This is a genomic window from Clostridium gasigenes, from assembly GCF_017348895.1.
Lineage (GTDB): Bacteria > Bacillota > Clostridia > Clostridiales > Clostridiaceae > Clostridium > Clostridium gasigenes.
On the sequence record NZ_CP071376.1, the window covers coordinates 1,597,844 to 1,713,186 of the forward strand.

Genomic DNA, 115,343 nt, shown 5'->3' on the forward strand with positions numbered 1-115,343 from the left:
ATGAATATAATTCTTTAGAGGATTTTTATATGCAGTCTATACAAGAGGAGGCTAAAGACCGTGAATAATTTCAAGGGCAATGTTATTAATGAAATAGAAAAACTATTTCTAAAGAGAAAGATTGTAGTTTTTTTAATTATTATGGCAATAGTAAGTTTTTTACCTGCTTTTTTCTTTTCAGCAATAAAAGCAAAGCTAATGTTTATAGCTTTTGATTCCATAAGTTATCCTCAAATGATACTTAGCATTATGACAAATGTTTTTTTACCTTTATTTATTTTTATGGTTACAGCAGAAATATTTTCTGGTGAAGTAGCAGATAAAACTATGAAACTTGTTCTTTCAAGACCAATAAGTAGATTAAAGGTTTTTCTTTCTAAAAATATTGCTATAGGAATTTATGTTGTGATTAATTTGATTGTAATTCTTATAGTTTCCATAATTGCATCAGTCTTTTTAAAGTTTAATATGGATAACATGGGGATAATTATTTTAGGTTATATAATAGATATTATTCCAGCTTTAATTTTAGTTTTGTTTACATCTCTTATAGCCCAATTTTTTAAGAGTAGTAGTGGAGTATTAGTAAGTAGTATTTTGATTTTTATGGGAATAAAGGTCTTAGCTTTATTTATATCAGGTCTTAATAATATTAGCTTCACATCTCACTTAAATTGGTATTCTGAATTATTATCAAGCGGGAAAATATTATCATCTGCAAATTTAGTAGTAATGATTTTAGCCTATGGGTTAATTTTCTTCACAGCAGGATTTTACTTGTTTGATAAAAAAGAATTTTAGGCATAGTTATGATCCGATAAAAAAATATAAACATTTTCACACAAAGATAGTAAAAGATCGGGACTAAAGGCTTCAGTATTTTACAGTTTATAATTGGATAATTTCTAGAAACTTACTAAATCATAATTATAGTATTATGATATAAGGCTATGCATGAGAAACCCTTATGTATAGCTTTTTAATTAATTACAACATTTTTATGATGTTTAAAAACTTGTTGAAATATATTAAAGTATTATCAGCTAGAGTCACTGGTAATTAAAAAATGATTGACTATATTACTAATTAGTAATATATTATAAATATTAATAAAGAAAAAAATATTTATGGAGAATTGAATGATTCAAACTTAAAAACGTTAATTGCACTAAGTAGATGTACTCAGAATATTCATAAAAGAGAGTACAGAACCATCAAAGAATGAGGTTTAACAGTTTCTCAGTTTGCGGTACTTGAGATATTATATCATAAAGGAGATTTAAGAGTTTGTGATATAATACATAAAAACCTTTTTACGGGTGGGAATATGACGGTTGTTATAGATAATTTGGTTAAAGAAATTATCATGTGTATAAATAAGTGCACCTTATATTTTAAAGAATTATTACTAATTAGTGATAAATTTTTTGAAGGAGATAAGGATGAAAAACGGAAATAAAATAATGAAATTATTATATGAATTCAGATAATAATTAAGAAAATATTTAACGAAAGGAGGTTTTAAGATGTTAAAAAAAGTAGAAAGTAGTAAAATGGGTTCGAGCGACCTGGGTTGGTTAAAAAGCAAATTCCATTTTTCGTTTGCGGAGTATTATAATCCAAATAATATGAGATTTGGATCATTAAGGGTGATAAATGATGATTTAATTAATCCCCATACAGGATTTGACACCCACCCACATCATGATATGGAGATTGTATCTTATGTAGTTGATGGGGAATTAACGCATGCTGATAGTATGGGTAATAAAAGTACATTAAAGCGTGGAAATGTTCAATATATGAGTGCGGGTACAGGAATTCATCACAGCGAGCATAATTTAGGCGAAAACATAGTAAGGCTTCTTCAAATATGGATCTTTCCTGATAAAAGAGGACATAACCCTAATTATGGCGAATATAGATTTGACTGGGATGAAAGAAAGAATAAATGGTTGCATATGATATCAAGCAATCAAGGTGATGCAAATGTAAAAGTGAATCAGGACGTAAATATATTTGCATTAGAATTAGAAGTGAACAATGAAATAGATTATTCAGTAGAGATAGGTAGGCAAGCTTATTTAATTCAAATAGAAGGAAAATCAAATATTAATGGAATTACTCTAAATCAAAGAGATGCCATGGAAATTGTTGAAGAAAATATAAAAATAAAGCCAGAGATTCTTTCACATTTTATTATTGTAGAGATGAAGAAAAGTGAATATTAATTATATTTAGGATAAAATTTAATAGAAAAAACAAAAATATTTTAAAAGAGGAGATTATATAATGAATGAGTTTTTAAAAATTGTGAAGGAAAGAAGATCAGCTAATAAATTTATTGAAAATATTGCAATACCTAAGGAAGATTTTAATGATATATTTAGAGAATTATCATTGGCACCGTCTGCATTTAATCTACAACATGCTAGATACTATGTTGTAGAAGATAAAGAGTTAACAGATAAAGTTTATGAGGCTTCTTTCAAACAATATAAAATTAAAACTGCTTCAGCAACTATAATAGTTACAGGAGATAAGAATGCTTATTTATCAGCAGATAAAATTTATGAAGGTTCAATGATGTTGGGAATGCTTGATAAAATTGAATACCAAATTATGATTGATACTATTAACAATCTTTATCAAGGTTGGGGAGAAAGTTTTCAGCATGATGAAGCTATTAGAAATGCATCTTTATCAGCAATGCTATTCATGCTATTAGCTAAGAATAAAGACTGGGATACATGTCCAATGATATATTTTGACAAAGATAAAATTAGCGAATTGTTAAATATTCCAGAAAACGAAGTGCCAGTTATCATGATTACTATGGGTAAAACGGACAAAAGTAGTAGCAAAATAAGAGGTTATAGAAAGCCTACTAATGAATTTGTGAAATTTTATTAAATTATATGGGTAGACTATATATAATTGATTATTTAATTTTACAAATGAATGAAGATGAATAAGATAACTTATATTTGCAAATAATAAGAAGAAGTATTTTATATAAAATTGGAGGAAATGATAATATGAAAAAGGATTTTTATACTGCTGTAGCAGATAGACGAACATTTTATGGAATTAGTAAAGAACCAGTAACTTCTGATGAGGTAATTAGAGAAGTTATTGAACATGCTGTAAAGAACACACCATCAGCATTTAATTCTCAAAGCGCGAGAGTAATTTTATTATTAGAAAAACATCACGATAAATTATGGGATATTACAAAAGAAGCCTTAAGGAAGATAGTTCCTGATGGTCAATTTGGTTCTATTGAGGATAAAATAAATTCATTCCGTAATGGATATGGTACAGTTTTATTCTTTGAAGATAATAGTGTAATTGAATCTCTTCAGAAAGAATTTGCTCTTTATAAGGATAATTTCCCAATTTGGTCTCAGCAATCAAGTGGAATGCACCAATATGTTATTTGGACTGCATTACAAATTGAGGGCTTCGGAGTATCTTTACAACATTACAATGAACTTATTGAAGAAGAGATAAAAAAAGAATGGAATATATCAACTAACTGGAAACTTATTGCACAAATGCCATTTGGAAAACCAACAGCACAACCTGATGAAAAACAGTTTCAACCGTTAGAAGAGCGTATTAAAGTATTTAAATAATTTGAACTTTAACAGAGAAATTATTATACTCCGTTTTAAAAGATATATTTAAATTTAGATTCCACCTATTTGCCACCGAGTGTTATACTCTGGTGGCAAATTTTTTATTTATAGATAAATCTATGATTGTTGAAAAGATTATCATACTTTTTTTTTAGGATCCCTTAGTTAATTTAAAAGATAATTACAAATTTTTATGAATAGAAAAAGTTCATATTGTGTTATGATTATTCTAAGCGACAAGATATTCTAAAATAAATAAAAGAGAAAAAATACAGTGAAACATTAAAGAGGTGTTTATATGATAGATTTGTTAAAAAGTTGTAGGCTATGTCCAAGAAATTGTGGAGTAAATAGATTGAAAGGGGAAAAAGGATTTTGTGCAGCTGGATATACAGTTAGAGTTGCAAGGGCAGCACTTCACAATTGGGAAGAGCCATGCATTTCAGGGGAAGTGGGGTCGGGAACTATATTTTTCTCCCATTGCACTTTAAAATGTGTGTTTTGTCAAAATTATGATATAAGTCAATGCCAATTTGGTAAAGAAATATCTATAGAGAGATTAGGTGAAATATATTTAGAGTTACAAGAAAAGGGAGCATTAAATATAAACCTAGTTACGCCTACGCACTATGTGCCACAAATTATAGAAGCACTAAAAATTGCAAAGAAAAAAGGTTTGAATATACCAATAATATATAATAGTAGTGGCTACGAAAAGGTTGAAACAATAAAGCTTCTTAAAGGATGCATAGATGTATATCTTCCTGATATGAAATATTTTAATAGTAAATATTCAAGTAAATACTCTAAAGCTAAAGATTATTTTACCTATTCAAAGGATGCTATAGATGAAATGATAAATCAAGTTGGTAATGTTGTATTTGATGAAAATGGAATTATTAAAAAAGGTGTAATAATTAGACATCTAATGCTACCGGGTTTATTATTTGACTCGAAAAAGATAATAGATTATATTTATAAATATTACGGAGATAGGGTATATATAAGCATTATGAATCAATATACTCCCTTAGGAAATGCAAAAGAATATCCAGAAATAAATAAACCTTTAAATCAGAAGCATTATGAGTCTCTTATAAATTATGCTTTAGAACTAGGGGTGAAAAAAGGATTTATACAAGAAGAAGGAACAGCCACAGAAAGTTTTATTCCAATGTTTAATCATGAAGGCGTTTAAAATATATTCAATTAAGGATCAACAAATATTAATTTAGCACATCTATTAAATAATATTAAAAAAATTAAGCGGATTTAAGTTCAGATTAGAATTAGATAAGACGATAGTATAAGGCAGAGATAAAAATAATATTTTGTTAAAATGTAAATTATAAGAAATTAAAAAAAATTATAATTAAAAAGCTCATGCAAGGTTATTCAAAAATATATTATAACAAGAGAAGGGAAGCGCTAAGGATGAAGTTTTTTATAAACTTAAGTGTAAAGAAAAAAATTATATCAGTATTTTCAGTAATTTGTATTTTCATTGTTTCAATAGGAGTAGAGAGCGTAATAAGTTCTTCAAAGATAAATAATGGGGCGGAGGCTATCTACGGTAATTATCTAATGTCTATTAAAAAATTAGGAGATGTTAAAGGATATTTAAACGAAATTAGGTCTAATATGGATGCAATTGTTTATGGCAAAGAGGGGGCGCAATTAGATGATTATATGAAACTTAATAATGACTTAACGGATAAAATTAATAAAACACTAGATGAATATTATGATCTACCAGAAGAATTAAATATTGAAGTAGAAAATCAAATGGAAAAAACATATGGTAATTTTGAAAATCAATTAATAAAATATACAGAGTTAAAAACTAATATAATTGAACTTATGAAAGCAGGAAATAATAAGGAAGCAGTTAAAATTTATAGCACACAGGAAGAATCGATAAGAATTTCTACTTTATATATATTAGATGAATTAATTACTATTAACATAAAAACAGCAGAACAAGCTAATTTAAATAATATTTCTCAGTTTAATATAGTTAAAAATGCAATTATAATTTATACAGCTATAGCATTTCTATTTATAATTTTTATGGCTTACATATTAATTAAGAATATAATGGATCCATTAAATAATATAAAAGACTTAGCAGAGAGAATATCCTCTTATGATTTTTCTGAGCATATTATTATTACAGGAAAAGATGAATTTGGACAAACTGCATTAGCTTTAAATAGTGCACAGGAAAATATAAGCAGCTTAGTTAAAGTAATTATGGAAAACGCGCAGGATATGAGTGCATCTTCAGAAGAACTTTCAGCAACAGTTCAAGAATTATCTTCAAAAGTTATAATTATAGATGAAGCAGTAGATAATATAGCCTCAGGTATGCAAGAATCTAGTGCGAGCGCAGAGGAGATGAGTGCATCTGTTGAGGAAGTAGATGCAAGTATTAATGAACTTTCTTCTAAAGCTATGGATGGAAGCAATAATGCAAATAAATCTAAAGAAAGAGCTACAGAAGTTAAGAACAATAGTCAAAAGGCTATGGAGGAAACTCGAAAGGTGTACTCAGAAAAACAAAATAAAATGTTAAAGGCTATTGATGATGGGAAAGTAGTAGATAGCATAAAAGTTATGGCAGATACAATTGGAAGTATAGCAACACAAACCAATTTACTTGCATTGAATGCAGCAATAGAGGCTGCAAGAGCAGGGGATCAAGGTAAAGGATTTGCAGTGGTAGCAGGCGAGGTGAAAAAACTTGCAGAACAATCATCACATGCAGTAATAAATATTCAAGATACCATTGTTAAAGTTCAACAAGCATTTAAAAGTAGTATTGATACAGGTAGCGAGATGTTAGAATTTATAAATATAGATGTAGATAAACAATTTGATGACTATGGGGAAACAGGAAATCAGTATTATAATGATTCGGATTTTGTAAGCAAAATGTCGGATGAAATTGCAGCTATGACTGACGAGATTACAGCTACAGTTGGACAAGTAAGTGAAGCTGTTCAAAATATGGCTAAAGAGGCGCAACGATCAAGTGAAGAAGCAGTAACAATAAAAGAAAATATGGATGAAACTACAAAAGCCATAGAACAAGTGGCATTAACAGCACAAAACCAAGCAGAACTTGCTCAAAAACTTAATGAAACAGTTCTGAGCTTTAAGATATAATTTTATTGGAGGTATTAATAAATGTTTGAGATGAAGGAAGAGTATAAAACAGGTATTAAAAAGATTGATGTAGAGCATGAAAAACTTTTTGAAATAGGAGAAAGAGCTTACCAATTACTAAAAGACAAGTATATTAATGATAAATTTGATAAAATAGTAACTATAATTGGAGAATTGCGTGAATATACAGTTCATCACTTTGCAGAAGAAGAAGCTTATATGGAGAGTATAAATTATAAAAGATTATTTACTCAAAAAATGGATCATATAGGGTTTATTAAAAAAATAGATGAAGTGAATTTTAATGAAATTGATAAAAATCAAGATGAAGCTATAATGGGACTATTAACTTTTTTAAATGATTGGTTGGTTAATCATATATTAGAGAAAGACTTACTTATACCAGTAAAATAAAAAAAACTGTAACAGAAGATAAAGTATTAAGTTAATTGCTAAAATTAACTTAATACTTTTTTTATGGTGGATTAAACAACAAATAAATATGTAAAATTATTTGAGTAATTGTATACACCATATTAAATAATATTAATATACTATTTAATATGGAGGGATGAAAATGTTAAATGGAGAGTTTTCATTAGAATTTGATAAGGAAGAAGTTGTTCATAAAATAAAAAAGTATTTATATAATAAGGAAAATATTATGAGTGCTTATATTTTTGGATCCTTTGATACTGAAAAATTTACCGATAAGAGTGATATTGATATTGCAATACTTACCGATAAAGATATTTTATATGAAGAATGGAGTAGAATTAAATCAGAGCTAGAAGATATAATTGGAATTCCAATTGACTTAAACAATATAAACTCATTACCAGAGTTTATTCAAGTAAAAGTAATTGAGATAAATAAAAAAATATTTGTTAAAGATTATGTTTTAGAAGAAGAATATCTGAATAAATTAAATAATTGGAAACAAAGTGAATGGGAATTATGGAAAATATTATAATAAAAAGTTAAATTAGAATGTAATTAAGTATGGATTAACCTAGATTTAGAGCATAGATTTTCAAATATATTTAAGTTTATAATAAAGGCATCTAATTAGGCAGGTGTCTTTTTATTATAACCAAAAGGGTAGTTTTGAAAAAGATAATAGGTAATGATATGATCCAGATGCATCACTTAACTATTTTATTGACTACATGAACATGGTGAAGTATAATTTTGGTAAGTAATCTTCAAAAAAATATATACATAACCTTTATTTGTTAATTTTAAAAAATGTATAAATCATTTAATGTAAAGGTTTTTACAACTTATAAATAAAAAATTTGAAGAAATTATATATTATTAGGGAGAGTTAAATTATGGATTTAAAAAAAGAATTACCAGCAATTTTTGAGAATTTTTCAGAGGCAAGAAGAAATGGATTTATTACTGCAAAAACATTAAAGGATAATAATATACCTTTAGTTGGTACATTTTGTACATATATGCCACAGGAAATAGTTATGGCAGCAGGTGCAGTTGTTGTTTCTCTTTGTTCCACTTCAGATGAAACTATTGGTGAGGCTGAAATAGATTTACCAAGAAATCTTTGTCCATTAATTAAAAGTAGCTATGGTTTTGGTAAAACGGATAAGTGTCCATATTTCTATTTTGCAGATTTAATTGTAGGTGAGACAACCTGTGATGGAAAGAAAAAAATGTATGAATACTTAGGTGATTTTAAAGATGTTCATGTAATGCAATTGCCAAACACTCAAATAGGTGAAAAGAGTTATGAACTTTGGAAAGATGAAGTTATTAAATTAAAGAATATTATAGAGAAGAAATTTGCACTTCAAATTACTGAGGAGCAAATTAAAGAGGCAATAAAATTAAAAAATAGAGAAAGGGTTGCTTTGAAAAATTTCTATACATTAGGGCGGTTAAATCCGCCAGCGATAAGTGGTACTGATATTTTAAAGGTTGTGTATGGTGCTACTTTTAAATTTGATAAAGAGATATCTATAAAAGAATTAGAAAATATTACTGAAAAGGTAAAAATAGAATATGAAGAAGGAAAAAGGCTGGATTCAAAGCCGAGAATATTAATAACTGGTTGCCCAATAGGAGGGGCATCAGAGAAGGTAGTAAAGGCTATAGAGGATAATGGAGCTTATGTTGTAGCTTATGAAAATTGTACAGTGTCTAAGGCTAATGAGTTATTAGTAGATGAAAATAAGAATGTTTATGACGCCTTAGCAGAAAAATATTTAGCTATTGGATGTTCTTGTATGAGTCCTAATTTAAATAGAATAGATCTTTTAGAAAAAATGATAGAGGAATATAAAGTGGATGGAGTTGTAGATGTAGTGCTACAAGCTTGTCATACTTATGCAGTGGAAACTCTTTCTATAAAGAGATTTGTAAGCGGTAAACACAAGATTCCATACATGGCTGTAGAAACTGATTATTCACAATCTGATGTGGGTCAATTGAATACTAGAATGGCAGCTTTTGTGGAAATGTTGTAGGTAAAAAATATGTATTCAATAGGGATTGATTCAGGTTCCACAACTACTAAAGGAATTCTATTTAACGGGGAAATAGTTAGAAAAATAATTGTAAAAACTTCTGTAAAGCCTAGAGAAACTATTCTTGGAGTATATGAAAATTTATGTGAGGGAGTAGAAGAGAAACCTACTTTAGTTGTCACAGGTTATGGTAGAGAACTAGCAGACTTTGCAAATAAAAAAGTTACAGAAATAACTTGTCATGGTATAGGAGCTAAATATCTTTGTGAAAATGTAAGAACTGTAATAGATATTGGAGGCCAGGATAGCAAGGCTATAAAATTAGATAGAGATGGAAATATAATTGATTTTTTAATGAATGATAAATGTGCTGCAGGTACAGGTAGATTTTTAGAGGTTATTGTAAGGATTCTTGAAGCTGATATAAGTAATATTGATGAATTAGTAAAAGATGCAAAGGGACATCCTATTTCTAGTATGTGTACAGTATTTGCAGAATCGGAAGTTATTAGTTTAATTGCAAAGGAAGTGTCAAGAGAGGAAATCCTCTGTGGGGTGCTTCATTCTATTGCTAAACGAACTGCTAATTTTGTCTCTAAATTAAATGTTGAAGAAGACATTTTCTTTACAGGAGGAGTAAGTACATCTTGTGAGTTTAAAAAATATTTAGAGGATTATCTAGGTCATCCAATTAAATCATCAAATCTATCACAATATGCAGGGGCTTTGGGCGCAGCTATAATTGGACAAAAATAAAAGCTGTAAAATAAGTAATGCACATAAATATTTTTGATTACAAAAGGAGGCTGTTATGGATAATTGTGATGAAGATATAAAGTACTTAAAACTGCTATCTAAGGAATACTCAACTATAGCTAAAGCAGCTACGGAAATAATTAATTTAGAAGCAATTTTAAATTTACCGAAGGGAACAGAACATTTTTTAGCAGATATTCACGGTGAATATGAGCCCTTTGTTCACATTTTAAAAAATGGGTCTGGTGCAATTAAAGTAAAAATTGAAGAGGTTTTTGGTAATTCACTAATGGATTGTGAGAAGAAAAGCTTGGCTACATTAGTTTATTATCCAGAGCAAAAATTGGAGAAAGTTTTAAAAGAAGAGACTGATATGAAGTCTTGGTACAAAATTAATCTATATAGGTTAATTGAACTATGCAGAAAAGTATCATCTAAATATACAAGATCAAAGGTAAGAAAAGCACTTCCAAAAGATTTTAGTTATATTATAGAAGAATTATTACATGAGGATGCTGATGATAATGATAAGCATGGTTATTATGATAAGATAATAAATACTATTATAGAAATTGATAGATCAAAAGAATTTATAATAGCCTTATCAAATCTAATTCAAAGATTGGTTATAGATAGGTTGCATATAATTGGAGATATATATGATAGAGGACCAAGACCTGATATAATAGTTGATACACTTATAGACTATCATTCGGTGGATATACAATGGGGGAATCATGATATTCTATGGATGGGGGCTGCTTCAGGAAATACTGCTTGTATAGCAAATGTTTTAAGAATAGCAGCTAGGTACTCAAATTTAGATGTAATTGAAGATATATATGGTATAAGCTTATTGCCTCTAGCAAATTTTGCACTTAAATATTATAAACATGATAGTTGTAGTGAGTTTATGCCTAAAAGTATTGATAATAATAACTATGAAACTGAACTTATTTCTAAAATGCATAAAGCTATAACAATTATTCAATTTAAACTTGAATATGAAATAATAATACGAAGGCCAGAATTTAAGATGAACCATAGATTACTTTTAGACAAGATAAATTATACTAATGGAACAATAGATTTAAATGGTGTTACTTATGAACTTAGCGACAAAGAGTTTCCGACTATAAATTCTACAAAACCATTTAAGCTTACAAGTGAAGAGAAAAAGTTGATAGATAAACTTCAAATTTTATTTATAAATAGTGATAAATTGCAAAAACATATAGCATTTATATTTAATAAGGGAAGTATATATTTAGCTTATAATTCTAATCTTTTATTTCATGGATGTATTCCACTAAATAAAGATAAAACTTTTAAAAGTATAACTCTTGATGGAAAAGAATATAAAGGTAAAAAACTTTTAGATAAGTTTGAGTCATTAGCAAGAGAGGGATATTTTAATAATAGAGGTAGTTTGGAAAAATTGTATGGAATGGATATAATGTGGTATTTATGGACAGGGGAGTGCTCCTCTCTTTTTGGTAAAGAAGATATGGCAACCTTTGAGAGATATTTTATAAAAGATAAGGCTACACATGTAGAGAAGAAAAATTCATATTATGATTTTAGAGATTGTGAAGAAATGTGTAATTTGATTTTTAATGAATTTGGCTTAAATCAATCAGAATCTAGAATAATAAATGGACATGTTCCTGTAAAAAGTAAATTGGGTGAAAATCCAATAAAGTGTAACGGAAAACTAATAGTTATAGATGGCGGCTTTTCAAAGGCTTATAGAAATCAAACAGGTTTAGCTGGATACACATTGATTTACAATTCCTATGGATTACAACTTATATCCCATCAGCCATTTAAATCAATTGAAGATACATTTAAGAAGGAAATAGATAGAGTATCCTCAATGGAAATAGTAGAAAAATTAGATAGGAAAAAAGTTGGAGATACTGATGTAGGAAAAGAACTGAAAAATCAGATTAAAGATTTGAAGTTATTACTTAGAGCTTATAGAAAGGGCTTAATAAATGAGAAAAGATAAAATTATAAGCAATATTAAGACACATAGGTATTTTACCTATGTGTCTTAATTATTGCTAATTAATTAAAGTAATGTATAAAAATGACGAAGATTATACTGAAGTTACATAATGGGGGGAATTGGTATGAAAAGCATAAGAACAAGATTAATCGTATTATTTGGAATTATAATTATTATAATAAGCGTAAGTTTGGGGATAGTTTCAATAAAAGCAGCTAGTAATGCACTAAAAAGCAATATTGAAAAAACTATACCTGAAATTGCAAAAGAAGGATCGAAAGTTATTGAGAGTAGGATTAACAATGAACTTGGAGTGTTAAAAACAATAGCGGAAAATGAAAATATTAAAAATATAAATAGTTTTAATGATAAAGCCATTGCTATTTTAAACTCAGAGGCAAAAAGAAATAATTTTGAACGTATAGAGATTGTAAATAAAAATGGAGATGTTATATCATTTAAAGAACAAAAATTAAATATTAAAGACAGAGAATATTTTAATAAAGCATTAGAAGGAAAAGATAATGTATCAGATCCTATAAAAAGTAAGGTAGATAATAAGATAAGGGTTTCCTTTGCAGTACCCATAAAAAATGGAAATGAAACTATTGGAGTACTATACGCTGTAAAAGATGCTTTAATGTTAAGTGATATTATTAATGATATTACATTTGGTAAAACTGGAGAAGCATTTATGATGTCTAAAGATGGTACTGCCATTGCTAATAAGGATGAGTCATTGGTAATAGATCAGTCTAACGATATTGAAATGGTGAAGAAAGACCCCACCTTACAAAAGATAGTAGATGTAGAATTGAAAATGATAGCCGGAGAAATTGGAATTGGTGAGTATTCATATAATGGAGTGAAGAAAACTGTAGGTTATGCACCGGTAGAAAGTACAGGGTGGTCTATTGGAGTAGCTATGGAGACTAACGAAATAATGACAGAAGTTAAGACTCTTGGAAAAACGATACTAATTGTATCGGCATTTTTCCTAGGGGCAGGTATTATATTAACTATATTAATTTCTACTAATATAGTTAATAATTTGAAAGCGATAGCAAAATATTTAACCTTATTATCCAGTGGTGATTTTAGTATTCCAGCAGGTGAAAAGTACCTTGTAATGAAGGATGAAATAGGTGAAATATCAAGGGCGGCTAGTGAACTGCAACAAAGTATGAAAGAAATGATAGTGAAGGTTAAGGAGAGTGCAGAAAATATAGATTCACATTCAGAGAGCTTATCCTCAGTATCGGAAGAAATAGCTTCTTCTGCTGAAAATGTAACTACGGCTATCCAAGAGGTTGCAATAGGTACAAGTAGCCAGTCAGGAGATCTAGTTCAGGTTAATGGAATATTAGATGAATTCAGCGATAAATTAGGACTAGTAATAGTAAATATAAAAGACGTAGATGTAAAAGCAAGACATGTTGGAAATATGGCTGAAGATAGTAGTTCAAGTATGCAAATGTTAGTAGATTCGGTAAATAGAGTTAATAGTAATTTTGGAGAATTTGGTACTAAAATTAATGTGCTTGGTAAGAATGTAAATAAGATAAATGAAATTACAAATATGATTAATAGTATAGCAGATCAAACAAATCTGTTAGCTTTAAATGCAGCTATAGAAGCTGCGAGAGCTGGTGATGCCGGTAGAGGATTTGCTATTGTGGCTGATGAAATAAGAAGCCTTGCAGAACAATCTAAGGTATCTTCAGAAACAATAAGTAAAATTGTTGGAGATATATCAACTGATACAGGTAACATAGTAACAAGTACAGGAACTATGAATAAAGAAATAGAAAACCAAATAGATGTTATAAATTCAACTATAGGATCATTTAAAGAAATTATAAATGAAATAAATAAAGTAGTTCCTATGATTGATAACATTAATACTTCTACGGTTAGCCTTGACAAGGATAAGACTAAAATATTAGATACAGTAGAAAGTGTTTCGGCAGTATCTGAAGAAACCGCAGCTTCTTCTGAAGAGATAGCGGCATCCTCAGAAGAGATGAATGCGTCTACCGAAGAAATAGCAGCATCAGCACAGATATTAAATAATATGACTGTTGAATTAAATGATATAGTAAATAAATTTAAAATATAAAAAAAGAGCTGTATCAGATTGATTTCTAAAATCAATCTGATACAGCTCCATTTTAAGTGTACTCTTATTTTCTAATACCATAACCGCCATATATGGATTTTGTATCCATTAGGGAAATCACAGAATTTATATTGGAATTTTGTATTATTTGTAACATGTGAGATTTTCTTTTTCTTTTAACATGTAATATAAGCATTTTTTTACTTTCTTTTAAACCTTCCCCATCAACAATAGTAACGCCTACATTTTCTGCTCTCAATATTTCGGCTAATGTTTTACCATCTTTTTCAGATACTATTATATGTAGCGTGATTAATCCTAGTGCCAGCTTTTCTTCTAAAATACAACCTATATAATTTCCACAAGCAAATCCTAAGGCATAAGCAATTATTTTAAAAGGTTCTTCATTTATGTTAACAAGTACTGTAGTAATTAAATAGAGCCATATAATAACTTCAAAAAAACCAATAATAGCACCATAAAGTTTTTCACCTCTAGTTATTAGTACCATTCTAACTGTTGATAAAGAAACCTCAACTATCTTAGCAATAAAAATAAGAATAAAACTAAACATATGCATCGCTCCTAAATGAAAATATTTTTAAATTGTACCTATCATAATATATAGGATGCGCCACTTAATGTGTTTTTACAAGCCTTGTTTTTATTATGGAAAAAATAGATCAAAAAAATAGTTACATATATAACCAAAAAGTTCTTATTGTGGTAAAATTCATATAGATATTGTTTCAAATATTAAAATAATAATTTAAAAGTTCATTAGGAGGATAATATGGGGAGAATTTTATTAATAGAAGATGACGAATCATTAGCATTAGGAATAGAATATTCATTGATGGAGGAAGGGTATCAAGTTTTAAGGGGAGGAACAGTGGAAGAAGGCAAGTGTATTTTTGAAGATGGAATATTTGATTTGGTATTATTAGATATTAATTTACCAGATGGTACAGGATATGAGATTTGTAAATATATAAAAAGTAAAAGTGAAGTTCCTGTTATATTTCTAACTGCATTAGATGAAGAAGTTAATGTAGTTTTAGGCTTAGATATGGGTGGAGATGATTATATAACCAAGCCTTTTAGAGTTAGAGAATTATTATCTAGGATAAAAGCTGTTATTAGGAGAAGTAAGAAAGCTGTAGTGGAAAGTAAACTGTTTAAAAGTGGGGATATAGAGATTAACACCTCAACAGCGGAAATTATGAAAAAAGGTGAGAAAATTAATTTAACAGCTCAAGAGTATAGATTATTATTAATATTTATTAATAATGCTAAGGAAGTATTATCAAAGGAAAAATTATTAAATGAGATTTTTGAAGGGGAGGGTGCTTATGTGGATGAAAATACCCTGTCTGTTTATGTGAAAAGATTAAGAGAAAAGTTAGAGGATGAAAGAAGTAGTCCAAAATACATAATAACTAAAAGGGGATTAGGTTATAAATGGGATATGGTTGTAGAAAAATAATATTTGAAGCGAGGGCTTTTTTATGAAGAATTTTATTAACCCTGAACTTAAGAAAAGTGCTTTAGTATTAATAGGAATAGAAATATTACTTTTAGTTTTTATAAATATAGGGTTAAGCTTTAGCTTCAATAATGTGAAAAATAATTATATTGAAAGTAAGAGCGCTTTAATAGGTGTAATAGCTAATAGTCATCCAGAATTATCAGAAGAACTTTTAAAACTTACTTTTAAAAATCCAACGAAGGAAGAGCTTGATTTAGGGAAAAGTATATTAAAGGAGTATGGATACTCAGAAAATTTAGAAATAGATTTTGTAGAAGGATTAAATAAATCATTTTATAAAACTAGAAAACTTGTATCAATATTAGTTATAATATTTTCTTTAAGTTTATTAATTTTAAATTATATAGAGTGGAGAAAGATATTTGATAAAATTAGAAATTTGACTAAGGTGTCAAATTCTATTTTAGAAGAAAATTATCAGGTTGAAATCTATGAACATGTAGAGGGAGATTTTGCAAAACTCGCTCATAAATCTAAGGAAATGAGAAAAACAATTAAAACACAAATAGGTGATTTAAATAAAGAAAAAGAGTTTTTAGTAAATTTATTATCAGATATTTCCCATCAACTAAATACTCCATTAGCTTCATTAGTAGTATTTAATGATATTTTAAGTAAAAAAAATATAACTGAGGAAAATAGAGAAAAGTTCCTAGTAAATAGTAGAACACAACTTAATAGGATGGAATGGCTTATTAAAAGTCTTTTAAAGCTTGCAAAAGTAGATGCTAGAGCTATTACTTTCAATATTAAGGAGAATAATTTAAATTCAACAATAGAAGAAAGTCTTAATATTTTAGAGAATATGGCAATTAGGAATATGGTGAAATTAGAATTTATTCCTTTAAATATAGATATAAAAGCTAGATATGATAATGAATGGATAAGCGAAGCTCTGATAAATATTATAAAAAATGCAATAGAACATTCGAGTGGAGGGCAGGTTTTAATTGAGATTGAAGATAATCCAATAACAACAAAAATAATTATAAGAGATAATGGGGTAGGCATAAGTGAGAAAGACTTTCCTAATATTTTTAAAAGATTTTATAAAGGTGGAAAAAAGGATTCTGTGGGGATAGGATTAGCACTTAGTAAATCTATTATAGAAGCTCATGGCGGGTTCATAGACGTAAATAGCCAAATGAACGAGGGAACGGAATTTTGTATAGTTTTAGTAAAAGGATTAAATGGATAGTTAAAATTAGATATGGGCAAAAGACAGCTCAACATAGTGGGTTGTCTTTTAACTATGCCTAAAATCTTTATTATGACTAAACTGTAAGACTTTATATGTTTTTGTAAGGATAGAGTAATGGTTAACTATGGTTATAAATTATATAATATGAATTGTAGAAATGATATAAGCTTTAAGAAAATAAGAAATTGATATATAAGAACAAATTTTAAATAGGGGATGATAAATATGGAAATATTAAAGGTAGAAGGTTTGAAAAAAATATATGGTAAGGGAGATAATAAAGTTAGTGCTTTAGATGATGTAAGCTTTTCAGTTAATAAGGGAGAATTTGTGGCTATAGTAGGAGCTTCAGGATCAGGTAAATCTACATTGCTTCATTCAATTGGTGGGCTTGATAGACCAACAGAAGGTAGTGTAACTATCGGTGGAGATAGAATTTATAAGTTAAATGAAAATCAGATAAGTATATTTAGAAGAAGAAATATAGGTTTCATATTTCAGTTCTTTAATTTAATTCCTGTTTTGGATGTGGAAGAGAACATAGCACTGCCATCTCTTTTAGATAATGAAAAGGTTGATAAAACTTATTTAGCAGATATAATAGGTATGCTTGGATTAGAGCATAGAAAAAATCACCTTCCATCAGAATTATCAGGAGGAGAACAACAAAGGGTATCTATTGCAAGAGCACTTATAAATAAACCATCTATAATACTTGCAGATGAGCCTACAGGAAATCTTGATAGTAAAAATTCTAGGGCGGTTGTAGAACTTTTAAAGATAACGGCTAAAAAGTATAACCAAACTTTAATATTAATAACACATGATATAAAAGTAGCAGAGCAAGCGGAGAGAGTAATTACTATATCTGACGGTAAAATATTAAGCGATAAATATATGGGATAGGAGGGGAATGATTTGATAAATAATTATAAAAACTTAAGTGGAAGGTATTTAAAGAAAAATAAAAAGAGAACAATTTTAACTATGATAGGAATCATCCTTTCCGTAGCATTAGTATGTTGTATAGGAACTTTTGTGGTAACTATACAACATACTATGATAGAGGAAGCTAAAAATCAAAAAGGAGATTTCCATATAAGTATAAAGAATGCAAAGGAAAACCCTATTAGTAAAATTTCTAATAATCCTAAAGTAGAGGTAGCCGGTTTAATGGAGGAAGGCAGTGAGATTCCTTTTGTAAAAGATAAATATATAAGAATAATTAATATAGATAAAGATAGCGCTAAACTTATTCCAGCAAAGCTAATAGAAGGAACTATGCCAGAAAAAAACAATGAAATAGCTATAGAAAAATGGGCTTTAAAGTTTTTAGATAAACCTCTAAATATTGGAGAAGAAATAAAAATAACGCATGAAAATGAAGCTAGTAATAGTTATATTTTAAAAGGCATTTTAGAAAATAGTGGGTATTCACAAGCTGCAGGGATAGCATTAGCTTTTGGATTTAGTAATGAAGCCACTGAAAATAAAAGTATAATGGTTAAGTTTAAGGAAAAAGTAGACAAGAAAGAGGCCATAAAAGAATTTCAAGAAGCTTATGGTGTGGATAATGTTATTCCTAATGATAGTTTATTAAGGCTAACTGGAGAATCAAGCAATAATAATATAAACAAATCATTATATACTATGACATTTTTAATAATTGGAATAGTTGTATTTGCAACAGTATTTGTAATTTATAATTCATTTAATATAAGTATATCTGAAAGAATGAGACAATTTGGGTTATTAAGAGCTATTGGAACAACCAAGAAACAAGTTATGAGGCTTGTACTTAGAGAAGCTAGTGTAATGTCACTTATAGCTATTCCAATAGGGCTTTTCTTTGGAGTATTAGCTTTATATATAGTTATATTCGTATTTTCAAAAATGCCAGGAACTAGTGAATTTAGCAATATGAAAGTGATTATTTCACCAATAGTATTAGGGGCAAGTACAGTTATAGGACTTTTATCAATATATATATCAGCATTTCTGCCAGCAAGATCAGCAGGGAAGATATCACCATTAGTAGCTATAAGTACTGCTAATTTAATAACAAAGGAAAAAAATAAAAAAGGCGGAAAATGGTTAAGTAAGATATTTAAAATATACAAAGTAATGGCTATTAAAAATGTAAAAAGAAATAGAAAAAGATTTTATATAACTACAATTTCTATGGCTATAAGTGTTACTTTGTTTGTTACATTTACATCTTTAATAGGGTGTGCGGATAAGTTTACAAGTCCAGCAACAGAAGAAGATAATATTCAATTCAATATTAGTTCACAAGCTTCAAAAGGTGTTATGGATAGAGGTATAGATAAGAAAATAATAGAAGAAGTAAGCAAAATGCCAGAGGTAGAAAAAATTTATAAAAATTATAAACCGTTGAATTTGGTGGCAATTGTAAATGAAGATAAAATATCAGAGAAGGCTAAAGGATTTGAAGGAATTAGAGATACAAAGCTTGAAGGGCAATCTAAGAAGTTAATAAACACAAGTATAGACTTTTTTGATAAAGATAAATTGGAAGCTAGTAAAAAGTATGTAAAAGAAGGAAGTATCTCAAACTTAAAAGCTAATGAAGTAATAATTGCTAGAGATAATATGTTCTATACTAAAGCGGGAATTACAAACGAATCATTACTTGATGTAAAAGTAGGGGATGAAATATTAATAAATAGTAATTATACAATAAAATCTCAAGTAGAAGAAAATTCAACAGAAGGAAAAGTAACAGTGGAAGAAGTTGGGCTAAAAGAGGATTATAAAACTTCTGATTTAGTAAAGGTAAAGATTGCAGCTATAGTAGATGTACATCCATTTCCAGGCATGACAAATAAAAGTAATTTAAGAATTATAGCGCCAATGGAAGCAATGGATAAAATATTAGTTAATAATGAAAATTTAAAAGAAGAGGTATTTATTAATAACTTAGGGATAATAATAAATGATGAAAATGAAGAAAGTGTAGTGGAGGCTAAGTTAAAGGAAATTGAAGAGAAAAATACAGGTATAGTATATGCAAATCAACTAGCGGCGGCTAATACATTAAAGAGCTCAAACCTTCAAATGGTGATATTATTAATGGGATTCATAATAGTAATAGCATTAATAAGTTCTATTAATATAGTTAACACAGTAGCTACTAATATAATATTAAGAAGGAAAGAGCTCGCAGCCTTAAAAGCAATAGGAATGACAGATAGAGAACTTAGAAAAATGATAACTTTAGAAGGTGTATTGTTTGGTTTCTATGGAGGAGTAATAGGATCAATAATAGGAACGGGTCTTTATTATTTATTTTATAAAAAAATGTCAGGTATGATTGACTTTGCTTTTGTACCTCCATTTAAATATATAGCTATTGCAATGATATCAGTTATATTAATAGGATATATATCAGCGTTAATACCGCTTAGAAGACTTAAAAAAGATAATATAATTGAAGCAATAAAAGAGAATTAATAGTAGAAATATTTGATTATGCATTTATTTGGATATGCATAAATGAAAATAGTGATGAAACTATTGCGAATAAATTAATAAGACACATAGATTATTGTATCTATGTGTCTTATTTATTTGTTGTTTTTTAGGATAGTAGCAGAACTATATGAACTTTTTTACTAACTTTAAGATAAAATCATTTTTATTAGATACTTTCCATAATTCGCAGTTACTTTTGAATGTGAAAATATATTTAAATAAAAAATTAAATAAAATAATAAAAATCATAGCAAAAACAAGGGATAGCTTGAGAAAAATAGATTTTTATGGTAAAATATCGAATGTAAATAATAGGGGAACAATAATAGTGAAAGAAGGAGAACAAAATGAAAAAGTTTAAAATTTTTATGGCAAGTATGATGGCGTATTTAATGATAGTTATGATACTACCAGTAAGTTCGCTAGAGTTAATTGCTAACGCAGCGGAAAAGGAATCGCAATATTTAGAGCGTAGTGATTTATATCTACGATCTGTATCTCAATATAAGGACAAGTCTTTAGTTAGTTACGGTAAGGAGATTAATGGCAAAAATGTAACGATAATATCTTTATTCAACAATGGTCAGGAAAAAATTGTAAAAGAGATTGATGGCTATTGGAATGTAAATTTCAATTCCAATATTAATGGAAAAATTAAAATTAATATTGGATCATACGAGAACGAAACTAAGTTAGTAATGGAGTATGACTTTAACACTGGAAACATTAATGAAATAGATGGGACAAAGTATAGTGAAAGTTTGATGTTTTATACAGTTTTAAATCCAGATAAGAATATTACTGAGAGTATAATAAAAAAAATAGAGTCGAAATATAAAGTAGACTATAGTAAGGAATATGAAAATGGAAAAGCTTCGATGCAGATATCTAAAGCAAATGATGTAAGTGGAATTATTAATTTTTATTTTAATGTAAATACAGCGAACGGATCCCAAAAATATATGGGGACATATAATAATAATTTTGAATGTATAAGTTCTGAAAAGATATATACAGATATAGACCAATTAAATAATATAATTACAATACAAGAACCAATAGATAATAAAAATAAGTATAAAATTATTAGAATTAAAGATGGGCAAATAATAAGTGAAGGATTAATTGAGTTATCCGAAGACTCTGAAAAACGGGTAATAGATACAATAATAGGAAATAAATTATATACAGGCATATATAAAGACAATGTCATAGAATATCTATTTGAAGATGGTATTTATAAAAAAATAAATACATACAATAAAGAAGAATGCAAGGTACATTCTTCAGCTATAGATAGCCGAGGCGAGCTATGGCTATTAACTGAAGACGATGATAAGGTGTTTATATCTATGCTAGAAAATGGTAAAATAGTAAAAAAATATGAGGTTCCAGCTTATATTTATATGCCTTCAGATGGAGGAGAATACTATGAGCAAATGCAATTATATATATACGATGATTCTAATATTATAGTATCATCAATGCGCGGTACAGTATTCATTAACAATGCAGCTACAGAAAATCCAAAACCAGAGATACCAGCAGTTCCAGAGGTTCCAGTAGCACCTGTGCTACCAGTAGTTCCAGAGGTGCCGGCAGTGGTTCCACAGGTTCCAGTGATTACAGACAGTAACGGTGAAAATATAGTAATTAAGCCAACTGAAAATGGTATGACTAAGATAGAGACAAAAACTCTTTCTCCAAATACAACAAATGTTATTAATGCAAATGTAGATAAAGATGCAAAAGAAGTAGAAGTAACATTAAGTGATATAGAAGCTATTAAGAATGGTAATGGATCTGTTAATGTTAAGTTAAATGATAATGTAGACATAAATATTCCATTCTCATTAATTGATAAAAACTTATTAGACGGTGCAAAGGCTGTAAGAGTTAAATTCTCAGCTATAGAGAATTCGGATATAGTTAAAGGAATTAAGGCTGTAAATAAGGTGTTTAAGTTTGACTTATTAGTAGATAAGGAAGATGGAACAGTTTCAGTTCATAATTTTGCCAGTGGTGTTGCAGAAATAAAATTAACTTTAACTGATGAAGAATTAAAGGGATTAGATAGAGATAAAATTTCTGTATTCTATTATAATGAAGAAACTAAGACATTTGAAGTTATGGAAACTGTTGTAGATGGTAATAACATAACATTCAAAACATCTCATTTTTCAAGCTACATAGTAGGAGAAAAAGTTGAGGGTACTAATAGTTTATCAACAATAGAAGGGTTACCAAGTACTGGAGCTTTAATTGGTACAACAACAATAATATTATGCTCATTAGCATTAGTGTTTGTTGGAGCAGCAATGTTATTTAAAAATAAAAAGCAAAAGTGCTAAAATAAAAATGGAGTAGGGAAACCTACTCCATTTTTATAATTTATATTAAAATATTAAAACCGGTAATATAATAATAGTTTTTTTATAAAGGAGAAAAATATGGTTTTTAAAATAATAATAGCTATTTTACCATTAGTAATACCTTATACATATTTTGGAGAAAATTTAAGTGCATTGATTTTAGCAAGTGTAGCAATTGTTTTTTTATGGAAAAATAAAGAGGGTGTAGAGGTAAATAAGAGATATTTTCAGTTGTTATGTTCAATAGGGATAATAGCTATAGTAACCCAGATAATTATCTCTCCATACTTGGAAAGCTTTTCGGGAATATTTAATTATATAAATATGATCTTATACTATTTAGCCTTATCTATAATATTAAATCAAAAAGAAAAAAATTATATACTTAAGTATATGATAAGAACATTAGGGGTTTTAGCAATATATTTTATAATAGTTCAAGGATTATATTTTAATGTTAGAATTTATGGAAACATAGGCTATGCAAATAGTTATGGTCTACTTTTGTTAATAGGGATTTATTTAAATAGAATAAGAGAAGCGGAGAAATTAACTGAGATTTTGGAGATAATATTTATAATGGGAATATTATTTACAGGATCAAGAACCACAATAATATTATTATTATTTTATGTAGGAATAAGAATTAAACAATCATTAATAGTTAGTAAGGAAAAGGTTATAGATTGTATAGGACCAGTGATATGGGGATTTATTCAATATATTATATATACTAATATGGGGTTATTATCAATATTAGTAGCGCCAATAGTAATTTATATTTACTCAGTTGTTAGAAAATCAAAGAGAAGAGACTGGGTATACGGCTTTGGATTAATAGTATCTGTTATAATTTTATTTGTTAATAATAGTAATACTTTAGAAAGAATAAGAAATATATCAGTAAACAATGGATCAGTTCAAGAGAGGCTTGTATTTTTTGAAGATTCTTTAAGCGCTATTATTAAAAATCCATTAGGTAATGGTATTAATATGTTTCAATATAAACTGTATGATAATGCATCTGCTTTTTATGATGTTAAGTATATACATAACTCAATTCTCCAAACTAGTTACGATATTGGAGTAATAGGTGGAATATTATTTTTATTAATATTTATATATGGGTTTTTTATTTTATATAAATCTGATAATAGAAATAGAATGTTTTTATTATCGGCGTATATATCTATATTTCTACATTCATTAATGGATTTTGATTTTTCTTATAGTACATTCGGAATTCTATGGGTGATGATAATTTTATTAGGATCAAAAGGTGAAAAGATAAATTTACATAATTATATAAAAAAAATTTATAGTGTTTTATTAATAATAGTAATTTATTTAGGTATGTTTGAAGGGACATTAGTAATAGGGGGAAATTTTACAGTAAATAATAATATAGAGATGGCAAATAGATTTTATAATATAGGTGAGAGAATATCTTTAGAAAGAGATTATAGAGCTTCATTTAAGAAGGCAGAAGGTTATAAATTATTATACGATAAAAATGGTAATGAAAATTCACTTAAGGATTCTTTAGAAGAATTAAAAAATTCGCAGGATATAAATTTATATGATCCAAGAATATTATGGAATATGGCATATATACATGAAAAATTAGGAGATACAAATAAATCCATGGATATTAGAAATGAACTTCTAGAAATAGAAAGATTTTATCCAGAGGCATATATTGTTCAACATGATTATTTGATTAAGTTATATGCGGAAACTAAAAATGAAAAATATATTGAAATGATAGAGGCTTTAGAAGATTACTATTATAAGAATGTAAAAGAGTTAAATCCTAAAGCAAAGTATATGAAAAATCAATTAAAAGAAAGTTATGATGATATTAGAAGAAAAGGTGAAGATTATACTATAAATATTAGCGGTGAGTATGAAGGGGAGTACATTTATTACGATCAAGAAGATTCTAGATGGAGTAATATATCCTACAAAAGTGAAAATAGCTTCATAGGAAATTCAGGATGTGGGATAGTATCAATGGCTATAGTTCAATCAACTATGAGAAAAAAAGAAATTACGCCTATAGAACTTGCTGAATATTCAATGAAAAATGGATACTGCAATAATAATACTACAAGGGAGTTTTTTACAGATATAACCAAAGACCATAAATATTCATTAAAGGTTTCAAAATTTGATTCATCTGATTTATCTAAAGTAAAAAGAGTATTAAGTGATGGAAAGCATATGGCAGTAGCTATAATGAAACCAGGTCATTTTACTAGGGAAGGACATTATATTGTATTGTATGGGGTAGAAACTATTAATGGTGATAATTATTTTAATATATTAGATTGTAATAAAAACAATAAAAATTATATGGATGATGGAACAGTTATATATAATAATCCAAAGGATGGTACATTAAAAGCTAAAACTAGCATATTTACTCAAGAGTGTGATGAGTATTGGGTATATAGCTTAGAATAAAATAACAAACCAATATATAAAAGCTTATTATTTTCAAAATACAACTAAATACCTTAATATAATACAAAAAATACAATATATATTAAAATTGAGTGCGGTTTTAGTAAAAAATGAAGTGTATTTTTAACAATGATTAAAGTAATGGTTAAAAATGACGATAATTATACTGAATTAAGCACTGTAAAATGGTAGATTAAGGAGTAATATATAATTTGTGTAAGTAGAGGAGATCGAATCCGGTAGTAGTGGGCTATAGGTCGATTGTATCCACATAGTATGACTCAAAATAGACTAGCAAATTAGTCTATTATTTTTTCAAAAGTGACTTATATAATAGGGGGAAATACATATGAAAAGTATAAGAACAAAATTAATTGTATTATTTGGAGCCATGATTTTTGTGATAAGCATAAGCTTGGGTATTATTTCCGTAAAAACATCAAGGGTTGCACTACAAAATAATACTCAAAAAACTATACCTGAAATTGCAGTTGAAGGATCGAGGGTTGTTGAAGGCAGAATAAATAATGAACTTCAAATATTAAAAACAATAGCGGAAAATGAAAATATTAAAAACATAAATAGTTTTAATGATAAAGGAATTGAGATTTTAAACTCAGAGGCAAAAAGAAATGGGTTTGATAGTATAAATCTTGTAAATAAAAAGGGTGATGTTATATCATTTAAAGAACAAAGTTTAAATGTTAAAGATAGAGAACATTTTAAAAAAGCGATAGAAGGAAAAGATAATGTATCAGATCCTATAAAAAGTAAGTTAGATGATAAAGTAAAGATTTTTTTTGCAGTACCAATAAAAAATGGAAGTGAAACTATTGGAGTATTATATGCTTTAAAGGATGCTTCTATATTAAGTGATATTATTAATGATATTACATTTGGTAAAACAGGAAAGGCATTCATGATTGCTAAAGATGGTACTACTATTGCTGATTATGATAAAGAAATGGTGGAAAATCAGTCTAATGTTATCGAAATGGTAAAGAAAGATCCTGAACTACAAGAACTTCTAGATGTAGAACAAAAAATGATGGCTGGAGAAGTTGGAGCAGGAGAGTATTCATATAAGGGAATAAAAAAAACTGTGGGTTATGCACCCGTAGAAGGTACAGGCTGGTCTATTGGGGTGGATACAGATACTGAAGAGGTAATGGAAGAGATTAATAGTCTTAGAAAAACTATAATAATTGTGACTACAATTTTACTAAGTTTAGGGCTTATATTGACTATAGTAATTTCTACTAGTGTAGTTAATAACTTAAAAACTATAGCAAAATATTTAACATTATTAGCTAAGGGTGATTTTACTGTGCCAGCAAGGGATAAGTACACTCTAATGAAGGATGAAATAGGAGAAATATCAAGAGCAGCTAGTACATTGCAACAAAATATGAAAGAAATGATAGAGAAGGTTAAGAATAGTGCAGAAAATATAGATACACACTCTGAAAGTCTATCTGCTATATCAGAAGAAATAGCTTCTTCTGCTGAAAATGTAACTACAGCTATTCAAGATGTAGCAATTGGGGCAAGTGGCCAAGCTGGGGATTTAGTTGAGGTTACTGGAATATTAGGTGGATTTGGTGATAAATTAGGACAAGTAATAGTGAATATAAAAGAAGTAGATGTAAATGCAAGAAATGTTGGGACTATGGCTGAAGATAGTAGCTCAAGCATGGACATTCTAGTTGATTCGGTAAATAAAGTGAATAGCACTTTTGGAGAATTTGGTAATAAAATTGATGTCCTTGGTAACAATGTAAATAAGATAAATGAAATTACAAATATGATTAATAGTATAGCAGAACAAACAAATCTTTTAGCTTTAAATGCAGCTATAGAGGCAGCAAGAGCTGGTGATGCAGGTAGAGGATTTGCTATTGTAGCTGATGAAATAAGAAAGCTTGCAGAACAATCAAAGGTTTCTTCAGAAACAATAAGCGGAATTGTTTCTGAAATATCAAATGATACGGGTAACATAGTAACAAGTACAGGAACTATGAATAAAGAAATAGAAAATCAAATAGATGTTATAAATTCAACTATAGGAGTATTTAAAAAGATTATAGTTGAAATAAATAAAGTAGTTCCTATGATTGATGATATTAATAAATCTACAGCTATACTTGAAAAGGATAAGACTAAAATACTAGATACAGTAGAGGGTATTTCAGCGGTATCTGAAGAAACAGCAGCTTCTTCAGAAGAGATAGCGGCATCCTCAGAAGAGATGAACGCTTCTACCCAAGAAATAGCAGCATCAGCACAGTTATTAAATAATATGACTGTTGAATTAATGGATATAGTAAATAAATTTAAAATTTAATTTATTGTAGAACTGGTGGGTTTGCAGTAAATAATGTGAATTTTAAGGTAATATTGATATAAAAATACAACGTACTTACAATAATATTAATTATAAGTACGTTGTATTTGTTGTTTTACCATAATTATTTCTCCAAATTCTTCTAAAATACCTGTAGTAGTCTTGATATATACTATAGGATTTAAACACATAGCTTAGGTTCCATTTATAAACACTTTACTATACATAGTAAGCCTTATGAACAGTATAATCATATTTCGGATACTACTATGATATAATAAATGAAATGGCGGTATAAGCCAAGAGGAGTGAATTATTATGGAAAAAAATATTTTAAATGCATTTGAGAGAACAACAAAATCTAAAAGATTTAAAGAAAATGGTTTTATTGCAGGCGTAATTTATGGAGATAATGTTAAGGAAGCAACTTCTGTAAAGTTTGAAGAATCATCTTTAAGAAAGATTCTTGCAAAACATGGTTCTAATGCAAAAGTATGGGTTAAATATGGAGAAGGTAAGAAATTTGGATTTATAAAAGAAATTCAAAGACATCCTGTAACAGCAAAAATCACACATATAGATGTACAACTTGTTTCAAAAGATCACGAAATAAAGTTACAATTACCTATTGAGTTTAAGGGTGAAAAAAATCTAGTTGCAAACTTACTTAAATTAAATATTCAAAAAACTGAGATAGATGTTTTTGGGAAAATGGCTTTAATGCCTGATGTAGTAGTTATTGATGTATCAGAAAAAGAACTTGGAGATACAATTACAATAAAGAACTTTAATTTAGATAAGGAAATAAAAATTAGTGATAATGAAGATGAAATTTACGCAACTATAACAAGATTAGTTGAAGAAAATAATGCTGAGAGTGAAGAAGAAGTTACTGAATAATTCTAAAACCAAAGTATAATAGCTATTAACTATTATTAAAAATATATTATTTAATAGATAATTTTATGATAGGTTATATTAAAGGAAAATTTGTCCAAGCACCTGCTAATACAGGTGCTTTTTTTATATTAAAAAGATATATTATTTAATAGGATGCACTCAAAAGCCCGTTTTTAGGGTATAATAGATTAGTAAAAGAACAAATATTGCTTTGAAAATATTCATTGTGAATAATAATTTCAAGGATATTAGTTATTAAGTCTTTTAAATTTATAAAAAATAAAGCAAAGAAGGTAAAAAATATGAAAAATGATATAAAAAAGAACATGGAAATAATGAAAAAAGTTATTGAAGAAAAAAAAGTAAAAGGTGCAAATCAAAAAAACACTAAAAGACCACCAACTTACGGAACACAAAGTCCAGGAGCTGGTAACATAAAATAGCCTTAAATGATAAGGAGAAAAATTATGAATACAAATATGGAAATGATGAAAAAAATCATTGAAGAAAAAAAGAATAATAGTAGTAATTCTAAAAATAATAGCAAAGCTAAAAAAACAATTGGAAGTTCATCTAAGGGAGTTCAAGTCAAAAAAGGTGGAGGGTTACTTGCTAAATAATATCTAAATATAATATTCAAAGAGGGGATGTTGCTTAAAATGATTTTTAAAATCATTTTAAGCAACATCCCCTTTTGAGAATTAAACTATATCAAATTCAATAAATTGTTTAAATACTCCCCAATAGCTACTAACCTACGGTATAATGAAATAACAAGTCAAGGGAAGATACATATTGACTTATTATTATTTTAAAGATTTCTAAAGGAAAAAAATATGAGAATAATTAATATGAAAATAAATAGGAACAGCATAATATTTAAGCTATTTTGTATATTGTTCACACTGCTAATATCTATTGCTATATTAGTTGGAATGTGGACTATTAAGGATACTAATAAAATAATGAAGCAGGAAATGTATCGGATGAATAATCAGGTATTAGGGGAGATAGGAAATAATATATTAATTTTATTATCAAATGTAGAAACAATAATGGATGACATTGTTGTTAATAATAAATTAATAGAGACATTATCTATTCCTAAGGAGAATATACCTAAAGATAAAAAAAGTATTAACTCTATGAATGCATATGTGCAAGGGTTATTAATAGATAAGGTTTTTAGTTATTCTAAGTTTAATATGAAACCTGAACTTTATGTCATTGGAAAAAATGGATTAACATATAGTACATATTCTAAAACAAAGTATGATGTTGAGGGTATAGAAAATAATCAGTGGTATAAAGATATAATTAATTCAACAGATAATACAGTACTTATTAATACCTATAAAGATGAGGCTGGAATAGGACCATATAAATACATCTTTAAAATGGGTAGACCTATAAAAGATCTTATTACTGGAGAGGTTTTAGGAGTTCTAATTATAGATATAAGTGAAAAGATGCTATATGACAGGTACTCTGAAAGTTTAAGTGATGGTAGATATATTTATATAGTTGATGGTAATGGGAAAATAATATCCAGCAAGGATAAAAGATCTATAGGTATGCATTATGAAGATACTATAGATAAATATAGGGATAATAATATTATTTTAAAAGATAATATAGAATTTATGGAGATAAAATCAAATATAAATGATGATGGATGGAGCATAATAGAGGAGTTACCTCTAAAGGTTATACGGGAACCAGCTATGCAAATAACTAGAAGATTACTAATAGTATTATTAATATTAATTATAATATCTATTGGAGTCAGTTATAAACTTTCGCTTTGGATAACAAGGCCAATTCTTAATATAAAAAATAGAATGAAGGAAGTTAAATCTGGTAACCTAAAGATAGAGGCTGAGTCAGAATGCCGTGGTGATGAGATAGTTCAGCTTGAGGATGCATTTAATAGTATGGTAAAGAAGTTAGATTATTATATAGATGAAATTAAAAGAGAAGAGCAGGAAAAGAGAATGGCAGAGCTTAGTTTCTTGCAAGCTCAAATAAATCCACATTTTCTATATAATACTTTAAGCGGTATAAGATTTTTAATTTCTATGAACAAGAATGAGGAAGCTGAAGAAATGGTCTATAGATTCACAAGGCTACTTAGGGCTCTTTTACCTAAGGCAAGTGAGTGCATAACTTTAAAAGAGGAAATAGATAATATTAAAAATTATGTTGAATTACAAAAGATGAGGTATCCAGGGGCATTCAGCTTTAGTTGTGATATTGAGGAGAAAATAAATGATTATAATGTTCCCTCATTTATATTGCAACCTATTGTAGAAAATGCAATTTTATATAGTATGGAGAAGGAAAATAACAAGGGAATTATAAGTATTGTTGGTTATAGAAATAAAGATGGTATAAGAATTGTTGTAAAGGATAATGGTATAGGTATGTCTGAAAGTAAAATAGAAGGTGTACTTAAAAGGGAAGGATCAGTAAATAGGGTAGGGGTTATTAATGTTCATGAGAGAATAGGTCTAAATTATGGATCAGAGTATGGGTTAAATATAAATAGTATTGAAGGAAAAGGGACGAAGGTAATTTTTATATTGCCAAGCTAAGGAGGATTTATGATGTTGAACATATTAGTAATTGAGGATGAAGCCCCAATAAGAGAATGGATTGTATACACTATTTCAAACTTATCTAAAGATTTTAATGTAGTAGCAAGTGCATCAAATGGAAAAGAGGGTTATGAGCTTGCTGTGAAGTTAAAACCAGATGTAATCTTCACAGATATAGGAATGCCTATAATGGATGGATTGGAGTTTACTAGAGAAATAAAAAAGGTAATGAAGGATGTAATAGTTATATTGTTAACTAATTTTGAAAAATTTTCATATGCAAAAAGAGCTATTAGCTATGGCGTTTATGAGTATTTGATAAAATCTGATATAAGGCCTAAGGATATAAATGAATTATTAAGAAAAGTAGCAGATAGTATAGAGGGTATAACTAGAGACGTTTTAGATGAAAATAATTCTGAGGAAAGAATAGAAAATAAAGGAAAGGAATATTCAAAGGCAATTAAAAGATCTATGGATTATATAGATGATAATTATAAGGATCATATTTCATTAGGAGATATATCCAAACATGTATTTCTATCACATGAGTATTTTTCTAGATTATTTAAAGAAGAAGTAGGGGAAAATTTCAGTACATATCTTACAAATTATAGAATGAAAAAGGCTGAGTATCTTCTAAAGAATACTGATAAAAAAATAGGTGAAATTGCTAATGAAGTAGGTTATGCTAATACGGGGTATTTTTCAAAAAGTTATAAGAAATGCCATAATGTATCTCCGGAAGATGATAGATATTAATTATATTCATATCAATATAGTTTTTAAATATCAATATAATAATAAAATATCAATATTTTACAATAGAAAATCAAAATTGTTGTAAAGGTTATCAATGGGCTTCATTTAAAATAAGCTTAATATTTAATATACTATAGGTGTAGCAAAGAACAAGTTAAAAGTATTTGCTATTCCTATGGAGTATCCTAGGAGGAAATAATGAAAAAATCGATTTCAGTTCTTGTAGTATTAAATTTAGTACTATTAATGACAATAGGATGTACTGAATCTAGATATAAGAGTGAAAAAATAGCAATTATTTTTAGTTCTGTCGGTTTAGGAGACAAGTCATATAATGATTTGTGTTATGAAGGGGTGCTAAGAGCACAAGATGAACTAGGAATAGAATTTGACTATTCAGAACCTAAATCCCCTAAGGAATATGAAAATGTAATTAGAGAATACGCAGAAAGTGAAGAGTATGTTCTAATAATTGCAGTTGAATCAGAACAAGTGGATGGGGTAGCAAAGGTATCTAAGGATTTTCCAAAACAAAAATTTATGATAAGTGATTCAAGAGCTACGTTACCTAACGTGGTTTCTATATATGAAAAATGGACAGAGCAGGTTTTCTTAAATGGCACTATAGCTGGACTAGCAATGCTAAGTGACGTTAATAATAATTCCAAAGAAAATGTGGCAGGGGTCATACTTGGAATAGAAAGTAGTCAACTTAGAGAAGCCGCAGTAGCATTTGAGTCAGGCGTTAAATATGTAAACCCTGATGCAAAAGTTATATCAGCAGTTGTTAATGACTTTGCAGCACATTCAAAGGCGAAGGAGATAGCATTGCTTTTATATAGTAGGGGAGCAATTTTTATACAACACTTAGCAGGATCAGCGGGACTTGGAGTGTTTGCAGCTGCAAATGAAGCTGATAAATATGCCTTTGGTGTTGATGGAAATCAAAATTTTTACGACAGTGATCATATTGTAGCAACAGCCAGAAGAGATATTAATAACATATTGTATGAAGAAATTAAAGATATGAAATCTGGAAATTGGAATCCTGGAGTTCATGAATATGCTATGAAGGAAAATGTACTACAAGAGGCTAGAGAGGGTTCTAGTGTAGAGTTATCAGATCAAATAGTACAAAGAGTAGAAACTATAAGAAATAAAATAATTAATAAAGAGATAATTATTCCATTAACGGCAAGTGAGCTAGAGGAATGGAAAATTAATAGATAAAGCATTTGAAGAAATAAACTAGCATATTTGCTTGTTATTCTTATAAAGATGTTTAAATATCATTATAAAAGGAGAGAATTTTAAATGAGAATGTATGATATTATTAAAAACAAGAGAGATCATAAAGAGCTATCTAAAGATGAAATTGATTTCTTCATAGAAAATTATGTTACCGGAGAAGTAACCGATTACCAGGCTTCGGCATTATTAATGGCAATATATTTAAATGGTTTTACAGAGGTAGAAACATCCAATCTTACTATGGCAATGGTAAATTCAGGAGATGTAATAGACCTTACAATGATAGATGGAATTAAACTTGATAAACATAGTACTGGAGGTGTTGGCGATAAGACTTCTCTTATATTAATACCAATGGTAGCAGCAGCTGGTGGGAAGGTTGCAAAATTATCAGGTAGAGGCCTTGGGCACACTGGAGGAACTTTAGATAAATTAGAATCTATTCCAGGGTTTAACATAGAAGTAGATGAAGCTAAGTTTAAAGATTTAGTCCAAAATGCAGGACTTGTAATAGCAGGTCAAACTCAAAACCTTGTGCCAGCAGATAAAAAGATATACGCTTTAAGAGACGTAACAGCTACAGTTGATAGCATACCTCTTATAGCAGCAAGTATTATGAGTAAGAAGATAGCTTCAGGATCAGATGCAATTCTTTTAGACGTTAAATACGGTGAAGGTGCATTTATGAAAACAGCAAAAGATGCAGAAGAATTAGCAAGAGCTATGGTTAGTATAGGTAAAAATTTAGGACGTAACACTTCAGCAGCAATTACACTAATGGGAGAACCTTTAGGTTATGCAGTAGGTAATGCTCTTGAAATTCAAGAAGTTATTGAAGTATTAAGTAATAGAGGTCCAGATGATTTAAGAGAGTTATGCTTAGAACTTGGAGCTCAAATGCTTAAATTAGGAAATATAGAAGTAGATGTAGAAAAGGGAAGAAAGCTACTCGAAGAATTATTAGCTAATGGAAAAGCCCTTTCAAAATTAAGAGAATTAGTTGTAAATCAAGGTGGAGATCCAGCTGTTATAGATAATCCAAAGAAATTTACTATATCACCATTGATTCATGAAGTTAAATCACCTAAAGAAGGCTATGTATTTGATTTAGATGCAGAAAAAGTAGGTATATCATCATTAATCACTGGAGCTGGAAGAGAAACAAAGGCTGATAATATAGATCATGGTGCTGGAATCCTATTAAAAATAAAAATGGGCGACTATGTTAAAAAGGGTGATGTACTTGCTACATTATATTCTAGCCACGAAAATCTATTTGTAAAAGCTGAAGAAGTTCTATTAGAAGCATATGATATTCAAGATAAGAAACCAGCTAAAGTATCAATAATTAATAAAATTATATAAGGTATTTATTTTACAATGCCTTAAAAAAATACCTAAGAGTGAGGAGAAAATAAAATGGATAAGAAAGATATTGTTTCAAAGGTTGATCATACTTTATTAAATGTAACTGCTACATGGGCAGAAATAAAAACTATATGTGATGATGGAATGGAATATGGGGTTGCATCAGTATGTATCCCACCAGCATATGTTAAAAGAGCTAAGGAATATGTAGGGGATAAGCTAGCAGTTTGTACTGTAATAGGGTTCCCAAATGGATATATGACAACTAACACTAAGGTTTTTGAAACTACAGATGCACTAGCAAATGGTGCAGATGAGATAGATATGGTTATTAACTTAGGTGATCTTAAAGATAAAAACTTTAAGGCGATCGAAGAGGAAATAATAAGACTTAAAAAGGCTTGTGGACATAATATATTAAAAGTAATTATTGAAGCATGCTTCCTAACAGAAGAAGAAAAAATTGAAATGTGCAAAATAGTAACTAATGCTAAGGCAGATTTCATAAAAACTTCAACTGGATTCGGAACAGGAGGCGCTACTAAGGAAGATTTAGAGCTTTTTGCTAAAAACATTGGACCGAATGTTAAAATTAAGGCTGCTGGAGGGGTTAAGGATTTAGCAACAGCAGAGGAATTTATTAAAATTGGAGCTAGCAGACTTGGAACTAGTTCAATAATAAAAATATTAAATAATGAAAAAGTAAAAGGTTATTAAACTAAAGTTAGAATAAGTAACAAGGGAATTCAAAAGGGTTCTCTTGAAATTTTAAGAGGTGAGATTTTATGAATAAAGAGATACTTATTAAAAAATCAAAGGAAGTTAGAAAAGATATTATAAACATGATATATGAATCGAAATCTGGTCATCCAGGTGGATCTTTATCTTGCACAGATATCTTAACTTATTTATATTTTGAAAAGATGAATGTAGATGCGAATAATCCAAAAGATGAAAATAGAGATAGATTTGTATTAAGTAAAGGCCATGCAGCACCAGCACTTTATGGAGTGTTATGTGAAAAAGGATTTTTCCCAAGGGAAGAGTTAAATGGTTTAAGAAAACTAGGAGCAATTTTGCAAGGTCATCCAGATAAAAAGAAGGTTCCAGGAGTAGATGTATCAACAGGATCACTTGGCCAAGGAATATCTAATGCAGTTGGAATGGCTGTTGGCCTTAAATTAAAGAAATCTAAGGCAAAGGTTTATACAGTCCTTGGTGATGGAGAACTTCAAGAAGGATTAGTTTGGGAAGCAGCAATGGCAGCAGCTCATTACAAGTTATCAAATTTAGTGGCAGTAATTGATTATAATGGACTACAAATAGATGGTAAAAACGAAGATGTTATGTCTATATCTCCTTTAGATGATAAATTTACAAGCTTTGGTTGGAATGTAGTTAAGTGCAATGGTCATGATTTTGAAGAAATTCATGAAGCTTTTGATAAAGCAGAAAAGTGTTTAGACAAACCAACTGTAATTATAGCTACAACAGTAAAAGGAAAAGGCGTTAGCTTTATGGAAAATAAAGCAGAATGGCATGGTCAGGCTCCAAGCGAAGAGCAAAGATTACAAGCAATAATAGATATTGAAAGATAGGAGGAGAAAATAATATGGGAAAAGCAACAAGAGAATCATATGGAATGGCTTTAGTAGAGCTAGGATATGAAAATGAGAATATAGTAGTTTTAGATGCAGATCTTTCAAAATCTACAAAAACAAATGATTTTAAGAATAAGTTTAAAGATAGATTTTTCAACGTAGGAATAGCAGAGCAAAACTTAATGGGAATGGCTGCAGGTTTATCTAATGTAGGAAATATTCCATTTGCTAGTACATTTGCAGTATTTGCTACTGGTAGAGCATTTGAAATAATAAGAAATTCAATATGTTACCCAAAAATGAATGTTAAAATAGCAGCAACTCATGCAGGTATAACAGTAGGTGAAGATGGTGGATCACATCAATCAATTGAAGATATAGCATTAATGAATTCACTACCTAATATGACTGTAATAGTTCCTGCAGATCACACAGAGGCAATGCAAGCTGTTAAAGCAGCAGCAGCTTATGATGGTCCTGTATATTTAAGATTTGGAAGATGTAATACAGAAGATATATTTGATGCAAATTATAAATTTGAAATTGGTAAGGGCGTAGAAGTTGCTCCAGGAAATGACGTTGCTATTATAGCAACAGGAATGATGGTTCAAAAGGCTATTGAAGCTTCAAAAGCTTTGCTTGAGCAAGGTATAGCAGCTAGAGTAATAAATATATCTACTATAAAGCCTATAGATAGAGAAATAATCCTAAAGGCAGCAAGAGAAACAAAGGGTATAGTAACTGCAGAAGAGCATTCAATAATTGGAGGCCTTGGGTCAGTAGTATCTACAGTTGTTACAAGTGAATGTCCAACTATAGTTAAAATGGTAGGAATAAACGATATCTTTGGTCAATCAGGTACTCCAAATGAACTAATGGTTAAATATGGTTTAACATCTGAATCAATAATAAACAAAGTAAAAGAAATATTAGCATAGGAGGAATATTAATATGAAATTTTTCGTAGATACAGCAAATATAGAGGATATAAGAAAAGCAAATGAACTAGGAGTTATATGTGGGGTAACAACAAACCCATCATTAATTGCAAGAGAAGGTAGAGATCTTAGTGAAGTTATAAATGAAATTTGTTCAATAGTTGACGGACCAATAAGTGCAGAAGTAATGAGCTTAAATGGCCAAGAAATGTATGAAGAAGGTAAGAAATTAGCAAAAATACACAAAAATATAGTAGTTAAAATCCCTATGTGTGAAGAAGGATTAAAAGCAACTAAGTTATTATCTAAAGATGGAATTAAGACAAATGTAACTCTTATATTCTCATCAGTTCAAGCTTTATTAGCTGCAAAAGCTGGTGCAAGTTTTGTAAGTCCATTCCTTGGAAGATTAGATGATATCGGAAATCCAGGTATTGAAGTTGTAAAACAAATAGCTGAAATATTTGCTATACATGGAATAGAAACAGAAATAATATCTGCAAGTGTAAGAAATCCAATGCATGTATTAGATGTAGCACTAGCAGGATCAGATATAGCAACAGTACCATATTCAGTAATAGCTCAAATGATAAAACATCCATTAACAGATAGTGGAATCGCAAGATTCACACAAGATTACGAAAAAGCTTTTAAATAAGGCATAGTAAAACCAATGAATACTGACTAGTTATTTATTGGGAGATGCTTAAGAAAATAACGAAAGAGTGCTTGGTACCTTCAAGGTATTAGGCACTCTTTTGAGTTTATGAAAGTAATTTGTAGGGAAAGTAGATATGATTAGAAGATAAATGTAGTAAAATAAGAAAATGTAAGAGATGAGCATCTTCAAAATGTAAAGTCAAAGAAAATTCAATCATAATTGAAAAAAGGCTACGTAGATTACAACGTAGGGTATATAGCAAATACCTAAAAAATAAGGAAGGGGGGTAAGTTCGTCAAAACAAGTAATATTATAAAAATCAAAAAGCAGATTAAATTACTTTATAGAAAATTAAACGAGCTTTATAGAGTTTTGTAAGGTTTTGGCAATGGGAATATGCTAAATAAGATATCGAATAAGAAAGTATCTTTAAAAAGTAAAATTACTTTCACAAATATATTACTAATGACTATTATGTTAATTACCACAATGACTATAACCTTAAAATTCAATATGAATATAATTGAGAAAAAGCTTGAAGCTAATTTATTAAACATTTCGAAAATAATAGCTAAAAATCCTATGGTTATAGATGATCTAAATAATAAAGAAATTAGTAGCGCTGTAGAGAGATATCTAGATGACATAATAGTTAGTGCGAACGATATAGATGTTATAGTTATAGCCGATAATAATGGAAAGAGATATTATCATCCAAATGAAGATGAGGTAGGAAAAAAATTTGTAGGTGGAGATGAAAAAAAGTTTTAGATGGAGAGGAAAGTTACATATCTGAAGCAGAGGGTAGTTTAGGAAAACAAAAACGTGCATTTTTTGTAATAAAAAATAAAAGTGGAGAACAATTAGGATTTATAATGATAAGTACTCTTATGGAAAATATAAATAAACTAAAAATTGAAATGTTTAAAATATACATAATTTTAGCTGCATTTATATTTAGTGTAGGAATAGTTGTATCATTATATTTATCTAGAAATATAAAAATATCTTTATTAGGACATGAACCGTACAAATTTACAAAAATGTATATGCAAAGAAAAGAGGTAGTTGATTCATTAGAAGAAGGAATAATAGCTGTAGATGAAAATGGAAAAATAATAATATTTAATAAGGCTGCAATAAATATGTTAGATATAAGAAAAACTAAGAATATAGAAGGTAAGTTTATTAATGATATATTTTCAAAGAGTAAGTTAGTAAATATTATTCAAAGTGGAGAAAGTCGAAATAATGAAGAAATAATAATAAAAGATATTATTATTATTAGTAATGGAATACCCATAATAGAAAATAATAAGGTTATTGGGGCAGTAACTATATTAAGAAATAAAACGGAAGTAACTAGGCTAGCAGAGGAACTTACAGGTGTAAATCAAATAATAGATTCGCTAAGAAGTAATACTCATGAATTTATGAACAAGCTACATGTTATACTAGGGCTTATACAAATAGGTAAAACTGAAGATGCTAAAAGTTATATTATGAATATAAGAGAAGAACAAAGTGAAATAGTAAGCCTTATTATAAAAAAAATTAAAGATCCTACTATAGCGGCTTTGATTATTGGTAAAATTAGTAGAGCAAAAGAAATGGGTATAAAACTAAACTTAAACCCAAACAGTTATTTTAATATGAATGATAATTTAATAAGTAGAAATTCATTAGTAACTATAATAGGAAATCTAATTGAAAACTCTATAGATTCTATAAATGAAAAAGATAATGATTTAAAAAATATAAGTTTACTAATTTATAATGATGAAAATAGTTTGCTAATAACTATAGATGATACTGGTAATGGAATAAGTAGTGAGAATTTAAAACGAATATATGACAAAGGATTTTCAACAAAAGGCAAAAATAGAGGTGTAGGAATGTATATAATAAAAAATATACTAGATAACTATGGTGGGGAAATAGTTATAGAAAGCGAAGAGGGGATAGGGACTTGCACTGAAATAAGAATAAGTAAGGTATTGTAAAATAAAAGACAAGAATACTAGCTTGTTATTTATTTAAATATATTTAATGAGAATAAGGAGAAGATAAATGATTAGAGTGCTTATAGTAGAAGATGATCCGATGGTAGCGGAAATAGATAAAAAATATGTGGAAGATGTACCACAATTAACTGTAGTAGGGATATGTAACAATGGAAAAGATGCATTAGAGGTGCTTAAAAAAAGTAAAGTGGATCTAATTATATTAGATGTATATATGCCAAAATTAAACGGAATCGAACTTTTAAAGGAATTAAGAAAAATGAATATTAATAGTGATGTAATAATGGTTACAGCAGCAGATGAAACTAAGTCATTAAATGAAATACTAAATTTAGGTGTTATAGATTATTTAATTAAGCCTTTTGAATATAAGCGGTTTTTAGGAGCTTTGAATAAATTTCTAGAAAAATATACGCTTATAAACACAAATTATAAATTTAAGCAATCTGATATAGATATCCTTATAGCGAATAGAAATAAGGATGATTCAGGAAATATTAAAAAAGGATTAAATGAAAAGACATTAGATATGATAAGAGAATTTATGAAAGCTAGTAGTGAAAAATTACATACTAGTGAAGAAATAGCAGAAAAGGTGGGGTTATCTAGAGTTACAATAAGACGATATATGAATTACATGATAGAAATTAAGGAAATTAATAGTGAGATAGATTATCAAACTGGGGGGAGACCAAGCATTAAATATTATATTTAATATTGGCTAAATCATATAGATTGCTATTTTATTAACATGTACTTTACTTACAAAAGGTATTCAATACTTTTCTAATATATATATTAGAAAACGTTTTCTGTATAATGATGTTAAAGAAAGAAATTATATATGGGACTAGTTTATTAATTACAAATAAATTAGTAAAATAGGGAGGATCATTATGCAGGGTAATAAAATACAAGTAATGGGAATGAATTTATTACAATTTTCAATGGTTGCTATAATAGTGTTAGGAGCAACTGCTATGGGATATCTACCTGGTGGAATGGTTGGAGCGCTAGCTATAACAATAGTGCTTGGGGCAGCTTTTAATGAAATAGGAAATAGAACTCCAATAGTAAAAACTTATTTAGGGGGCGGGGCAATAGTTGCAATATTTGGATCGGCAGCTTTAGTTACATTTAATATAATTCCAAAAGAAGTTATAGAAAATGTGGATTTTTTTATGAATGATGTAGGTTTTTTAAACTTCTATATATCAGCACTTATAACTGGTAGTATCCTTGGAATGAATAGAAAGCTTTTAATAAAGGCATCTGTTAGGTTTTTACCAGTAGCTATTTGTGCAATAACTTTTGCCTTACTTTTAGTAGGTTCAGTAGGATTCCTTGTGGGCTATGGGTTTAAAGAGGCAATAATGTTTATTGCAATTCCTATGATGGGTGGTGGAATGGGAGCTGGAGTTATTCCTTTATCTAATATGTATGCAGAAGCACTTGGAAGAGATCCAGCACAACTTATTTCAATTATGATACCGGCATCGACTTTAGGAAACGTTATGGCTATAATAGGTGGTGGTATAATAGCTAAGATAGCTATTATAAAGCCAAGTTGGTCAGGTAATGGACAATTAATGAAAGATGATTCGGGAGAATTAAATGAAAAAGTAAGTAGTAAGTTAGATTTAAGAATGCTTGGAATAGGACTATTATTATCACTTACATTCTTCACTTTTGGTACTGTAGTAGGAAAAATAATACCATCAATACATACCTACGCATGGATGATAATAGGAGTTGTATTTGCTAAAATAGTAGGATTAATACCAGAAAAGCTTGAACAGTCTGCAAGTCAATGGGGACAGTTTGTAATGACTAATTTAACAAGTGCACTTTTAGTTGGAATAGGAATATCTATGATAGATTTAAATGCAGTTGCAGCAGCTATAACCCCACTATATCTAATACTTGTATTTATAGTAGTATCTGGTGTTGCAATAGGTGCTGGAATAGGTGGTAAAATAGTAGGATTCTATCCTATAGAATCAGCTATTACTGCAGGGCTATGTACAACTAATATGGGTGGGACAGGAGATGTAGCAGTTTTATCAGCAGCAAATAGAATGGAATTAATACCATTTGCTCAAATTGCTACTCGGATATGTGGTGCATTAGTGCTTATACTAGCTAGTGCTCTATTAAAGATATTAATGTAGTGAGGAACTTTCAAAAAAATAATAGACCACATTGTTTATATGTAGTTTAGGTATGAAATAAGGAAAATCAATCAGTGTATCATTGTATACACTAGATATATATATAGGAGATGAGTTTATGGATTATAACAAATTAAGCTTAGAAATGCATGAAAATAACAAGGGGAAAATAAGTATAACTTCAAAGGTAAGTGTAAAAACAAGAGATGATTTAAGTACAGCTTACACCCCAGGGGTGGCAGAGCCTTGTAGAAAGATACATGCAAACAAAGAGGATGTTTACAAATATACTGCAAAAGGAAATTTAGTAGCGGTTGTTACAGATGGAACAGCAGTGCTTGGACTTGGAGATATAGGACCAGAAGCTGCTATGCCAGTTATGGAAGGAAAAGCTATATTATTTAAGGAATTTGCAAATATTGATGCATTCCCAATATGTTTAGACACTACGGATGTAGATGAAATAGTTAAGACTGTAAAATATCTAGCACCTACCTTTGGTGGAATAAATTTAGAAGATATAAGCGCTCCTAGATGTTTTGAGATAGAAAGAAGATTAAAGGAAGAATTAGATATACCAGTATTTCATGATGATCAACATGGTACTGCAATAGTAGTTTCAGCAGGACTTATAAATGCATTAAAACTTGTTGGCAAAAAAATGCAGGATGTTAACATAGTAATAAACGGAGCAGGTTCAGCTGGAATATCAATATGTAAATTGCTTTTACAATTTAATGTAGGAAATGTTGTTCTTGTAGATAGAAATGGAGCTGTAGAATCTAGTGCAGAGTGGCTTAATGAAGCTCAAAAAGACATGGCGAAAATAACTAATAAGCATAATGAAAAAGGAAATTTAATTGATGTTATGAAGGGTAAAGATATATTCATAGGAGTTTCTGGTCCAAATTGTGTAACTAGTGAAATGGTAGCTACTATGAACAAAGATGCAATAGTATTCGCTATGGCAAACCCAAGCCCTGAAATAATGCCAGAAGAAGCAAAAAAAGGTGGCGCAAGAGTAATAGCTACAGGAAGATCAGATTTTCCTAACCAAATAAACAACGTTCTTGTATTCCCAGGAATATTTAGAGGTGCATTAGATGTACGGGCTACTGATATAACAGAAGAAATGAAGCTTGCAGCAGCTAAAGCTATAGCAAGTTTAATTGAAGAAAGTGAATTAAATGAAGATTATATAATACCAGGAGCCTTTGATAGTAGAGTTGCACAAGTTGTAGCTAAAGAAGTTGCGAGGGTTGCAGTTGAGAGTGGTATATCTAAATTAAACAAATAGATATAATTATAAAATAGGATTTAGTAGAAATATAATTTTAAGAAACTTTAACATTGGATAGCCTTTGTTAAAATTACTTTCAAAGTTCTAAAATAATAACTTAAAGAAGGCAGTTTAAAAAAAATCTGTATAAAAATTTATATTAAAAAGCAATCTACAATGTAGGTTGCTTTTTTGTCGTGGGTTAAATTTCAAATAAAAGCTGTTATTTGAAATTATCTTATTTAAGGTTTATTTAAGCTTGAAATTACATTCATGTAAGGTTAGTAATTTAAAATAAGAATTAGTAAGACAAAAGAAGATTGGAGGACAAAATGATAAAGTGGGAATTAAAAAAATTAATTAAATCTAAAAGTACGTTAATGTCATTAGGAGTACTTTGTTTAGTGTTGATAATATCCATATTTATAAAGCCAACATTAGAAACTGAAAATAATTACTTTGATGATAATAAAGGTTTTGTAGTAGATAGTAGATCTGGATTAGAAATAGCTAAAGAAAAATTTCAAATGAAAGTAGAATCTTTAGAAGAACAAGCTAATTTAACTGATAATGATAAAGATTCTAAAATACTTAAATCTATGGCAGAAGAGAAAATAAAAAGTATAGAGGGTATGAATTATGAAGAGGTAGGATTTTGGCAAGTGTTTACTTACAGGGCTACAAACCCTCTTATAAACATAGGAATGCTTGTAACTATAATGATACTTATATCTAATTTATATACGGATGAAATAATAAGCTCTGTACGAGATATAATACTTTCTTCAAAGGAGAAAAAAAGAGCTTTAAATTCTAAAATAGTAATTGCACTTTTAATACCTATAGCAATCTATAGTGTATATTTGGTAGGGGTATTTACTATAACTTATATACAAAAAGGAAGTCCAATTAATGGTGAATTAGAGGCTGTTAGAATAATTGATCATATATCAATCTTAAAAGGCAATCCAACTATTGTAGAAAATGTTTTAAGAAATATAGCTGTAGCACTTTTAATGTTTGAAGGATGGGCAATGATATCAATGTTATTCTCATTTATAAGTACAAGTTCTATAGGGTCAATAAGTGGTTTTGGATTATTTATTGCATTAACAAAAGCTATATCAGCAGTTAAGATACTTCCATCAACTTTAGTATTAATGTTTTCATATAGCAATTATTATGACTTAATGTTTATGTTTAATACTCTAATAGGAAGTTATATGGGATCAATTAATATGTTTGGATATAATATGGATCTTATGAATTTAGCAATAGTAATGTTAGGAGCCATATTTGCAATTGCAACAGCATTGAGCGTATGGGTAACTAGAACAAAATATATAAACAGATAAATATATAACAGATAAATGGAGGAGTTAATATGAATAAATTAGAAATAAAAAATTTAACTAAAGTATATGGTAAGAAAAAAGCTAATGATGGAATAACAGTAACATTAGAAAATGGTGTTTATGGATTACTTGGGCCAAATGGAGCTGGAAAAACAACATTAATGAAACAAGTAACAACATTAGTAAAACCTGATGACGGATTAATATGTTATAATGGCAAAAATATATTTGATATGGGTGATGAGTATAGAGATATTATTGGATATTTGCCACAAGAGTTTGGAGTTTATAAAAACTTTACGGCAAAGCAGTTTTTAGAGTATGTAGGTGCTTTAAAAGGACTGAAGAGTAAAGAATTAAAAAGTAAAATAGATGAATTATTAGAATTAGTAGGGCTTTATGAAGTGAGAAACAAAGCTGTAGGAAAATTTTCAGGAGGAATGAAGAGGAGAGTTGGGATAGCTCAAGTTTTATTAAATGATCCTAAAATAATAGTTTTAGATGAGCCAACAGCGGGGTTAGATCCACAAGAGAGAACTAGGTTTAGAAATCTAATAGCTAAAATATCAAGAGATAAAATAATAATACTTTCAACTCATATAATATCAGATATTGAATCTGTAGCTAAGGAAACTATAATGGTTAAAAACGGGAAGCTTCTTATGAAGGGAACTCATAAGGAAATATTATCTGATATGGCGAATAAGGTTTATAGTATAAGTGTTAAGGACGAAAGTGAAGTTGATAGAATTCAAAGCCAATATAAGGTTGTAAGCATTCAAAGAGATGTAGATTCAACTGTACTTAGGGTAGTATCTAGTGAAATTCCAAAGGAAGCTAATATACAAGCTGAACCTGCAAGATTTGAAGATGTATATATGTTCTATTTTGATTTAGAAGATGCAAAAGAGGTGTAGTAGATATGATAAATTTAATAAAATCAGAATTAAGAAAAACATTAGGTAAAAAAAGCATTTTAATAATTTGGATATTATTTTTAGGGTTTTCAGGATTATTAATTAGAAATTTTGAAACTTTAGATACTTATTCAGATGTATTTAGTAAAATAGAAGGGTGCATACCGTTTATTGGGTTAGTTATGTTTATAGTTATATCAGGTAACTATACAAAAGAATATGAATCAAGCATGGTAGGGTTAATAAATTCTACAAAAAATGGTAGAAAGAATGTAGTAATAGCTAAAGCTATAGCAAATGGAATAGCTTTATCCTTAATAAATGTTTCAGCAGTATTAGTAATGGGAATAAAGGCATTTAAATATGAAAATTTCCAAAGCTTAGATATACCAATTAAACAATTATGGTATTTTGAAAATAGTGGATCGAATATTACTGTATTGCAAATGTACTTAATAGTTATAGCATCTGTTATAGTAGGTTCATTTGTATTCGCACAAATAGGATTAGCTCTATCATCTGCCTTTAAATCTGCAACAATGCCATTTATATTAGGCGGATTAATTATGGGAATTTCTTATTTTGGGTTAGCATTTGTTCCAGAAAAAATGGAGAAATTTATGGCGCTAACACCAAACTGGATGATGATGAGCCAATTAATAGTTAGGTATGAAGTTCCTATAACAATTAGGATTTTATCTGGTATAGTTGCAGTATCATTAATAATACTATTACCAATGATAGCATATAAGAATTTTGTAAATAGTAAAAGATTATTATAATAAATCTATTTTAGGCACTTAAAAAAATAATAGACTAGTAATTTAGTTTATTATTTTTTGAAAGAACCTTAGGAAGCCACAAACAAATAACTAAAAATGTAGGTAGGGAGGAATTTATATTTAAATTCCTCCCTACTTTAGTACAAGGAATATTAAAAAAAATATAAGGTTAATTTATGGGTTAAATGTAGTAAAATAAGAAAATATAAGAGATGAGCATTTGCAAAAAATAAATAGCCAAAATCCTAGTTTGCTTTGAAGTGGGATTGTTATTTTTTAGAACTCTTAAACATAGGAGGAAATTATGGATAATAAAATATTAATAGTAGATGATGAACGAGAAATATTAAAGCTATTAGAAACTGTCTTAAGAAAAGAAGGATTTAATAACATATATACGGCAACTACAATGAGAGAAGGATTATCTGAATTTGAAAGGGTAAATCCAGATTTAGTTATACTAGATATAATGTTACCAGATGGTCAGGGATATGATGCATGTAAAATAATTAGGACAAAATCTAATGTGCCAATACTATTTTTATCAGCAAAAACAGAAGAGTTAGATAAAATATTAGGATTTGCAATAGGTGGAGATGACTATATAAGTAAACCTTTCAGCCCTAAAGAGGTAGCGTTTAGAGTAAAGGCTCATTTAAGAAGAGCAAATTATGTAAATGAATCAGCAAATAATGTGGTAGAGATAGAAAAAGAGGATATTATAAAGTTTGGACCGTATATGTTAAATGAAAGTAGAGCAGAATTAATAAAAGGTAAAAAGCATATAGATTTAACCGCTAAGGAATTAAAGATACTTTCTTTACTAGCACATTATCCAAATCAAATTATAAGTAAAGAAAGGTTATGTGACAAGGTATGGGGAGAAGAGTATATAGGATTTGATAATACAATAATGGTACATATGAGAAGGTTAAGAGAAAAGGTTGAGGATGATCCATCAAAGCCAAAGTATATTCTAACAGCAAAAGGGCTTGGATATAAACTATCAGTAAAGGAAGAGTAATTATGAAGTGGAAAGTAACGGGTAGATTTATAGGAACTATTGTTGCAGTAGTTATATTAGTAGCAATAATAAATATTATTACTATATTTATGGTATATATTACAAGCTTAAATAATGAATGGAAAAGAGGGGACTTGCAAGGTAGACCAGAGCAATTTGTAAGAGACTTTGAGCAATATATATATGAAGATGATGGAAAATTAGAAATATCACAAAATGGACAGGAAATATTAAAAAATAAGGCTGGGTGGATACAGGTTTTAAATGATAATGGTGAAGTTATAAATGAGTTCGATGTGCCAGAAGGAGTGCCTAAAAAATATACACCTTTTGACATAGTTAATAACTATAAATATATAGAGAGTTCTTATATAAATTTTATTCTAGAGAAGCAATTAAGTGATAAGCACGTTAATATTATAATTGCATTACCTAGTGATGAAGTAGGCAGAATAACTATAAGTTATTCTAAAGAGGCATTAATAGAATTTATTAAATCGATAATAACTTTAGGTTTAATTATTGATGCTATTATTGCATTAATATTTGGATATTTATTTAGTAGAAAATTAACTAAGCCTATTTCAAGACTAATAGGGGGAGTAGATACCCTAGCAAAAGGGGAATACAGTTTATATATAAAAGAAGATGGAGTATATAAAGGTGTATTTGAAAATGTAAATAGATTAGCTGATACTTTAAAAATAAATGAAAATGAAAGAGAAATGCTAGAAAAAATGAGAGAGGAATGGCTAGCAAACATAACTCATGATATAAAAACGCCTCTTTCATCAATACAAGGGTATGCAGAAATTATAGGTGATGAGGAATATGATTTTTCTAAAGAGGAAATTCAAGATTATAATAAAATAATATATAGTAAATCAAAATATATAAAAGAATTAGTTGATGATTTAAATTTATCAACAAGACTTAAAAATAATAGCTTGGTTTTAAATAAAAAGAACACTAATTTAGTTAGTCTAATTAGGCATATAGTAATAGATATATTAAATGATAGTAGATATGAAAATAGAGATATAGAATTTATTAGTAGTATGGAAGTTATTGAAAAAGAGATAGATGTTATTTTAATAAGAAGAGCAGTAACTAATTTGATTTTTAATGCAATGGTCCATAATAATGAAGAAGTTTCAATAAAAGTAGAAATTAGAAAAAAGGACAAAGTTGAAATAATAATAAAAGATAATGGAAGAGGAATAAAAGAAGAGGAACTTAAATATATATTTGATAGATATTATAGAGGAACAAATACAGGTGAGGCTCATAAGGGCTCTGGATTAGGATTAGCTATATCAAAAGAAATTATTAAAAATCATGGTGGAGAAATTGAAATGATTAGTGAATTAGAAAAGGGAACCGAGGTTAATATTACATTATAGAACTAAGTAAATTTAATGGAATGTTTTTATAATTAAATAAAAAAAGGTACTATTTCGTGTATTTCTACACGGAATAGTACCTTTTATTGTCTAGTAAATTACTATTCTAATTTATTCTTGGCCTGTAGCTAGTTTAGCAACAGCCTCGCCAAACTCAACTTCATTTTCAGGAACCCATATTTTATCTTTAATAATAAAAGTTGATGTTAATTCTTTTGGAGAATCTGATGGTACTGCATTCTTAAATTCTTTTATCAAATTATTAATAAAAACTTCTGACATTTTATTTGTTAATTCTTCTTGGTTTGTTATAGTTGAGTTCTTAAACTCATTAACGGCATCAGTTCCAGCTTTTTCAGAAAGTGCAACTGAATTAATATATGTTGATGATATCTTAACTTCTGAAGATTCACCTTTTTCTGAAACAACTTCTGTAGTAACGGAAACTTTATTTAATGCATCCATATATGCTTTGAATATTTGGTCAACTTGAGCATCCTCAATTTTTAAACCACTAATTTCAAAACCATTTTTTAATTCTTTTTTATATGTACTTTCTTGTAGATCCTTAAGTGTGCTTACTTCATCTTCTGTTGCACCAATTGAAGATAGATCACTTGTAACCCCTTTAATTACAGTATCAAACCAAATTTTAGCCGATTCAGCTGAGGTTACTTTAGTTTTACACCCCACTAACAAAGTAGGAAACATGAATATAATCATTAATATAATTAAATTCTTTTTTAAATTCTTCATAACAAACTCCTTTTCATAAAATATTTATTTTTATAACCTAAGTTACTATTAACATATCGTGCTTTATATTAATTCCTTTACACTTAATTACTTTAAATGATAATTAAGCTAATTTTATGGAGTGTTCTTTAAAAGCGTCTTAAATAAAAAAAGGTGCTATTTCGTGTATTTCTACGCGGAATAGTACCTTTTAAATTAATTCTAAAACATTACAATGTTCATCTATATTATATATTTAATTCTCTTCTAGGTATTTTGAATTTGATTTTTGATTCTATTTCATCTAAAATCTTTTGGTTTTTTGGATCTATGAACATACATGTATATCCTGCTTCTCCAGCTCTTCCAGTTCTACCTATACGGTGAATGTAAATTTCAGCAGTTTCAGGAATATCATAGTTATATATATGAGTAACTCCACTTACATCTAATCCTCTTGATGCTACATCAGTAGCTATAAGATATTGAATATCTGCTTTTCTGAAAGATCTCATTATTCTTTCACGTTTTGCTTGAGGGATATCACTATGTAATTTCTCAGTTTTAATACCACGTCTGCTAAGTCCCATTTCAAGCTCATCAGCTCTTCTTTTAGTTCTACAGAATATAATAGACATAAATGGATTATCTTCTGCTAAAGCAGCACATAAAGCATCTTGTTTTTTTCTGTCTGTAGTTTCAACAACAAATTGCTTAATGCTATCAAGAGTAATTTCCTCTTCTTTAGTTACAGTAATAATACTTGGATCAACCATGTATCTATAAGCAAGTTTTTTTACTTGAGAATCCATAGTTGCAGAGAAACAAAGTATTTGACGTTTCTTTGGAGCCTTACTCATAATAGTGTCAACTTCATTTTTGAATCCCATAAATAACAGTTGATCAGCTTCATCTAAAACTAAAGTTTTTAATGTGCTAAGATCAACAGTTCCTCTTTCGATATGATCTATAAGTCTACCAGGAGTTGCAATAACTAAATGAATGTTTCCTTGTAGCTTTTTAACTTGTGATCCTACATCTTTTCCACCATAAGCTGCTAATATTTTTATATCTTTAGCCTCTTTAAGTTTCTTTGCTTCCTCAGTTATTTGAATAGCAAGTTCTCTTGTTGGAGAGATAATTAATGCTTGAACTGAATTATTAGTTAGTGATATATTCTCAATAATAGGAAGTAAAAAGGCAAGGGTTTTCCCAGTACCAGTTTGAGCTTCAGCTATAACATCTTTTCCTTGTTTAATTAATGGAATACTTTGTTCTTGAACTGGAGTTGCCTCTGTGATTCCAGATTTTTTTAATAAGTTTACTATTTCTTCATTTATTCCTAATTGTTTAAAATTCATTATTTCATACCTTTCGTTTTTAGAATATAGTTTAGACACCTTGATGTGTCTAGGTTAAGCGATATTTATTTTAAAATATTAATAGATACGCTATGATTACTTAATAATAGCATAATGTACTAGCGAATACTAACATAATTGGTGGTATATAAGGTAAGAAAAAGAAACTTAGGAGTAAAAATGCTTTTAAGCAATTTTGTGAACTTAATATTACTAATAATAAGTTCATATTTTCACATTTAAACAGAAGAGAAAAGTATATATACGAGATACAAGTGATAAGACTATATTTATATAATATAGGAGAGGGGATTTGGTAATATGGAGCTTAATAAAGAATGTATGGAGATACTTCAATACATGATTGAAAAAGATGACTATGTGCAATTAGAAGAAATAGCTGCAAGATACAAAATAACTAATCGAGGAATACGATATAAAATTGATAAAATTGAATCTTTCTTAGTGAAAAATGGATTTGGATACTTTGATAAAAAGTATAAGAAGGGTATAAGAATAAACGACACCCTTAAAGTAAAGGAATACATGCAAAAATTCATAGGAGAATATACACCGTACAAATATGTATATTCAAAATATGAAAGAAAACTTTTTATGATTTTAAAGCTACTTCAAAGCAATGAGTATATAAAAATTAAAGATTTTGAAGAAAAGTTATGTGTATCAAAGAATACATTATTAAAAGAATTAGATGAAATTGGCTATGAATTAGAAAATTATGATTTAAAACTAGTTAGGAAGCCAAGGTTAGGACTTATAGCAGATGGGTTAGAAATGAATAAGAGAAATGCTGTAATAGATATAATGGCTAAAAGTGTATCAGCAGAGGATGTTGTAAATTATGTTTCAAAAAAATCAATTCAATCAAAAATAAATAACCTACAATTCAGCACTTTATTTGAGGATATAGATATAGATTTTATAGATAGATTAATAAAGAAGGCTGAAATAGATTTAAAAAGGGAATTTAGCGATGAGGCATATGGAGGTCTTATAACTCACTTATCAATAATGATAAAAAGAGTTCAATTGGACAAAGTGATTTATCTTCCAGAGCTAGATGATGGATTTGTTAAAAGCACAGTAGAATACCAAGTAGCACTAGAAATAATAGGAAAGATTGAAGAATATTATAATATTGTTGTTCCAGAAATGGAGTCATGTTATATAGTTATACATCTTTTAGGAGCAAAAGTTGTTAACAATACATTTCAAGCTGGGGATACTTGTGGAGAAAATGAGTTGCAAAGCTTAATAAAAGTTATGACTGAATATGTAGAGTCAATCTATAATATAAATTTAAATAATGAGAGAGAAGGATTATATCAGGGGTTATTATTGCACCTAAGACCAAGCCTTTATAGAATAAAATATGGTTCTAGAATAGAAAATCCATTGTTTGATAGAATTAAGCAAGAGCAAGGCAATTTGTTTAAAGTTGTAGAAGCTGCTTGTAAATACTTAGAAGAGTTTGTAGGGGAGGAACTTGGAGAACATGAAACTTCGTATATAGTTCTTCATTATGCAGCAGCACTTGCTAGATATAAACAAAGAATAGATGGAAAAACAAGAATAATAATAGTATGTGGATCTGGAATTGGAGCATCTAAAATGATAGCTTCTAAAATATCAGAAAGATTCAACTTAGACATAATAGGAACTTATGGAAGTAGAAATGTTGATGTGGAGTTAAAAAGTACTTGTGATTTTATAATAAGTACAATAGACATTGGAGGATTAAATAAAGACGAGTACATAAAAATATCTCCACTATTTTCAGAAAATGATATTAAGAAATTAGAAAAATATTTAGTTCCAGTTGCAAAAAAAGAACAACAGGGAGAAGAACTTTTACTAGTAAATAGAATATTAGCTAAAGTAAAAAAACATTGTGAAGTAAGAGATGAGGAACAATTACGATATGAAATTTTATATGAGTTAAAAAAGCAAAATGAAAAAGAAATTAATAAAGTAGAAAAAAATTCCCTTAAAGACTTCATAAAAAGAGAAAACATAGAACTAAAGTTAAATTGCAAGGATTGGATAGATGCAATAGGTAAAGCATCCGATATCCTAATAAAGAAAGATTCTATAACAGAAAAATATAAAGAAGGCATAATTGAAAACTTTGAGAAATTAGGACCATACATGGTTATCGCACCAGGAATATGCCTAGCGCATGTAGATAGGACAGATGAAATAAATGAAACCTGTATGAGTTTAGTAAATTTAAAATATCCAATTAAATTTAATAGTGAGTTTAATGACCCAGTAAAATTAATACTAACTTTCGCTACAAAGGACAAGCAATCACACTTAAATGCACTATTAGAATTTATGAGTTTGATAAATAATTCTAAAGATTTAGATAGGCTTATGACCACTTCATCTAAAGATGAAGTAAGAGAAATATTAAAAAAATATAAAAGAATGTAGGAGGAATTAATATGAGAATAGAGGAACTTAATTTCCTTAAAGAAAGATCAAATGAAGTTAGAAGATTATTAGTGCAAGAAATTCACAGTGCAGGCAAAGGGCATTATGGTGGAAGCTTATCAATAGTTGATGTATTGGTATTACTATATAACAAAGAAATGAATATAGATGCCAAAAACCCTAAAATGGAAGGTAGAGATAGATTTGTTTTATCAAAAGGCCATGCAGGTCCAGCTTTATATGCGACATTAGCAGATAAAGGATACCTAGAAAAGGAAGCTTTATTAACTTTAAATAAAGAAAATACGTTATTACCAAGTCATTGTGACATGAACAGAACAAATGGAATAGATATGACAACAGGATCACTGGGTCAAGGAATTAGTTGTGCTGTTGGTATGGCAAAAGCTTCTAAAATAAAGAAGGATAATGCATATATTTATTGTGCTATTGGTGATGGAGAATGCAATGAAGGACAAGTTTGGGAAGCCGCATTAGCAGCATCTTCATTTAAACTAAATAATTTAATTTTATTTGTAGATTACAATAAGATGCAACTAGATGGACAATTAGTAGATATAGTTGATATGGGGAAAATGGACAAGAAGTGGGAAGCATTTGGATTCTTTGTTAGAAATGTCGATGGACACAATATGCAAGAAATGCATGAGGCAATAGTTGAAGGTAAAAAACAAGATAAGCCAGTTGCCATTATATTAAACACAATAAAGGGAAAAGGCGTTTCTGTAATAGAAGAGGCAGGATACAAGAACCATAGTATGGGATTAACAGAAGAACAATTAACAAAAGCTTTAGAAGATTTAAAGTAAGGGGGATATAATTATGGAAATGAGACAAGTCCTATGTGACACAATGAAAGAGTTGATGGAAAAACATGAAAATATAATCTTTATGGATGCTGACTTAGCAGAGGCAAATGGAACAATGTCACTTAGAGAAGTATTTAAAGAAAGAGCATTTGATGTTGGGATAAGTGAACAAAACATGGCAAGTATGGCAGGGGGAATGAGTGCTTATGGGATGAACCCATATATTTGTACATTCACAGCATTTGCATCAAGAAGAATATGTGACCAAATAGCAATTTCACTAGCGTATGCTAAGCAAAGTGTTAAAATTATAGCTACAGATGCGGGGATTGCAGCAGAAACAAATGGTGGAACACACATGAGCTTTGAGGATATTGGAGTTTTAAGAAGCATACCTGGTTTAGTAATAATTGATGTAGTTGATGAAGTTCAATTAAGAGAAGTTTTATTAAATACAGTTGATTATAAAGGTGTTGTTTATATAAGAATGCCAAGGAAAGAAGTTCCAAGAGTACATGGAGAGGACTATAAATATGACATGCTAAAAGCAGATGTGTTAAAAGAAGGAGAAGATGTAACAATATTCTCAACTGGTTTAATGACAAATGCAGCATTAGAAGCTAGCAAAATATTAGGAGCAAAAGGTATAAATGCTGAGGTTATTTCTATTCCAACAATAAAACCCTTAGATGAAGAAACAATTATTAAGTCATTAGCAAAAACTAAAAAGGCAGTAATAATTGAAAATCATAATGTAATGGGTGGATTATATAGTGCAATTGCAGAAGTATCATGCAGAAAGTGTCCTACACTAATGAGAAGTCTAGGAGTTTTGAATCATGTTGGAGAAGTTGGAGGAATGAAATTTTTAGCTAAGAAGTATGGAATGACAGCTGAAGATATAGCACGAGAGTGCACAGAGCTAGTAAAATAGAAATTTATTAGTACTTATGGATATTTGAATAAATAGCAAAAGGGCAAGCCGAAAATGCATGTCCTTTTTCTGTTTATAGGTAGAAAAATAAATAAGTTCATTTCTTCACTTTTAATTAGAAATAGAAGGTGGTGTAAACCTATTCAAGTAGGCGGAGAAATATAATATAATGATATTGTAGCAAGGGAGTTAAATAAAGTACGGGGTGAACAAAATGTTAGCAAAAATAATAACACAAGAATTTATAAAAGTACAAGTAGATTGTAAAGATTGGAAAGAAGCGATAGAAAATGGAGTAGCTATGTTAGAAGAAAAGGGCATAGTTGAAAAAAGCTATAAAGAAGAAATATTTAAAAACTTTGAGGATTTAGGGCCATATATGGTAATTGCACCTGGAATTGTATTATCACATGCAAGACCAGAAGCTGGAGTAAATAAAACTGGGATGAGCATAATGACCTTGAAAAATCCAATCAAATTTGGAAGTGAGTTGAATGATCCAGTTACATTAGTACTAACATTAGCAGCAAAGGATAATACGGGACATGTTAGCTTATTATCTAAATTAATGGAAATGTTAATGAATAGTGAAGATTTATATATGATTTTTAATGCAAAATCGGTTGAAGATGTAAGTAATATTATAAAAAAATATAAATAAATAAATAAAATTTAGGAGGAATTTATTATGAAAATTTTAGTATGTTGTGGGTCAGGTTTAGGAAGTAGTTTTATGATTGAAATGAATATTGAAAATGTTTTAAGGGATTTAGGAATAAAGGGTATTGAGGTAGCTCATTCAGATTTATCTTCAGCAAAAGGAACTCCAGCGGATGTTTATGTAGCAACAAGGGATCTTTCAAGTAGATTAGAAGGGTTAGGCGGAGAAGTTATTTCATTAAATAATATGATAGATTCAAAGGAATTAAAAGAAAAATTAGTAGAAGTATTAAAGAAATTAAACCATATATAAGAAAAGATAATTAAATTGGAGGCGAAATAATAATGTTAGATTTTATAGTTGACATATTAAGCGAACCATCTGTATTGGTGGGGGTAGTAGCACTTATAGGTTTAGTATTACAGAAAAAATCATTCTCAGATTGTATATCAGGAACAGTAAAAACAATAATGGGATTCTTAGTATTAGGTGGTGGAGCAGGTATAGTTGTAGGCTCACTTGAGCACTTTGGGAAAATGTTTGAACATGGATTTGGGATTACAGGTATAGTTCCAAACAATGAAGCGATAGTTGGAATGGCATTGGACAATTTAGGAACAACTACAGCTTTAATTATGGCATTTGGTATGGTAGCTAATATATTAATTGCTAGATTCACAAAATTAAAATATATATTCTTAACAGGACATCATACATTATATATGGCTTGTATGTTTGCAGCTATATTATATGCAGGTGGAATCACTGGAACAACGGCAGTAATTGTTGGGTCAATCCTTTTAGGATTAACAATGTCTTTAATGCCTGCAATGGCACAACCATTTATGAGAAAAATTACAGGTACAGATGAAGTTGGATTTGGACATTTTGGTACATTCGGATATGTTTTATCAGCTTTAGTTGGTAAAGTAGTTGGAAAAGGATCAAAATCAACAGAAGAAATTAAATTTCCGCAAAGTTTAACATTTTTAAGAGATACGTCAGTGGCTATTTCAATAACAATGTTAGCATTATTCTTAATAGTTGCATTTGCAGCAGGTCCAGAATTTGTTGCAGGAATTAGTGGCGGTAAAAATTTAGTAGTATTTGCATTAATTCAATCAATAACATTTGCAGGTGGAGTTTTTATAATACTTGCAGGAGTTAGATTAATTTTAGGAGAAATAGTTCCAGCATTTAGAGGAATAGCTATGAAATTGGTTCCTAATGCTAAACCCGCATTAGATTGTCCAGTAGTATTCCCATATGCACCAAATGCAGTATTAATTGGATTCTTATGTAGCTTCTTAGGTGGACTAGTTGGGTTATTCATTTTAATAACATTAGGTGCACCAGCAATTCTTCCAGGAGTTGTACCTCACTTCTTCTGCGGAGCAACAGCCGGGGTATTTGGTAATGCAACAGGTGGTAGACGTGGAGCAATATTTGGATCATTCGCAAACGGATTACTAATCACTTTCTTGCCAGCATTATTACTTCCAGTATTAGCAGGGCTAGGGTTCGGTGGGACAACATTCTCAGATGCTGACTTTGGAGTGATTGGAGTTATATTAGGAAAAGTATTATCAATGTTCGGAGCATAATTTAGAGAAAGAAATTTTAAATAGATATATGAACTGCACCCCGTTAAGTGGAAACAGCTAAAAAGAGTTGTAAAATCCATTTAATGGGGTGATTTTATATGTCAAAATAAAAGTGAACCTATAAAAATAGATTTTTATTTATAATTAATTATAAAAATTAGTATCATATAGTGACTATTATAATAAGTTATGATTATAATGGTAGGTGAGAAAATTAATATTAGGAATCATAGTGGCTTATTATTTTTTGAATAGGGCTAAGGTTCCATAGTAATAAATAGGAGTGGATTAATATGTACGTAGCATTTGGAAATAAAATCGTAGATAGCACAGAGATAAAGGAAAAGATAGAAGCAAATACAGAAATGAAAATAATTAAAGATATGACTAAAGGTTCAAAAAGAGAAGATATTATAGCTTATAACATAAGTATTGATTTAGATGTTTTAAATGATGAAATAAAAGATACTTGTAATTTAGATGATTTAACAGAAGATGAATTATTTGAAGAATATGTAGCGTTAGGGGAAGAGCTTGCAATTGAAATAGAAGATTACCTTCCAGAAGAAGCTATTATAGAAATTAGAACATATAAGTGGGAGCCATCAGATAATGATATTAAGCTAGTAGTGGCAATAGCTCATGATGAACTTGGAGAAGTTAAATTAAGAGATATAATAAAAAGATTATTAACTCAAGTAAATTAAGTTTGTTTCAAAAAAACTAGCCAATAAGAACATACTATTGGAAAACTATTTTAAAAGAGAATAATATAAATATTATAGTAGGCATTGAGTTTGTTTTAGGTTGATTTTATTAAAAATCAGCCTAAAATAAATTTAGTGCCTATTTTTTTATCGATATCAATATGAAAACGATAAAATTAAAATAAAGTCATAACAAAAATGTAGAAAAAACTTTTATCGTGTCGAAAATATAGTTAAGTATTCAATAATATATAACGATAATACATTGAATATATAAAATAGTAGGAGGAAGCTGATGAAGAAATTAATGGGTAACAATAAGTCGAGAAGTATAAAAAGTGATATGATAAGAAATTTTGGTGCTTTATTTGTAGTAATTACACTAGTGTTTTCGGTTGTATTCTATTCACAAGCTAAAAAATCTAATATAGATAATACTATGGATATAATGAATGCAATGTCTAGTCAATCAGCTAAGTTAGTTGAAGCTAAATTAAATGAAGAAATAACAATGGGGTTAGCAATTGCAAATGATCCCATTATAAGAAATGCAAGCTCATCAATAGAAGATAAAAATAGAGTGTTAAATGATAATATGAAATTGTATGGACATAAGTCTATAGGTATAGCAACTACAGATGGTAAGTTAGCATTAACTTCAGGAAAAACAATAGACATAAGTCAATATGATATTTTCAAAGAATCAATAAAGGGTTCTGTATATGTAGAAGAGCCATTTGTAGATCAAATAGATGGGACAATGTTAATGGCATATGCAATACCTATCAAAGATAATAATGGAAAAGTAATTGGAATGGTTGAGTACTCAAGACCAGCAACTGAAATAAGCGATATTATAAAAGATATTACTTTTTTAAAAACTGGAAGTGCATATGTAATTGGTTCTAAAGGGGTAACAATAGCACACAAAAATCAAGACTTAGTAAATACTTTAAGTAATACTATAGAAGAATCAAAAAGTGATGCAGATTTAAAAGAGTTAGCAGAAATAGAAAAGAAAATGATTAAAGGTGAAGATGGAATAGGCACATATACCTATAATGGTAAAAAGAAGACGGTAAGTTATTCACCAATAGGAGATAGAGGTTGGTCTATAGGAATAACTGTGGAGTATGATGATATAGTAGCTGGTGTTAATGTAATTAAAAATACAGCAATAATTTTAACACTAATTTCTATATTAGTAGGTATTGTAGTAACAGCCTTATTTGCAAACAATCTATCAAAGGCAATAAAGAAAATAACTGAAAAAGTAGATGTAATTTCAAAGGGTGATTTTACAGTAGAAATAGAAAAAGAATTATTAGATAGAAAAGATGAAATAGGAACTATAAGCAAGGCTTTAGAAGAATTAAAGCATTCAATTAGTACTATGATTTTAAGTATAAAGAATATAGGGAATGAAATAGATAGTGAAGCTACAAGTTTATCATCATTCTCAGAGGAATTAGCATCTTCCACAAGTGATATTACAAACGCTATTAATGAGGTGGCGAATGGAAATACGGAGCAAGCTGGTTCAATAAGTGACATAACTATAACAATAGATGAGTTCTCAGATAAAATAGATATTGTATCTGGGTATGTTAATAATGTAAATACTAACGCTATTCAAATAGATAAAAAGACAAAAGAATCAAAAGCTACAGTTTTGAAAATGGAACATTCAGTAAATAAATTTGATAAAGAGTTCAATGAATTTAATAGTAATATTTCAACATTAGGTGAAAATATGACTACAGTAAGTTCAATAACAAACTTAATTAAAGAAATATCAGATAAAACAAATTTATTAGCTTTAAATGCAGCAATTGAAGCTGCAAGGGCTGGTGAAATGGGAAGAGGATTTGCAGTAGTTGCAGATGAGATAAGAAACCTGGCAGAACAAAGTAAATCAAGTTCAGAAGAAATATATAAGATAATAGCTGAATCAAGTGCAAATACTAATGCTATAGTATTAAAAACAAATGATATAAATAATGAATTAACAAATCAAAAAGATAACATAAGAGATGTATTAGAAGTATTTGATAATATTGCAGATTCTGTAGAAAGTATTATTCCAGAATTAAATAATACATATAAAGAGTTTACAGAAATAAAAGCAAATAAAGATAATATAGTTAAAAATATAGAGGGGATATCAGCAATCTCAGAAGAAGTATCAGCTTCATCTGAAGAAATATCAGCCTCAAGTAATGAATTAAACCAAGCAAGTGAGGAAGTTGCAATTTCAGCTCAAGGTTTAAGTTCAAAAACAAGAGATATAATGAATGAATTTAACAAATTCAAATTATAATAAAATACCATTCAGGGTTTCAATGCTTATTTAAATTTTATTGTACTTAATAAGTATTGCAAATTATGTTGTAATTTATCATATTAGGCATCAAGTTTATTATTCATATCTATTGTTTTATTAAAAATAATAGATATATATAATGGATTTGGTGCTTATTTTATATTAATATTAAATAATTAGATAAAAAAATAGCTAAATTTAATTAATATTATAATTAAATTATGACATTAATTAATAATAATGTTAAGTATTTTATAAGTTTAACGATAACATATTGGAATGAAAAAATATAAAATAGTAGGAGGAAGTTTATGATAAATTTAAGGTTTAATAATAGCAAATCAAAAAGTATAAAGGGGTCTATGATAAGAAGTTTTGGAGCTTTAATTGTAGTAATTACACTAGTGTTTTCAGGTGTATTCTATTCAGAAGCAAAAAAATCTAATATAAATAATACTATGAATATGATGGATACAATGTCTCATCAAGCTGCAAATTTAGTGGAAGCTAAATTAAGAGAAGAAGTAACAAGGGGATTATCAGTTGCTAATGATCCGATTATAAGAGATTCAAAATCATCAATAGAAGATAAAAAGAGAGTATTAAATAATAACAAGGAATTATATGGACATAAAATTATAGGGATAGCAGCTACAGACGGAAAGTTAATATTAACTTCAGGAGACCCAATAGATATAAGTGAACGAGAACTTTTTAAAGAAACAATGAAGGGAAATGTATATATAGCAGATCCTTATATAAGTAGTATAGATGGAGCAATGGTAATAGCTTATGGGATACCTATTAAAGACAATAATGGCAAGGTAACTTCAATGATTCAGTACACAAGTTTAGCAGAAGAAATAAGTAATAGCGTAAAAGATATTAAATTTTTAAAGACTGGAAGCGCATATATGCTAAATAAAGAAGGTACAGTAATAGCACATCCAAATCAAGAATTAGTAAATACTTTCGATAATTCTATAAAAGCCTCAAAAAGTGATGTAGGTTTAAAGGAGTTAGCAGAAATAGAAACTAAAATGATTAATGGTGAAGATGGAATAGGTACATATAGCTATGGTGGTAAAAAGAAAACAATAAGTTATTCACCAGTTGGAGATAGAGGCTGGTCTATAGGAATATTTGTTGAGTATGATGATATACTAGATGGTGTTAAGGGAATTAAAAATACAGCACTAATTTTAACACTAATTTCTATATTAGCAGGTATTTTAATAACGGCTTTATTTGCCGATAATCTATCAAAAGCAATAAAGAAAATAACTGAAAAAGTAGATGTGATTTCAAAAGGTGATTTTACAGTAGAAATAGAAAAAGAATTATTAGATAGAGAAGATGAAATAGGAACTATAAGCAAGGCTTTAGAAGAATTAAAGCATTCAATTAGTACTATGATTTTAAGTATAAAGAATATAGGAAATGAAATAGATAGTGAAGCTACAAGTTTATCATCATTCTCAGAGGAATTAGCATCTTCCACAAGTGATATTACAAACGCTATTAATGAGGTGGCGAATGGAAACACTGAGCAAGCTGGTTCAATAAGTGATATAACTATAACGATAGATGAGTTCTCAGATAAAATAGATATCGTATCTGGGTATGTTAATAATGTAAATACTAATGCTATTCAAATAGATAAAAAGACAAAAGAATCTAAAGCTACAGTTTTAAAAATGGAACATTCAGTAAATAAATTTGATAAAGAGTTTAATGAATTTAATAGTAATATTTCAACATTAGGCGAAAATATGACTACAGTAAGTTCAATAACAAACTTAATTAAAGGAATATCAGATCAAACAAATTTATTAGCTTTAAATGCGGCAATTGAAGCGGCAAGAGCTGGTGAAATGGGTAGAGGATTTGCAGTAGTTGCAGATGAAATAAGAAACTTAGCAGAACAAAGTAAATCAAGTTCAGAAGAAATAGATAGAATAATAACTGAATCTTGTCAAAATACTAATGCTATAGTCTTAAAAACAAATGATATAAATGATGAATTAACAAATCAAAAAGATAATATAAGGGATGTATTAGAAGTATTTGATAATATTGCAGGTGCTGTAGAAAGTATTATTCCAGAATTAAATAATACATATAAAGAGTTTGCGGAAATAAAGGGAAATAAAGATAATATAGTTAAGAATATAGAGGGGATATCAGCAATTTCAGAAGAAGTATCAGCTTCATCAGAAGAAATATCAGCCTCAAGCAATGAATTAAACCAAGCAAGTGAAGACGTTGCAATTTCAGCTCAAGGTTTAAGTTCAAAAACAAGAGATATAATGAATGAATTTAATAAATTCAAATTATAATAAAATATCATATAGGGTTTCAATGCTTATTTAAATTTTCTTGTATTTAATAAGTATTGCAAATTATGTTGTAATCTATCATATTAAGCATCGAGTTTATTGTGTAATCTATTATTTAATTAAAAATAATAGATGTATATAATAAATTTGGTGCTTGTTTTATATTTATATTAAATAATTATATGAAAAAACAGCCAAATTTAATAAGTATTATAATTAAATTACAATATTTATTTATAAAATATCAAGTATTTATTAAGTAGAACGATAACATATTGAGATGAAAAAATAAAATAGTAGGAGGAAGTTAATCATGAACTTAAGATTTAATAATAGTAGATCAAAAAGTATAAAGGGGTCTATGATAAGAAATTTTGGGACTTTAATTGTAGTTATTACCCTAGTATTTTCAGGTGTCTTCTATTTAAAAGCAAGACAATCTAATATAGATAATACTATGGGTATGATGGATACAATGTCTCTGCAAGCTGCGAATTTAGTGGAAGCTAAATTAAGTGAACAAGTAACAATGGGATTAACAGTTGCCAGTGACCCTATTATAAAGAATTTGAATTCATCAATAGAAGATAAAAATAGAGTGTTAAATTATAATATGAAATTGTATGAACATAAGTCTATAGGTATAATAACTACAGATGGGAAGTTAACATTATCTACAGGTAAAATAATAGATATAAGTGGACAAGATATATTCAAAAAGACAGTGGAGGGAAATATATTTATATCGGAACCATTTATAGACAGTGTAGATAATGAAATTATAATAGCGTATGGAATACCTATTAAAGATAATAATGGCAAAGTAATTTCAATACTTGAATATACAAGACCAGCAGCGGAAATAAGTTCTATTATAAAAGAAATTACTTTCTTAAAAACTGGAAGTGCTTATATGTTAAATAGAAAAGGTACCGTAATAGCGCATCCAAATCAAGAATTAGTAAATACTTTCGATAATACTATAGAAGCCTCAAAAAGTGATGTAGGTTTAAAGGAGTTAGCAGAAATAGAAACCAAAATGATTAATGGTGAAGATGGAATAGGGACATATAGCTATGGTGGTAAAAAGAAAACAATAAGTTATTCACCAGTTGGAGATAGCGGATGGTCTATAGGAATATTTGCTGAGTATGATGATATACTAGCTGGTGTTGAGGGAATTAAAAATACAGCACTAATTTTAACACTAATTTCTATATTAGCGGGTATTTTAATAACAGCTTTATTTGCTGATAAGTTATCAAAAGCAATAAAGAAAATAACTGAAAAAGTAGATGTGATTTCAAAGGGTGATTTTACAGTAGAAATAGAAAAAGAATTATTAGATAGAGAAGATGAAATAGGAACTATAAGTAAAGCTTTAGAAGAATTAAAAAATTCAATTAGTACTATGATTTTAAGCATAAAAAATATAGGTGATGAGATAGATAGTGAAGCTACAAGTTTATCATCATTCTCAGAGGAATTAGCATCTTCCACAAGTGATATTACAAATGCTATTAATGAGGTGGCGAATGGAAACACTGAGCAAGCTGGTTCAATAAGTGATATAACTATAACAATAGATGAGTTCTCAGATAAAATAGATATTGTATCTGGGTATGTTAATAATGTAAATACTAATGCTATTCAAATAGATAAAAAGACAAAAGAATCTAAAGCTACAGTTTTAAAAATGGAACATTCAGTAAATAAATTTGATAAAGAGTTCAATGAATTTAATAGTAATATTTCAACCTTAGGCGAAAATATGACTACGGTAAGTTCAATAACAAACTTAATTAAAGAAATATCAGATAAAACAAATTTATTAGCTTTAAATGCAGCAATTGAAGCAGCAAGAGCTGGTGAAATGGGAAGAGGATTTGCAGTAGTTGCAGATGAAATAAGAAACTTAGCTGAACAAAGTAAATCAAGTTCAGAAGAGATAGATAGAATAATAACTGAATCTTGTCAAAATACTAATGCTATAGTATTGAAAACAAATGATATAAATGATGAATTAACAAATCAGAAAGATAATATAAGAGATGTATTAGAAGTATTTGATAATATTGCAGATTCTGTAGAAAGTATTATTCCAGAATTAAATAATACATATAAAGAGTTTACAGAAATAAAAGGAAATAAAGATAATATAGTTAAAAATATAGAGGGAATATCAGCAATTTCAGAAGAAGTATCAGCTTCATCTGAAGAAATATCAGCCTCAAGCAATGAATTAAACCAAGCAAGTGAAGAAGTTGCAATTTCAGCTCAAGGTTTAAGTTCAAAAACAAGAGATATAATGAATGAATTTAACAAATTCAAATTATAAAAAATATTAAATTATATAGAGGATATAATGAAGTTTGCTGGAATAAAAAGATTTGAAGAATTATTAGTATATGGGACAGGATTTATAGAAGAGGATAAACAAAAGGCAGTAGAAAAAGCAATACAAAAAATAGATGGGGTTATAACAGAAGTATGGAGACCTTAGAAAAATATACTAAGAATTTATAATCAATCTATTTAAAAAATATATAATATTAGTTATAATGAAAGATATAGTAAAATAAATATTAGAGTTTGGGGGAGTATGTATCATGTTTTTAAATGAATTAAATGAAAATGAAGCAACTGCATTTATAAATGTAGTTTCAGAGTTCGCAAATGTGGATAATACATTTGCAAAAGAAGAAAAGGAAGTTTTAGAAGGTTATTTAAAAGACCTAAAATTAACTAAAGACATAATAGGTAAATTAAATTTTGATAAATCACTACAAACTTTAAATGAATCAAAGGACAGAATAAAAAAGATAGTTTATTTTGAACTTATAGGGCTTGCATTAGTAGATGGTGAATATGGAGATAAGGAAGTTGAATTTTTAGATAATATAGCAAAGCAATTTGGAATATCAAGAACAAAGAGAATAGCCTTTGCAAATTATTTCTACAACTTCACAGATGTTTATAAATTTTCAGTAGTAGAATCAGAAAATAAAATAGAATTGTTAAGAGAACAAGCAGAAGCTATTCTGGCTTAGTAATATTTGGAGAAATAACTAGTCAGAATATTTGACTAGTTATTTTCTTGCAGTTCTATAAGCTTAAATACTAAGTTCATATTATTTGAACTTAGTATTTTTTTTATTTTTACTATTAAATTTTAAAAAAATTTGTTATTCTATTAAGTGGGTTTAAAAATAATAACAAGGCACTATAATAAATATGAATAGTTAATTAATAGTAATAAACTTAATTTTAAATAGTTAGGCATTTATAAATGCATTATAGGAGTGAAACAAATGAATAAAGAGAATTTTATTGAAGAGTTAAAAAGTTACGGCACTATTACTTTTGGAGTAGTACTAGTTGCAATAGCACTTGTATATTTTTATGCTCCAAACAACTTAGCAGCAGGTGGATTATCAGGGGTTGCGCTAATAGTTAATCATTTAATTCCAGGTATAACAATTGGAGGAATGCTATTTGTAGGAAATAGTATTTTATATGTAATTGCATTCTTAATAATAGGACCTGAATTTGGGTTTAAGACTATATATGCAAGTTTTGGATTGTCCGCAATAATATGGTTTATGGAAAAGTTTTTTAAGCCACAAGCTATTACAAATGATTTAATGTTAGCATCAATTTTTGGAACAATATTAGTAGTTATAGGAATGTCGATAGTATTTAATGCAAATGCATCTACAGGTGGAACTGATATTATAGCAAAAATATTAAACAAATATACAACATTTAATATAGGAATATCATTACTTATGGTTGATTTTTTAGTAACATTATTAGCCGGATTAATATTTGGATTAGATACAGGATTTTATGCACTATTATGTGTATTAGGAAATGGACCTATGATAGATAAATTAATAGGAATATTTAATGCTAAAAAGCAAATAACAGTAGTAAGTGATAAAAACAATGAAATATCAAATTACATTAAGAATACCCTTGAAAGAGGTTGTACACATTTGAAAGCTTCCAATATGGTTGATGGGACAGGTAAAGATGTAATATATACAGTTTTAGAGAAAAAGGAAATAGGTAAATTAAAAGAATTTATAAAAGTAATAGATAAAGACGCATTTCTAACAGTAGCGCATATAGAAGAGGTAACAGGAAAAGGATTCCCAATAATTGAATTTTAGCAAATTTAAAAAATAACAAGCCAAGGTGCAAAAAACTAGCATCTTGGCTTATTATTTTTTGAAGGGGACTTAATTAAATTAATATGTATTAAAAGAACTTTCTTGGGAAATCTAATAGTATAAAAATAAGGAGGTACTTTTATATGAGTGATAATAACAATAACGATGGAATGATGGGTGGATTACCAATAAATATTAATAAAGTAGTTCCAAATCCAGATAGTGAGGCTATGGAAATAACAAAGCTAGTAAAAAAATCAGGTGATGTTACAGGCTATGAACTTTCAAATGGAGAAAAAATTTCAAAAGAACAAGGTGTTCAAATGGCAAAAGAAGGTCATATTGCAGGAGTTGCAGTAGGGATTTCCCGTAAAGGTGAAGAATATTTAAGAAGTTTACCAGATGATAATGAAGGAAATAACTTAAGTGCATTACCTTCAATAAATGAATAGTATATATACAAGACGGGGATGTCATTTTATTATGACATCCCCGTCTTGTATAGATCATAAATGTAAAAAGTATTAAAAAAATGAGAAGGTGTATTCTAAATTTGGGAAAAAGTGATATAATAATTATGAACAGTTAATAAAAAAATAAATACTATGGGTATGAGAAAAGGGAGATATAATTATGAAAAAAGTTTTAGTTATGTGTAAGGGGACAGGCCAATCAATAGCTTTTAAGAAAGCTACATTAGAATTTACAGAAAAGAATACATTAGATATAGAATGGATTTTTGCTAATGAAAATCAATATGGTGAGATTGTTGAAAAGGACAATATAGACCTTGTAATTATATCACCAGAAATGTTAGTTGTTGATGCAAAAGTTAAAAAAGATTTAGATTTAAAAGGTGTTAAGTATTATTCAGCTAAAGGATCAGATTTTGGGTTAAGAAGAATAGATACAATAGTTACAGCTATTAAGCCTCTGTTAGGTTAATTATTAATAATATATATATTTAAATAAAAGGGTTCCCATAAGGGAGCCTTTTTATTTAAATATTCCTAAGGGAGTTTCAAAAAAAGGGGGATGGGGAGTGCTTAAAAATATTGACTATTTAAATGATTTATACAGGAATATGTGGTGGAAAACTAGTGCAAAATTAAATCTAAATATGAAAAAAATTAGCTATTTAGAAAAAAAGAAAAGAGAAAAGACTTTAGAATTGTTTATAGATAAAATAATTAAACATATAGGTGAATTCCCAAAGGATATTGAAGAAAGAAAAGTATGGAGAAATACAGGTAATAAATATGTTGATAAAATGATTGAGGTAGAGGATACATTTAGACTTGGAACTTTAGATAAAAAAATGAAAGAACAATTTTTTAAAAGTACAAAAATATTTATAAATACTTGTAGAGAATTTGATGAAAATATAGAGTATAAAGACATTGGGCAAGCTATGAGAAATGTATGGATAGTTAATATTTTTCAAAAAATAATAGGAAGAGATATTGAATTTAGCAAGGCCATATTTGGTTATAGTATGCTTTATCCATATACAGATAATTATTTAGATGATACAAAAGTAAATTTAAAAAGCAAGAATGATTTTAATAAAAGATTTTCTAAAAGACTAAGTGGTGAAAATATAGAAGCTAAAGATAGTTATGAAGAAAAGGTATATAAGCTAGTTGAATGTATTGAAGAGGTATTTAATAGAATTGATTATCCAAAGGTCTATGAAGGGTTATTATTAATACAGCAAGGTCAGGAAAAAAGTTTGTATGAGCAAGAATCAGTTAGTATGCCATATGAAAGAGATATGCTTAATATTTCAATTGAAAAAGGTGGAGCTTCTGTTTTAGTAGATGGATATTTAGTTTGCGGAGAACTTACAAAAGAAGAAGAAATATTTGCTTATGGATATGGGTTTTTGCTTCAATTATGTGATGATCTTCAAGATGTTAATTCAGATTTAGAAAAAAATCATATGACAATAATATCTCAATTAGCAGGAAAATATAATCTAGATAAAATTATTAATAAGTTAATAAATATAATTATAGATATAGTAGATAATGCTACCTGTTTTAAAGGAGAAAATATAAAAGAGCTAAAAGAACTTATAAAAAATAACTGTATAACCATGGTGCTTTTTGCAATTGTTGATAGTAAAGAATACTTTTCTAAAGAATACATTAAAGTGATAAGTAGTTATTTACCATTTACTTTGAGTTATATAGATGGAATTGAAATAAAATTTAAAAAAAAGTTTAAAGCTTTAAAACCTAGTTATCATGGGGTAAAGGTTGAAGATATATTAATGTATTTATTTGAAGTAGAATAATGAATATTAAAAAAAATAACAAGGCAACATACTAGTATATTTTGTATATTGAATTGTTATTTTCTTTATAAGTAGTCTTGTTATACTAATATATAGGCTGTTAACAATGTGGAAAGTTATCCACAAAATGTGGATAACTTCGAAAAACGGTGGACAACTTTTGAAAATCGCAAAAAAAGTATTGACACAACATATATGGGGCAAAATATTGTGTGTAACAATATGATGATTTTTAGGGAAAAATATAAAGTGAATAAAAAGGGATAAAATCAAGTTTTTGGAAAGAACATACTTATCCACAAAATCAACACAATGTGGATAAGTTCTGTGGATAACCCTTCAATAATAACTATTATTAAACCAAATTAAAGAATAAAAACCAAAAATAGGATAAAAATAGAGTAAACTGTGGACAACTTTTTTTAATTTTCAGAAAAATGATTTTAATTATATAGTAAATTTAGTGGAAAAATAGGATATTTAGAGGTGAAAACTGTATGAAGTATGAAAAAAAAATATTTGAAGCAATATTTTTAGAAAGACCAAATAGATTTAATGCTCTGGTTTTGTTGAATAATGAAGAAATTATTGTACATGTTCCAAATACAGGAAGATGCAGGGAAATATTGGTTAAAGGGTGCAGCGTATATTTAAGAGAAGAGCTAAATCCAACAAGAAAAACTAAATATGATTTGGTTGCAGCGTTAAAAGGTGATAAATTAATAAGCATAGATTCGCAAGTACCTAATAAAGTTGTGGATGAAGCCTTAAAAATGGGTAAAATAGAAAAACTCAAGAAATATAATAATATATTAAGAGAAAAGACCTTTGGAAAAAGTAGATTTGATTTTAAGTTATCCACAGATGAAGATGAAGTATATTATTTGGAGGTTAAGGGAGTAACTTTAGAGGAAAATAGGTATTCAAGGTTTCCAGATGCTCCAACAGAAAGAGGGACAAAACACTTAATGGAATTAATAGAAGCTAAAAAGCAAGGCTATGGAGCTGGTGTTATGTTCTTAATACAATTAGACGAGGTTGATAAGTTTTCACCTCAAGATGAAAGAGATCCAGCCTTTGGAATAGCTTTAAGACTGGCAAAAGAAAGTGGTGTAGATGTTTTTGCATATAATTGTATAGTAGAAGAAGATGGATTATCAATAAATGAACCTGTAGAGATAATATTATAGTATAATTAAGAAAAGAGAGGTATACTTTATGATATTTAAATTTTGCCCTATGTGTGGGAAAAAATTAGACGAGAAATATAGCTGGGATGAGGGCGGAGTTCCTTATTGTAAACATGATAATATAATGTTTTTTGATACTCCAAGACCTTGTATAGTTGTAGCTATAATAAAAGGTGATGAAATTCTTTTATTAAAGCAAAGTTATATATTTAAGAATTCTAGGGTTCTTGTTTCAGGCTATGTAGGAAATAATGAAACAGCAGAAGATGCAGTATATAGAGAGGTTAAAGAAGAAACTGGGTTAGAGATAAAAGATGTTAAGTACTTAGGCTCTGACTATGTAAAAGATAAAGAAATATTAATGCTAACATTTATGGCTAAGTACTTAGATGGAGAAATAGAAAAATCTGATGAAGTAGAAGGAATAGGCTGGGCAAAGATAGAAGATGCATTATGTGAAATGACAGAAGATGAAATAGGAAAAAGAGTAGTAAGAAAAATGCTAAGTGAAATAGGCTATGATGGTGAAAATGCATATAGATGTGAAGGTAATAGCTGTCAGTTAAGACCACAATAATATTAAATTCAAATAAAAAATAATGACTTTGATAAATATTAAGGGCGATACAATGGGGAGAGTTATTTATGGAATGGATTAATTCAATAATAAGCTATAAGACATTTAATGAACAAGAAGAAAAGGATAAGGAAATAATTTTAAAATGCATAAAAACATTTGAAGATGTTTTAACTAGAAATAATGAAATTGTACATATGACATCATCAGCATTTGTAATTAATAAAAAAAGAGATAAAGTTCTTATGATTCATCATAACATATACAACTCATGGTCATGGACAGGTGGGCATTGCGATGGGGATGCTGATCTGCTAAAAGTTGCAATTAAAGAATTAGAAGAAGAGACAGGGGTTACAGATATTAAAGTTATAGTACCAAATATATTCTCATTAGATGTGCTTCAAGTTAAAAGCCATATTAAAAAAGGTAAATATGTAGCACCTCATTTACATCTATCATCAGCTTATTTATTAGAAGCAAATGAAGAGCAAGAGTTAGTAGTTAAAGAGGATGAAAATAGTGGTGTTAAGTGGATAGAGCTAGATAAACTAGAAGAGTACACAATAAATGAACCACATATGCAAAAGCTATATAGCAAGTTTATAGAAAAGATTAATTTAATAGATATTGGATACTTTTTAAAATAGTAATACATCAATTTGCTAAGATATTATTTAAAAAAAGTGCAGTGGATAAATAAAGATGAAGAGAGTGATAAACATTGGAAAATTTAAAAATGAGTTCAGAAATGACCTTTGATGAGGTTTTTTCACTGCTTGAAGCATGGGGAACAGAAGCAAGAAGAAAGACAAATGCAAAGAAAAATGCTGGAGATAATCAATTTGGAGTTGCCATTGGTAATTTAAGAGTATTAGCTATTAAACTTAAAATAAATCATATTCTTGCAATGGAACTTTGGAAAAGTGGAAATGTAGATGCTAGAATACTTTCTACTATGATTATGGATAAAGATGAATTATCCGCAAATGAAATAATGGAGATGATTGATGGACTTACTTATTCTGTATTAGTAGATGAGTTTGTTTATAATGTTATAGCAAAAACAATTTATGCAGATGAATTATATAATGAATTAGTTGATTCAGATGATGAGTGTAGAGGTCGTGCAGCTTGGGATATTATAATTGCAAAAGTAATAAGTGAAAACACTATAGATAGGGTTATAGATTTGGATCTTGATAGTATTATTAAAAAAATAGAAAACGAAATGAAAGATGCTCCAAGATGTAAGCAAGAATCTATGAACCGTTGTTTATGTGAAATAGGTATACATTTTTCAGAATACACACAAAAATGTATTGAAGTTGGAGAGAGTTTAGGTAAGTTAGATAAGAGACAGGTTCCTAAAGGTGGAACTTCAACATATGCACCAGAATGGATTACTAGGGGAATTAAGGCGCTTTACAAAAAAAATAGTAAGTAACATAAGGCTCATTTAAATAATACTATGGCCAAAATAGGGGAGAACATTTATGAATAATAAGGAAATTATAGAATTTTTATCACAGGATTTTTTATTAAATGTAGATATGATTGATTGTATTAAAAGAAATAAGCATAAAATAATTGATCTAAATAAAGATGGGGTATTAATTGAAGATGTATCTAGCAAAGTTGTTATGATTAGTGCTAATAATTTTGAAGCTGCTAAAAAGTTAATAGATAAAATTCCAGATTCAACAGAACTTGTAGTTGGCCATCAGGATTTATATTATGAATATTTAAAGGAAAGATTTAATGCAATAAATGAAATGTATTGCTATCAAACTGTTTATATAGAAAGTGAGCCACTTCCAATTTCAAATTGTCCTGCAACAATAAAACTTCTTACAGAGGAATATACCAGTGATGTTTTTAGACAGTATCATAATGACTTTACAACTGGGATTGAATATATAAGAGAAAGAATAAAATCTAAAACTATGTTTGGAGCATTTATTGATAATAAATTAGTAGGATTTGTAGGTACTCATGAAGAAGGGTCAATTGGACTTTTAGATGTGTTACCTGAATATAGGAAAATGGGAATAGCAACTTCATTGCAAATATATGCTACAAATTTGGCGTTATATCAAAATAGAATCCCTTACGGTCAAGTTGTAATAGGGAATGAAGGATCAACTAAACTTCAAGAAAAGCTAGGCTTCAAAATATCCAAAGAGAAAATTTATTGGCTTACACGTATGATATAGAAAAAACTGGACTGTTATTTATTTAGAAATGACTAATATTACTTAGAGAGAAAGAGGTAGTAAAAATGAATTTAATAAAAGCTTATGAAGAATATACTAGAGTAAATAATGATTATGTTAATTTTATAGAAGGATTAGTTAATAGTGACCTTGGAGATTGCAATGAGACACAAATCAAAGAACACCTTTTATGTGCTCAAAATAGTTTTGAATCAATAAAAATAAGAATAGATGTTGAAAAAGTAGAAGAAAAAGACCAAGAAAATCTTAGAGATCTTAAATATTTAGTTATGGATGCACTATTTATATCTGCAGACTTAGTTGCATTTTATAAATACAAACAACCAGAAAGATTCAAAATGAGAGCTGTTAATTATATTAATAAGAAAAGACGCGCAGAAATGTTTAAAGATAATCATGATGGTTCATGTAGAGTATAGGGGTGATCTTCACCTCTACCAGTCAAATCCACATTCAATCTAGAGATAGATTGGACGTGGATTTTTTATGTGAGTTTCATGTATTGGTTGCAAAAAAATAGAGGGAAGGTATTCTTAAAGGAATAGATTGAGTAAGAATACGTCTTTAGGGAAGGTATTTTTTGCCTGATAGAATGGCTATTTGACCACATGGAACTGAGATATTGATTTTTTAATTTAGCTAATGACTTTTATAAGAATGTATAAAGTGTTACTTATATTTAGCAATATTAATAGTAAGTAAAATATTAATTGTAAACGTTGTCTTTTTAATTCTTGTATGGTATAATTTGGATATTCTAAGCGCTTAGAATATCTTTTAACTATTAGTAAATATTTTTTGGGGGGATAATCTTGGAAAATAAAAAGTTTAAAAGTAAAAGGTTTATGCTCATTTTAGTTGTAATTTTATCTATTCTTATACCACCGGCAACGTATGCTGCAACAGGAACCGGATTAAGCACAACTTCCTACGATAATACCTATTATGCAGAAGCGATGGGAAAGACAGGAACAACTTTAAAATCAACACTTCATAATATAATTGATGATAATACAAAATTATCATACAATGCTGTTTGGAATGCATTGATGGATACAGATGAAGACCCTAATAACTCAAACAATGTAATATTATTATATACAGGCCGTTCACAAGGAAAAAGTACAAAAGGATCAGGTGTGAATAATTGGAATAGAGAGCATGTGTGGGCAAAGTCACATGGTGATTTTGGAACTAAAGCAGGTCCAGGAACAGATATACATCACTTAAGACCTACGGATGTATCTGTAAATAGTACAAGAGGAAATTTAGATTTTGATAATGGTGGAGTTGCAGACCGTGAAGCTACTTTATGTAAATATGATAGTGATTCATGGGAGCCAAGAGATAGTGTAAAAGGTGATGTAGCTAGAATGTTATTCTACATGGCTGTAAGATATGAAGGAGATAGTGGGGAAATAGATTTAGAGTTGAACAATAAAGTTAATAATGGATCTGCCCCGTACTTTGGAAAATTAAGCACATTGCTTCAATGGAATGCCCAAGACCCTGTTGATGACTTTGAAAGAAACAGAAATGACATAATATACCGTAAATATCAGCACAACAGGAATCCTTTTATTGATCATCCAGAATGGGCAAGACAAATTTGGGGTTAAAACCAGAAAGAGTTCTAAAAAGTTATTTATTTATCATTTAAAGTATTGAGATAATTATATATATAAACAAGTATGATAAGCTACTACTGCAATAATCAGTGGTAGCTTTTTCTATATAAAGAACAGAAAAAAATTTTAGCATTATATATATTATCCATTAATCAAGAGGCATGTAGAAGTTAACCTAAAATTTATTCTATTTAATATAGAGTTACCGATAATTTAGAGGATAAAGAATTTTTAAACAAATTTATTTATTAGTTTGATAGAGATTAAATAAAGTTCAAATTTAATTTCTTATTTTTATTAGGATTTATTGACTAAGATGGTACTGTTATCCTCATAAATGAATAGTATGGAAATTAGAAAAATAATAAAATTAATAATTTAAAGGTACAATTTTTTTATTAAATTGTACATTCATTTAAGTTTGGAGGGCGACTGTATGAACAAAATGGTTTATAATTTTCTTGTTAATAGAGTATTTAATAGTCGTGATGCAGTTAATGTAAAAGAAAAAACAATTGCATCAAGACAATTTCCTTACGAAATTAAAGTTATAGCTGAAAACTTATATGTACCTTGGGCTATTGCCATAAGCGATGAGGGGAAACTATATGTTACGGAGAGGTCTGGATCGATTAGAATTATTGAAGATGGTAAACTTCTTCCGCAGCCACTAATCACATTTCGTGCACCTTTTGTAAGTCAGGGGGAAGGTGGTTTAATGGGTATTGTCCTTGATCCAAATTATTCACGAAATCGTTATATGTATGTTATGCATTCATATTTGGAAGACGGCAGAGTTTATAATCGTGTTGTCAGATTAGTTGAAAACAATAATATGGCTTCCATTGACAGAGTTCTTCTGGATAAAATCCCAGGTGGACAAATTCACAATGGAGGAAGGATAAAGATAGGTCCTGATAAGAGATTATATATAACAACAGGAGATGCAGGGAACCCTGCATTGGCACAAGATCCCACAAGTACAGCTGGAAAAATACTGCGAATAGAATTAGATGGCAGGATTCCGCAAGATAATCCAATTATCAATTCGCCTGTTTATAGCTTAGGTCATAGAAATCCCCAAGGGTTAGCGTGGAATTCAAAAAATGTCTTGTATGCATCAGAGCATGGACAATCAGCCCATGATGAGATAAACATAATACAACAAGGAGCTAATTATGGGTGGCCTATGGCCCAGGGAAATGAAGGTTCCACGGAAGTTATAATACAAAAGCCATTAATACACAGCGGAGAAGATACATGGGCACCCTCTGGTATTGCCTTCGTAAATCAAGGTCCGTGGGAAGGGAAATTACTTGTTGCAAATTTACGTGGACAGCAACTACTGGCTATATCCTTTAATGGAAATGGAAATGGAAATGGAAATGGAAATGTAGTGAAGAATGTAGAGTCCTGGCTTAAGAATCAGTATGGACGCTTACGTGAGGTTATTCAGGGTAAAGATGGTTCGATTTACGTGACAACAAATAATAGGGATGGCAGAGGGAATCCTGATATAGCTGATGATAAAATTATTCGGCTCACTCCAAAATAAAGTAATATTTAGATAACTCAAGAGATACTTACAAACCCCATGTTTATTTTGATAAATATGGGGCTTGCGACATTGATATCAAATAAAGTTCAAATCGGAAAAAACAATATATGCTTAAGAGTTTTTTTAATTGCCATTTATTAAGTTTTAAAATCAAAAATACAATCATATTATAAGTTAATTATTATGTAGATTATTTATTTATGATAAAGAGATTTTACAAGATAAAATAAATGAATCCATTGAAATGAGTATATTAGAAGGGAAAAGAAAATTAGATTTAGATGAAAATATTTGTTACGAAAATCCAAAGTACACTGTAGATTCTGATAAAACTACTGAAACTAAGAATTCACTAAATAAGTATGGAGCAATACTATTACTACTATATCTAAAAAACTCACTTAAAGGTGATAGTACTATAAGTAAATGAGGTTTTTTCAAAACAAAGAGGCTTAAACTAATCTGTATATATAAATGGATATGTTTAGGCCTCAAGGGATTACCTATATAAAAAAACTCTTAGGTTACCTTTCTTATCAAGGGTGGCAAGTAGAACGTTTTTTATCTCAGTTTGATATAAACTTTCTAAACTGGAAGCAACCCAGACTTCATCCCTATGAATTTGGTTTAGCTCCTTAAAATTAATTTTACCTTCCTTAATAATCGTCCTTGGCAAATCAAAAGGTTCTGTTTCCAGTTGCAAGGATAAAGGAGTAATAGGTTCGTATTTTGGATGTAAAAAGACAGAAATTTTCCCATCAGCTTCCCAAATTGCTAATGCTACCTTTTTTACATCCTCTACTTTTTCTTCACGCAATTCTTCTAATAACACATCAATTGATATTCTTGCTTTTTTTAATCCTTTATAAAGGATTTCTCCGTCCTGAACAATTGTGATTGGTGAACTATTAATAAGTCTTCTTAAAAATGGAAATTTAAGAATGCTGAATATGCCACCAAGATATAGAACAACTAATACACTTGTTGAAATGATGGATCCTTTTAACCCAAGCTTTTCGTCAGACAACGGATGGGCAATAATATTTCCAATTACTAAAGAAATAACAAAATCAAGGATTCTTAATTGGGAGATGGTACGCTGTCCTAAGAGTTTTGCAACAGTTAGCAAAAAGAAAAAAGCAATAATGGCACGAAGAATCCACTCAATGGTGGTAAGTGTTTCTTGGCCTTGTAAAAAATCCATATAAGATACCTCCTTTATCCAAAAAAATTAATGCTGATGTTATTCTAACCAATAATCAATGAAATAATAGATGTTTATGGTGATAAAATTTTATTTAGACATGTTACGGTGAACAGTATTACATTTTAAAAAATAGTTATATAGACCTTCCAGTGGTATTAAACAATAAGCTATTGAAATACATAGATAAAGCATTTTTATATATTGAATATCCATACTCCAAGTATGATCTATATTAAACCCACTACCCTTAAAATATTTAAAAATTTCTTCTATATCAAATCTCTTTTTATACTCTCTTATAGCAAATTTTCCACTAAGATTATTAGCTATAAACCAAGTATCATCAGCATCTGCACCCTTACATACGGCCATATTACATACATACTTTTGCGCTGTTAATTCTATATTTGAAAAGTGTTTAACTTTTCTTTTTAAGGTGAGTATATCTTGTAATTTATTGTATTATGATTTCTTTTGTTTTTTATATTTGGGTTTTACCATTAGCTTCATGTATGGCTTATGAATTTATAAAATATGAAAATTATTATGATGAAATTAATAGCATATTAGAAAAAAATGGACAAGAAGTATTTACTTCCAGAGATGATAAGGGAAGCAACCTTTATCGAAGGAGAAAAACTTAATTATATACTTAAAGAAATAAGTAGAGATATGCATGAGCACGTAAAATATTATAAAGATATGCAATCAGATTATAGAGAATACATAGAGACTTGGGTTCATGAAATCAAAACACCAATAGCATCTACAAAGTTAATAATTGCAAATAATCAAAATGAAATAACTAATAAAATAGATTTTCAGATGGATAAAATTGAGGGATTTATAGAGCAAGCGCTTTATTATTCTCGAAGTAATAATGTTAGTAAAGACTATATTATGAAACAAATTAACCTTGATAATGTAGTAAGAAAGGTAGTCAAAAGAAATTATAGAGATTTTATTTATAAAAAAATAAAAGTAGATATAAAAGATATTAATGAAATTGTATATAGTGATGGGAAATGGATTGGATTTATTATTAATCAGATAATAGGAAACTCTATAGAGTATTCAAGTAGTAAAGAGCCAATGATAAGTATATATTCAGTTAAGGAAGATAATTCAGTAATGTTAATTATAGAGGACAATGGAGTAGGCATAGTAGATAAAGATATAAATAGGGTCTTTGAAAAAGGTTTTACTGGTGAGAATGGAAGAAGATTTAGTAAAAGTACAGGAATGGGCTTGTATCTATGCGAAAAGCTTTGTTCACAATTAGGATTGAAAATTAGCATTAAATCTGAGGCAAATAAAGGAACTAAAGTTACAATAGTATTTCCTTTGTCGGATATGGTAACTTTTATAGATAATTAAGGGTATATTATTGAGATTTATAAAAGTTTACGTATATATAAGAGTCATGGATGACTCTTATATTAAAAATAAAAAAATCAGCGACAATACTAAGTTAAGTGTTGTCGTTGATTTTTTTATTGAGCATTGAGTAGGATCTCATTATGGAAAAGTATTTGAATTTAATAAGGTAAACTTAAAACATAAAAAAAGAGTATCCTCAAGATTGAAGAGACCCCTTTAACACTAAAAGACATTGACAATAAAAAATGCCAATGATATACTGAACTAATATATCTAAATTATATTAATAATATAACCCTATATTTAAATTATATCATACTTAAAATTATATGTCAATAGTTATTTGAGGGGGAGTTTTAAAAATGAAAAAAATTATTAATTTATTTGAAAGCAATTTACTACAGAAGGAAATATTTAATGATATATTTAAGTGTAATGAAGTTACAGTTGAATATGGATTAATGCTTGGTGAGAAAGATATAAAAGAAATTATTGAAACAAGAAATGTAGCACTTGAAAAAAGCGGAAGAATAGAATTTAATGGTCAAATCATAAATAAAATTATTATAACTTTTTGCGATTCACCATATATATCACAATATAATTACGGTGATACAATAAACGAACTTGTAGAAATTTTTTATAATTATAAGAATGAAACTTTAGATTATATAAGTGATGATGAATTAATGGAAATCATGAAAAAGTATTTTGATAACTATTGTGAAGGATCACTAGAACTTTTAGAGGGAAAAGTATTATATAAAATAGCTGAAAACATAAGATATGGGGTGAAAGAATATACAAATATTGATAATGAAAAGGAGTGATACTTTATGGGGAATAGTAAAAATATTCAAAAATATAGTTTTTCTATAGAGAATAAGTTAAGTGAAGAATATTTTTTTAAGGATATTTTAGTGATTTGTTATGAAGAGAAGTTGCTAGATGATAAGATTTTAAACAGGATATATTATGAGAGATTGGAAAATTTAAAAGTACAATTGAAATATTATACAAAAGATGAAAGTAGTTCAGTTATGGTAGAGGTAGCGGAAAGTTCTTTGAAATGTATTGATTATACAATTGGAGTTTATTTGAAAACTTTTGATAATATAGAATTAATAGTAGAGAAATTAAAGAATGAAAACTTAGTCTATATGCTAAAAATAGGCCATGATTTAATCAAGAAAAAAACAGTGCAGAATAAAAAGCTATTAGACGAAATTCATGAAAATAAGCTTAAAGTTGATAATTATTCATATAACGATACTATAGAGTATGGTATTCCATTATTTTTTAAAGAATATGAAGATTTTTTTGCAGCTCATGAAACTCCAGGATCAATAGATTATCAACTTTACATTGATAATATGAACTATATAGGTATTGAGTATATAAATAATTATTTAGAGACATTAAATTTAGAAAATGAGTTCTGTTATAACTTTGATATTTGTGAAATTAATGAATTATTAAAAGGGTATGATAAAAACTGCGAATTATTACTAATAAACATATTTGAACTAGTATTTATTAATTCACTAGGTTTAATCATTTGTGGCAAATCTTTAAAGAACCTTAATATTAATAATATAGATAGAGAACAGATAAAAAATAAATTGGAAAAATTATCCTTGGAAGAATTACAGGAAACGTTATTAAAATATGCAGAAAGATGTTATGAAATTTTAAATATTAGAAATAAAGCATTAGTAAACTACATTAGAAAATCTACATTGAAAATAACTTCATTGATAAATAAAAGCATTAAACTAAATAAATTAGAAACAGTATTCATATCATTTAATGAAACTAATGATAATGAGTTTATTGAATATATAGATGGTAAAAAATTAAGTAATCCTGTATTTAGAAAATTAAGTGAAAAAATTCGAGAATGTTCTTTAATTCAGGATAAAGTTACATTAATTAAAAACAATATTAAGAATCTAGAAGATTTAGCAGATATGTTAGATGCTGAATGTTTATTTGAAGATGAATATATTATGTACTTCAAAAGTTTATCGCAAATGGAAATTATTCTTTTATCAAAATATGTATATGATTTAAGTTTGGAAAATGAGCATGAAAAAGAATGGTATTTTGAATTTAATAAGCATATCTCAAGTTTAAGTGAAGAAGAACAAGTAGCAATAAGAAAGCTTAAAGAAAGAATACAATTAATTTAAGTAGATAAAATGATGGATTATACTAGGATAAAAAATTAAATTTAAACATATTATCTATATCTATGAGAAATACTAACCTTATGGTAAAATAAAAATATAAATGATAATAAATATCAATTAAAAATAATTTTATATAAGGAGACAGAATGATAGATAAAGGATTTAATTTTAAAAATAGTTATATAGACCTTCCAAATGTATTTTATGCTTTAGTATCACCTAGTAAAGTACCAGCACCAAAATTAGTGGTATTAAACAATAAGCTAATAGAAGACCTCGGGTTAAAGTTAGATGAGCTTCAATGCGAAGATGGCTTAGAAATACTTTCTGGAAATAAAGCTCCAAAGGGGGCAGTAACATTAGCACAGGCTTATGCAGGTCATCAATTTGGTAATTTTACTATGCTAGGGGATGGAAGGGCCATATTACTTGGTGAGCATGTAACAGCTGAGGGGAATAGGTTTGATATTCAACTTAAGGGGTCAGGAAGAACACCCTATTCAAGGGGTGGAGATGGTAAGGCTTCCCTTGGGCCGATGATTAGGGAGTATATTATAAGTGAAGCTATGAATGGGTTAGGAATACCAACAGTCCGTAGTTTATCAGTAGTTACTACTGGAGAAGAGGTATACCGTGAAACAAGACTTCCAGGAGCTGTACTAACTAGAGTGGCTTCAAGTCATATTCGTGTTGGAACTTTTCAATATGCAAGAGGTTTAAATGATATACAAGATCTTAAAGCACTAGCAGATTATACTCTAGAGAGACATTATAAAGATGGCATAAAGGAAGAAAATCCATATGTTTATCTACTAAAGGAAGTAATAAAGAAGCAAGCAACCCTTATATCAAAGTGGCAGCTAGTAGGCTTCATACATGGGGTTATGAACACAGATAACATGACAATTAGTGGAGAAACCATTGACTATGGACCTTGTGCCTTTATGGACACATACGATCCAGAAACTGTATTTAGCTCTATTGATAAATATGGTCGTTATAGCTATGAAAATCAGCCAAGTATGGCAGAATGGGATCTTTCTAGATTTGCGGAGACCCTTTTACCTTTATTGCATGATGATATGAATGAGGCAATAAAGATAGCTCAAGAGGCTGTTTCAGAATTCCATAAGCTATATACTAAGCAATGGCTTTCTGGAATGAGAAAAAAGCTTGGTTTATTTAATGAAGAGGAACAGGATACAAAATTAATTGAAGGCCTTCTAACTATTATGAAAAAATATAGTGCTGACTATACAAATACATTTAGAGCATTAACCATTAATAAATATGAAGATACAGAAATTATAGATAAAGAAGATTTTAATCAGTGGCTTAACTTATGGAAGGAAAGACTATCAAGACAAGATGAGAAGGAAGAGGCTGTATTAAATCTTATGAGAAATAATAACCCAGCAGTGATACCTCGTAATCACAGGGTAGAAGAGGCATTAGATTATGCTGTAAATAAAGGAGACTACAGTGTTTTAGAAAAGCTTTTAGAGGTTCTTTCAGAGCCTTATAGTTATTCAAAGGAGCAAGAGGATTATACAGATGTTAAAACAAAAGTTAATTATAGGACCTTCTGTGGAACTTAATTTAGATGGATATATTAATATTTAGAATAATGAAAAGAGAGCCGTACCATAAGTAACGGAGGTTTTTACTAAAATTGGAATATAAAATTCTATATTATTAAATGTTGATAAATAGCTGTGTTATTTCATTACTTCTTCTGTTACATTCATCGTATAAATGAATGCTGTTTGCATCTTCTTTGGTTCAATTGAAGAATAGTTATTATCATACACTAAATAAGGGAATAATAGTTTTTCTATGACTACAGCATAAAATATTGGGTTATCAGCTTTTTAAAACTGGATTATAAACATTTACATATGTGGATACAAGAAGCTTTTCAATTTGATAATAAAGCAGTTAATTAAAGGATATTAAACCATGGAGGGGATAAAATGAGTTTTAAGATTATTGCAGACTATCATACTCATACTAATATTGCAAAGGGACATATTCCTTTATTTAATATTATTTTCGGAGAACATGCAAAAGGAAGTATTGAATCAAGTGTTAAAGCTGGAATAAAAAAAGGATTAAAAGAAATTGCCATAACAGACCATGGTTATAAGCATATTACCTTCGGGATGAAACTAAATCAATATAAAGAATTACGTAAAGTAATTGATGATTTTAATAAGAGTTCATTATTGAAGGAGAATGACTTTAAGATTCTTCTTGGTGTAGAATGTAATATTGTTACTAAAAAAGGGGATATAGATATTAAAGATGAAATAATTGATTACCTGGACATAATTTGTGCGGGTTATCATCCTGGAGCGGTACAAAATCCACTTTTATTGAGAAATTATACAGAAGCTGCAATTAATGCTATTAAAAAATATGAAATTACAATATTAAATCATCCATTAGAGCATGTTAATCCAGATATTATTGAAATTGGAAAGGTTGCTGTTGTAAGAAATACTGCTTTGGAAATTAACAGAAGTCATAGGAATATGGATATTGAAACAATAAAAAAGTTAAAGAATATGGGCGTTAAATTTTCATTGGGAAGTGATGCACACAAATCGGAGGATGTGGGGTATTTTGGTAAGGCTTATAATATTGCAGTTGAGGCAGGCCTTACAGATGATGATATTGTTAATGCTGATGGATGTGCACATAAATTAATGAAATTATTAAGAGATTAGGTTTGGTAGTGGTAACGTATTGTTTTCTAAGCATAATATTGATTATGAATTTTTAAACTTTACTTTAGATTGTTATAAATTAGTGGGTATTGTTGTAAATCAAAATTTATTTCCATTCCGACAATTATTCTTAGAATTCTTAAGGGCTACCTTTTTTGCATTGCAACATATTATATTTATTTTATGTATAAAGGGTTGTAGAAACATTGAATACCTTGGAGAAAACCTGTTCAAAGAATGTTTAATATCAATGTTTAATGCATAGACTACAATTATTAAAATAAAGCAAAAAAAATAAGAAAGTAGGTAATTTAAATGATATACATATATAATTGCTATGGAGGAACCCATTCTTCTATTCTTGCAATTGCTTATCACTTAAAAATGCTGGATCAAACTCGAGAACCGACTAAGGATGAAATATTAAAATTACCTAACTTTAATAAGTTAGTATATGGAAATCGTGGGGAACTTTTTTATTATGGAAGTGATAAAGATGGAAACAAAGTCTATGCTGTGGGAAGGGGACGTTCAAAGGTTCTAATTCCAGGATTATACAATATGGCTTCTATGCTTCATAAACAAAATCTATTAAATGAGAAAATTATATTTTCCAATACGTCGCCAACTGTTCCATTACCAATGACCTTTGGTGGATTATTTTCTAGGTGGTTAAAAATAGATTTTATAGGAGTGCCCTTGCTTGTAAAGGGAGCAAAACAATCATACAAGGACGTTATAAAACTTGTAAATCACACAAAGAAGGTAGCAATGGCAGATAAGTCAGAGGTCATTCTCTTAGATAATAAGAAATTTAAGAAAAAATGATTTTTAACTATTATACGGCTTATATCAGCTGAAAGCTGATGTGAATTTTTATCACAAAACGGAAAAATAATTGATACCTTTATGCAATGTTAAATTATTACAAGTTATATTTATTTTATACAGGACAGTAAAATTATTACACAATATTATGTTTAAACTTCACAGCACAAAAAAAACATATTTATTTTTCACAGTCCTTATTGGCCAAATTTCATTTTTGATAAGCGATATTATTATTATCTATATATATCAAAACTTTACAGAAGAGAATTTTTTGTTGGTATACGCATGAATATTATAAGAAGAAATTAATAGATGCTTAGTAAAAATGAGGTGGATTCAGAGGTTATATTTTGTTTCCACCTTTTAAAAAACCTTCGATAGTACTGTTACGGTGAACCGTACCATAAATAAATGAGGTTTTTTCTAAAATTGGATGGAGATATGGTAAACCTCGCTTCCACCATGAAACCCACGGAAATTTAATTGTTAGATTTTCGTGGGTTTATTTTGTATTCATATTTAATTAAATTTTCTTTAATTTTATTTTTGATACCATAAGATAGGCAAGTACTATTAATGATAGCATTGGAACAACTGAATTTATGGTAGATGGAATAATTAAAGAAAATAATGCAAGAATACATCCAGCAATGGTGATTGGTATTCCAGTGAAAACACCTTCAAATGTACTTATATTATATTTTGCTAATCTGTAGCATCCACATATAGAATAAAGTAATAAGAGTGATATGCCTAGTATGCGGCTAAAGCCTACAGTGTAAAAATTATATTTTGTAAAGATTATCAGAGCTGGTGCAACTCCAAAGGAAACAAGGTCAGCTAAAGAATCTAGTTCTTTCCCTATTTCACTTGATACATTAAGATATCGGGCAATTCTTCCGTCATATCGGTCAACTAAAGCAGCGGCAAGTATACATAACGATGCGTACAAATAGTTTTGATCGAAAATATTAATTATTGAAGTAATTCCAAATGATAGATTAATAAATGTTAGTATATTAGGCACATATTTTTTTATCATATCCTTCTCCTTATCGGTTGTATTTATATTCTAAAAATTTATTTATAATTTTATTTTTGTAAATTATGCCTACTAAAAATGAAAGCATAGCTATAATTGATATTATTATTGTTGATAAATAGTTACCATTCTGAATATTAGATCCAATACTTACAGAAGCTAATATCCAAGGAAATCTGCTTATTACTAATATGGAAAAAAACTTTATTGGTTTAATAGTAGTAAGACCTGCAACATATATCAAAAAATCTTTTGGAAGGCCTGGAACGAAAAAAATCACAAATAATATAATTGAGAATTTTTTACTTTCCATAATATCAAGCAGCCACTTTGAATTTTTCTTCTTAAGAAAATTTGTTATAAAGTTCCCACCTATTAATCTAGTAAAATAAAAGGCTATTGCAGAACCTATGATAAGTCCTGACATTGTAAACAATAATCCTAAAGGTACACCATAAATATATCCGCTTGCAATTTGAACTACTTCACCTGGAATAGGTGCAATTACAGTTTGCAATATCTGAAATAAAATTATTATAATACTTCCAGATTTTCCGAGGGACATTAAGTATTTGTTGAATTCATCCAATGACACTGTAGCTGCAAGTATATTTGGAATATATTTAAAGATTAATCCAATAGTAGAAAATGCTAATAAAACTAATAATATTTTTATGTAAGATACTTTTTTGAAAATTTTCATAATTATTTAATCCTTTCTATTTAGAAGATTTATAACTATTATTATATTTGCAATATCTTAAGTTGCACATATAATAGTTCTTAAGAATTCTTAAGTAGCTTAAATAATATAGATTTTAAAAGTATAGCATTATATACTAAAGATAAATGGAGGGAAAAGAATATGAGGAATATTTTAATTGCAGATGATAATGATGAAATAAGAGATATAGTCTGTATCTTATTAGAAAGTGAAGGCTATAATGTAATAGAATCTGTTGATGGAGAAGATGCAGTAAATAAAGTAGATGGAAACATAGATTTAATAATACTTGATATAATGATGCCTGTAAAATCAGGATTTAAGGCATGTGTAGAAATTAGAGAAAAAACAACTGCTCCAATTTTATTTCTTACTGCCAAATCTCAGGATTCTGATAAATGTATGGCATTTTCTGCAGGATGTGATGATTATCTATCAAAACCATTTTCATATACAGAATTAATATCGAGAGTAAAAGCATTACTTAGAAGATACTATGTGTATAAAGGGAAAGAAAAGACTGATGAATGTGATTCAATTAATATAAATGGATTAAAAGTAAGTGAAATATCAAATGAAGTATCATTATATGGGAATGAAATTATACTGACTGAAATTGAATACAATATATTATTATTGTTATCTAAAAATAGAAAGAAGATATTTTCAGCACAAAATATATATGAAAGTGTATGGGAAGAACCATATTTCTATTCTTGCAATAACACGGTCATGGTGCATATAAGGAATTTGAGGAGCAAGATTGAAGATAATCCTGATAATCTAAAATATATAAAGACTGTATGGGGGAAGGGATATAGAATTGAATAAATTTAATAAAAAGTTTTTAAATAAAAAGCTAGAAATTAAATTAATTATGGTCATTATAATTTCATTGATTATATCTATTTCTTTATTTTTTATACTTCAGATAAATGGCGAGAGTCTGCTTGACAGGCATTTGTATAAAACTTCTTTTTTTCAAAATCAGAAAAATAAAGCTATGTCTGATTTTAAAACATATGTGTCAAATAGCAATCTTTCAATAAATGATTCTGAAAAAATGGATGAATGGGTACGTAAAAATAAATATATAGATATATATATATTCAAAAATAATAATATGCTTTATGATTCAACTAATCGTAAAGAGCCTTTAGAGTCTGAGGAAAACGAACCTTTGATATTATCTGGTTATTCTTATAATATCAATTTTAGTGATTTAAGAGCACAGGTGTATATAATGTGCTATTTTGAATATAAGTACTACTATATTTTAATATGTATAAATATTGCGATTTCTTTATTATGTTTTATAGTAATTACATCACTTTTAATTAAAAAAAAGATATCATACATAAGGACACTTGAAAATGAAATCAAAATACTAGAAGGTGGAGATTTAAATTATGAGATTACAATAGAAGATAATGATGAGCTATCTCTGCTTGCTCAAAGTATTAATGAAATGAGAAAGTCATTTATTGAACGATTAAGAAATGAGGATGAAGCAAAATCAGCTAATAGCGAACTTATTACAGCAATGTCACATGATTTAAGGACACCGCTTACAGCATTAGTAGGATATTTAGATATTATAGAATATAAGAAATATAAAACAGAGGATAATTTGAAGCGTTATATTCATAACAGCCGAGAAAAAGCATATCAGATTAAATCATTGTCTGACAAACTATTTGAATATTTTATACTTTTTAATAAACAGGATGAGCTTCAGTTTGAAGAATTTAATGGAAATGAACTTTTGGAACAGCTGTTTGAAGATCAGTTCTTTATGCTAAATAATCAAGGATTTATATTTAAAATTCATTGCTGTGAGAGTCAATTGTTTATAGAGGTAAATCTTATTTCAATGAGAAGGGTTTTTGACAATATTTTCTCTAATATTTCTAAATATGCAGATAAATCTAAAGCTGTAGAGGTTAGGTATTACGTTGAAAACAAAGAACTTTTTATTAGTATAGAAAATACTATAAATAAAAATCTTAAAGCTATAAGCAGTACGGGGATAGGACTTAAAACATGTAAGAAGATTGTTGAAAGCCATGGTGGTGAAATGCTAATTAATAAAAGCGATAATACATTTAATATAACGATAATTTTAAAAGTTAAAGGCAATAATTTATAGTATATGAACATTATTAATTGTAAGAACATTTTGGTAATGGTTATACAATGTATTTTTAAATTAGCAACCTCAGTCGCAAGCTCCTTTGGAAAATCCTCCATGGGACGTAACCAAATTGTGAATATAATTTGGTTTGCTATTAGCAGGAGTTTATGATATCAAGAATCTAAAAATAAAGTTTATAGATGATACAGAGTCAAGGTATAATTCACCTTGGAACATAGAGGTGAAATTGATATAGATATGAGTTTTAATGAGTATGAAATAAGAACTATGCTAAGTGATTATTCAAATGAAAATATGCTCAATTTTGATATAGAAGTTTTAAGTAAGGAAATATATAAATTCACAAATGGATATCCATTTTTAGTAAGTAGGATTTGTCAAATAATTGATGAAAATATATTAAAAAATAAAGATAAAGCATGGGATGAATTTCATATCCAAAAAGCTATGAAAATATTGTTAGAAGAAAATAACACATTGTTTGATGATTTAATAAAGAATATGGAGAATAATGATAAGTTGTATGAGTACATGTACAATTTGCTTATATTAAATATAGCATCTGTTTTTAATATAGATAATCTAGAGATAAATTTAGGTGTTATGTTTGGATACTTAAGTAAAAATGATAGTAATACTATTGTATCAAATAAAATAATAAGAGAAAGAATTTACAATTATTTAGTATCTAAAACAGATAGTAAAGTAATGTCTAGCTATAATTTTAAAGATAATTTTATAACTGAAGATCATGGGCTTGATATGGAAAAAATACTTTTAAGATTCCAACAGTTCATGAAAGAAAATTATAGCCTAAGAGATACTAAATTTTTAGAACGACACGGAGTTTTACTATTCTTATCATTTATAAAACCAATAATAAATGGTGTAGGTTTTGATTATAAAGAAGTACAAATATCAGAAGAGAGAAGACTTGATATCGTAATTCAATATAATAATAATAAATATGTTATAGAAACTAAAATAGGGCATGGCGATATAGCACATCAAAAAGAGTTAAAACAGCTTGAAAATTATTTAGATATAGAAGGTCTAGATAATGGATATCTTTTAATATTTAACTTTAATAAAAATAAAAAGTATATAAGTGAAAGATACAGTATAGAAGGAAAAGAAGTGTTTGAAGTGAGGGTATAGAAAAAATTATTCCATGGAGATCATTATTATGAAAATGGTGTTTTTAGAAAATCTTTTAGAGGTTCTTTCAGAGCCGTATAGTTATTCAAAGGAGCAAGAGAAATATAAAGATGTTAAAACAAAGGTTAATTATAGAACCTTCTGTGGAACTTAATTTAGATTGATATATTAATATTTAGAATAATGAGAAGAGAACCATATCATAAATAAGTGAGGGTTATAGCCTTAACCATTGATTTTAATTGGTTAAGGCTGTTTTTACAAGTTAAAATACCATATCATAAGTAATAGCTAAGAGTTAAAATAAAAAATAACTTTTTATAGTATCTGATTATGTAAATGAGAAAATATATTATGATTTCATTAAAAGTGTACTAGATAATTTTAGTAAGTTATTGAATAGTAAGGAGTCAAGAGTGTAGAAGAAGTTATTACATATGTTAATTTCTAAGATAACAAATAACTAACGAATTAAGGGAAGTGGAATAAATAAACCTGACTATAAATGATAAGTTAGTAGATTATACAAATAAAGAAGAGGCGTATCTATGAAGGGTACTCATTCCAGGCTGTAGACAAATAGGGTTTCAGAACTTGTCCCTAAGTTCTGAAACCCTATTATTATATGTTCTTAAAAACACCTGATATGAAAGTGGATACTTGCCCAAATAAAGTAGGTAGTTTAAATACTTACATGCGGTCTATTATATAAAACTGGTATTGCCGCTGCTATAAGGATCATACCCATAAAAGCGGGTGCGGCATGACCAAGTGATACATATATTTGACCTCCAAGGATAGACCCAATTATTCTTGCTAAAGCTTGAATAGATTGGATACCTCCTTGAATCCTTCCTTGTTCACTAGCATCGATAGACTTGGAGAGCATCCCATTGAATGAAGGGCCAAAGATTGAATCACCAAAACCAAATATAAACATTCCAGCGATAAAAAGAGGATAGAATGAGAACAAAGCTGATGCGGCAATAAGACTGTACCCTATAATCTCCGAAACCATTCCAAGAGTTGCTATCTGTTTATCACTAAGTTTTATTAAAAGATTTGGCATTATGAAACCTTGTGAAATGATGTCTTGGAAGCCCATAATTGAAAACATAAGTCCGATTAGTGCAGGCTTCCAACCGAAAGTATCCATTGTAAATTGTGAAAAAACTGCCTGTAAAGATCCGTTGGGTATCCAAAGTAAGAACGCTGAGACAATTAGCCTTTTTAAACTTTTCATGGAAAGTAAGTTTGCAAGCTGTGTGAATGGATTCAGTCTTACAAAGGTAATCTCTTTCAGTCTATTATTCTTGTCAAGGCTCTCGGGCATAAAAAAGAATCCATAAACAACATTCAATAAAGTTATTATTGCTCCAAAATAAAGGGGTACAGAATAACCAAACTTAGCAAGTAATCCGCCTAGAGTTGGGCCAATGACGGTGCCTACACCTACAACCGCACTCACCCATCCAAAGTATTTGGTTCGCTGTTCTGGTGGAATGATGTCTGCAAAATATGCGAAGATAGTGCTTATGTTCCCGCCTGTTATACCATCTATTATGCGCCCCGCAAATAGGACCCATAGAGCTCCTCCTATGCCAAAAACTAAGTATCCGACTGCGGAACCCAAAAGGCATACTAAGAGTACTGGACGACGGCCATATCTGTCGCTCAAAGCTCCAAGTACTGGAGCTGCAAAAAACACGCATACTGCATAAATAGAGGTCAGTAGAGTAACAACTATAGCTTGATCTCTCGGATTGCTAATATAAGGCTGCACTAAGAATGGGGCGACAGGGGCTATAATAGTGAAGCCTATTCCGCAGAGAAACACAGACATAAGACCAAATATTAAAGCCTTTTTATCTACGGTTTGTTCTGTGTTCTGTTCATTGCGTGATCTAAATTTAGACATTTAAATTCTCCTCTCAAAAGTTATAATTTTGTTTCCTTGTCAACAAAAATATCATATCACCGTTTTGTTTCTTAGTCAACAAAATAATAACAATAAAAATGCAGCCCGTTCTCAATAGAGTTGGGCTGCCTATGGTTTCATTTTCATTATCTAAATTTATTGCGACTTAATATCTATACCCTGTTTCTTTATTTCTGCATCCAAATGTCTATTATATTTTTCCACGAAGCTAAGCATACTATCAAATTGTTCCTCGGATACCTGCTCAAATACGACTTTATCCCGCTCTTGAAACTCTTTGTGCAACTCATCATGGACTTTATAAATTTCTTGCCCTTGTTCAGTAAGTCTGAAATAAATTTCTTTCTTATTATCCGGCTTCTGATAGCTTTCAATAGTCCCCTTTTTTATGAGCTTCTTAGTCATTTTACTTATGGCTCCCCTAGTCATATAAAAGGACTCCGCAAGTTTTGTTACGTTGGAATCTACATTTCTTCCAATGTATTCTATGCAATGTACTTCAGAAGGATTATAACCTTTAAAACTGTCTTCCATCTTAAGCTTATTAAGCCAAGCTATCTTGTTGTATAAGTCCCTGGAACGCATTTTAACATGTTCTTCTTTGTTCATGACCTGTCCTCCCACCCGTTGGTGTATTAATAATATTATATTAAATTTTTGTTTCTATTTCAACAATATTAGAATAATTATTTTAGGAATTGATTTAATGTATAAAATACAAATTGAGCTATACGTGAAAAAAGAGAGAGTATAATTAACTACTTAGAAGAATTAGCCATTAATAAAAAAACATCACTTACAAGTGATACGGAGAGCCATATCATAAATAAATGGGAAAAAAGGCCTTAATCATCGATATTACTTGGTTAAGGCTATTTTTATAAGTGAAAATACCGCACCATGAGTAATATATTTAAAGTAAGGATAACTGTAATTTAATAGTTATATGATAAAATTCAAGTTGTAAAACAAAAATATTTATAGATTATGAAATATTGGAGGGATTCAAAATGAATACAAGAATGTATCAATCAGAAGATTGTAAGGAAATTATTGAATTATTTTACAACACAGTTCATTCAGTTAATGCAAAAGATTATAATGAAGCACAACTTGATATGTGGGCTTCTAAAGATATTGATATTTGTGAATGGGATAAATCTCTTTCAGAACATTATTCTGTTGTAATTGAAGAAGATAGTAGTATCATTGGATTTGGAGATTTAGATATCAATGGATATTTTGATAGATTATTTGTTCATAAAGATTATCAAGGGGGTGGAGTAGCAACTACAATTGTAGACGAAATAGAGAAATATGCACAAGAAAATAAGGTTGAGATTATAACAACTCATTCTTCTATAACTGCAAAGCCTTTCTTTGAAAAACAAGGCTATAAAGTGGTAGAAGAACAAGTAGTTGAAAGAAAAGGACAAGTATTAACGAATTATGTTATGAAAAAAAACTTAATGATTAAATAATACAAAGAAAAGTAGATAGGTATAGGATGTAAAAAGTTTATTAAAGGGGATTTTATTAAATGAAGAGTTTAAAGGTTGGATTAATTCAACACAAAGCAATAGCGAACAATATTAATATGAATCTAGAATTAGGTTTGAAATATATAGGTGAAGCAAAAAAACTGGGTGCTGACATAGTTCTTTTTCCAGAAATGTGGTCAAATGGATATGAACCTCCTTATGGTGAGGCATTTGAAAATCCGTTTGATGAAAGTTACGAAAATGAACGTCAAAAATGGCTTGCTGAAGCGGTTGATGAAGAGAGTAAATATGTTAAATCTTTTAAAGTGATTGCTAGAGAATTAGAAATAGGTATTGTTATAACATATCTTTCAAAAGGAAGTGCTAGTCCACAAAATACAGCTTTAGTTATTGATAGAACAGGAGAGATTTTGATGAAATATTCAAAAGTTCATACTTGTGATTTTTCATTAGAAGCTTTGATTGAAAGTGGAAAAGAGTTTAAAATATGTGATTTCTGTGGAGTTAAACTTGGAGTAATGATTTGCTATGATAGAGAATTTCCTGAAAGTGCTAGAATTCTAATGTTACAGGGTGCAGAAATAATACTTGTACCTAATGCTTGTGATATGAATCCAGCAAGAATAAATCAATTATCAACAAGAACTTTTGAAAATATGGTTGGTATAGCAATGACAAATTATCCCGGGAAGAAGTGGGGAAATTCATGTGCATATAGTCCAGTAGTTTTTGATGAGGATGGTAATTATATCGATAATAAAATTATTTCAGCAGATGATATTCAAGAGGATATATTAATAGCAGAATTTGATTTAGATAGCATAAGAAATTATAGAAAAAGGGAAACTTGGGGAAATGCATATAGGAAAGTTGGAACTTATAAAGAGTTATTAGATAATAAAGTGCAAGAACCATTTATAAGAGAGAACTATAAGGCGAGTAAATAGAATAAATCTCACTTGCAAATGATAGGTCGAACCATATCATTTGCAAGTGAGGTTAAAATTAATTTATACAGAGAAGTTAAGAATATTATATAACTTAAATCAAATCAGTTAAGCCATTAACTGTAGTTTGTTCATTTTCATTAATAGGAATAACTATGCATTTTTGACCATTAATTATTTGATATTTTATTTGTGGTATTTTTTCAGGTTTTACTTGAAGTATAACGTCATAGTGAGAAGTAACCGTATTATCTTCTGAACTTGTATCGTCAGCTTCTTCTAAAACCACATTATCATCATTAACTTCTGTAGACAGGGGAATTTCATTATCTACAGCAGCAGCTTGGGTAACGTCCTCAAGTCTAGCTTGAAGTGTTTCTACTTGCTTTTCAAGCTGTTCTTCTTTTTTTCTTTGAGCATTTGCCTTAAGTACTTTTGAGTCAATTAAATTCTCTGCTAAAGGCAGATCTACTCCAAAGTTTTCTAAATAAGATTTTTCAATCTTAGTAGTAGCTTCTTCAGGAACGCCACTTTCTATTAAAAGATTTTGTATATCCTTTTGTGTTAAGGTTATAGGTTCACCATCGGTATCATCATAGATTGCATTGTATTCATCTATCATAGTATTTAGGTTTTCTTGTATGTCTATAAAAGTTTTCTCAGCTTTTTTTTCATCGGTGTTAATATAATCTTTAATAATTGTTTGGAAGGTTTCTTTTTGGATAGTGGCAGTCTGTTTTGAAGAACAACCTAAAGCCTTTTCCATTAATTCAGGATGTGGATCCTTTGCATTTTTAGTGTAGTACATAACAGAGTTAACATCGGAACTACGATTAATAAAAGCAGGGAACACAAATCCAAGGGTTGGAGCATCCACCACCCAATCTCTAATACGTGCCTTTATTTTATTTTCTTCTTCAAAGTATCTAAGCCCAGGATTTGAAAGTGAAACAGGACATATCGCACATAGAATGTACTCATATACTTCTTCAGATTCATCCATTTTAGCATTATCAGTAGTTTTAGTAATAATATCATAAGCATCATGAAAAACTAGTATTAAAAAATTACCAGTATAATCATAACTATCTATAATGGATTTATAAAAATCTTGAAGCAGAGCATCATCCTTTAATTGGCTTTTTTTTAGCTGTATAAGAGAAATTTGTTTTTCATTTTCAAGATTCTCATTAAGTGGAAAGTTAAGTTCTAAAATATTATTACCAATGGTTCCAGATAGAACTTTTTTAGCAATTTCTAAATACTTAAAGTACTCATCCTCATCTAAATTTAAAAAGGTTTCTCTAAAATTAAAAATAATATTTTTTTCACCATTGACATAGCAACCACAGATTTTAGTGAAGGTACAATCATTTTTTTTAAAACGTTTTTTTAACTCAAGTATATCTTTTTTTTTCATATATAAACCCCTCAATCCAGTATTTTCTATTTATAGGTATTAATTAATATATTAGTATTATTAATTATAGTACTTTTTTTATATTAATTAAAGATTTTATTAGGTAAAGTTAAAGTTGATGATATGAAAACAATAAAGATAAAGCAATTTTTTCTTTTCTTTTAATATCTATATCAATACCAAGAAAATTCTTATCCTATATAGTTTAATATAACATCTGTATAAAAACATACCACTTACAAGAAATAATTAACCACTTACTGTTATTGTATTTACAAGGAAAAAAATAGTTAATATAATAGAAAATGTGGAGAGTGAAAATATGAAAATACGGATTGAAGTAGATAATACAATTAAAGAAAATGAAGTTATTATTAGATGTAGTGAAATTAGTGAAGATGTTAAAAATATTCAAATTATGCTTGATGATATGCCATCATACAAGAAATGTATAACTTTTTATAGAGGTGATACTCAGTATTATATTTCTTTGGAAGAAATATTGTTTTTTGAAACTGAAGAAAATGGGATTTGTGCACATACTATTGATAATATATATAATGTAAAATATAAGCTTTATGAACTTGAAGAGTTTTTGCCAGGATATTTTATGAGAGTTTCAAAATCAACAATTTTAAATACAAATCATATTTACTCAATAACACATAGGCTATCATCATCAAGTAAGGTTGAATTTCAAAATACTCATAAACAGGTATATGTCTCAAGATATTATTATAAACCATTAAAAATTAAATTATTAGAAAAGAGGAGATAAGATGAAAAAAGAAAGAATTTTTTGGGGAGTTTTATTTATATTAATAGGTATGTTCTTAATTATAAATAAACTTGGATACTTCCCTAATATAAATGTATTTAGTTTGCTGTTAACAGTTTTTTTACTAGCAGTTATTGTGAAAAGTTTACCCCGTTTTAATTTTGCAGGTATTTTATTGCCTATTGCATTTATATGTATAATATATGATAAAGAATTAGGGATTACAAATATTACACCTTGGACTGTATTGATAGCAGCGATACTTGGCAGTATTGGTCTTTCTATAATTTTTCATAAAGGTATGAAAGGGGTTAATACTAAATATAATTGGAAAGATTACAAATTTGAGAAAATTGATGTAGAAGATGAAAGTAATGTTAGATTTAAAAATTCATTTTGTGATAGTGTAAAATATATAAATACAAATAATTTTGAACAAGCGGATTTTAATTGTTCTTTTGGAGCTATGAAGGTGTATTTTGATAATGCAATCATGAGTAAGAATAATGCTATAGTTAGAATTGATGCTTCTTTTTCAGGAATAGAATTATATATACCAAAAACTTGGAACATTGATAATAAAATTAATGTGTTTTTAGGTGATATTAGTGAAAAAAATAGAAATAATCAAATAACAACAAATACTTTAACATTAGTTGGTGATATTAAATTTTCAGGAGTAGAAATAATATATATCTAATAAGGCATTGTAAAATAAATAATAGACCAAATACTCTTAGGTCTATTATTTATTTCATACGCCTAAAGTAAAATGCGTAAGAGCTAAAACTCTTACGCATTTTTTATAGTTTAGATTCTTTACTTATAAACATACCAACCACAAAGCTAATTATGGCAAGGAATATAAGTGAATAGAATATATTATGTACGCCACTAAAGAATGCTTCTTTTATTTGAATAGAAGAAGCTCCAGAAGAGTAAATATTGTCTGCTGTTACTCCAGAAATATTTGAATTATTAAAATAAGAAGATAGGCTTGAGTTTACTAATCCACCTAAAATACTAACACCGATAGTTTGGCCAAGTGTACGTATTAATGCATTAGTTGAAGTTGCAGCACCCCTTTTTTCATATGAAGCAGCATTTTGAATAAGTATAGTTAATGAATTAAGTGCACCACCAAAACCAGCTCCCATAATGAACACTATAATAATAAAATAAATTAAAGGCGTGTTTGGGGTAAGAAATCTAAGAAGATAAGAGGTTAATGCTAAAATTAATATAGAGCCTAGTATTACCTTCTTTTCTCCGAATTTTTTAAATAGTTTAACTAAGAAAAATGAACTAAGGAGCCAGGTTAAAGACATTGGAGCCATAGAAAGCCCCGAGACTTTAGCACTATAGCCAAGAACATTTTGTGTGTATAAAGGTGTATAAGCTTCTACAGCCATTAATATAGCAGCTATAAAAAATGCTATAACATTCATTAATATTGTATCTTTAGAGAATATATCAAATGGAACTACAGGTTCTTCACATTTATTTTCAACAAAGTAGAAAATAGTAATAGAAACTATAGACGATATAATATATATAACTCTTGCAGAGTTAGATGATGTAAATACACATAATAATATTGAAACTATAGCTATAGTTAGAAGTAATGAACCAAGATAATCTATTTTAGGCTTAGTAGTTGATACTTGTTCATCAAGGTTCTTATTAAGAAGGAATAGAGATATAATTCCAAAAGGTATATTAATAAAGAATATCCAATGCCAAGATAAATAATCTATAAAGTATCCACCAATGAATGGTCCAAGTAAACTAGCAACCCCCCAAACACTACTTAAAAGTCCTTGGATTTTAGATCGTTCTTCTAAAGCAAATAAATCTCCAACGATAGTAAAGGTTATGGTAAGAATAGAACCAGCACCAATACCTTGTATTGCTCTAAATATTATTAATTGAAACATACTTTGAGAAAATCCACATAGGGAACTACCTATTAAAAATATTACTATACCTATAGTAAGCATTTTTTTTCTTCCATACAGATCAGACAGTTTCCCATATATAGGTGTTGATACTGCTGAAGTTAAAAGATAGGCAGAAAATACCCAACTTATAAGATTGTAACCATTTAGACTTTTAGCTATAGTAGGCAGGGCTGTTGTTACAACAGTTCCTTCAAATGCAGCAAGGAACATAGAAACCATGATTGCTATAACGATATTACGTTTTTTATTGTTCATTAAAAATAAAACTCCTCTCATTTATAAAAAAATAGCCAATGTCATTAATAATACACCCAAATGTAGTAATGATACAATGTTTTTAGGAATTAAATTGATAATTTATAAAGATACACGGTATAATTAACATTAGACATATAGTATAGAAATGATATAATAGTTATTCAATATTATCTTTTAAGTAGGCTACATAGAAGTTAAAAGCATATATGTATATGACATAAATAAACTTGTACTTGCGAGAAAATTTATTGTTTTATAAATTAAATAGACATAAAAGGAGTAATAATATGAGTTATTGTTTTCAGTGTGGAACTAAGGTAATAAATAAGCAATGTAATAATGAGGGCGAGATTCCTTATTGTAATAAATGTGAAATATTTCATTTTCCTACCTTTAGTTCAGCCATAAGTGCAATTATTTTAAACCCTGATAAAAATAAATTATTGCTTATACAGCAGTATGGACAAGTAGATAATATACTTGTAGCAGGATATATTAATAAAGGTGAAAATGCAGAACAAACTTTAGTAAGAGAGGTAAAAGAAGAGATAGGTCTTAATATTAAAGATTATCAATATATGAAGAGTAAATATTTTGAAAAAACTAATACACTACTGTGTAATTTCATTTGCACAGTAGATAGTGAAGATTTAAACCAAACTAATGATGAGATTGATAAAGCGCAATGGTTTACTTTTAAGGATGCACTAAAACATATTAAAAGTGAAAGTTTAGCAGAGGAATTTCTAATATATGCGCTTAAAAAAATGAATTATAAGAAATAAAAGTGGTAAAAATAAGAAACTAATCAAAAATTTAATTAGTTTCTTATTTATTATGGAGTTTATTATCTTAGGCATATTAATTACTTAAAAATAAATATTAACCAATTAAGAAATCAAGTACATTCCAACCATCTGAAGTTTGTGCTTTATATAATTCTGTATAACCACACTTGGTACAACTAACTGTTATGAATTTCTTATTTTGCACATCAAATAATTTGGCAAAGTTTCCACCTGTAGCTTGAAATTGATCTGAAATATACTTCATATTTTCACACTTTGGACAAACGTATTGTTTCTTTTCCATAAATAAATCCCCCTAAATCAAAATGTATTATACTAGATATTATAATATAAATAAACCTATTAAGCAATATAGAAAACTGGTCATTTTGAAAATATTTTAATTTTAATAATTTATATAAATTAATATTGATATTGAAGAGGATACTAAATATACATTAAAATGTAACGATTTTCCTTATAAATGAATAGCATATTATGATAAAGGAGATGGTTAAAAATGGATTTAGGGAAAAATAATTATTACAGAGAATTACAGTCTTTGTCTTTACAGGATGAATGCAAAAGGTGCTTAAACTATCATGCTACTTTAACAATGACAGATGGAAGTATGTTTGATGGAATTATTGAAAGTGTAGATGGGGATCGCGTTGTAGTATTGGTTGGTGAGTATGTAATGGAGGAAGATGATGAAAATGAATCTGATCAACAACGACAATATTACAATCCTAGAAGAAGATTCAGACGTTTTAGACGTAGAGCTTTTCCACTTAATGCTTTAGTTGCATTATCATTATTAAATTACCCTTACATTGCTCCTCCGTATACTTATTATTATCCTTATTAGTAAAGGAATACTTAATAAATAGAGGAACAGCAGTATTATTGATTATTTATAATTGAATGAATTATCTTTTGGTGCATATAAAAGTGAATCTTTATATGCACTTTTAGTTTATATATTTTTATTTATAAGTTGTTTCTAAACATATTCATAATTATATATATATTTTGAGATTACGAAACAAATATGAAGGGAATTTAATTAATGATAATATTAAGGTAAATACTATGCTAGAAAATATATGGGAATATTTAAAAAAACTTAGTGAATAGATTTAGGATTAGATGGGGTGAACCGTACCACAAGTAACATAGACTTTCTTTGAAGCCTTTGATATGGATGATTTTAAGAAAAATAATAGTACTTTAAATCGTATCATAACCAAGATAAATTATAAAATAAAGCAATAGATATTGTCCGTTTCACTACCAATATCTGAAAGGTGCCTGTCACCTTTCAAAAATTGGAAATGAATAAAATAATTACATTCATAGGTGTGTACCTTTATTGGTTGTTATAAAAATATTATTCTATAAACAATGTTATATATCAATTCATCGATATTAATAGGTCTGTTTTTTCAATTTATCTCATGAATTTTTTGACGCTGTCGACAATATTGAATACGATTAATAGTTTATGCATAAGCGCTCCTTACTTGTCTTCCTTAGAGAATAGGTGGGTAACCTTATTAATAGCAATCTTGCCAACACGCTTAATCATGGTGGGAGCCATTACGCCGATGATTGCCTTTTCAAATGGTACACCGTAAGTATCAGTTTTCTTTACCAGGCGGATGGCATCGAACTTGCACTTGGTGGTGCAGATGCCGCAGCCTACACACATATACTCGTCAACAATGGTAGTACCGCAGCCGAGACAGCGCTCAGTTTCCTTCTTGACTTGTTCTTCGGTAAAGGCTCCTCTGAGATCACGGAAGGTTTCCTTTTCTTTGGAATCGTCTATTTTTACAGCCTTCTGTCTTGATGTGTTGTCGTAGCTGTCAACAGGAATAATGACGTTCTTCTTATCAAGTTCATTATACTGTCTACGGTCACGGCCAATAACAAGGCTCTGTCCAGGGTGAACAAAACGGTGAATTGAAACAGCACCTTCCTTACCTGCTGCGATAGCATCAATGGCGAATTTAGGACCGGTGTAGACATCACCGCCGACAAAGATGTCAGGTTGTGCAGTTTGATATGTGAATGAATCAGCCTTGCAGGTCTGATTGAGGTTAAATTCAACATTGCTGCCCTCCAGTAGGTTACCCCATAGGATAGATTGACCAATAGACAAGAGCAGGTTTTCACATTCGATGGTCATAGTGTCGTATTCATCATACTGTGGATTGAAGCGATGGTCTGCGTCAAAGACTGCAGTACACTTTTTGAATACAATACCTTTGACCTTGTCGTCTTCTACAAGTATTTCTTTTGGACCCCATGAATTATTAATGACAATGTCTTCAGCCTCTGCCTCTTCGATTTCGGCATCAGCTGCAGGCATGATATCACGGGATTCAAGACAGAACATAGAAACATCTGATGAGCCTGCACGCACTGCTGTTCGTGCGACGTCTATGGCAACATTACCGCCACCAACAACTACAGTACGGCCAGAAAGATTTGTATCGCTATTCAAATTGATATTGCGAAGGAAGTTAACACCTGTGATAACACCTTTTGCATCTTCCCCAGGAATGCCGATCTTACGGCCACCTTGTGCACCGATGGCTACATATAATGCTTCATAGCCTTCTGATCTAAGCTGATCAAGTGTAACGTCCTTGCCAACTTCAATACCGGTCTTGAAGATAACTCCCATTTCCCTTAGAATATCGATTTCAGATTCAACAACGTCCTTTTCTAGACGGAATGATGGAATGCCGAGAGTCAACATACCGCCCAATTTATTTTCTTTTTCAAATACAGTAACAGGATATCCATTCTGTGCAAGGAAAAATGCACAGCTTAGGCCTGCAGGGCCAGCGCCGATGATAGCAATCTTATTGGTGAAAGGTTCGCCAATCGTGTTAAGCATAGCAGGAATATATCTAGTTTCTGCGTTCAGATCCTGCTGCGCGATAAATTTTTTGATTTCGTCGATTGCGATAGGTTCGTCTATATCACCACGTGTACATGCTGATTCGCAACGTCTGTTACAGATACGGCCACAGACTGCAGGGAATGGATTTTCTTTCTTGATGAGTTCGAGAGCTTCACGGTATTTGCCTTGTGAGGCCAACTTGATGTAACCCTGAATGGCAATATGTGCCGGGCAGTTGGTCTTACATGGTGCAGTACCTGTGTCAACAACATCTTTACGGGTGGTACGGTATTCTGGATTCCACTTGTCTGGGCCCCACTTGGTGTTCTGTGGATGGTCGTGTTTGAATTCGGTAACAATAGGAGTCTTTGAGCAGAGCTTCTGACCCAGCTTCAGAGCGTTTACCTGACAGTTTTCTACGCACTGGCCACAGGCAACGCACTTGGTAGGATCAACCTGAGCAACATAGTTAGAACGGACAAAGTCAAATGTGTTGTAATATTCGCCAACGCGAAGTGAGAAGCAGGAGCAGCCGCAACAGTTGCATATTGCAAGTCCCTTTCCAGGGCCATCAAGGTTAGGCATTTGATGGACAAGGCCATTTTCTTCTGCACGTTTCACAATCTCGTAAGCTTCTTCTTTGGTAATCTGACGAGCCTTGCCGGTACGAACAAAGTATTCTGCACCGTCATTTAGCTGGATACACATATCTTTTTCAAGATGGCCACAGCCTTCACCCATGAGCCGGCGAGAACGACGGCAGGAGCAGTCAGATACAGAAAGCATGTATGAGTTTTCGATGTATTCAGAAATTTCTTCAAAGCTGCGGGCAGTAGTTTCGCCTGAGATAGCTTTTTCAACAGGGATGACACGCATTAGACCGTTGCCGATAGGCATATTCGGAGCCAACATAGCAGTTCTTTTGAGGGTGTATTCCTCAAAGCATTCTGCAATGACAGGATACTTTTCAACATTCTCCTTGTTGGCAACCATCATTTCCATAATGCCTGGAACCCAGATAGGAAGGAACCAGGTATCAACACCGTCTTCACGCTTGGTAACCTTGCAGACGCCTGCGTCAGAAAGTTTCCACAGCTGTTCATAACAGTAGTCCTCAGGCTTGCCCACTTTCTTAGCAACTTCAGCAGTTGTAAGGAATTTACGGACTTTCAAACCGAGTCCGACTTCTGCCATTTCGTCAGTAACAACCGGGTCAAGAATTTTATATTCAGAGTCGGTTTCCTTAATGCCGGTATAGGTTTTGGATTCGATACTGACCTTATTTGCCAGTTTCATAATTAGAGGTCTTTTAGACATAATTGCACTCCTTATCCATATTATTTATGACCTTATTCATATCAATTGTATTCATTTTCAGATGTTCTGGTGTATAGATGTTTTATTTAATTGTATAATAATAATTTCATTTTTATGTCAACTTATCTACATTGTTTTAAACAATATGTAATAATTATCTAAATTTAAAAATATATTTTAAATATACAAATTATTTTGATTGTCGGTTTACTCCGGCGTGACATCTGATTTTTTCCGCTGTGATTGCGGAGTATAGCGCAGACTTGTAAACGATAACGGGTCTGGCGAAAGGGGAAAACATGAAAAAGGAGACAGAAGCCACTGTAAACAACGCCAAGATCATTGCTGTTGCAGGCAAAGGCGGCGTAGGTAAAACTTCGCTGGCGGCGGTCATTGTCAAATTGCTGGTGCAGGCCTATCCAGGCAAGAAGATTCTTGCCATCGATGCAGACCCTGCAGTGGGACTATCAACTGCGCTGGGCATCGAGGTCACTACTACCATTGATGACATCCGCAAGGCGGTTGTTTCTACCGTAGAGGACGGCAACACCAAAGCGGCAATTGAACTGCTGGGAGAAGCGAAGTACCGCATTTACGACGCTATAGTCGAGTCTGACGGTTTTGCGTTTATCGCTGTCGGCAGGCCGGAGGCTGAGGGTTGTTATTGCAAAATCAATTCCTATCTGAAAGATGTTATTCGTGTCCTTTCTAAGAACTTTGATTATGTGGTCATTGACGGAGAGGCCGGCATTGAGCAAATTAACCGCCGCGTGATGGAAAAGGTAAGCCACTTGCTGCTAGTAACTGATTCCAGCAAAAAGGGTATCCAGGTCATCCAGACAATACGCAAAGTGGCTGACGAACTTGTTATGTACGAAAAATTGGGTGCTGTGGCAAACCGACTGCCTGACTTCTCGGTTAAGGATTATATGGACACCGGTGACATTCCGGTGCTGGCTTATATACGTGACGACCGCAATCTCGCTACCTTTGATTTGACGGGCAAAAATGTTTTCTATCTGCCTGACAACGCAGAAATTGTGAAGGGCGCACGCGAGGCTCTGAAAAAAATGAAAATTCTAAAAGCATAAGGGGTGCAAAAAATGAAAGATTTAAAACACCTGTATTATTTTGAAAATCTATTACAAGAAGTCAATAACGATCTTGTTCGTGAGGCTACGGCTTACGGGCGCATTGCCGTTGGCAGCGTCTGCAGTATGATTCCTGAGGTTCTGCTCAATTTGCCAGGTTGCTTTTCGGTACGCTTGCGTGCACCGCGCACTGGATCCATTGAGATGGGCACCTACTATATGACCAGTCTGCTGTGTGAATGCTGCCGTGCGATACTAGAGCGTGCCATTGAAGGCGGTTATCAGTTCCTCGACTGTATCATTGCACCTGATGCCTGTGTTCAGATGAACCGCTGTGTCGAGAATATTGAGTTACTAAAAACCTGCGGTAAGGAAAAGTTCTTTGTTACTTATTCAGATGTGCCCATGAAATCGGACGAAACCGCGTTAAAGCATTATGTCAAGCAGATGCGTTTAAAGGCTTTGGAGCCTTTGCATGAAGTCTATGGCGTTGATATTTCTGAGGTCGCACTGCGCAAGGCAGTGGAGCTTCACAATGAGGTTGCTAGGCTTATTACTGATATTGGTGAATATCGCAAAGAAGAGAATCCTCGTATTACTGGCTACGAATTCAGTGTACTTACCACAGCTACATACTGTTGTCCTAAGGATCTCATGGTGGAAAAACTGCGCGAGACTCTTGAGCAAATCAAAACCCGAGAGCCGGAGAATAAAAAGAAGTATAGAGCACGTGTAGTCTTGGTGGGTTCTGAAATTGACGACCCAGATATAATAAAACTTATAGAAGATGCAGGCGCACTTGTGGTTGCCGACCGTTTCTGCTTTGGCTCTTTCCCGGGACGTCAGGAGATTATCTTGAATGATACCGAGGATGTGCTAACTCAGATATGTCGACAGTATCTCGTCTGGGGTCAGTGCCCTCGCTTTATGAATACTGACAAAATCAACGAACGCCACACCTATGTTGACGAACTTGCCAAGCATTTTCACGCCGACGGTATCATCTATGAGCAGATGAAGTTTTGCGATTACTGGGGTTATGAACGTTCGCTTGCCAGCCATGTTATGCGTGATGAATTCAACTATCCTGTTCTCTCCGTAGACCGTCCATATGTTGTGGGTGCTTCCGGCCAGCTGCGAACTCGCGTGCAGGCCTTCGTCGAGAGTATGGAAATTAAGAAAATTCAGGGGGCGAAAAAACAATGAGCAAAGAAATGGGAAGTGAAAAGCTTGGTGAATTTTATACCGGAGGGAAGATACGTAAGCGACGTGAATGGCGTGGATTAAAGGATACTTGCTACGATTATACACGCTGGCTATTTATATGGAAACAGCTGATTGGGTTTACGCTGAAGCCAATCAACATCAAGGGCAGTCTCCGCTACCGTTGGATGGTGAACTATCTTGCGGTACCTGATTTCTTGGACCGACATACGGAAGGCTTGCGTGGCCCGCAGCTACGCATCGCCCACACGGAGTTCGACCTCATTGTTGAGCACATGTGTGATACCCTTAGTACTACATTCAAGGCCGATGCTCGTCTTGGTGGTGACAAGGAGCTGAGCAAAAAGATAGTTGTGTTCGACGAAAATATGATGAGCCAAATCATGAATGGCTTTCCGAACCTGCATATGATTTGCATGCAGCTCGCACCAATCTACACCGGCTCTACTATGGCTCAGGACGGCGTTATCCATTATATAGACGTGGCACAGGAATACGGTATTCCGGGTGACGTCTGCCCGATGCCTGCGGCTGAACTGGGAGTTGCTATTGACGACGACTATCCTATCATTGGCAAATGTGCCGTTCAGTGTAACACCACCTGTGATGGTAGCTTGATGGGTAATGGCCTCGAGGCACGCCGGTTCAAGATTCCAACATTCCAGCTAGCAGCGCCGATCCGTCATACACAGGAAAGTGTTCAGGAGTACGCCGCGGAAGAAATCAAGAACGCGATTAGTTTCATTGAGGATCAGACCGGCGAAAAATTCGACTGGGACAACTTCTTCAAGTGCATGGATACCTTTAACAATGAAACAAAGCAGTTCTTAGAATGGCTTGAACTATCACGTTCTCCTTATCCTCAGGTTATAGGGAACAATGTGGCTCTTTACCGCTGTGCTGCCTACCAGGTAGCTGGTGGACGTGATGCCCGCTTCCTGGAAGCTGAAGAGAAAATTACCAAGTTGGCAATGGAAGGCTACGAGAAAAAGAGCCTCTGTGTGCCAGAGGTCCGCCACCGTGCAGTTTTGTGGGGCGTACAGGCGCAGTATTACACTGCTTTCCCGCTTTGGTTGCAGAACTGCTGGGGTGTACTGTCTCTGATTGATATGCTAAGTCTTACATCTACCCGTATCTTTGATATTGGGGATAAGGATCAGGATCAGGCTTTATTGGATTTGGCACATCTCTACATGAACATGACGATGCGTAACCGTTCCAACGGTGGATATGAAGTCGGATTAAATGATTTGTGGCGCTTCTGTGATTATTTCAATGCTGATATGGTCATTATGTATGAACATATTGGCTGCAAAGCCATGGGTGGTTATCATGGTCTCTTCGAGGAACAGGCGCGTGAACGTGGAATCCATTTGGTTTGGGTTACCCATGGACTTATGGATCCACGTAATGCCTCTCGTAGGGATATGAGAACAGAGGTTAATCGCTATATGCGTTCTGTTTTACGCGCAGAGCCTCTGGATCCGAGTCTGGAAGATTTTGACGACAAATACGCTTTCTAATGTTTCACATTACTGATTAATATAAATATAAGGAGAGAATTACTATGAAATATTTCTGTGGATGTGACGTAGGTTCAACTTACGCAAAATGTGTTATTCTCAATGAAGAGGGAAAAATTTTTGCAGACGCAACAATAAAAAGCAAGATGAACCCTGTAAAGAGTTCAGAGATTGTTATCTATGAAGCAATTTCAAAAGTTGACGGTATTAAGAGTATAGAGGATATTAGTTATCTTATCGGTACAGGTTACGGACGTAACAAGGTGACCTTTGCAGATGAGAACATTTCTGAAATCAGCTGTCATGCAATGGGTGTTCATGTAACTAACCCTGATGTAAAGGCTATTATTGACATTGGTGGTCAAGATGTTAAGGGTATCGCTATCGATAAAGACGGAACAGTAAAGAACTTTGCTATGAATGATAAGTGTTCAGCAGGTACAGGACGTTTCTATGAGGCTATGGCAAATGCATTTGAAATAAGCCTTCCTGATTTTTGCAAACTTTCACTTACTGCAAAGAATACAATTCCTATTACTGCTCAGTGTACAGTATTTGCTGAGAGTGAAGTTATTTCACTTATTGGTGAAGGAAAGCCTATGGATGAAATTGCAGCTGGTATTCAGCTTGCAGTTGCTAAGAGATGTTTTGTTATGGCGAAGAAAGCCGGAGCAACTGACAGTATTACTCTTACTGGTGGTTGTGCAAAGAATCAGGGCCTTAGGAAGGCTATCGAGCGTGTACTTAAAATGAAGGTTGTTGATCTTAAGACAGACCCACAGCTTATGGGCGCACTTGGTGCTGCGGAATTTGCTCGCCAGAAGGGCCTTGCATCCGCAGACGTATAAGGAAGGAGAAATTTTAATATGTTAAAAGTTTTGCTCATCATTGCCTGCGTGCTGGTTGCACTGTTTCCAATTAGCCTCGTAATCTATTTCTTCAATCTTGATATGAAGCTGATGGCCAAGATTGGACCAATCTTAAATAAGCACTATGACAAAATCAAGCGTGATAGACGTTTGTAATAACATTTTATATAAAATATATATTAGGAGACACATATTATGAAACCTTATGATGAATTTATTGAAAGCAGTCTTGCACTCCTTGAGGGACAACCAGGACATCGTTTGACGGTACCCGGAGATGATGAGACCTGGCCGGATGCAGGGGAATATAACCTTATCCTGCGGAGCGAGATGGCTTATGAACTAGGCGGTGGCAATCTTCCGGCGGTCAGTGGACTTGGATTTACTTCCTCAGATCGCTTGGTTGGTGGTGACGAGCTGTGGTTATATGGCCCGGATTTGCCCGACCTGCAGAAAGATGCACCTTACGCGCGACTTACATTACTGAGGGTTGCTAAAGACAGCTTAGGCGAAGATGATGCGGCCTATGCAGCCATCCGTAAAATTGAACACACGCGCTACCACATTATTCCTAAAGGTTATATGACGAGGATTTCTGCCGCCAGTGAGCGTGAGCCTGTGCGTGTCAGCCGCAAGGCTCTACAAGAAGGTCTTGATTTCGCAAAGGTAGGAGGTCTATTCCTTAGGGGTTATCATCAGCACTCTAAGGTACTTGCCGCAAAGCTGATCTTTATCACACTTCCAGATTTTCCGTACGATGAGCTGGAAAAGAAAGCCCACAAGGCAGAAAAAATTACCATGACTCTCGACCATATATTCAAGAATCTGAAGATGGATTGCTCAACATGCAACTTGAAACAGGTGTGCGACGAGGTGGAGGAAATGAGAGAACTACACTTTACGCAGGATAAAAAGAAGCAAACATAAACTTCCAGTTTATATCATGACCTCTCTAGTATAAGTTTAAAAATCTTTGATTTGCTCAGGGGACGTTACTTTATAAGTATTTATGATTGGGTTCAATGAGTTTAATAGCTTATTGAACCTTTAATTCTATTAGATTAAATAAGGTGAAATAAAGGAATAGATTATTATTAGTTAAAGGCGAGGATTCATTAAATTTCCTTAAATGAGGTAAAATGGATGTAAATAGAAAACTATTTGAAGTTTATTCAAGTTGATATTTTCAATTTAGGGAATAATAATGATTAAGTAATTATATATTTACATATGAAGGTAGAATATATTGGGTAAGCAAATAGGGTGTTAAGTTACCCGAAATTATAGAAATAAAAGTAGATCAATATTTATATTTAATGAGATTTGAAGCAGAAGATAAAATAAGTAAATTTAAAAAAGAAAGGGTACCTTATATATAGACTTTTTTAGCGTCAATATTATATAGGGTACCTTTAATAATATGTTGGATTTTTTGTACTACTTTTTATAATTAGCAAGTATTAAGTTTAAGTCGGAAAGTATATCAGTTTTTAGGTCGTAATTTCCTTGATGGAGACACCAATCAAAAATAAACCCTCTTGATATTCTTAAAATAGTTTCAGTTAAAGTATTAGAAGAGATACTAGATTGTAGCTCATCATTTTCTATAGCTAATTCTATGGCAGATTTAATTTCAAGTGTAACAAAACGATCTGATTTAAAAGTGTACTTTCCATCTGTAGAAAGAAGGTTTTTATAAACGTCACCTACAAATATCCATCCTAGGTCTTGTAATAAAACACTACCTTCACTTACCAAATATATAATTTTATCTATATTTGAATTAAAGGTTTTTGATTCAAATCGTTCTCTTAATAATAAATCTATTTGCTCATAACCTGTATTAATTATTTCATTTTTAGATTTAAAATGATGGTAGAAAGCACCTGTTGAAATTTTGGCTGCATCACAAATTTCTTGAATTTTTACATTTTCAAAACCTTTTCTTTTAAAAAGGTCCGTTGATATCTGTGTAATTCTAAGTTTTGTGGCAATAGCCTGCTTTTGTCTTTCAGTTAAATTTTTCATATTATAAATCCTCTTATATTCATTTTACTATGTCTTAATTTAAAAACATAGTGATTCTCTATTTTGTTCAAGTATATCATAAAAAAAATATCAGGACAATTTATGAAGATGTTTACAAAGGTGAGAAAAATATGTTATATTATTAACATAATCAAATTCGGTGAAATTAACTCAGTGAAATTAGATTGTGTAAAAGGACTCATTCATATTATGAGATTTATTATGTGATTTTCCTGTAGGGAATGTTTTTTATTATTTATAATTCAGAAAAAAAGTTAAGTTAAAATGGAGGGAAAGAGGATATGGAAAAGTATAAGATTCTTGAAATTAAGAAAAGTGTTTTCGAAGACAATGATAGACAAGCAGATTTGCTTAGGGAAGAATTAAAAAAAGACAACACCTTTTTATTAAATTTAATGTCATCACCAGGTTCGGGTAAAACAACAACTGTTTTAAGAACAATTAATGCGTTGAAAGATGAAATGAGCATTGGAGTTTTAGAAGCTGATATTGACTCAGATGTGGATGCTAATACTGTTGCGAAGACTGGTACAAAAGTAATCCAATTACATACTGGTGGGATGTGTCATCTAGATGCTGGTATGACCAAACAAGGGTTATCGGGACTAGGAACAGAAGAAATTGATTTTGTAATCTTAGAAAATGTAGGGAATTTGGTATGTCCAGCAGAATTTGATACTGGTGCATCAAAAAATGCCATGATTTTAAGTGTACCTGAGGGAGATGACAAACCTCTAAAATATCCTTTAATGTTTTCTATTGTTGACGTTTTATTAATTAATAAAATAGATGCAATGGATTATTTTGATTTTGATTTAGATGCAGTTAAAGAGCGTGTAAAAAAATTAAACCCAAATATCAAGGTTATCCCAATCTCTGCTAAAACAGGTGAAGGAATTGATGAGTGGGCTGACTGGATACGTACTGAAGTGAAAAAATGGAGCCAAAAATAGGAAATGTGGGATTTTTAAATAGGGAATATTAGATTTGAAAATAGGGGGAATATATAATGGTAAAGGAAAAAGTATTAGATCTAGCAAATAAGATTAGTAGGACAAAACGTGGTGCAAAAAATGAAATCAAACCAGAACATCCGGAATATAAAATGCTGGAACCTGTTGTTACAGACGAAATGGCAGAGGTAGGACTTTTCCTTGAGTTCCGTGAACCAAAGAGCGGAGAAGAAGTTGCTGCTTTATGTGGTAAATCTGTAGAGGAAACAAAAAAACTTCTATGGGAATTAGCTGTTGCCGGAGGTTGCTTCGTTGGTGAAAAAGATGGTGTTGATAAATATTGGTTTGAGATTTGGGTTCCAGGGCATATGGAACTAATAGTTAACCACCCACATAGGGAAGAGGTTGAAAATTTTGTGCAAATTGGAGAGGCTTTTGAGGGATATGGAAGAAAGAAAGCTCATATAACAGCAGGTGTTTTCCCTGTAGGAACAGGCGCTATGCGTGTTATACCTATAGAAACAGCTATTGAAGGGGAAACAAAAAGAGTATCATATGAGGAAGTTTCTAAATATCTAAATGAAAATACAATTTTTTCAGTTTCGAATTGTTCTTGCCGTACATCAAGAGAAGCTATGGGCGAAGGCTGTGGTCACTTGAAGGAAGATATGTGTATCCAACTAGGGCATGCTGCTGAATATTATATACGTACAGGTAGAGGAAGAAAAATTACTAGGGAAGAAGCTTTTGAAATTATTAAAAGAGCCGAAGAGAATGGGCTTATGCATCAAATGCCTAATACAGATGGACCAGGGAAGACACATGCCATTTGTAATTGTTGTGGTTGTTCATGTTACGCTACTAGAATTGCGGGAATGTTCAATAACAATGATATGATACGTTCAAATTATGTTTCAAGAGTTGATAAAGATAAATGTGTTGCTTGTGGAGAATGTGTAAGTGTTTGTCCGGTTAATGCATTAAAATTAGGACAAAAAGTATGTACAAAAACACCAATAGTTGAGAAGAAGAGAGTGGACTTTGCTCATAATTCAGAGTGGGGCGAAGACAAGTGGAATGTTGATCATCGTATAAATAGAGAAAATGTTGTTAAAACCGGTACAAGTCCTTGTAAAACAGCGTGTCCAGCGCATGTATCTGTTCAGGGTTATATTAAGATGGCTTCTCAAGGTAGATATAAAGAAGCACTTGAACTTATCAAACACGAAAATCCTTTCCCAGCAATATGTGGACGCGTTTGCCCAAGAAAATGTGAAGATGCTTGTACAAGAGGTAATGTTGATGAGGCAGTTGCGGTAGATGAAATCAAAAAATTCATTGCGGAACAAGATTTAAATATCGAAAACCGTTATGTGCCAAAATTAAGACATGAATATGGAAATAAAATTGCAGTTGTAGGCGCAGGCCCTTCAGGTTTATCTTGTGCTTTCTATTTAGCTATTGATGGTTATAAGGTAACTGTATTTGAAAAACAAAAAGTACTTGGTGGTATGTTAACACTTGGAATCCCATCATATAGATTGGAAAAAGACGTTATAAACGCAGAAATAGATATTTTAAAAGAATTAGGTGTTGAGTTTAAAACAGGTGTTGAAGTTGGGAACCATGTAAGCCTTAAAGAATTAAGAACTCAAGGATATGAAGCTTTCTATGTTGCAATCGGTGCTCAATCAGGTAGAAAACTTGGGATAGAAGGTGAAGATTCAGAAGGTGTTATTACAGGAGTTGATTTCTTAAGAGAAGTAAACTTAGGTAATGAGATGAAACTTGAAGGAAACGTAGTTGTAATAGGTGGTGGTAATGTTGCTATTGACGTTGCAAGAACAGCTACAAGAGTTGGAAATTCAAAGGTTGATATGTTCTGTCTTGAAAGTAGAGCTGAAATGCCAGCACTTGATGACGAAGTTGAAGAAGCATTATCAGAAGATATTGTAATTAATAATTCTTGGGGGCCAAAAAGAATTCTTCAAGAAAACGGACAACTTGTAGGTATAGAATTCAAAAAATGTCTATCAGTTTTCGATAAGGATGGAAAATTCAGTCCTGTATTTGATGAGAATGAAATAAAGATTGTTAAGACAAAACATGTTTTAATTTCAGTAGGTCAAGGAATGGATTGGGGAAATCTTTTAGAAAATAGCAAAGTAGAATTAAATCCAAATAAGACAATTAAAGCAGATTCATTTACGTTGCAAACAGCAGAACCAGATATATTTGCAGGTGGAGATGCTCTTACAGGTCCAAGATTTGCTATAGATGCTATTGCATTAGGTAAAGAAGCTTCAATTTCAATTCATCGTTATGTTCATAAAGGTCAAAGTTTAGTTTTTGGTCGTGATAGAAGATTGTATCATGAATTTGATAAAGAAAACTTAACTTTAGACGGGTATGATCATATTAAGAGAGAGAAAATAGCTCATGTAGAAGGATGTAAATCAAAAGAAACATTTAGAGATTTACGTGCTACATTTACAGAAGAGCAAGTGAAGAAGGAAGCGGAACGTTGCCTTGGATGTGGAGCTACAACTGTAGACGAATATCAATGTATAGGCTGTGGAGCATGTACAACTAGATGTAAGTTTGATGCAATTACACTTCACAGAAAATATGATGCTCAAAGCGTACCGATTGAAAAACTTAAACCGATAATTGTTAGAGCTACACTTAAACGTAAAGGTGTAATAGCAGCTAGAAAGGTTAAAAAGTTCTTCATAAAAAATTAGTTGAAAGAAAAAGATAAGATACAGTAATTAATATTATTATATGAAAAAAAACATGTGGGAACCTGAAATTCCCACATGTTTTTAAACTAGGGAAGTAGAGGTGAGTTTAGTTGCATGAATTAGGCGTGGTGTTTGAAGTTGTTAAGACTGTTGAAAATTTCGTAGAAAAAAATGGATTAACAAAAGTAGATACAATAGTTCTTCAAATTGGTGAGTTATCATCAATGATTCCCAAATATATTGAAGAGTGTTATCCAGCAGCTGTGGATGGTACATTCTTACAAGATACAAAATTAGAAATTGAGATATTACCAGGAAACGTTATGTGCAACAAGTGTAATGAAATTTTTAATCTTATTGAAAACAAGGATGGATGTCCAAAATGTGGAGAAAATTCTTGGAAATTATTATGCGGAAAAGAGTTTATGATTAAGCAAATAATAGCTTGTTGAATGAGCCGTAGAAGTTTTATATTCTCTTAAAAACTTAATTTTTTCTGAAATAAATTAAGAGATACATTATGATATACAACTAAAAAAGGGGTAAGGCATAGTGAAAGGAACTATTCACATTGCATTACCCTTTTAACATTTATAAGATTATCCATAAAATAAATAACATAAATATAGAGGAGAAAAATACATGATGAATAATAAGTTAAGAAAATTTATAATCACATTAACTATAACGGGATTAGCTGTATCAGCAGTAGGGTGCTCTAATAATGCAAAAGATAAGGTGGAAAAACCAAATACTGAAGCTTTATCAAGTAATTTTGAAACTGTAAAATTTGTATATTCAGAAGCTGCTAAAGATTATGATGTAACAGTGGAATCCCCAAGACAAAAGGCAGTTACGTTATCTCAATTTATGACAGAAATGTTACTGGCATTAAAATTAGAGGATAGAATGATAGGAACAGCTCTTTTAGATAATCCTATATTACCTGAATTTGAAGAGGCGTACAATAAAATACCTGTGCTTAAAATTGGAGAAGGACATTCTGTATCTAAAGAAGGCTTTATGGCTACAGGTGCAGATTTTGTAAGTGGATGGGATTCATCTATAAGTGAACAAACTACAGGATCACCTAGTGAACTTATATCAAAAGATATAACTCCATTTATGGCTAAGTCTTACAGATCAGATTCTACAGTAGAAACTGTTTATGAAGATTTTGAATTACTTGGAAAAATATTTGGAGTTCAAGATAAAGCTCAAGAAGTAATAGATAAAATGAAAAAGGATATAAAAGTTGTAACTGATAAAGTAGGAGACATAAAAGAAGAAGATAGAGTGAAAATGATGGTATATGATTCTGGTGAAAATGATGCAATGGTAGTTGGAGCAGGTCTTGCGAATAATTTAATAGATCTTGCAGGTGGAAATAAT

At 29.9% G+C, this 115,343-nt stretch carries 104 protein-coding genes and 2 pseudogenes (2 of these 106 running past the window's edge); 92 read left to right on the plus strand and 14 right to left on the minus strand.

Annotation, left to right across the window (positions count from 1 at the left end; all coding sequences use genetic code 11):
- From J1C67_RS07660 to J1C67_RS07720, 13 genes are all read left to right on the plus strand, one after another.
- Positions 1-68, plus strand: the 3' end of a protein-coding gene (locus J1C67_RS07660) for an ABC transporter ATP-binding protein (RefSeq protein WP_167866011.1). 667 nt of this gene lie to the left of the window's left edge; the window shows 68 of its 735 coding nt (coding positions 668-735); its start codon lies off the left edge, out of view; the stop codon is at positions 66-68.
- Positions 61-801 carry an ABC transporter permease subunit gene (locus J1C67_RS07665; RefSeq protein ID WP_167866010.1) on the plus strand — a complete coding sequence of 247 codons (741 nt, stop codon included), beginning with the start codon at positions 61-63 and terminating at the stop codon, positions 799-801. Before J1C67_RS07660 ends, J1C67_RS07665 begins: the two co-directional genes overlap by 8 nt.
- Before the next feature lie 725 nt (positions 802-1,526).
- On the plus strand, positions 1,527-2,231 hold the full coding sequence (locus J1C67_RS07670) for a pirin family protein (protein ID WP_167866009.1): 705 nt from the start codon (positions 1,527-1,529) through the stop codon (positions 2,229-2,231).
- A gap of 61 nt (positions 2,232-2,292) precedes the next feature.
- On the plus strand, positions 2,293-2,913 hold the full coding sequence (locus J1C67_RS07675; protein ID WP_167866008.1) for a nitroreductase family protein: 621 nt from the start codon (positions 2,293-2,295) through the stop codon (positions 2,911-2,913).
- A gap of 125 nt (positions 2,914-3,038) precedes the next feature.
- Positions 3,039-3,638, plus strand: coding sequence for a nitroreductase family protein (locus J1C67_RS07680; RefSeq protein WP_167866007.1), 600 nt, complete (start codon positions 3,039-3,041; stop codon positions 3,636-3,638).
- A gap of 301 nt (positions 3,639-3,939) precedes the next feature.
- Entirely contained in the window at positions 3,940-4,839 is a 900-nt protein-coding gene (locus J1C67_RS07685) for a radical SAM protein (protein ID WP_207253575.1), read from the plus strand.
- A 236-nt stretch (positions 4,840-5,075) separates the two neighbouring features.
- A complete protein-coding gene (locus J1C67_RS07690) occupies positions 5,076-6,809 on the plus strand; it encodes a methyl-accepting chemotaxis protein (protein WP_167866006.1) in 1,734 nt (577 codons plus the stop codon).
- A 21-nt stretch (positions 6,810-6,830) separates the two neighbouring features.
- Positions 6,831-7,223 (plus strand): bacteriohemerythrin, encoded by a 393-nt coding sequence (locus tag J1C67_RS07695; protein WP_089967283.1) that lies wholly within the window; start codon positions 6,831-6,833, stop codon positions 7,221-7,223.
- A gap of 163 nt (positions 7,224-7,386) precedes the next feature.
- A complete protein-coding gene (gene mntA, locus J1C67_RS07700) occupies positions 7,387-7,782 on the plus strand; it encodes a type VII toxin-antitoxin system MntA family adenylyltransferase antitoxin (protein WP_167866005.1) in 396 nt (131 codons plus the stop codon).
- A gap of 361 nt (positions 7,783-8,143) precedes the next feature.
- Positions 8,144-9,295, plus strand: coding sequence for a double-cubane-cluster-containing anaerobic reductase (locus J1C67_RS07705; RefSeq protein ID WP_167866004.1), 1,152 nt, complete (start codon positions 8,144-8,146; stop codon positions 9,293-9,295).
- A 9-nt stretch (positions 9,296-9,304) separates the two neighbouring features.
- Entirely contained in the window at positions 9,305-10,051 is a 747-nt protein-coding gene (locus J1C67_RS07710) for an acyl-CoA dehydratase activase (RefSeq protein ID WP_089967275.1), read from the plus strand.
- A gap of 55 nt (positions 10,052-10,106) precedes the next feature.
- Positions 10,107-12,062, plus strand: a complete 1,956-nt coding sequence (locus tag J1C67_RS07715) for a fructose-1,6-bisphosphatase (RefSeq protein WP_167866003.1) — start codon at positions 10,107-10,109, stop codon at positions 12,060-12,062.
- A gap of 124 nt (positions 12,063-12,186) precedes the next feature.
- Positions 12,187-14,181, plus strand: a complete 1,995-nt coding sequence (locus J1C67_RS07720; RefSeq protein ID WP_167866002.1) for a methyl-accepting chemotaxis protein — start codon at positions 12,187-12,189, stop codon at positions 14,179-14,181.
- A gap of 64 nt (positions 14,182-14,245) precedes the next feature.
- Here J1C67_RS07720 and J1C67_RS07725 read toward each other — a convergent pair whose 3' ends face one another.
- Entirely contained in the window at positions 14,246-14,755 is a 510-nt protein-coding gene (locus tag J1C67_RS07725) for a DUF2179 domain-containing protein (protein WP_167866001.1), read from the minus strand.
- A gap of 219 nt (positions 14,756-14,974) precedes the next feature.
- Between J1C67_RS07725 and J1C67_RS07730 the strand changes: the two genes are divergently transcribed.
- The 29 genes from J1C67_RS07730 (at position 14,975) to J1C67_RS07870 (ending at position 48,641) form a co-directional block, all read left to right on the plus strand.
- Positions 14,975-15,667: a response regulator transcription factor gene (locus tag J1C67_RS07730; protein WP_089967269.1), complete on the plus strand. Its 693-nt coding sequence runs from the start codon at positions 14,975-14,977 to the stop codon at positions 15,665-15,667.
- Between the two features lie 22 nt (positions 15,668-15,689).
- A complete protein-coding gene (locus J1C67_RS07735; protein WP_167866000.1) occupies positions 15,690-16,928 on the plus strand; it encodes a sensor histidine kinase in 1,239 nt (412 codons plus the stop codon).
- Between the two features lie 228 nt (positions 16,929-17,156).
- On the plus strand, positions 17,157-17,837 hold the full coding sequence (locus tag J1C67_RS07740; protein WP_167865999.1) for an ABC transporter ATP-binding protein: 681 nt from the start codon (positions 17,157-17,159) through the stop codon (positions 17,835-17,837).
- A 12-nt stretch (positions 17,838-17,849) separates the two neighbouring features.
- On the plus strand, positions 17,850-20,405 hold the full coding sequence (locus tag J1C67_RS07745) for an ABC transporter permease (protein ID WP_167865998.1): 2,556 nt from the start codon (positions 17,850-17,852) through the stop codon (positions 20,403-20,405).
- 223 nt (positions 20,406-20,628) lie between these two features.
- Positions 20,629-20,787, plus strand: coding sequence for a hypothetical protein (locus J1C67_RS07750; RefSeq protein WP_167865997.1), 159 nt, complete (start codon positions 20,629-20,631; stop codon positions 20,785-20,787).
- Positions 20,774-22,777, plus strand: a complete 2,004-nt coding sequence (locus J1C67_RS07755; protein ID WP_167865996.1) for a hypothetical protein — start codon at positions 20,774-20,776, stop codon at positions 22,775-22,777. The genes J1C67_RS07750 and J1C67_RS07755 overlap by 14 nt, the downstream gene beginning before the upstream one ends.
- A 99-nt stretch (positions 22,778-22,876) precedes the next feature.
- Positions 22,877-25,264: an O-antigen ligase family protein gene (locus J1C67_RS07760; RefSeq protein ID WP_167865995.1), complete on the plus strand. Its 2,388-nt coding sequence runs from the start codon at positions 22,877-22,879 to the stop codon at positions 25,262-25,264.
- Positions 25,265-25,613: 349 nt separating this feature from the next.
- Positions 25,614-27,608 (plus strand): methyl-accepting chemotaxis protein, encoded by a 1,995-nt coding sequence (locus tag J1C67_RS07765; RefSeq protein ID WP_167865994.1) that lies wholly within the window; start codon positions 25,614-25,616, stop codon positions 27,606-27,608.
- A 318-nt stretch (positions 27,609-27,926) separates the two neighbouring features.
- The gene (locus tag J1C67_RS07770; RefSeq protein ID WP_167865993.1) at positions 27,927-28,508 is read left to right on the plus strand and encodes a 50S ribosomal protein L25; all 582 of its coding nucleotides are present in this window, start codon (positions 27,927-27,929) and stop codon (positions 28,506-28,508) included.
- Positions 28,509-28,810: 302 nt separating this feature from the next.
- Positions 28,811-28,951 carry a hypothetical protein gene (locus J1C67_RS07775; protein ID WP_167865992.1) on the plus strand — a complete coding sequence of 47 codons (141 nt, stop codon included), beginning with the start codon at positions 28,811-28,813 and terminating at the stop codon, positions 28,949-28,951.
- 24 nt (positions 28,952-28,975) lie between these two features.
- Positions 28,976-29,128 carry a hypothetical protein gene (locus J1C67_RS07780; RefSeq protein ID WP_167865991.1) on the plus strand — a complete coding sequence of 51 codons (153 nt, stop codon included), beginning with the start codon at positions 28,976-28,978 and terminating at the stop codon, positions 29,126-29,128.
- A 231-nt stretch (positions 29,129-29,359) separates the two neighbouring features.
- Positions 29,360-31,102 carry a sensor histidine kinase gene (locus J1C67_RS07785; protein ID WP_167865990.1) on the plus strand — a complete coding sequence of 581 codons (1,743 nt, stop codon included), beginning with the start codon at positions 29,360-29,362 and terminating at the stop codon, positions 31,100-31,102.
- A 12-nt stretch (positions 31,103-31,114) separates the two neighbouring features.
- Positions 31,115-31,867 (plus strand): response regulator transcription factor, encoded by a 753-nt coding sequence (locus J1C67_RS07790; protein WP_167865989.1) that lies wholly within the window; start codon positions 31,115-31,117, stop codon positions 31,865-31,867.
- A 198-nt stretch (positions 31,868-32,065) separates the two neighbouring features.
- Positions 32,066-33,097 carry a BMP family ABC transporter substrate-binding protein gene (locus J1C67_RS07795; protein ID WP_167865988.1) on the plus strand — a complete coding sequence of 344 codons (1,032 nt, stop codon included), beginning with the start codon at positions 32,066-32,068 and terminating at the stop codon, positions 33,095-33,097.
- Between the two features lie 84 nt (positions 33,098-33,181).
- Positions 33,182-34,483 (plus strand): pyrimidine-nucleoside phosphorylase, encoded by a 1,302-nt coding sequence (locus J1C67_RS07800; RefSeq protein ID WP_167865987.1) that lies wholly within the window; start codon positions 33,182-33,184, stop codon positions 34,481-34,483.
- A 54-nt stretch (positions 34,484-34,537) separates the two neighbouring features.
- On the plus strand, positions 34,538-35,203 hold the full coding sequence (deoC, locus tag J1C67_RS07805; RefSeq protein WP_089967252.1) for a deoxyribose-phosphate aldolase: 666 nt from the start codon (positions 34,538-34,540) through the stop codon (positions 35,201-35,203).
- A gap of 68 nt (positions 35,204-35,271) precedes the next feature.
- Positions 35,272-36,084: a transketolase gene (locus tag J1C67_RS07810; protein ID WP_167865986.1), complete on the plus strand. Its 813-nt coding sequence runs from the start codon at positions 35,272-35,274 to the stop codon at positions 36,082-36,084.
- Positions 36,085-36,098: 14 nt separating this feature from the next.
- Positions 36,099-37,025 carry a transketolase family protein gene (locus J1C67_RS07815; protein WP_167865985.1) on the plus strand — a complete coding sequence of 309 codons (927 nt, stop codon included), beginning with the start codon at positions 36,099-36,101 and terminating at the stop codon, positions 37,023-37,025.
- A gap of 13 nt (positions 37,026-37,038) precedes the next feature.
- Positions 37,039-37,683, plus strand: coding sequence for a fructose-6-phosphate aldolase (gene fsa / locus J1C67_RS07820; protein WP_167865984.1), 645 nt, complete (start codon positions 37,039-37,041; stop codon positions 37,681-37,683).
- Between the two features lie 399 nt (positions 37,684-38,082).
- The gene (locus J1C67_RS07825) at positions 38,083-38,457 is read left to right on the plus strand and encodes a sensor histidine kinase (protein ID WP_167865983.1); all 375 of its coding nucleotides are present in this window, start codon (positions 38,083-38,085) and stop codon (positions 38,455-38,457) included.
- Positions 38,458-38,576: 119 nt separating this feature from the next.
- Positions 38,577-39,689: an ATP-binding protein gene (locus tag J1C67_RS07830; protein ID WP_167865982.1), complete on the plus strand. Its 1,113-nt coding sequence runs from the start codon at positions 38,577-38,579 to the stop codon at positions 39,687-39,689.
- Positions 39,690-39,756: 67 nt separating this feature from the next.
- Entirely contained in the window at positions 39,757-40,425 is a 669-nt protein-coding gene (locus tag J1C67_RS07835) for a response regulator (protein WP_089967193.1), read from the plus strand.
- A 181-nt stretch (positions 40,426-40,606) separates the two neighbouring features.
- Positions 40,607-41,881, plus strand: coding sequence for a 2-hydroxycarboxylate transporter family protein (locus J1C67_RS07840; protein WP_167865981.1), 1,275 nt, complete (start codon positions 40,607-40,609; stop codon positions 41,879-41,881).
- A gap of 118 nt (positions 41,882-41,999) precedes the next feature.
- The gene (locus tag J1C67_RS07845; protein WP_167865980.1) at positions 42,000-43,178 is read left to right on the plus strand and encodes an NAD(P)-dependent malic enzyme; all 1,179 of its coding nucleotides are present in this window, start codon (positions 42,000-42,002) and stop codon (positions 43,176-43,178) included.
- A gap of 314 nt (positions 43,179-43,492) precedes the next feature.
- Positions 43,493-44,515 carry a hypothetical protein gene (locus J1C67_RS07850; protein WP_167865979.1) on the plus strand — a complete coding sequence of 341 codons (1,023 nt, stop codon included), beginning with the start codon at positions 43,493-43,495 and terminating at the stop codon, positions 44,513-44,515.
- Positions 44,516-44,544: 29 nt separating this feature from the next.
- Positions 44,545-45,432 carry an ABC transporter ATP-binding protein gene (locus J1C67_RS07855; protein ID WP_167865978.1) on the plus strand — a complete coding sequence of 296 codons (888 nt, stop codon included), beginning with the start codon at positions 44,545-44,547 and terminating at the stop codon, positions 45,430-45,432.
- Between the two features lie 5 nt (positions 45,433-45,437).
- Positions 45,438-46,214 (plus strand): ABC transporter permease, encoded by a 777-nt coding sequence (locus tag J1C67_RS07860; protein WP_167865977.1) that lies wholly within the window; start codon positions 45,438-45,440, stop codon positions 46,212-46,214.
- Between the two features lie 304 nt (positions 46,215-46,518).
- Complete coding sequence (locus J1C67_RS07865) at positions 46,519-47,238, plus strand: response regulator transcription factor (RefSeq protein WP_167865976.1); 720 nt, start codon at positions 46,519-46,521, stop codon at positions 47,236-47,238.
- A gap of 2 nt (positions 47,239-47,240) precedes the next feature.
- Entirely contained in the window at positions 47,241-48,641 is a 1,401-nt protein-coding gene (locus tag J1C67_RS07870) for a HAMP domain-containing sensor histidine kinase (protein ID WP_167865975.1), read from the plus strand.
- A 111-nt stretch (positions 48,642-48,752) separates the two neighbouring features.
- Here J1C67_RS07870 and J1C67_RS07875 read toward each other — a convergent pair whose 3' ends face one another.
- Positions 48,753-49,397, minus strand: coding sequence for a DUF5105 domain-containing protein (locus J1C67_RS07875; protein WP_167865974.1), 645 nt, complete (start codon positions 49,395-49,397; stop codon positions 48,753-48,755).
- A 227-nt stretch (positions 49,398-49,624) separates the two neighbouring features.
- The gene (locus J1C67_RS07880) at positions 49,625-50,737 is read right to left on the minus strand and encodes a DEAD/DEAH box helicase (protein WP_089967177.1); all 1,113 of its coding nucleotides are present in this window, start codon (positions 50,735-50,737) and stop codon (positions 49,625-49,627) included.
- Positions 50,738-51,058: 321 nt separating this feature from the next.
- Here J1C67_RS07880 and J1C67_RS07885 point away from each other — a divergent pair, with 321 nt between their 5' ends.
- The 25 genes and pseudogenes from J1C67_RS07885 (at position 51,059) to J1C67_RS08005 (ending at position 76,686) form a co-directional block, all read left to right on the plus strand.
- Positions 51,059-53,194, plus strand: coding sequence for a BglG family transcription antiterminator (locus J1C67_RS07885; protein ID WP_167865973.1), 2,136 nt, complete (start codon positions 51,059-51,061; stop codon positions 53,192-53,194).
- 11 nt (positions 53,195-53,205) lie between these two features.
- Complete coding sequence (locus J1C67_RS07890) at positions 53,206-54,024, plus strand: transketolase (RefSeq protein ID WP_167865972.1); 819 nt, start codon at positions 53,206-53,208, stop codon at positions 54,022-54,024.
- 13 nt (positions 54,025-54,037) lie between these two features.
- The gene (locus tag J1C67_RS07895; RefSeq protein ID WP_167865971.1) at positions 54,038-54,958 is read left to right on the plus strand and encodes a transketolase family protein; all 921 of its coding nucleotides are present in this window, start codon (positions 54,038-54,040) and stop codon (positions 54,956-54,958) included.
- A gap of 214 nt (positions 54,959-55,172) precedes the next feature.
- Positions 55,173-55,619: a PTS sugar transporter subunit IIA gene (locus J1C67_RS07900; RefSeq protein WP_167865970.1), complete on the plus strand. Its 447-nt coding sequence runs from the start codon at positions 55,173-55,175 to the stop codon at positions 55,617-55,619.
- Between the two features lie 27 nt (positions 55,620-55,646).
- Positions 55,647-55,931: a PTS sugar transporter subunit IIB gene (locus J1C67_RS07905; protein WP_089967167.1), complete on the plus strand. Its 285-nt coding sequence runs from the start codon at positions 55,647-55,649 to the stop codon at positions 55,929-55,931.
- A 32-nt stretch (positions 55,932-55,963) separates the two neighbouring features.
- On the plus strand, positions 55,964-57,223 hold the full coding sequence (locus tag J1C67_RS07910) for a PTS ascorbate transporter subunit IIC (RefSeq protein ID WP_167865969.1): 1,260 nt from the start codon (positions 55,964-55,966) through the stop codon (positions 57,221-57,223).
- 293 nt (positions 57,224-57,516) lie between these two features.
- Positions 57,517-57,930: a hypothetical protein gene (locus J1C67_RS07915; RefSeq protein WP_089967163.1), complete on the plus strand. Its 414-nt coding sequence runs from the start codon at positions 57,517-57,519 to the stop codon at positions 57,928-57,930.
- A gap of 295 nt (positions 57,931-58,225) precedes the next feature.
- Positions 58,226-60,250 (plus strand): methyl-accepting chemotaxis protein, encoded by a 2,025-nt coding sequence (locus J1C67_RS07920; RefSeq protein WP_167865968.1) that lies wholly within the window; start codon positions 58,226-58,228, stop codon positions 60,248-60,250.
- A gap of 314 nt (positions 60,251-60,564) precedes the next feature.
- A complete protein-coding gene (locus tag J1C67_RS07925) occupies positions 60,565-62,592 on the plus strand; it encodes a methyl-accepting chemotaxis protein (protein WP_167865967.1) in 2,028 nt (675 codons plus the stop codon).
- Positions 62,593-62,905: 313 nt separating this feature from the next.
- The gene (locus tag J1C67_RS07930; protein ID WP_167865966.1) at positions 62,906-64,930 is read left to right on the plus strand and encodes a methyl-accepting chemotaxis protein; all 2,025 of its coding nucleotides are present in this window, start codon (positions 62,906-62,908) and stop codon (positions 64,928-64,930) included.
- Positions 64,931-65,095 (plus strand): annotated as a pseudogene (locus J1C67_RS07935) (FMN-dependent NADH-azoreductase); the annotation flags it as partial.
- Between the two features lie 106 nt (positions 65,096-65,201).
- Positions 65,202-65,642, plus strand: a complete 441-nt coding sequence (locus tag J1C67_RS07940) for a tellurite resistance TerB family protein (RefSeq protein WP_167865964.1) — start codon at positions 65,202-65,204, stop codon at positions 65,640-65,642.
- A gap of 261 nt (positions 65,643-65,903) precedes the next feature.
- Positions 65,904-66,767 (plus strand): YitT family protein, encoded by an 864-nt coding sequence (locus tag J1C67_RS07945; protein ID WP_167865963.1) that lies wholly within the window; start codon positions 65,904-65,906, stop codon positions 66,765-66,767.
- 143 nt (positions 66,768-66,910) lie between these two features.
- Positions 66,911-67,219, plus strand: a complete 309-nt coding sequence (locus J1C67_RS07950; protein ID WP_243176703.1) for a DUF3892 domain-containing protein — start codon at positions 66,911-66,913, stop codon at positions 67,217-67,219.
- Positions 67,220-67,400: 181 nt separating this feature from the next.
- Entirely contained in the window at positions 67,401-67,712 is a 312-nt protein-coding gene (locus tag J1C67_RS07955; protein ID WP_167865962.1) for a PTS sugar transporter subunit IIB, read from the plus strand.
- Positions 67,713-67,809: 97 nt separating this feature from the next.
- On the plus strand, positions 67,810-69,066 hold the full coding sequence (locus tag J1C67_RS07960) for a hypothetical protein (protein WP_207253576.1): 1,257 nt from the start codon (positions 67,810-67,812) through the stop codon (positions 69,064-69,066).
- Between the two features lie 497 nt (positions 69,067-69,563).
- On the plus strand, positions 69,564-70,256 hold the full coding sequence (sfsA, locus tag J1C67_RS07965; RefSeq protein ID WP_167865961.1) for a DNA/RNA nuclease SfsA: 693 nt from the start codon (positions 69,564-69,566) through the stop codon (positions 70,254-70,256).
- Between the two features lie 28 nt (positions 70,257-70,284).
- Positions 70,285-70,833, plus strand: a complete 549-nt coding sequence (locus tag J1C67_RS07970) for an NAD(+) diphosphatase (protein WP_089967145.1) — start codon at positions 70,285-70,287, stop codon at positions 70,831-70,833.
- A gap of 68 nt (positions 70,834-70,901) precedes the next feature.
- The gene (locus tag J1C67_RS07975; RefSeq protein WP_167865960.1) at positions 70,902-71,483 is read left to right on the plus strand and encodes an NUDIX hydrolase; all 582 of its coding nucleotides are present in this window, start codon (positions 70,902-70,904) and stop codon (positions 71,481-71,483) included.
- Between the two features lie 74 nt (positions 71,484-71,557).
- The gene (locus tag J1C67_RS07980) at positions 71,558-72,280 is read left to right on the plus strand and encodes a DNA alkylation repair protein (RefSeq protein WP_167865959.1); all 723 of its coding nucleotides are present in this window, start codon (positions 71,558-71,560) and stop codon (positions 72,278-72,280) included.
- A gap of 49 nt (positions 72,281-72,329) precedes the next feature.
- A complete protein-coding gene (locus J1C67_RS07985; protein WP_167865958.1) occupies positions 72,330-73,049 on the plus strand; it encodes a GNAT family N-acetyltransferase in 720 nt (239 codons plus the stop codon).
- Positions 73,050-73,114: 65 nt separating this feature from the next.
- Positions 73,115-73,489 (plus strand): hypothetical protein, encoded by a 375-nt coding sequence (locus J1C67_RS07990; RefSeq protein ID WP_167865957.1) that lies wholly within the window; start codon positions 73,115-73,117, stop codon positions 73,487-73,489.
- 393 nt (positions 73,490-73,882) lie between these two features.
- Positions 73,883-74,689, plus strand: coding sequence for an endonuclease I family protein (locus J1C67_RS07995; RefSeq protein WP_243176701.1), 807 nt, complete (start codon positions 73,883-73,885; stop codon positions 74,687-74,689).
- A gap of 445 nt (positions 74,690-75,134) precedes the next feature.
- Positions 75,135-76,253: a PQQ-dependent sugar dehydrogenase gene (locus J1C67_RS08000; protein WP_167865956.1), complete on the plus strand. Its 1,119-nt coding sequence runs from the start codon at positions 75,135-75,137 to the stop codon at positions 76,251-76,253.
- A 247-nt stretch (positions 76,254-76,500) separates the two neighbouring features.
- Complete coding sequence (locus J1C67_RS08005; RefSeq protein WP_167865955.1) at positions 76,501-76,686, plus strand: hypothetical protein; 186 nt, start codon at positions 76,501-76,503, stop codon at positions 76,684-76,686.
- Positions 76,687-76,755: 69 nt separating this feature from the next.
- On the opposite strand, the gene J1C67_RS08010 is transcribed toward J1C67_RS08005, so the two are convergent.
- Both J1C67_RS08010 and J1C67_RS08015 read right to left on the minus strand, forming a co-directional pair.
- A complete protein-coding gene (locus J1C67_RS08010; RefSeq protein WP_167865954.1) occupies positions 76,756-77,460 on the minus strand; it encodes a DUF421 domain-containing protein in 705 nt (234 codons plus the stop codon).
- Positions 77,461-77,550: 90 nt separating this feature from the next.
- Entirely contained in the window at positions 77,551-77,835 is a 285-nt protein-coding gene (locus J1C67_RS08015; RefSeq protein WP_167865953.1) for a hypothetical protein, read from the minus strand.
- Positions 77,836-77,927: 92 nt separating this feature from the next.
- Between J1C67_RS08015 and J1C67_RS08020 the strand changes: the two are divergent.
- The 6 genes and pseudogenes from J1C67_RS08020 (at position 77,928) to J1C67_RS08045 (ending at position 84,592) form a co-directional block, all read left to right on the plus strand.
- Positions 77,928-78,840: pseudogene (locus J1C67_RS08020) on the plus strand (ATP-binding protein).
- Between the two features lie 365 nt (positions 78,841-79,205).
- A complete protein-coding gene (locus tag J1C67_RS08025) occupies positions 79,206-79,673 on the plus strand; it encodes a DUF6323 family protein (RefSeq protein ID WP_167865952.1) in 468 nt (155 codons plus the stop codon).
- Between the two features lie 6 nt (positions 79,674-79,679).
- Positions 79,680-81,035 carry a DUF6179 domain-containing protein gene (locus J1C67_RS08030; protein ID WP_167865951.1) on the plus strand — a complete coding sequence of 452 codons (1,356 nt, stop codon included), beginning with the start codon at positions 79,680-79,682 and terminating at the stop codon, positions 81,033-81,035.
- A 146-nt stretch (positions 81,036-81,181) separates the two neighbouring features.
- Complete coding sequence (locus J1C67_RS08035; RefSeq protein ID WP_167865950.1) at positions 81,182-82,633, plus strand: protein adenylyltransferase SelO; 1,452 nt, start codon at positions 81,182-81,184, stop codon at positions 82,631-82,633.
- Between the two features lie 375 nt (positions 82,634-83,008).
- The gene (locus J1C67_RS08040; RefSeq protein ID WP_167865949.1) at positions 83,009-83,764 is read left to right on the plus strand and encodes a PHP domain-containing protein; all 756 of its coding nucleotides are present in this window, start codon (positions 83,009-83,011) and stop codon (positions 83,762-83,764) included.
- Positions 83,765-84,079: 315 nt separating this feature from the next.
- On the plus strand, positions 84,080-84,592 hold the full coding sequence (locus J1C67_RS08045; RefSeq protein WP_167865948.1) for a DUF3189 family protein: 513 nt from the start codon (positions 84,080-84,082) through the stop codon (positions 84,590-84,592).
- Positions 84,593-85,118: 526 nt separating this feature from the next.
- On the opposite strand, the gene pssA is transcribed toward J1C67_RS08045, so the two are convergent.
- Both pssA and J1C67_RS08055 read right to left on the minus strand, forming a co-directional pair.
- On the minus strand, positions 85,119-85,637 hold the full coding sequence (gene pssA, locus J1C67_RS08050) for a CDP-diacylglycerol--serine O-phosphatidyltransferase (RefSeq protein ID WP_167865947.1): 519 nt from the start codon (positions 85,635-85,637) through the stop codon (positions 85,119-85,121).
- A gap of 10 nt (positions 85,638-85,647) precedes the next feature.
- Positions 85,648-86,340 (minus strand): TVP38/TMEM64 family protein, encoded by a 693-nt coding sequence (locus tag J1C67_RS08055; RefSeq protein WP_089967084.1) that lies wholly within the window; start codon positions 86,338-86,340, stop codon positions 85,648-85,650.
- A gap of 162 nt (positions 86,341-86,502) precedes the next feature.
- Here J1C67_RS08055 and J1C67_RS08060 point away from each other — a divergent pair, with 162 nt between their 5' ends.
- The 4 genes from J1C67_RS08060 to J1C67_RS19655 all read left to right on the plus strand — a co-directional run bounded on the left by J1C67_RS08060 (position 86,503) and on the right by J1C67_RS19655 (position 89,828).
- Complete coding sequence (locus tag J1C67_RS08060; protein WP_167865946.1) at positions 86,503-87,192, plus strand: response regulator transcription factor; 690 nt, start codon at positions 86,503-86,505, stop codon at positions 87,190-87,192.
- Between the two features lie 172 nt (positions 87,193-87,364).
- A complete protein-coding gene (locus J1C67_RS08065) occupies positions 87,365-88,510 on the plus strand; it encodes a sensor histidine kinase (protein WP_243176699.1) in 1,146 nt (381 codons plus the stop codon).
- 213 nt (positions 88,511-88,723) lie between these two features.
- Positions 88,724-89,674, plus strand: a complete 951-nt coding sequence (locus J1C67_RS08070; RefSeq protein ID WP_167865945.1) for a GxxExxY protein — start codon at positions 88,724-88,726, stop codon at positions 89,672-89,674.
- Between the two features lie 28 nt (positions 89,675-89,702).
- The gene (locus J1C67_RS19655; RefSeq protein WP_279286165.1) at positions 89,703-89,828 is read left to right on the plus strand and encodes a hypothetical protein; all 126 of its coding nucleotides are present in this window, start codon (positions 89,703-89,705) and stop codon (positions 89,826-89,828) included.
- 528 nt (positions 89,829-90,356) lie between these two features.
- Here the strand turns inward: J1C67_RS19655 and J1C67_RS08075 are convergent.
- Both J1C67_RS08075 and J1C67_RS08080 read right to left on the minus strand, forming a co-directional pair.
- Positions 90,357-91,592, minus strand: a complete 1,236-nt coding sequence (locus tag J1C67_RS08075) for an MFS transporter (protein WP_167865944.1) — start codon at positions 91,590-91,592, stop codon at positions 90,357-90,359.
- A gap of 156 nt (positions 91,593-91,748) precedes the next feature.
- Positions 91,749-92,222 (minus strand): MarR family transcriptional regulator, encoded by a 474-nt coding sequence (locus J1C67_RS08080; protein ID WP_167865943.1) that lies wholly within the window; start codon positions 92,220-92,222, stop codon positions 91,749-91,751.
- 401 nt (positions 92,223-92,623) lie between these two features.
- On the opposite strand from J1C67_RS08080, the gene J1C67_RS08085 reads away from it, so the two are divergent.
- Entirely contained in the window at positions 92,624-93,094 is a 471-nt protein-coding gene (locus tag J1C67_RS08085; RefSeq protein WP_167865942.1) for a GNAT family N-acetyltransferase, read from the plus strand.
- A 59-nt stretch (positions 93,095-93,153) separates the two neighbouring features.
- On the plus strand, positions 93,154-94,062 hold the full coding sequence (locus J1C67_RS08090) for a carbon-nitrogen hydrolase family protein (protein ID WP_167865941.1): 909 nt from the start codon (positions 93,154-93,156) through the stop codon (positions 94,060-94,062).
- Positions 94,063-94,156: 94 nt separating this feature from the next.
- Here J1C67_RS08090 and J1C67_RS08095 read toward each other — a convergent pair whose 3' ends face one another.
- Positions 94,157-95,482 carry a DUF4317 domain-containing protein gene (locus tag J1C67_RS08095; protein ID WP_167866095.1) on the minus strand — a complete coding sequence of 442 codons (1,326 nt, stop codon included), beginning with the start codon at positions 95,480-95,482 and terminating at the stop codon, positions 94,157-94,159.
- A gap of 322 nt (positions 95,483-95,804) precedes the next feature.
- Here J1C67_RS08095 and J1C67_RS08100 point away from each other — a divergent pair, with 322 nt between their 5' ends.
- The gene (locus J1C67_RS08100) at positions 95,805-96,260 is read left to right on the plus strand and encodes a LytTR family DNA-binding domain-containing protein (protein WP_167865940.1); all 456 of its coding nucleotides are present in this window, start codon (positions 95,805-95,807) and stop codon (positions 96,258-96,260) included.
- A 1-nt stretch (position 96,261) separates the two neighbouring features.
- Positions 96,262-96,960, plus strand: coding sequence for a LiaF transmembrane domain-containing protein (locus J1C67_RS08105; protein WP_167865939.1), 699 nt, complete (start codon positions 96,262-96,264; stop codon positions 96,958-96,960).
- 103 nt (positions 96,961-97,063) lie between these two features.
- On the opposite strand, the gene J1C67_RS08110 is transcribed toward J1C67_RS08105, so the two are convergent.
- On the minus strand, positions 97,064-98,476 hold the full coding sequence (locus tag J1C67_RS08110; protein WP_167865938.1) for an MDR family MFS transporter: 1,413 nt from the start codon (positions 98,474-98,476) through the stop codon (positions 97,064-97,066).
- Positions 98,477-98,766: 290 nt separating this feature from the next.
- Between J1C67_RS08110 and J1C67_RS08115 the strand changes: the two genes are divergently transcribed.
- Positions 98,767-99,264, plus strand: coding sequence for an NAD(+) diphosphatase (locus J1C67_RS08115; protein WP_167865937.1), 498 nt, complete (start codon positions 98,767-98,769; stop codon positions 99,262-99,264).
- A 97-nt stretch (positions 99,265-99,361) separates the two neighbouring features.
- Here the strand turns inward: J1C67_RS08115 and J1C67_RS08120 are convergent, their stop codons facing one another.
- A complete protein-coding gene (locus J1C67_RS08120; protein WP_167865936.1) occupies positions 99,362-99,571 on the minus strand; it encodes a zinc ribbon domain-containing protein in 210 nt (69 codons plus the stop codon).
- A gap of 216 nt (positions 99,572-99,787) precedes the next feature.
- Between J1C67_RS08120 and J1C67_RS08125 the strand changes: the two genes are divergently transcribed.
- Entirely contained in the window at positions 99,788-100,135 is a 348-nt protein-coding gene (locus J1C67_RS08125; RefSeq protein ID WP_167865935.1) for a hypothetical protein, read from the plus strand.
- A 651-nt stretch (positions 100,136-100,786) separates the two neighbouring features.
- On the opposite strand, the gene J1C67_RS08130 is transcribed toward J1C67_RS08125, so the two are convergent.
- The gene (locus J1C67_RS08130) at positions 100,787-103,477 is read right to left on the minus strand and encodes an FAD-dependent oxidoreductase (RefSeq protein WP_425321714.1); all 2,691 of its coding nucleotides are present in this window, start codon (positions 103,475-103,477) and stop codon (positions 100,787-100,789) included.
- Positions 103,478-103,797: 320 nt separating this feature from the next.
- Here J1C67_RS08130 and J1C67_RS08135 point away from each other — a divergent pair, with 320 nt between their 5' ends.
- The 5 genes from J1C67_RS08135 (at position 103,798) to J1C67_RS08155 (ending at position 109,132) form a co-directional block, all read left to right on the plus strand.
- Positions 103,798-104,589: an ATP-binding protein gene (locus J1C67_RS08135; protein ID WP_167865933.1), complete on the plus strand. Its 792-nt coding sequence runs from the start codon at positions 103,798-103,800 to the stop codon at positions 104,587-104,589.
- Positions 104,590-104,601: 12 nt separating this feature from the next.
- Positions 104,602-105,795 carry a 2-hydroxyacyl-CoA dehydratase family protein gene (locus tag J1C67_RS08140; protein WP_167865932.1) on the plus strand — a complete coding sequence of 398 codons (1,194 nt, stop codon included), beginning with the start codon at positions 104,602-104,604 and terminating at the stop codon, positions 105,793-105,795.
- On the plus strand, positions 105,792-107,336 hold the full coding sequence (locus J1C67_RS08145; protein ID WP_167865931.1) for a 2-hydroxyacyl-CoA dehydratase family protein: 1,545 nt from the start codon (positions 105,792-105,794) through the stop codon (positions 107,334-107,336). The genes J1C67_RS08140 and J1C67_RS08145 overlap by 4 nt, the downstream gene beginning before the upstream one ends.
- 44 nt (positions 107,337-107,380) lie before the next feature.
- Positions 107,381-108,184: an acyl-CoA dehydratase activase gene (locus J1C67_RS08150; protein ID WP_167865930.1), complete on the plus strand. Its 804-nt coding sequence runs from the start codon at positions 107,381-107,383 to the stop codon at positions 108,182-108,184.
- A gap of 216 nt (positions 108,185-108,400) precedes the next feature.
- Positions 108,401-109,132, plus strand: a complete 732-nt coding sequence (locus J1C67_RS08155) for a carbon monoxide dehydrogenase (RefSeq protein ID WP_167865929.1) — start codon at positions 108,401-108,403, stop codon at positions 109,130-109,132.
- Positions 109,133-109,642: 510 nt separating this feature from the next.
- Here the strand turns inward: J1C67_RS08155 and J1C67_RS08160 are convergent.
- Positions 109,643-110,233, minus strand: coding sequence for a TetR/AcrR family transcriptional regulator (locus J1C67_RS08160; protein WP_089967035.1), 591 nt, complete (start codon positions 110,231-110,233; stop codon positions 109,643-109,645).
- 302 nt (positions 110,234-110,535) lie between these two features.
- On the opposite strand from J1C67_RS08160, the gene hypB reads away from it, so the two are divergent.
- The 4 genes from hypB to J1C67_RS08180 all read left to right on the plus strand — a co-directional run.
- Positions 110,536-111,207: a hydrogenase nickel incorporation protein HypB gene (gene hypB, locus J1C67_RS08165; RefSeq protein WP_167865928.1), complete on the plus strand. Its 672-nt coding sequence runs from the start codon at positions 110,536-110,538 to the stop codon at positions 111,205-111,207.
- Between the two features lie 56 nt (positions 111,208-111,263).
- Positions 111,264-113,951, plus strand: coding sequence for an FAD-dependent oxidoreductase (locus tag J1C67_RS08170; RefSeq protein ID WP_167865927.1), 2,688 nt, complete (start codon positions 111,264-111,266; stop codon positions 113,949-113,951).
- Between the two features lie 110 nt (positions 113,952-114,061).
- Positions 114,062-114,403, plus strand: a complete 342-nt coding sequence (locus J1C67_RS08175; protein ID WP_167865926.1) for a hydrogenase maturation nickel metallochaperone HypA/HybF — start codon at positions 114,062-114,064, stop codon at positions 114,401-114,403.
- Between the two features lie 190 nt (positions 114,404-114,593).
- Positions 114,594-115,343 carry the 5' portion of an ABC transporter substrate-binding protein gene (locus J1C67_RS08180; protein ID WP_243176696.1) on the plus strand. The gene runs 276 nt beyond the window's last position, so only the first 750 of its 1,026 coding nucleotides appear in the window; it begins with the start codon at positions 114,594-114,596; the stop codon falls past the right edge of the window.

Excerpts from the sequence above, each read along its gene's own strand:
- J1C67_RS07670 (WP_167866009.1), top strand. The coding sequence starts at position 1,527 with ATGTTAAAAAAAGTAGAAAGTAGTAAAATGGGTTCGAGCGACCTGGGT.
- J1C67_RS07675 (WP_167866008.1), top strand. The coding sequence starts at position 2,293 with ATGAATGAGTTTTTAAAAATTGTGAAGGAAAGAAGATCAGCTAATAAA.
- J1C67_RS07680 (WP_167866007.1), top strand. The coding sequence starts at position 3,039 with ATGAAAAAGGATTTTTATACTGCTGTAGCAGATAGACGAACATTTTAT.
- J1C67_RS07685 (WP_207253575.1), top strand. The coding sequence starts at position 3,940 with ATGATAGATTTGTTAAAAAGTTGTAGGCTATGTCCAAGAAATTGTGGA.
- J1C67_RS07690 (WP_167866006.1), top strand. The coding sequence starts at position 5,076 with ATGAAGTTTTTTATAAACTTAAGTGTAAAGAAAAAAATTATATCAGTA.
- J1C67_RS07695 (WP_089967283.1), top strand. The coding sequence starts at position 6,831 with ATGTTTGAGATGAAGGAAGAGTATAAAACAGGTATTAAAAAGATTGAT.
- mntA (WP_167866005.1), top strand. The coding sequence starts at position 7,387 with ATGTTAAATGGAGAGTTTTCATTAGAATTTGATAAGGAAGAAGTTGTT.
- J1C67_RS07705 (WP_167866004.1), top strand. The coding sequence starts at position 8,144 with ATGGATTTAAAAAAAGAATTACCAGCAATTTTTGAGAATTTTTCAGAG.
- J1C67_RS07710 (WP_089967275.1), top strand. The coding sequence starts at position 9,305 with ATGTATTCAATAGGGATTGATTCAGGTTCCACAACTACTAAAGGAATT.
- J1C67_RS07715 (WP_167866003.1), top strand. The coding sequence starts at position 10,107 with ATGGATAATTGTGATGAAGATATAAAGTACTTAAAACTGCTATCTAAG.
- J1C67_RS07720 (WP_167866002.1), top strand. The coding sequence starts at position 12,187 with ATGAAAAGCATAAGAACAAGATTAATCGTATTATTTGGAATTATAATT.
- J1C67_RS07725 (WP_167866001.1), bottom strand. The coding sequence starts at position 14,755 with ATGTTTAGTTTTATTCTTATTTTTATTGCTAAGATAGTTGAGGTTTCT.
- J1C67_RS07730 (WP_089967269.1), top strand. The coding sequence starts at position 14,975 with ATGGGGAGAATTTTATTAATAGAAGATGACGAATCATTAGCATTAGGA.
- J1C67_RS07735 (WP_167866000.1), top strand. The coding sequence starts at position 15,690 with ATGAAGAATTTTATTAACCCTGAACTTAAGAAAAGTGCTTTAGTATTA.
- J1C67_RS07740 (WP_167865999.1), top strand. The coding sequence starts at position 17,157 with ATGGAAATATTAAAGGTAGAAGGTTTGAAAAAAATATATGGTAAGGGA.
- J1C67_RS07755 (WP_167865996.1), top strand. The coding sequence starts at position 20,774 with ATGAAAAAGTTTAAAATTTTTATGGCAAGTATGATGGCGTATTTAATG.
- J1C67_RS07760 (WP_167865995.1), top strand. The coding sequence starts at position 22,877 with ATGGTTTTTAAAATAATAATAGCTATTTTACCATTAGTAATACCTTAT.
- J1C67_RS07765 (WP_167865994.1), top strand. The coding sequence starts at position 25,614 with ATGAAAAGTATAAGAACAAAATTAATTGTATTATTTGGAGCCATGATT.
- J1C67_RS07770 (WP_167865993.1), top strand. The coding sequence starts at position 27,927 with ATGGAAAAAAATATTTTAAATGCATTTGAGAGAACAACAAAATCTAAA.
- J1C67_RS07775 (WP_167865992.1), top strand. The coding sequence starts at position 28,811 with ATGAAAAATGATATAAAAAAGAACATGGAAATAATGAAAAAAGTTATT.
- J1C67_RS07780 (WP_167865991.1), top strand. The coding sequence starts at position 28,976 with ATGAATACAAATATGGAAATGATGAAAAAAATCATTGAAGAAAAAAAG.
- J1C67_RS07785 (WP_167865990.1), top strand. The coding sequence starts at position 29,360 with ATGAAAATAAATAGGAACAGCATAATATTTAAGCTATTTTGTATATTG.
- J1C67_RS07790 (WP_167865989.1), top strand. The coding sequence starts at position 31,115 with ATGTTGAACATATTAGTAATTGAGGATGAAGCCCCAATAAGAGAATGG.
- J1C67_RS07795 (WP_167865988.1), top strand. The coding sequence starts at position 32,066 with ATGAAAAAATCGATTTCAGTTCTTGTAGTATTAAATTTAGTACTATTA.
- J1C67_RS07800 (WP_167865987.1), top strand. The coding sequence starts at position 33,182 with ATGAGAATGTATGATATTATTAAAAACAAGAGAGATCATAAAGAGCTA.
- deoC (WP_089967252.1), top strand. The coding sequence starts at position 34,538 with ATGGATAAGAAAGATATTGTTTCAAAGGTTGATCATACTTTATTAAAT.
- J1C67_RS07810 (WP_167865986.1), top strand. The coding sequence starts at position 35,272 with ATGAATAAAGAGATACTTATTAAAAAATCAAAGGAAGTTAGAAAAGAT.
- J1C67_RS07815 (WP_167865985.1), top strand. The coding sequence starts at position 36,099 with ATGGGAAAAGCAACAAGAGAATCATATGGAATGGCTTTAGTAGAGCTA.
- fsa (WP_167865984.1), top strand. The coding sequence starts at position 37,039 with ATGAAATTTTTCGTAGATACAGCAAATATAGAGGATATAAGAAAAGCA.
- J1C67_RS07825 (WP_167865983.1), top strand. The coding sequence starts at position 38,083 with ATGCTAAATAAGATATCGAATAAGAAAGTATCTTTAAAAAGTAAAATT.
- J1C67_RS07830 (WP_167865982.1), top strand. The coding sequence starts at position 38,577 with ATGGAAAATATAAATAAACTAAAAATTGAAATGTTTAAAATATACATA.
- J1C67_RS07835 (WP_089967193.1), top strand. The coding sequence starts at position 39,757 with ATGATTAGAGTGCTTATAGTAGAAGATGATCCGATGGTAGCGGAAATA.
- J1C67_RS07840 (WP_167865981.1), top strand. The coding sequence starts at position 40,607 with ATGCAGGGTAATAAAATACAAGTAATGGGAATGAATTTATTACAATTT.
- J1C67_RS07845 (WP_167865980.1), top strand. The coding sequence starts at position 42,000 with ATGGATTATAACAAATTAAGCTTAGAAATGCATGAAAATAACAAGGGG.
- J1C67_RS07850 (WP_167865979.1), top strand. The coding sequence starts at position 43,493 with ATGATAAAGTGGGAATTAAAAAAATTAATTAAATCTAAAAGTACGTTA.
- J1C67_RS07855 (WP_167865978.1), top strand. The coding sequence starts at position 44,545 with ATGAATAAATTAGAAATAAAAAATTTAACTAAAGTATATGGTAAGAAA.
- J1C67_RS07860 (WP_167865977.1), top strand. The coding sequence starts at position 45,438 with ATGATAAATTTAATAAAATCAGAATTAAGAAAAACATTAGGTAAAAAA.
- J1C67_RS07865 (WP_167865976.1), top strand. The coding sequence starts at position 46,519 with ATGGATAATAAAATATTAATAGTAGATGATGAACGAGAAATATTAAAG.
- J1C67_RS07870 (WP_167865975.1), top strand. The coding sequence starts at position 47,241 with ATGAAGTGGAAAGTAACGGGTAGATTTATAGGAACTATTGTTGCAGTA.
- J1C67_RS07875 (WP_167865974.1), bottom strand. The coding sequence starts at position 49,397 with ATGAAGAATTTAAAAAAGAATTTAATTATATTAATGATTATATTCATG.
- J1C67_RS07880 (WP_089967177.1), bottom strand. The coding sequence starts at position 50,737 with ATGAATTTTAAACAATTAGGAATAAATGAAGAAATAGTAAACTTATTA.
- J1C67_RS07885 (WP_167865973.1), top strand. The coding sequence starts at position 51,059 with ATGGAGCTTAATAAAGAATGTATGGAGATACTTCAATACATGATTGAA.
- J1C67_RS07890 (WP_167865972.1), top strand. The coding sequence starts at position 53,206 with ATGAGAATAGAGGAACTTAATTTCCTTAAAGAAAGATCAAATGAAGTT.
- J1C67_RS07895 (WP_167865971.1), top strand. The coding sequence starts at position 54,038 with ATGGAAATGAGACAAGTCCTATGTGACACAATGAAAGAGTTGATGGAA.
- J1C67_RS07900 (WP_167865970.1), top strand. The coding sequence starts at position 55,173 with ATGTTAGCAAAAATAATAACACAAGAATTTATAAAAGTACAAGTAGAT.
- J1C67_RS07905 (WP_089967167.1), top strand. The coding sequence starts at position 55,647 with ATGAAAATTTTAGTATGTTGTGGGTCAGGTTTAGGAAGTAGTTTTATG.
- J1C67_RS07910 (WP_167865969.1), top strand. The coding sequence starts at position 55,964 with ATGTTAGATTTTATAGTTGACATATTAAGCGAACCATCTGTATTGGTG.
- J1C67_RS07915 (WP_089967163.1), top strand. The coding sequence starts at position 57,517 with ATGTACGTAGCATTTGGAAATAAAATCGTAGATAGCACAGAGATAAAG.
- J1C67_RS07920 (WP_167865968.1), top strand. The coding sequence starts at position 58,226 with ATGAAGAAATTAATGGGTAACAATAAGTCGAGAAGTATAAAAAGTGAT.
- J1C67_RS07925 (WP_167865967.1), top strand. The coding sequence starts at position 60,565 with ATGATAAATTTAAGGTTTAATAATAGCAAATCAAAAAGTATAAAGGGG.
- J1C67_RS07930 (WP_167865966.1), top strand. The coding sequence starts at position 62,906 with ATGAACTTAAGATTTAATAATAGTAGATCAAAAAGTATAAAGGGGTCT.
- J1C67_RS07940 (WP_167865964.1), top strand. The coding sequence starts at position 65,202 with ATGTTTTTAAATGAATTAAATGAAAATGAAGCAACTGCATTTATAAAT.
- J1C67_RS07945 (WP_167865963.1), top strand. The coding sequence starts at position 65,904 with ATGAATAAAGAGAATTTTATTGAAGAGTTAAAAAGTTACGGCACTATT.
- J1C67_RS07950 (WP_243176703.1), top strand. The coding sequence starts at position 66,911 with ATGAGTGATAATAACAATAACGATGGAATGATGGGTGGATTACCAATA.
- J1C67_RS07955 (WP_167865962.1), top strand. The coding sequence starts at position 67,401 with ATGAAAAAAGTTTTAGTTATGTGTAAGGGGACAGGCCAATCAATAGCT.
- sfsA (WP_167865961.1), top strand. The coding sequence starts at position 69,564 with ATGAAGTATGAAAAAAAAATATTTGAAGCAATATTTTTAGAAAGACCA.
- J1C67_RS07970 (WP_089967145.1), top strand. The coding sequence starts at position 70,285 with ATGATATTTAAATTTTGCCCTATGTGTGGGAAAAAATTAGACGAGAAA.
- J1C67_RS07975 (WP_167865960.1), top strand. The coding sequence starts at position 70,902 with ATGGAATGGATTAATTCAATAATAAGCTATAAGACATTTAATGAACAA.
- J1C67_RS07985 (WP_167865958.1), top strand. The coding sequence starts at position 72,330 with ATGAATAATAAGGAAATTATAGAATTTTTATCACAGGATTTTTTATTA.
- J1C67_RS07990 (WP_167865957.1), top strand. The coding sequence starts at position 73,115 with ATGAATTTAATAAAAGCTTATGAAGAATATACTAGAGTAAATAATGAT.
- J1C67_RS08000 (WP_167865956.1), top strand. The coding sequence starts at position 75,135 with ATGAACAAAATGGTTTATAATTTTCTTGTTAATAGAGTATTTAATAGT.
- J1C67_RS08005 (WP_167865955.1), top strand. The coding sequence starts at position 76,501 with ATGAGTATATTAGAAGGGAAAAGAAAATTAGATTTAGATGAAAATATT.
- J1C67_RS08010 (WP_167865954.1), bottom strand. The coding sequence starts at position 77,460 with ATGGATTTTTTACAAGGCCAAGAAACACTTACCACCATTGAGTGGATT.
- J1C67_RS08015 (WP_167865953.1), bottom strand. The coding sequence starts at position 77,835 with ATGGCCGTATGTAAGGGTGCAGATGCTGATGATACTTGGTTTATAGCT.
- J1C67_RS08025 (WP_167865952.1), top strand. The coding sequence starts at position 79,206 with ATGAAAAAAATTATTAATTTATTTGAAAGCAATTTACTACAGAAGGAA.
- J1C67_RS08030 (WP_167865951.1), top strand. The coding sequence starts at position 79,680 with ATGGGGAATAGTAAAAATATTCAAAAATATAGTTTTTCTATAGAGAAT.
- J1C67_RS08035 (WP_167865950.1), top strand. The coding sequence starts at position 81,182 with ATGATAGATAAAGGATTTAATTTTAAAAATAGTTATATAGACCTTCCA.
- J1C67_RS08040 (WP_167865949.1), top strand. The coding sequence starts at position 83,009 with ATGAGTTTTAAGATTATTGCAGACTATCATACTCATACTAATATTGCA.
- J1C67_RS08045 (WP_167865948.1), top strand. The coding sequence starts at position 84,080 with ATGATATACATATATAATTGCTATGGAGGAACCCATTCTTCTATTCTT.
- pssA (WP_167865947.1), bottom strand. The coding sequence starts at position 85,637 with ATGATAAAAAAATATGTGCCTAATATACTAACATTTATTAATCTATCA.
- J1C67_RS08055 (WP_089967084.1), bottom strand. The coding sequence starts at position 86,340 with ATGAAAATTTTCAAAAAAGTATCTTACATAAAAATATTATTAGTTTTA.
- J1C67_RS08060 (WP_167865946.1), top strand. The coding sequence starts at position 86,503 with ATGAGGAATATTTTAATTGCAGATGATAATGATGAAATAAGAGATATA.
- J1C67_RS08065 (WP_243176699.1), top strand. The coding sequence starts at position 87,365 with ATGTCTGATTTTAAAACATATGTGTCAAATAGCAATCTTTCAATAAAT.
- J1C67_RS19655 (WP_279286165.1), top strand. The coding sequence starts at position 89,703 with ATGAAAATGGTGTTTTTAGAAAATCTTTTAGAGGTTCTTTCAGAGCCG.
- J1C67_RS08075 (WP_167865944.1), bottom strand. The coding sequence starts at position 91,592 with ATGTCTAAATTTAGATCACGCAATGAACAGAACACAGAACAAACCGTA.
- J1C67_RS08080 (WP_167865943.1), bottom strand. The coding sequence starts at position 92,222 with ATGAACAAAGAAGAACATGTTAAAATGCGTTCCAGGGACTTATACAAC.
- J1C67_RS08085 (WP_167865942.1), top strand. The coding sequence starts at position 92,624 with ATGAATACAAGAATGTATCAATCAGAAGATTGTAAGGAAATTATTGAA.
- J1C67_RS08090 (WP_167865941.1), top strand. The coding sequence starts at position 93,154 with ATGAAGAGTTTAAAGGTTGGATTAATTCAACACAAAGCAATAGCGAAC.
- J1C67_RS08095 (WP_167866095.1), bottom strand. The coding sequence starts at position 95,482 with ATGAAAAAAAAAGATATACTTGAGTTAAAAAAACGTTTTAAAAAAAAT.
- J1C67_RS08100 (WP_167865940.1), top strand. The coding sequence starts at position 95,805 with ATGAAAATACGGATTGAAGTAGATAATACAATTAAAGAAAATGAAGTT.
- J1C67_RS08105 (WP_167865939.1), top strand. The coding sequence starts at position 96,262 with ATGAAAAAAGAAAGAATTTTTTGGGGAGTTTTATTTATATTAATAGGT.
- J1C67_RS08110 (WP_167865938.1), bottom strand. The coding sequence starts at position 98,476 with ATGAACAATAAAAAACGTAATATCGTTATAGCAATCATGGTTTCTATG.
- J1C67_RS08115 (WP_167865937.1), top strand. The coding sequence starts at position 98,767 with ATGAGTTATTGTTTTCAGTGTGGAACTAAGGTAATAAATAAGCAATGT.
- J1C67_RS08120 (WP_167865936.1), bottom strand. The coding sequence starts at position 99,571 with ATGGAAAAGAAACAATACGTTTGTCCAAAGTGTGAAAATATGAAGTAT.
- J1C67_RS08125 (WP_167865935.1), top strand. The coding sequence starts at position 99,788 with ATGGATTTAGGGAAAAATAATTATTACAGAGAATTACAGTCTTTGTCT.
- J1C67_RS08130 (WP_425321714.1), bottom strand. The coding sequence starts at position 103,477 with ATGAAACTGGCAAATAAGGTCAGTATCGAATCCAAAACCTATACCGGC.
- J1C67_RS08135 (WP_167865933.1), top strand. The coding sequence starts at position 103,798 with ATGAAAAAGGAGACAGAAGCCACTGTAAACAACGCCAAGATCATTGCT.
- J1C67_RS08140 (WP_167865932.1), top strand. The coding sequence starts at position 104,602 with ATGAAAGATTTAAAACACCTGTATTATTTTGAAAATCTATTACAAGAA.
- J1C67_RS08145 (WP_167865931.1), top strand. The coding sequence starts at position 105,792 with ATGAGCAAAGAAATGGGAAGTGAAAAGCTTGGTGAATTTTATACCGGA.
- J1C67_RS08150 (WP_167865930.1), top strand. The coding sequence starts at position 107,381 with ATGAAATATTTCTGTGGATGTGACGTAGGTTCAACTTACGCAAAATGT.
- J1C67_RS08155 (WP_167865929.1), top strand. The coding sequence starts at position 108,401 with ATGAAACCTTATGATGAATTTATTGAAAGCAGTCTTGCACTCCTTGAG.
- J1C67_RS08160 (WP_089967035.1), bottom strand. The coding sequence starts at position 110,233 with ATGAAAAATTTAACTGAAAGACAAAAGCAGGCTATTGCCACAAAACTT.
- hypB (WP_167865928.1), top strand. The coding sequence starts at position 110,536 with ATGGAAAAGTATAAGATTCTTGAAATTAAGAAAAGTGTTTTCGAAGAC.
- J1C67_RS08170 (WP_167865927.1), top strand. The coding sequence starts at position 111,264 with ATGGTAAAGGAAAAAGTATTAGATCTAGCAAATAAGATTAGTAGGACA.